This is a genomic window from Roseibium sp. SCP14 (assembly GCF_040329475.1).
Taxonomy (GTDB): domain Bacteria; phylum Pseudomonadota; class Alphaproteobacteria; order Rhizobiales; family Stappiaceae; genus Roseibium.
Genome location: NZ_JBDZYH010000005.1, coordinates 518,110 through 599,797 on the forward strand (window position 1 = coordinate 518,110; position 81,688 = coordinate 599,797).

General features: G+C 57.8%; 76 protein-coding genes and 1 pseudogene (1 of these 77 cut by a window edge). 39 read left to right on the plus strand and 38 right to left on the minus strand.

Translation table 11 applies throughout. The features are described from left to right. The 7 genes in view from ABLQ08_RS22465 to ABLQ08_RS22495 are tightly spaced (at most 41 nt apart) and all read left to right on the plus strand, a layout consistent with a single transcriptional unit that may run on beyond the window. A protein-coding gene (locus ABLQ08_RS22465) for a carbohydrate ABC transporter permease (protein ID WP_352946655.1) crosses the window boundary here: on the plus strand, nucleotides 1-385 show its final stretch. Its footprint begins 509 nt before the window's first position; 385 of the gene's 894 nt are visible here — the last part of the coding sequence; its start codon lies beyond the left edge, outside the window; the stop codon is at nucleotides 383-385. A 1-nt stretch (nucleotide 386) separates the two neighbouring features. After that, a complete protein-coding gene (locus tag ABLQ08_RS22470; protein WP_352946871.1) occupies nucleotides 387-1,316 on the plus strand; it encodes a carbohydrate ABC transporter permease in 930 nt (309 codons plus the stop codon). Nucleotides 1,317-1,327: 11 nt separating this feature from the next. Continuing rightward, complete coding sequence (locus tag ABLQ08_RS22475) at nucleotides 1,328-2,416, plus strand: ABC transporter ATP-binding protein (RefSeq protein WP_352946657.1); 1,089 nt, start codon at nucleotides 1,328-1,330, stop codon at nucleotides 2,414-2,416. Nucleotides 2,417-2,448: 32 nt separating this feature from the next. Further along, nucleotides 2,449-3,195 (plus strand): sugar phosphate isomerase/epimerase family protein, encoded by a 747-nt coding sequence (locus ABLQ08_RS22480; RefSeq protein WP_352946660.1) that lies wholly within the window; start codon nucleotides 2,449-2,451, stop codon nucleotides 3,193-3,195. 9 nt (nucleotides 3,196-3,204) lie between these two features. Further along, complete coding sequence (locus tag ABLQ08_RS22485) at nucleotides 3,205-4,338, plus strand: Gfo/Idh/MocA family protein (protein ID WP_352946662.1); 1,134 nt, start codon at nucleotides 3,205-3,207, stop codon at nucleotides 4,336-4,338. Beyond that, complete coding sequence (mgrA, locus tag ABLQ08_RS22490) at nucleotides 4,338-5,384, plus strand: L-glyceraldehyde 3-phosphate reductase (RefSeq protein WP_352946665.1); 1,047 nt, start codon at nucleotides 4,338-4,340, stop codon at nucleotides 5,382-5,384. The genes ABLQ08_RS22485 and mgrA overlap by 1 nt, the downstream gene beginning before the upstream one ends. A gap of 41 nt (nucleotides 5,385-5,425) precedes the next feature. Beyond that, entirely contained in the window at nucleotides 5,426-6,481 is a 1,056-nt protein-coding gene (locus ABLQ08_RS22495; RefSeq protein WP_352946667.1) for a sugar phosphate isomerase/epimerase family protein, read from the plus strand. Between the two features lie 122 nt (nucleotides 6,482-6,603). Here ABLQ08_RS22495 and pcaQ read toward each other — a convergent pair whose 3' ends face one another. Beyond that, nucleotides 6,604-7,524 (minus strand): pca operon transcription factor PcaQ, encoded by a 921-nt coding sequence (gene pcaQ / locus ABLQ08_RS22500; protein WP_352946670.1) that lies wholly within the window; start codon nucleotides 7,522-7,524, stop codon nucleotides 6,604-6,606. A 137-nt stretch (nucleotides 7,525-7,661) separates the two neighbouring features. Between pcaQ and pobA the strand changes: the two genes are divergently transcribed. From pobA to ABLQ08_RS22535, 7 genes are read left to right on the plus strand one after another with little or no spacing between them, the layout of a single operon-like run. Continuing rightward, on the plus strand, nucleotides 7,662-8,831 hold the full coding sequence (pobA, locus tag ABLQ08_RS22505; RefSeq protein ID WP_352946673.1) for a 4-hydroxybenzoate 3-monooxygenase: 1,170 nt from the start codon (nucleotides 7,662-7,664) through the stop codon (nucleotides 8,829-8,831). Then, nucleotides 8,831-9,631, plus strand: a complete 801-nt coding sequence (pcaD, locus tag ABLQ08_RS22510) for a 3-oxoadipate enol-lactonase (RefSeq protein WP_352946676.1) — start codon at nucleotides 8,831-8,833, stop codon at nucleotides 9,629-9,631. The genes pobA and pcaD overlap by 1 nt, the downstream gene beginning before the upstream one ends. After that, nucleotides 9,615-10,010, plus strand: a complete 396-nt coding sequence (gene pcaC, locus ABLQ08_RS22515) for a 4-carboxymuconolactone decarboxylase (protein WP_352946679.1) — start codon at nucleotides 9,615-9,617, stop codon at nucleotides 10,008-10,010. The genes pcaD and pcaC overlap by 17 nt, the downstream gene beginning before the upstream one ends. A 27-nt stretch (nucleotides 10,011-10,037) precedes the next feature. After that, a complete protein-coding gene (gene pcaH, locus ABLQ08_RS22520) occupies nucleotides 10,038-10,763 on the plus strand; it encodes a protocatechuate 3,4-dioxygenase subunit beta (protein ID WP_352946682.1) in 726 nt (241 codons plus the stop codon). 2 nt (nucleotides 10,764-10,765) lie between these two features. Then, on the plus strand, nucleotides 10,766-11,386 hold the full coding sequence (pcaG, locus tag ABLQ08_RS22525) for a protocatechuate 3,4-dioxygenase subunit alpha (protein WP_352946685.1): 621 nt from the start codon (nucleotides 10,766-10,768) through the stop codon (nucleotides 11,384-11,386). 17 nt (nucleotides 11,387-11,403) lie between these two features. Continuing rightward, nucleotides 11,404-12,237, plus strand: coding sequence for a 3-keto-5-aminohexanoate cleavage protein (locus ABLQ08_RS22530; RefSeq protein ID WP_352946687.1), 834 nt, complete (start codon nucleotides 11,404-11,406; stop codon nucleotides 12,235-12,237). Nucleotides 12,238-12,290: 53 nt separating this feature from the next. Next, nucleotides 12,291-13,607: a lyase family protein gene (locus ABLQ08_RS22535; protein ID WP_352946690.1), complete on the plus strand. Its 1,317-nt coding sequence runs from the start codon at nucleotides 12,291-12,293 to the stop codon at nucleotides 13,605-13,607. A 150-nt stretch (nucleotides 13,608-13,757) separates the two neighbouring features. Here the strand turns inward: ABLQ08_RS22535 and ABLQ08_RS22540 are convergent, their stop codons facing one another. The 4 genes from ABLQ08_RS22540 to ABLQ08_RS22555 all read right to left on the minus strand — a co-directional run bounded on the left by ABLQ08_RS22540 (nucleotide 13,758) and on the right by ABLQ08_RS22555 (nucleotide 17,864). After that, nucleotides 13,758-15,113, minus strand: coding sequence for a TRAP transporter large permease (locus ABLQ08_RS22540; RefSeq protein ID WP_352946692.1), 1,356 nt, complete (start codon nucleotides 15,111-15,113; stop codon nucleotides 13,758-13,760). A 7-nt stretch (nucleotides 15,114-15,120) separates the two neighbouring features. After that, nucleotides 15,121-15,630, minus strand: coding sequence for a TRAP transporter small permease (locus ABLQ08_RS22545; RefSeq protein ID WP_352946694.1), 510 nt, complete (start codon nucleotides 15,628-15,630; stop codon nucleotides 15,121-15,123). Continuing rightward, the gene (locus ABLQ08_RS22550) at nucleotides 15,630-16,664 is read right to left on the minus strand and encodes a TRAP transporter substrate-binding protein (RefSeq protein WP_352946696.1); all 1,035 of its coding nucleotides are present in this window, start codon (nucleotides 16,662-16,664) and stop codon (nucleotides 15,630-15,632) included. Before ABLQ08_RS22550 ends, ABLQ08_RS22545 begins: the two co-directional genes overlap by 1 nt. A gap of 447 nt (nucleotides 16,665-17,111) precedes the next feature. Continuing rightward, complete coding sequence (locus tag ABLQ08_RS22555) at nucleotides 17,112-17,864, minus strand: IclR family transcriptional regulator (protein WP_352946698.1); 753 nt, start codon at nucleotides 17,862-17,864, stop codon at nucleotides 17,112-17,114. A 133-nt stretch (nucleotides 17,865-17,997) separates the two neighbouring features. Between ABLQ08_RS22555 and ABLQ08_RS22560 the strand changes: the two genes are divergently transcribed. From ABLQ08_RS22560 to ABLQ08_RS22570, 3 genes are read left to right on the plus strand one after another with little or no spacing between them, the layout of a single operon-like run. After that, complete coding sequence (locus ABLQ08_RS22560) at nucleotides 17,998-19,446, plus strand: aldehyde dehydrogenase (protein WP_352946701.1); 1,449 nt, start codon at nucleotides 17,998-18,000, stop codon at nucleotides 19,444-19,446. Between the two features lie 10 nt (nucleotides 19,447-19,456). Continuing rightward, nucleotides 19,457-20,380 carry a ketopantoate reductase family protein gene (locus ABLQ08_RS22565; protein ID WP_352946703.1) on the plus strand — a complete coding sequence of 308 codons (924 nt, stop codon included), beginning with the start codon at nucleotides 19,457-19,459 and terminating at the stop codon, nucleotides 20,378-20,380. Further along, nucleotides 20,381-22,120 carry a thiamine pyrophosphate-requiring protein gene (locus ABLQ08_RS22570; RefSeq protein WP_352946706.1) on the plus strand — a complete coding sequence of 580 codons (1,740 nt, stop codon included), beginning with the start codon at nucleotides 20,381-20,383 and terminating at the stop codon, nucleotides 22,118-22,120. 380 nt (nucleotides 22,121-22,500) lie between these two features. Here ABLQ08_RS22570 and hemA read toward each other — a convergent pair whose 3' ends face one another. Next, nucleotides 22,501-23,724, minus strand: a complete 1,224-nt coding sequence (gene hemA / locus ABLQ08_RS22575) for a 5-aminolevulinate synthase (RefSeq protein ID WP_352946708.1) — start codon at nucleotides 23,722-23,724, stop codon at nucleotides 22,501-22,503. 192 nt (nucleotides 23,725-23,916) lie between these two features. On the opposite strand from hemA, the gene ABLQ08_RS22580 reads away from it, so the two are divergent. Continuing rightward, nucleotides 23,917-24,624, plus strand: coding sequence for a Crp/Fnr family transcriptional regulator (locus ABLQ08_RS22580; protein ID WP_352946711.1), 708 nt, complete (start codon nucleotides 23,917-23,919; stop codon nucleotides 24,622-24,624). Further along, nucleotides 24,621-25,181: a DUF4202 domain-containing protein gene (locus tag ABLQ08_RS22585; protein WP_352946713.1), complete on the plus strand. Its 561-nt coding sequence runs from the start codon at nucleotides 24,621-24,623 to the stop codon at nucleotides 25,179-25,181. Before ABLQ08_RS22580 ends, ABLQ08_RS22585 begins: the two co-directional genes overlap by 4 nt. On the opposite strand, the gene ABLQ08_RS22590 is transcribed toward ABLQ08_RS22585, so the two are convergent. Genes ABLQ08_RS22590 through ABLQ08_RS22615 form a run of 6 tightly spaced genes read right to left on the minus strand, consistent with a single transcriptional unit; the run spans nucleotide 25,171 to nucleotide 30,644 of the window. After that, on the minus strand, nucleotides 25,171-25,443 hold the full coding sequence (locus ABLQ08_RS22590; RefSeq protein WP_352946715.1) for a hypothetical protein: 273 nt from the start codon (nucleotides 25,441-25,443) through the stop codon (nucleotides 25,171-25,173). The genes ABLQ08_RS22585 and ABLQ08_RS22590 overlap by 11 nt on opposite strands. Nucleotides 25,444-25,464: 21 nt before the next feature. After that, nucleotides 25,465-26,031 (minus strand): cytochrome c oxidase subunit 3, encoded by a 567-nt coding sequence (locus ABLQ08_RS22595; protein WP_352946717.1) that lies wholly within the window; start codon nucleotides 26,029-26,031, stop codon nucleotides 25,465-25,467. Between the two features lie 2 nt (nucleotides 26,032-26,033). Continuing rightward, nucleotides 26,034-27,971 carry a nitric oxide reductase activation protein NorD gene (locus ABLQ08_RS22600; protein WP_352946719.1) on the minus strand — a complete coding sequence of 646 codons (1,938 nt, stop codon included), beginning with the start codon at nucleotides 27,969-27,971 and terminating at the stop codon, nucleotides 26,034-26,036. Between the two features lie 10 nt (nucleotides 27,972-27,981). Then, nucleotides 27,982-28,791, minus strand: a complete 810-nt coding sequence (locus ABLQ08_RS22605) for a CbbQ/NirQ/NorQ/GpvN family protein (protein WP_352946721.1) — start codon at nucleotides 28,789-28,791, stop codon at nucleotides 27,982-27,984. A gap of 5 nt (nucleotides 28,792-28,796) precedes the next feature. After that, complete coding sequence (locus tag ABLQ08_RS22610; RefSeq protein ID WP_352946723.1) at nucleotides 28,797-30,167, minus strand: cbb3-type cytochrome c oxidase subunit I; 1,371 nt, start codon at nucleotides 30,165-30,167, stop codon at nucleotides 28,797-28,799. A 24-nt stretch (nucleotides 30,168-30,191) separates the two neighbouring features. Continuing rightward, entirely contained in the window at nucleotides 30,192-30,644 is a 453-nt protein-coding gene (locus tag ABLQ08_RS22615; protein WP_352946726.1) for a c-type cytochrome, read from the minus strand. A 360-nt stretch (nucleotides 30,645-31,004) separates the two neighbouring features. Between ABLQ08_RS22615 and ABLQ08_RS22620 the strand changes: the two genes are divergently transcribed. From ABLQ08_RS22620 to ABLQ08_RS22680, 14 genes and pseudogenes are all read left to right on the plus strand, one after another. Beyond that, the gene (locus ABLQ08_RS22620) at nucleotides 31,005-32,681 is read left to right on the plus strand and encodes a cytochrome D1 domain-containing protein (RefSeq protein WP_352946729.1); all 1,677 of its coding nucleotides are present in this window, start codon (nucleotides 31,005-31,007) and stop codon (nucleotides 32,679-32,681) included. 251 nt (nucleotides 32,682-32,932) lie between these two features. Next, a pseudogene (locus tag ABLQ08_RS32660) lies at nucleotides 32,933-33,424 on the plus strand (NapC/NirT family cytochrome c); the annotation flags it as partial. Nucleotides 33,425-33,532: 108 nt separating this feature from the next. Then, complete coding sequence (locus tag ABLQ08_RS32665) at nucleotides 33,533-34,681, plus strand: ethylbenzene dehydrogenase-related protein (RefSeq protein WP_417714940.1); 1,149 nt, start codon at nucleotides 33,533-33,535, stop codon at nucleotides 34,679-34,681. 64 nt (nucleotides 34,682-34,745) lie between these two features. Continuing rightward, on the plus strand, nucleotides 34,746-35,165 hold the full coding sequence (locus ABLQ08_RS22630) for a cupredoxin domain-containing protein (RefSeq protein WP_352946734.1): 420 nt from the start codon (nucleotides 34,746-34,748) through the stop codon (nucleotides 35,163-35,165). Between the two features lie 211 nt (nucleotides 35,166-35,376). After that, nucleotides 35,377-36,174, plus strand: a complete 798-nt coding sequence (gene cobA / locus ABLQ08_RS22635) for a uroporphyrinogen-III C-methyltransferase (protein ID WP_352946737.1) — start codon at nucleotides 35,377-35,379, stop codon at nucleotides 36,172-36,174. Next, entirely contained in the window at nucleotides 36,167-36,472 is a 306-nt protein-coding gene (locus ABLQ08_RS22640; protein WP_352946740.1) for a c-type cytochrome, read from the plus strand. Before cobA ends, ABLQ08_RS22640 begins: the two co-directional genes overlap by 8 nt. Continuing rightward, complete coding sequence (locus tag ABLQ08_RS22645) at nucleotides 36,469-37,617, plus strand: cytochrome D1 domain-containing protein (protein ID WP_352946742.1); 1,149 nt, start codon at nucleotides 36,469-36,471, stop codon at nucleotides 37,615-37,617. Before ABLQ08_RS22640 ends, ABLQ08_RS22645 begins: the two co-directional genes overlap by 4 nt. A gap of 3 nt (nucleotides 37,618-37,620) precedes the next feature. Further along, nucleotides 37,621-38,610: an AsnC family transcriptional regulator gene (locus ABLQ08_RS22650; protein WP_352946745.1), complete on the plus strand. Its 990-nt coding sequence runs from the start codon at nucleotides 37,621-37,623 to the stop codon at nucleotides 38,608-38,610. Next, nucleotides 38,607-39,062, plus strand: coding sequence for an Lrp/AsnC family transcriptional regulator (locus ABLQ08_RS22655; RefSeq protein ID WP_352946748.1), 456 nt, complete (start codon nucleotides 38,607-38,609; stop codon nucleotides 39,060-39,062). The genes ABLQ08_RS22650 and ABLQ08_RS22655 overlap by 4 nt, the downstream gene beginning before the upstream one ends. Further along, entirely contained in the window at nucleotides 39,059-39,547 is a 489-nt protein-coding gene (locus ABLQ08_RS22660) for an Lrp/AsnC family transcriptional regulator (protein WP_352946750.1), read from the plus strand. The genes ABLQ08_RS22655 and ABLQ08_RS22660 overlap by 4 nt, the downstream gene beginning before the upstream one ends. A gap of 2 nt (nucleotides 39,548-39,549) precedes the next feature. Then, a complete protein-coding gene (gene nirJ, locus ABLQ08_RS22665; RefSeq protein ID WP_352946752.1) occupies nucleotides 39,550-40,770 on the plus strand; it encodes a heme d1 biosynthesis radical SAM protein NirJ in 1,221 nt (406 codons plus the stop codon). Beyond that, nucleotides 40,745-42,289: a cytochrome D1 domain-containing protein gene (locus ABLQ08_RS22670; RefSeq protein ID WP_352946754.1), complete on the plus strand. Its 1,545-nt coding sequence runs from the start codon at nucleotides 40,745-40,747 to the stop codon at nucleotides 42,287-42,289. The genes nirJ and ABLQ08_RS22670 overlap by 26 nt, the downstream gene beginning before the upstream one ends. Further along, entirely contained in the window at nucleotides 42,246-42,989 is a 744-nt protein-coding gene (locus ABLQ08_RS22675; RefSeq protein ID WP_352946757.1) for a CbiX/SirB N-terminal domain-containing protein, read from the plus strand. The genes ABLQ08_RS22670 and ABLQ08_RS22675 overlap by 44 nt, the downstream gene beginning before the upstream one ends. Then, nucleotides 42,986-43,225 carry a hypothetical protein gene (locus tag ABLQ08_RS22680; protein ID WP_352946759.1) on the plus strand — a complete coding sequence of 80 codons (240 nt, stop codon included), beginning with the start codon at nucleotides 42,986-42,988 and terminating at the stop codon, nucleotides 43,223-43,225. Before ABLQ08_RS22675 ends, ABLQ08_RS22680 begins: the two co-directional genes overlap by 4 nt. A 48-nt stretch (nucleotides 43,226-43,273) precedes the next feature. On the opposite strand, the gene ABLQ08_RS22685 is transcribed toward ABLQ08_RS22680, so the two are convergent. The 11 genes from ABLQ08_RS22685 to ABLQ08_RS22735 form a co-directional block, all read right to left on the minus strand. After that, nucleotides 43,274-43,765, minus strand: a complete 492-nt coding sequence (locus ABLQ08_RS22685; protein ID WP_352946761.1) for a putative quinol monooxygenase — start codon at nucleotides 43,763-43,765, stop codon at nucleotides 43,274-43,276. 238 nt (nucleotides 43,766-44,003) lie between these two features. Next, nucleotides 44,004-45,047: an FAD:protein FMN transferase gene (locus tag ABLQ08_RS22690; RefSeq protein ID WP_352946763.1), complete on the minus strand. Its 1,044-nt coding sequence runs from the start codon at nucleotides 45,045-45,047 to the stop codon at nucleotides 44,004-44,006. Beyond that, nucleotides 45,044-45,595, minus strand: a complete 552-nt coding sequence (locus ABLQ08_RS22695; protein WP_352946765.1) for a nitrous oxide reductase accessory protein NosL — start codon at nucleotides 45,593-45,595, stop codon at nucleotides 45,044-45,046. The genes ABLQ08_RS22690 and ABLQ08_RS22695 overlap by 4 nt, the downstream gene beginning before the upstream one ends. Further along, entirely contained in the window at nucleotides 45,592-46,422 is an 831-nt protein-coding gene (locus tag ABLQ08_RS22700; protein WP_352946767.1) for an ABC transporter permease, read from the minus strand. The genes ABLQ08_RS22695 and ABLQ08_RS22700 overlap by 4 nt, the downstream gene beginning before the upstream one ends. A gap of 3 nt (nucleotides 46,423-46,425) precedes the next feature. Continuing rightward, nucleotides 46,426-47,331 (minus strand): ABC transporter ATP-binding protein, encoded by a 906-nt coding sequence (locus ABLQ08_RS22705; RefSeq protein WP_352946769.1) that lies wholly within the window; start codon nucleotides 47,329-47,331, stop codon nucleotides 46,426-46,428. Then, the gene (locus ABLQ08_RS22710; protein ID WP_352946771.1) at nucleotides 47,328-48,611 is read right to left on the minus strand and encodes a nitrous oxide reductase family maturation protein NosD; all 1,284 of its coding nucleotides are present in this window, start codon (nucleotides 48,609-48,611) and stop codon (nucleotides 47,328-47,330) included. Before ABLQ08_RS22710 ends, ABLQ08_RS22705 begins: the two co-directional genes overlap by 4 nt. 3 nt (nucleotides 48,612-48,614) lie before the next feature. Next, nucleotides 48,615-50,525, minus strand: a complete 1,911-nt coding sequence (nosZ, locus tag ABLQ08_RS22715; RefSeq protein ID WP_352946774.1) for a TAT-dependent nitrous-oxide reductase — start codon at nucleotides 50,523-50,525, stop codon at nucleotides 48,615-48,617. Nucleotides 50,526-50,554: 29 nt separating this feature from the next. Further along, the gene (locus tag ABLQ08_RS22720) at nucleotides 50,555-52,765 is read right to left on the minus strand and encodes a 4Fe-4S binding protein (RefSeq protein WP_352946776.1); all 2,211 of its coding nucleotides are present in this window, start codon (nucleotides 52,763-52,765) and stop codon (nucleotides 50,555-50,557) included. Nucleotides 52,766-52,881: 116 nt separating this feature from the next. Further along, nucleotides 52,882-53,784 carry a DMT family transporter gene (locus ABLQ08_RS22725; RefSeq protein ID WP_352946780.1) on the minus strand — a complete coding sequence of 301 codons (903 nt, stop codon included), beginning with the start codon at nucleotides 53,782-53,784 and terminating at the stop codon, nucleotides 52,882-52,884. After that, the gene (locus ABLQ08_RS22730) at nucleotides 53,765-56,098 is read right to left on the minus strand and encodes a PIG-L family deacetylase (protein ID WP_352946783.1); all 2,334 of its coding nucleotides are present in this window, start codon (nucleotides 56,096-56,098) and stop codon (nucleotides 53,765-53,767) included. The genes ABLQ08_RS22725 and ABLQ08_RS22730 overlap by 20 nt, the downstream gene beginning before the upstream one ends. Before the next feature lie 17 nt (nucleotides 56,099-56,115). Further along, a complete protein-coding gene (locus tag ABLQ08_RS22735) occupies nucleotides 56,116-57,276 on the minus strand; it encodes an ROK family transcriptional regulator (protein ID WP_352946786.1) in 1,161 nt (386 codons plus the stop codon). A gap of 125 nt (nucleotides 57,277-57,401) precedes the next feature. Here ABLQ08_RS22735 and ABLQ08_RS22740 point away from each other — a divergent pair, with 125 nt between their 5' ends. The 6 genes from ABLQ08_RS22740 (at nucleotide 57,402) to ABLQ08_RS22765 (ending at nucleotide 63,958) form a co-directional block, all read left to right on the plus strand. Continuing rightward, nucleotides 57,402-58,658: an extracellular solute-binding protein gene (locus tag ABLQ08_RS22740; protein ID WP_352946788.1), complete on the plus strand. Its 1,257-nt coding sequence runs from the start codon at nucleotides 57,402-57,404 to the stop codon at nucleotides 58,656-58,658. Between the two features lie 64 nt (nucleotides 58,659-58,722). Further along, nucleotides 58,723-59,622, plus strand: coding sequence for a carbohydrate ABC transporter permease (locus ABLQ08_RS22745; RefSeq protein WP_352946791.1), 900 nt, complete (start codon nucleotides 58,723-58,725; stop codon nucleotides 59,620-59,622). 80 nt (nucleotides 59,623-59,702) lie between these two features. Then, nucleotides 59,703-60,506, plus strand: coding sequence for a carbohydrate ABC transporter permease (locus ABLQ08_RS22750; RefSeq protein WP_352946874.1), 804 nt, complete (start codon nucleotides 59,703-59,705; stop codon nucleotides 60,504-60,506). Beyond that, nucleotides 60,503-61,999 (plus strand): argininosuccinate lyase, encoded by a 1,497-nt coding sequence (gene argH / locus ABLQ08_RS22755; RefSeq protein WP_352946794.1) that lies wholly within the window; start codon nucleotides 60,503-60,505, stop codon nucleotides 61,997-61,999. Before ABLQ08_RS22750 ends, argH begins: the two co-directional genes overlap by 4 nt. 4 nt (nucleotides 62,000-62,003) lie before the next feature. Further along, nucleotides 62,004-63,059 (plus strand): ABC transporter ATP-binding protein, encoded by a 1,056-nt coding sequence (locus ABLQ08_RS22760; protein ID WP_352946796.1) that lies wholly within the window; start codon nucleotides 62,004-62,006, stop codon nucleotides 63,057-63,059. Further along, the gene (locus tag ABLQ08_RS22765) at nucleotides 63,059-63,958 is read left to right on the plus strand and encodes a carbohydrate kinase family protein (protein WP_352946799.1); all 900 of its coding nucleotides are present in this window, start codon (nucleotides 63,059-63,061) and stop codon (nucleotides 63,956-63,958) included. The genes ABLQ08_RS22760 and ABLQ08_RS22765 overlap by 1 nt, the downstream gene beginning before the upstream one ends. Before the next feature lie 72 nt (nucleotides 63,959-64,030). Here the strand turns inward: ABLQ08_RS22765 and ABLQ08_RS22770 are convergent, their stop codons facing one another. The 15 genes from ABLQ08_RS22770 to ABLQ08_RS22840 form a co-directional block, all read right to left on the minus strand. Further along, nucleotides 64,031-65,287: an HAD family hydrolase gene (locus ABLQ08_RS22770; protein WP_352946801.1), complete on the minus strand. Its 1,257-nt coding sequence runs from the start codon at nucleotides 65,285-65,287 to the stop codon at nucleotides 64,031-64,033. 18 nt (nucleotides 65,288-65,305) lie between these two features. Further along, the gene (locus tag ABLQ08_RS22775) at nucleotides 65,306-66,343 is read right to left on the minus strand and encodes a LacI family DNA-binding transcriptional regulator (RefSeq protein WP_352946803.1); all 1,038 of its coding nucleotides are present in this window, start codon (nucleotides 66,341-66,343) and stop codon (nucleotides 65,306-65,308) included. Then, a complete protein-coding gene (locus ABLQ08_RS22780; protein WP_352946805.1) occupies nucleotides 66,331-68,424 on the minus strand; it encodes an ABC transporter ATP-binding protein in 2,094 nt (697 codons plus the stop codon). The genes ABLQ08_RS22775 and ABLQ08_RS22780 overlap by 13 nt, the downstream gene beginning before the upstream one ends. A 7-nt stretch (nucleotides 68,425-68,431) precedes the next feature. Beyond that, nucleotides 68,432-69,559 carry an ABC transporter permease gene (locus ABLQ08_RS22785; protein ID WP_352946808.1) on the minus strand — a complete coding sequence of 376 codons (1,128 nt, stop codon included), beginning with the start codon at nucleotides 69,557-69,559 and terminating at the stop codon, nucleotides 68,432-68,434. Further along, complete coding sequence (locus tag ABLQ08_RS22790; protein WP_352946811.1) at nucleotides 69,556-70,563, minus strand: ABC transporter permease; 1,008 nt, start codon at nucleotides 70,561-70,563, stop codon at nucleotides 69,556-69,558. Before ABLQ08_RS22790 ends, ABLQ08_RS22785 begins: the two co-directional genes overlap by 4 nt. 105 nt (nucleotides 70,564-70,668) lie before the next feature. Continuing rightward, nucleotides 70,669-72,501, minus strand: coding sequence for an ABC transporter substrate-binding protein (locus ABLQ08_RS22795; RefSeq protein WP_352946814.1), 1,833 nt, complete (start codon nucleotides 72,499-72,501; stop codon nucleotides 70,669-70,671). A 351-nt stretch (nucleotides 72,502-72,852) separates the two neighbouring features. Then, on the minus strand, nucleotides 72,853-73,851 hold the full coding sequence (locus ABLQ08_RS22800) for a LacI family DNA-binding transcriptional regulator (RefSeq protein ID WP_352946816.1): 999 nt from the start codon (nucleotides 73,849-73,851) through the stop codon (nucleotides 72,853-72,855). Nucleotides 73,852-74,098: 247 nt separating this feature from the next. Further along, the gene (locus tag ABLQ08_RS22805; RefSeq protein WP_352946819.1) at nucleotides 74,099-75,082 is read right to left on the minus strand and encodes a GlxA family transcriptional regulator; all 984 of its coding nucleotides are present in this window, start codon (nucleotides 75,080-75,082) and stop codon (nucleotides 74,099-74,101) included. Between the two features lie 345 nt (nucleotides 75,083-75,427). Then, nucleotides 75,428-76,126, minus strand: a complete 699-nt coding sequence (locus tag ABLQ08_RS22810; protein WP_352946822.1) for a NapC/NirT family cytochrome c — start codon at nucleotides 76,124-76,126, stop codon at nucleotides 75,428-75,430. A 24-nt stretch (nucleotides 76,127-76,150) separates the two neighbouring features. Beyond that, nucleotides 76,151-76,594: a nitrate reductase cytochrome c-type subunit gene (locus ABLQ08_RS22815; RefSeq protein ID WP_352946824.1), complete on the minus strand. Its 444-nt coding sequence runs from the start codon at nucleotides 76,592-76,594 to the stop codon at nucleotides 76,151-76,153. Nucleotides 76,595-76,615: 21 nt separating this feature from the next. Next, entirely contained in the window at nucleotides 76,616-77,536 is a 921-nt protein-coding gene (gene napH / locus ABLQ08_RS22820) for a quinol dehydrogenase ferredoxin subunit NapH (protein ID WP_352946827.1), read from the minus strand. Next, entirely contained in the window at nucleotides 77,533-78,363 is an 831-nt protein-coding gene (gene napG / locus ABLQ08_RS22825; protein WP_352946829.1) for a ferredoxin-type protein NapG, read from the minus strand. The genes napH and napG overlap by 4 nt, the downstream gene beginning before the upstream one ends. Nucleotides 78,364-78,384: 21 nt before the next feature. Further along, nucleotides 78,385-80,886 (minus strand): nitrate reductase catalytic subunit NapA, encoded by a 2,502-nt coding sequence (napA, locus tag ABLQ08_RS22830; protein ID WP_352946831.1) that lies wholly within the window; start codon nucleotides 80,884-80,886, stop codon nucleotides 78,385-78,387. 12 nt (nucleotides 80,887-80,898) lie between these two features. Beyond that, entirely contained in the window at nucleotides 80,899-81,162 is a 264-nt protein-coding gene (locus ABLQ08_RS22835) for a chaperone NapD (RefSeq protein ID WP_352946833.1), read from the minus strand. A gap of 289 nt (nucleotides 81,163-81,451) precedes the next feature. Continuing rightward, nucleotides 81,452-81,688: hypothetical protein (locus ABLQ08_RS22840; RefSeq protein WP_352946836.1), on the minus strand; the 237-nt coding region annotated here is incomplete at its 5' end.

Sequence of the window (81,688 nt, forward strand, 5' to 3'; positions counted from 1 at the left end):
GCAGGGAACCGGCTTGATCATGTGCCTCATGCTGGCAGGACTTCGCGGTATCGATGAAGACATCTGGAAGGCGGCGAAGATCGACGGAATCCCCATGTGGAAGACCTATATCTTCATCGTCATTCCGATGATGCGCGGCATTTTCATCACCGCCATCGTCCTCGTCGCCTCCGGCATCATCAAGGTCTACGATCTGGTGGTCGCCCAGACCGGCGGCGGGCCGGGCATCTCTTCCGAAGTGCCGGCCAAATATGTCTACGATGCGATGTTCCTGTCGCAGAACCTCGGCCAGGGCTTTGCCGCCTCAACGATGATGCTTCTGACGGTCGCCATCATTGTCATTCCGTGGGCCTATCTCGAATTCGGAGGCAAACGCCGTGGGTAACATGGAACGCATTTCCTCCGGGATCGAGCTTGCTCCCGTCAAGGACACCATGACCGGTCCGCGCGGTCCCAAGCCGCGCAAGATGATCTCGCGCCGGAACATCATGATCTACGGCACGCTTATCGTCGTGTCGCTCTACTATCTGCTGCCGCTCTACGTCATGATCGTGACGTCATTGAAGGGAATGCCGGAAATCCGGCTCGGCAACATTTTCTCTCCACCGGTCGAGATCACCTTCCAGCCCTGGGTCAAAGCCTGGGCCGAAGCCTGCACCGGTCTGAACTGTGACGGTCTTTCCCGAGGGTTCTTCAATTCGGTACGGATCCTTGTGCCTTCCGTCATTCTGTCGATCATCATCGCTTCGGTGAATGGCTATGCGCTCGCCAACTGGCGTTTCAAGGGATCGGAGACCTTTTTCACGATCCTGATCGTCGGCGCCTTCATTCCCTATCAGGTGATGATTTATCCGATCGTGATCATGCTGCGTGAAATCGGACTGTATGGAAGCCTGACCGGGTTGGTGATCGTGCACACCATTTTCGGCATGCCGATCCTGACGCTGCTGTTCCGCAACTATTTTGCATCCGTGCCGCAGGAGCTGTTCAAGGCCGCCCGTGTTGACGGCGCCGGATTCTGGGCAATCTACTTCCAGATCATGGTGCCCATGAGCCTGCCGATCTTCGTCGTCGCAATGATCCTGCAGGTCACCGGCATCTGGAACGACTTCCTCTTCGGCGTGATCTACACGAAACCGGATCTCTACCCGATGACGGTGCAGCTCAACAACATCGTGAACTCGACGCAAGGGGTGAAGGAATACAACGTCAACATGGCCGCCACCATCCTGACCGGCCTTGTTCCGCTCACCATCTACTTCATCTCCGGAAAACTCTTTGTCCGCGGTATCGCGGCAGGCGCCGTGAAAGGCTGAAGGCTAGTCCCATGCAACCAAGTATCGCTATCAAAAACCTCACCTTGAGCTTTGGCGCCCTGGACGTTTTGAAGGACCTGAACCTGGATGTCGGGCAAGGCGAATTCCTCGTGCTGCTCGGCTCTTCCGGATGTGGCAAGTCCACCTTGCTCAACTGCATCGCGGGCCTCTTGGATGTCAGCGACGGTCAGATCTTCATCGGCGGACGCAATGTCACCTGGGAAGAGCCTTCGCAACGGGGTATCGGCATGGTCTTCCAGAGCTATGCGCTTTACCCTCAGATGACCGTTGCGGGCAATCTGAGCTTCGGCCTGAAGAACGCAGGTCTGCCAAAGACCGAGATTGCGGAGCGTGTGAACCGCGCAGCCAAGATCCTGCAGATAGAACCCCTGCTCGACCGCAAACCGGCAGCGCTTTCCGGTGGACAGCGGCAGCGGGCCGCCATCGGACGGGCACTGGTCCGTGACGCCGATGTCTTTCTGTTTGACGAACCGCTGTCCAACCTGGATGCAAAACTGCGGGCCGACCTGCGGGTGGAGATCAAGCAGCTTCACCAGAAGCTCAGCAACACGATGATCTACGTCACCCATGACCAGATCGAGGCCATGACGCTGGCCGACCGCATCGCCATCATGCGCGGCGGTCAGATTCTTCAGCTTGCCTCTCCGAACGAGATCTACAACCGGCCCGCCAACAAGTATGTCGCCGAGTTTATCGGGTCTCCGACCATGAACTTCTTTGACGGGCATCTTGATACTGCAATCGCACCAAGCTTCACGACGGGAGACCGGACCTTCCCGCTGGAAGGCTACGAGTTCTCGGGCGAAGTGTCCGCGTCTGGCCCCGCCTGGTTCGGCATCCGGCCTGAACACATGGTCAGCGGGCCCGAGGCAGAGCAGGCGAAAATAAGCTTCAACAGCCAGGTGGAACTGGTGGAGCCGCTCGGCTCTGACACGCTCGCGCGCGTCTCAGCAGAAGGCAACACGCTTTGGGTGCGCATGGACGGCCAGGCTTCCGTGGATCACGGCGACAACCTCACGGTGGGCTTTGACCCTGCGCGCGCCAATCTCTTCGACAAGAAAACCGAAAACCGGATCTGACCGGTTCCCTCTCAACTTTCAGGAACACACCTATGGATGTTTCATTTCAACTTTATTCCGCCCGCGACTTCACTCCGTGGCAAATGGTGCTCGAACGCCTTTCCGAACTTGGTTATACCCAGGTGGAGGGATTTGGCGGAGCTTACGAGAATGCTCCAGCTTTCAGGGAACTGCTCGACAAGAACGCCTTGACAATGCCTTCCGGTCACTTTTTCCCGATGGAGCAATTCGAGGACGATCTGGAAAAGGTCCTGGAGACTGCAAAGACACTCGGTATGAAGCGCCTGTTCTGCCCGGCTCTTCCACCGGACCAGCGGGCCGCCAATGCAGCAGCCTGGCAGTCGGTGGGTGAGCGCCTGGAAGTCATCGGCAACAAGGTTCGCGATGCCGGCCTGAGGTTTGGCTGGCACAATCACGATTTTGAGTTCTTTGCCTGTGCCGACGGCCGTCTGCCGATGGAGATTTTGCTTGAGGCTGCACCGTCAATCGAATGGGAAGCCGATATCGCCTGGATCGTTCGCGGCGGTCAGGATCCGATGGACTGGATCAATCGTTATGCCGACAGGATCACCACAGCCCACGTGAAGGACATTGCCCCGGAAGGCGAATGCGCGGACGAAGACGGCTGGGCCGACGTCGGCCATGGCACTATGGATTGGAAAGCCATCATGGGTGCATTGCGCAAGATCGGTGTCGACCTGTTTGTCATGGAACACGACAAACCGTCCGACTTCGACCGTTTCGCAAAACGCTCCATCGAAGCATTCCGCACCTACTAAGGACACATCATGAGCAAGACACTTGGGATCGGCATCCTTGGATGCGGCAACATCTCGGCTGCCTACATGCGCCTCGCGCCGCTGTTCCGTGGCATCGAGGTTCGTGCCTGCGCCGACCTTAATGAGGCCGCGGCGAAAAACCGTGCCGAGGAATTCAACCTGCGCGCGGAAACCGTTGACGGACTTCTCACTGCCGATGACATCGACATCATCGTCAACCTCACAATCCCGGCGGCACATTTCGAAGTCTCTCGCAACATTCTGAACGCGGGCAAACACGTTTATTCGGAAAAGCCCTTTGTCCTGAGCGTCGAAGAAGGTCAGGCGCTTGCATCCATCGCAAGGGAAAAGGGTCTCCGGGTCGGCTCCGCCCCGGACACCTTCCTGGGAGGCGCACATCAGCTTGCCCGTTACCTCGTCGACACCAGTGCTGTCGGTCAGGTAACTTCGGGTACCTGTTTCGTGCAGAGCCCCGGCATGGAAATGTGGCATCCGAACCCGGACTTTTTCTTCCAGCCCGGCGGTGGACCGATCCTCGACCTCGGCCCCTACTACATTTCCAACCTGGTGCAGTTGCTGGGCCCCGTCAAAAGGGTCACGGCGATGAGTTCATCCGGTTCGGAATACCGGACAATCACTTCCCAGCCTCGTAATGGCGAAAAGATCAAGGTCGAGACCCCGACCACGATCCACGCGATCATGCAATTCGACTCGGGCGCCCAGGTTACCTATTGCGCAAGTTGGGACGTGTGGCAGCATGGCCATTCCAATATGGAGCTTTATGGTCGCGAAGGGACGCTGCACGTTCCGGACCCGAACTTCTTCGGCGGCGAAGTGCGGCTCACCGAGAAGAGCAGCTTCGTCAATATCTCCGAAAATTGGGACCATCCATTCTCTGTGGCCAATGACGGCAGCAATGCCAATTACCGGACGGCCGGTCTTGCGGACATGGCCCAGGCCATTCTCGACGGACGGCCACATCGCTGCTCGTTGGAATTTTCCCTGCATGTCGTAGATGTGATGACATCAATCCTCGCTTCCGGTGAAACGGGTGAGTACAAAGATATTCTCACCACATGCGAGCGTCCCGAGGCTCTTGGACCACAAGCGGCAAAGGACCTCCTGGCACAATCGGAGACATAATGACCTGGACCGCTGCGCAGACGCGCTACGACACTATGGAATATCGCCGTTGCGGGAGATCGGGACTGAAACTCCCGGTCATCTCGCTCGGCCTGTGGCACAATTTCGGCGACGACACACCTCATGAGCGCAAGCGAGAAATTGCTCGCACGGCGTTCGATCTCGGGATCACACATTTCGACCTGGCCAACAACTACGGGCCGAAACCGGGAGCTGCCGAACAGGCCTTCGGTGAGCTATTGCGAACTGATTTCGCGCCCTATCGGGACGAAATGATCATTTCCTCAAAGGCGGGTTACGAAATGTGGCCCGGCCCATATGGAGAATGGGGCAGCCGCAAATACCTGATCGCGTCCTGCGACCAGTCCCTGAAGCGGATGGGTCTCGACTATGTCGACATCTTCTATTCGCATCGCTTCGATCCGGACACGCCGCTGGAAGAGACCATGATGGCACTTGACCACATCGTCCGTTCAGGCCGCGCGCTTTATGTCGGCATTTCGTCCTACAATTCGAAGCGGACACGTGAAGCGGCCGCCATCTTGAAGGAACTGGGCACGCCCTGTCTGATCCACCAGCCAAGTTATTCGATGATCAACCGCTGGGTGGAAGAAGACGGTTTGCTGGATACGCTTGAAGATCTCGGCATCGGTTCGATCGCCTTTTCCCCGCTTGCCCAAGGCATGCTGACCAGCAAGTATCTGGGCGGCATTCCGGAAGGAAGCCGGGCAACGCAGGGCAAGTCGCTGAAAAACCAGTTCCTGAACGAGGAAAATCTGGCGACGATCCGGGACCTCAACGAGATCGCACAAAAGCGTGGTCAGACACTTGCCCAAATGGCTCTGGCCTGGGTCCTGCGCCGTGGCCGCGTGACGACCGCACTCATCGGTGCCAGCCGGAAAGAACAGGTGGAAGATTGCGTCGGTGCAGTTGCCAATCTCGACTTCACGGATGCCGAACTTGAGGAAATCGCGGCAAAGACGCGCGACGCCGACATCAATCTGTGGGCCGCTTCCGCAGAGCGGAAAGGTCCGCCGCGCAAATGATCCAATACTACTTCAATTCTGTCTAACGAGGGGACAAACATATGGCCGGACGGATCAAAGGACCTGCTCTTTTTCTGGCCCAGTTCGCAGGGGACGAGGCTCCGTTCAACTCGTTGCCCGCCATTGCAAAATGGGCTGCGGATCTCGGCTACAGGGGTATCCAGATACCCTCCTTTGACGGCCGGCTGTTCGATCTGGACAAGGCTTCTGAAAGCCAGGCTTATTGCGACGAGATCAAGGGGATCTGTGCAGACGCCGGCGTCGAAATAACCGAGCTGTCCACCCATCTGCAGGGACAGCTCGTCGCCGTTCATCCGGCCTATGACCTCGCTTTCGACGGCTTCGCGCCTGCGCATCTTCATGGCAATCCGCAGGCCCGGCAGGAATGGGCCGTCGACCAGATGAAGAAGGCGGCCAAGGCGAGCCGCAACCTGGGGCTCGATACGTCCGTCAGCTTCACAGGGTCTCTGGCTTTCCCTTACCTCTATCCCTGGCCGCAGCGGCCAGCGGGACTTGTTGAAGAGGCGTTTGCGGAACTTGCAAGACGATGGAAACCCATCCTGGACACTTACGAGGATCACGGCGTCGATATCGGTTACGAGATCCATCCGGGTGAAGATGTCTTCGACGGGGCGACCTTCGAGATGTTCCTAGAGGCGCTCGGAGGACACGGCCGCTGCCGCATCAACTATGATCCGTCGCATTTCCTGCTGCAGCAGATGGACTATCTGGCCTTCATCGACATCTATCACGAACGCATCTGCGCCTATCACGTGAAAGACGCCGAATTCAATCCGGATGGAAGGCAGGGTGTTTATTCCGGCTACCAGAGCTGGGTGAACCGCGCCGGACGTTTCCGGTCTCTTGGAGACGGTCAGGTCGACTTTTCAGGCATCTTCTCCAAGCTGGCACAATATGGCTATGACAGCTGGGCGGTTCTGGAATGGGAATGCTGCCTGAAGTCTCCTGAACAGGGGGCTGCCGAAGGGGCTCCGTTCATCGAGAGCCACATTATCGAAGTCACCGACAAGGCCTTTGACGATTTTGCGGGCGGCGATACGGATCAGGAGCAGATCCGACAGATGCTCGGGATCTGACGCCGACGTCTACTCCAGGTTGGAAATCTCTGCGTTGGACAGCCGGCTCACTTGCCCCTGGCGAGGGGTCGGCGACCGGCACCGCAGAAGCGTGTTTCGATGGCAGAGCACTGTCGTTCAACTCAGGACTTGAGCTGCATTTCGTCGATCACTGTTTGCACGGCAAGCCGGAAAACCTGTTCTTCCGCGCTTGCTTGCGTGTCCGGTCGCGTCATCAGCCCGACCGGTCCCTTGGTGATGTCGCTGTCGAAGGGCAAGCGTACCAGGTGGCCGTCATTGGTTTCGGTCTGAACCACGCCCGACGATATGATCCAGACGGCATCCGTCTGTCGTGTGTAAAGCCGGCCGAAGGCACCTGAAACCGTCTCGATCCTGTTCGGGATCTCACCGACACCATTGGCAATCATGAAACGCTCGACAAGCGGCCGGATTGCGGATCCCTCGGGTGGGTAAATCACCGGCCAGTCGACGATCCGTTTGACGTCCGGGTTCTTCAGAAGCGGATGGCCGGTGCGAACGACAAGATCAACCCGCTCCGAATAAAGCTGGGTGAAGGAAACACCTTCCATGGAGTCCGGGCGTCCGAGACGGCCGATGACAAGATCCAGCTCCCCCAGTTTCAGCCGCTCGATCAGGTAGCCGTGGGGACCGTCCATGATATGCACCATGACGTTGGGAGCGAGCTCTGAAAACTCCTGAATGACCGGTGGAATGAAACTGGCGGCAACGCTGGGAAGCGCACCGACCTTCAATGTTGCCCGGGCATGCTCACCTTCCTTTTCGACGCCGTCCAGTCCCTGCTGCAAGCTTGCCAGGGAGATCTGTGCAAAATGCAGGAACACCTTGCCCTGTTTCGTCAGCGCAATTCCTGCCCTGTTTCTGGTCATCAACGTGGCGCCAATGATCTCTTCAAGCTCTTTCAGAGTTTTGGAGATAGCAGGCTGCGTCAGGAACAGCTTGTCGGCGGCCAGTTTCAGACTGCGTTCCTGTGCAATCTCAACAAAACACTGGATGTGCCGGAATTTGATCCGTCGATCAATCATGACTGTGTCCCACGTCGTCCTCTCACGCTCGCGCCAAAGCTGACATTAGTTTCCTGTTTTGGCAACAAAGAGGCTCATTTACTCAATTTACTTCTCAATTTTGAACATTCAATATGAAGGCAACAGAGGAGGATCGCATGCGCACTCAAGTTGTCATCATAGGTGGTGGCCCGTCGGGGCTGCTGCTTGGGCAGCTGCTTCACCGGAAGGGTATTGAAACCGTTATTCTGGAACGGAAGACGCGTGACTATGTTCTTGCCCGCATCCGGGCCGGTATTCTCGAGACCGGTCTTGTCAACATGATGCGCGAGGCGGGTGTGTCAGAGCGCATGGACCGCGAGTGTTTTGTCCATCACGGCACCTGCATCTCCTATGAAAACGAAATGTTCGATATCGACTTTCACAAGTTGATCGGCCAGAACGTCATCGTTTACGGCCAAACGGAACTGACCCACGATCTTTATGATGCGCGGGACGCCGTTGGCGCCAGAACCATCTTCGAGGTCGAGGATGTGCAGATCTGTGATGCGGACCGCGACGCCCCGTATGTGACCTTCAACTCGGGCGGTGTGGAACAACGGATCGACTGTGACTTTGTCGCCGGTTGCGATGGTTTCCACGGCGTCAGCCGTACCACCATTCCCGACACGGTGCGCAAGGATTACGAAAAGGTCTTTCCCTTCGGCTGGCTCGGCATCCTGTCCGAAACCCCGCCGGTCCACGATGAGCTCATCTATGCGAATTCCGATCGCGGTTTCGCCCTGTGCTCAATGCGCAACGAGAACCTGTCCCGCTACTACGTGCAATGCGCATTGACCGACAAGGTTGAAGATTGGAGCGACGAGGACTTCTGGGACGAGCTTAAACGGCGGGTCCCTGAAGCGATTGCCGACAAGCTGGTGACGGGTCCGTCGATCGAAAAATCCATCGCGCCGCTCAGATCTTTCGTCAGCGAACCGATGCGTTGGGGACGGCTGTTCCTGTGCGGCGATGCTGCGCATATCGTGCCACCAACCGGCGCCAAGGGGCTGAACACGGCAGCCTCCGACGTTCACTATCTTTATGAAGCGCTGGTTCAATACTTCCAGGACAACGAAACGCACGGCATCGATCACTATTCGCAAAAGGCGCTTGCCCGCGTGTGGAAGGCCGAGCGGTTCAGCTGGGCAACGACCAACCTTCTTCACCGGTTCCCGGATCAGTCGGAATTCGACCTGAAAATGCAGCGCGCCGAAATTGAATCCCTGCACTACAACGAAGTTGCGCAGAAATGGTTCGCGCAGAACTATGTCGGGCTGCCCTACTGATGAAGATTGCCCGGCTAAAGTCTACTGACCTGCATTGGCGCGAAGACGGCGACCCGAATGGACTTCCTGTCGTTTTCGCAAATTCGCTCGGAACCGATCTGCGGGTCTGGGACAAGATCATCTATCTTCTGCCGCACACGGATTTTCGCTTCATCCGCTTCGACAAGCGCGGCCACGGCCTTTCCAGCTGTCCAGCGGGTCCCTACTCCATGGAAGAGCTTGTCGAGGACACAGAACAGCTCCTGGAGCATATCGGTGTTTCCTCGTGCATATTTGTCGGCCTTTCCATCGGCGGCATGATCGGGCAACTTCTGGCAAGCCGGAAACCGCAATCCGTCAAAGGCCTGGTGCTGTCGAACTCAGCGGCAAAGATGGGCCAGGCCACCATGTGGCAGGACCGGGTCGCACGCATTCGTCAAGGCGGGATCGAATGCCTCTCAGATGCCATTCTCGAGCGCTGGTTTTCTGAAGAGTTCCGGAAAACCGATGAATGCCAAGGCTGGCGGCACATGCTGACCCGAACGCCTGTGGAAGGCTATACCGGCTGCTGCGAGGCGATTGCCGGAACCGATCTCACGGGATCGACCTCGACCCTGAGACTTCCCGTTCTCGGTATTGGCGGGTCGGACGATCTGGCAAGTCCGTCCGATCTGGTGCGGGCGACTGCAGAACTCGTTCCAGGCGGCCGCTTCGTCGAGATAGCCGGTGCCGGCCATCTGCCTTGCGTAGAAAAGCCGGAACTCTTTGCCAATCATCTCATGACATTCCTGAAGGAGGACCTCCATGTCAGAACGCTATGAACGCGGCCAGGTCGTCCGGAAAGCCGTTCTCGGAGAAGATCACGTGGAGCGCGCGGAAGCGGGAAAAACCGATCTTGATGCACCGTTTCAGACCCTGATCACCGAAGGGGCCTGGGGAACCGTCTGGGCATCTGACGGCATCAGCCGCCGGGAGCGGTCCATGCTGACGCTTGCCCTTCTCGCGGCGCTCGGCAATTTCGAGGAGATCGCCATGCATATCCGGGCCACTGCACGCACAGGTGCCAGCAAGCAGGATGTGCTCGAAACCTTTCAACATGTCGCCGTTTACGCGGGCGTTCCGCGTGCAAATCAGGCACTTAAAATCGCCAAGGAAACCTATGCGGAGATGGAACAGGATATCCATCGGACGGACCGCTGAAGCCAGGTTCAAACGGGAGAGAGGAATATGAAACCAGGCCCCTTCTATCAGCGGGACCGGCAGTGGCAGCCACCGGCCTTGACGCCGGACTACAAGACGAGCGTATCCCGTTCGCCGCAATATTCGATGATCAGTCTGGAAACGACGGTCAGTGAGACCACCGGTCCGGTCTTTGGGCAAAACGACATCGATCCTTTGGACAAGGACCTTCTGAGTAACTATGCGAAGCCGGGCGAAAGCCCGATCGGCGAGCGCATCATCCTTCATGGACGAGTGCTGGATGAAAATGCCAGGCCCGTCCCAAACACGCTTGTGGAGATCTGGCAGGCCAATGCCGGTGGACGGTATCGGCACAAGAAGGACACCTATCTGGCGCCCATCGATCCGAATTTCGGCGGCTGCGGCCGCACTCTGACGGATGAGAACGGCTACTATTATTTCCGGACCGTCAAACCCGGCGCCTATCCCTGGCGAAACTGGGTGAACAGCTGGCGGCCCGCCCACGTTCACATGTCGATCTTCGGAACCGCCTTTGCGCAGCGCCTGATCACCCAGTGCTATTTCGAAGGGGATCCGCTCATCGCCAAGTGCCCGATCGTGAACACCATTCCGGACCCGGACGCAATCGAGCAGCTGGTTGCCCGGCTTGACCTGAATTCGACGATCCCGCTCGATACGATCGCCTATAAGTTCGATATCGTCCTGCGTGGCCGCCGGTCGACATTGTTTGAAAACCGGCTTGAGGGAAACTGATCATGCGTCAGCAACTTGACTATCTGAAAGAGACCCCCTCGCAGACGGCCGGTCCGTATGTTCATATCGGCCTGGCCCCAGGTGCCGCAGGGTTCGACATCTACAAGCAGGAACTCGGCTGGGATATCGCCGGTCCGAACGCGGCAGGCGAACGCATCCGTATCGAGGGCTGTGTGATTGACGGCATGGGTTCTCCGATCAAGGATGTGCTTCTGGAGGCCTGGCAAGCCAACGCGGACGGTCTCTACGCACACCCGGAACATGCAGGCGAGGTCGAAGAAGGTTTCCGAGGCTGGGGCCGCGTGATCACCGATTTCGAAACCGGTGAATGGGCGTTCGAGACGATCAAGCCCGGATCTGTGACCGGAAGCAGCGGCAAGGTGATGGCTCCGCATATCACGCTCTGGATCGTCGCCCGGGGCATAAATGTCGGTTTGCACACAAGGCTTTATTTCGAAGACGAATCTGCAGCAAATGCGGTCGACCCTGTGATAAACCTGATCGAATGGGAACGGCGCCGCAAGACGCTGCTTGCCAAAAGAACCGAGCGCGACGGCAAGACCGTCTACCGCTTCGACATAAAGTTGCAGGGAGAAGACGAAACGGTCTTCTTCGACATCTGATCGGGTTAAAGAACAAAATGACCAAGCCCTGTATTATCTGCGTTGCCATTACCGGCTCGGTGGCAACCAAGGAAAACAATCCGGCAGTGCCGACATCCGTGCCGGAACAGGTGGAAAGTACACACGAGGCGTTCGAGGCCGGAGCATCAATTGCCCATGTACATGTCCGCAACGACGATCAGTCGCCCTCCTCCGATCCGGAGAAGTTTGCCCGTCTGAAGGAAGGGCTGGAAAAACATTGCCCGGGCATGATCATCCAGTTTTCGACCGGCGGCCGCTCCGGAGCCGGACAGGCGCGCGGCGGAATGTTGCCGCTCAAGCCGGACATGGCGTCGCTTTCGGTCGGTTCGAACAACTTTCCGACCCGGGTTTACGAGAACCCGCCGGATCTTGTGGACTGGCTCGCCGGCGAAATGAGGACCTACGAGGTTAAGCCGGAAATCGAAGCTTTCGATCTCAGTCACATTCATCAGGCGGCAGCCATGAACCGCGATGGCCGCATTCCCGGCAAGCTCTACGTTCAGTTCGTCATGGGCGTGAAAAACGCCATGCCGGTCGATCGCGATGTCTTTGACTATTACATCAAGACGGTAGAACGCCTGGCACCGGATGCAGAGTGGTGTGCTGCCGGAATCGGCCGGCATCAGTTGACCGTCAACGAGTGGTGCATAGCGTCCGGAGGGCATACCCGTACCGGCCTGGAAGACAATGTTCGCCTGGACCGGGACACGCTTGCCCCTTCCAATGCGGCACTGGTGAAACGGGCAGCGGACCTTTGTGAAAAATACGACAGGCCGGTCGCCACCTGGCAACAGGCCCGAGAGATACTGGACCTCAGGACGGCTGCTTGACGCCCTTCCAATCCTGGCCCTCAATAGGGGGCTGACAGTCAATGGTGTGAGCCATGCCTTTATCTCTGTTCTCGAGCCCGGTCTATTCCGGGCTGTTTGCCGACGAGGAGCTTGCGCGGCTCCTCGACGATGCGAGCGATGTCGCTCACATGGTGCTCTTCGAGCGGGTGCTTGCCCGTGTACAGGGGCACCTGAACGTGATTCCTCACGAGGCGGCCGAACAGATTGACATGGCTCTTCAAAATGCCGCGCTCGACCCCGGGCAGTTGAGCGCTGGCACCCAGTCGGCAGGTATCCCCATACCGGCCCTTGTCACTCAGCTGCGTCAGCTTGTCGGCGGCGAAGCTGCGCAATGGCTTCATTGGGGAGCGACCACCCAAGACGTCATGGACACCGCGCAGGTGCTGCAGATCCGTTCCTGTCTCGACGTTCTGGAAGCCCGGATCAAGCGGCTGATCGACACGCTGCAGACGGAAAGCAACCATCACGCGGACCAGCTTCTGGCGGGCAGAACGCGCAGCCAGATTTCAACACCGATCACGCTCGGCTACCGCATCGCCCAATGGGCGCATCCGTTGATCAACATCGAAGCCGCTCTTCCAGAACTCCGCGGAACCGTGCTGAAGGTGCAGTTCGGCGGCGCTTCCGGCGTGAATTCGGCAATTGCTCCAGAGGGTCCTCTCGTCCTCAAGAAGCTGGCCGAAGAACTCGATCTGCATCCAAGCCCATCCTGGCATGTCAACCGCTCCTCCATCCTGGCTCTGGCCGGATGGCTGCAGCAGATCTGCGCGGCGCTTTCCAAGATGGCAGGTGATCTCATTCTGCTCGGTCGGACGGATATCGCGGAAGTTGCCAGCGGTACCGGCGGAGGGTCTTCGACCATGCCTCAAAAGGCAAATCCGGTTCAGGCGGAAACGATCCGGGTTCTCAATCGGATCGCGGTCACCGCACAGGCGGGTCTTGCGGCGGCTGCCGACCCGGCAGAGGAACGCGATGGTTCCAGATGGCCGCTGGAATGGATGTTTGTGCCGCAAATGCTGCTCTCGTCAGGCACAGCCCTGAACCATGCGCAAAGGCTCATCGAAAGCCTGGCGCCGCATCCTGACCGTCTCTTGGCAACACTGGACAACAATCCCGAGATGATGGCCGAAACGGCAAGTTTCATTCTGGCTAAGAACGGGGTTCCAAGATCTGAAGCAAAAAGCCTGGTTGCCACTGCAGCCGCAGATCCGGCGCCATTTGCCGAAGCCCTGGCCAAGGTCAGTCCCCTGGAGATTAACTGGAGAACAGCTCTGGATCCGAAAGAGGTGGTCGAGCCTGCCAAGGAAATGTCAGCCCGGATCTTCGCTCAGCGCAATCTGCCGGATTGAAGTCCAGTTCAATCGATAGCCGTTTCTTGAGATAGTGGCTGCAGACCAACCAAGTACAACTGAGCGCCGATGCTGCCCAAGGGGCCAGGCCGGAAAATGCAAAACGGCCTCAAGATCACTCTCGAGGCCGATTCATTTCTTGCAACGTTGCTACCGCAAAATCTGCGGTAACCACAATGTCAGGGCCGGGAAACTCACCAGCAGAATAACCCTCACGATTTCAGCCCCGAAGAAGGGGGCAACGCCCTTGAAGGTCTCGATCATCGGCGTGTCGCGGGCAAGCGAAGATATCACGAAGACGTTCATTCCGACGGGCGGCGTGATGAGCCCCAGTTCAACCACGATCAACGCCAGCACACCGAACCAGATCTTCAGATCCTCTGTGCTCATGCCGAAACCGGCGCCCTCCGGACCCTGATAGATCCCGCCATTGATTTCCACCAGCACCGGCCAGAAGAACGGGATTACCAGCAGGATCATGGAGAGGCTGTCCATCAGGCAGCCAAGCAGGATCAGGGCAACCAGCAGAAGAATGAGAACCGTCATCGGTTCCAGACCGGAGCCCGCAATCCAGGTCGCGGTCTGCTGCGGCAGACCAACCCGTGACATGAATATCTTCAAGAGTTCCGCCCCAAGTATGATCAGGTAGATCATGCCGGAGGTTGACGCGGTTTCCTTCAGTGCGGCGACCAGGTCCTTCCCACTCAAATTGCCTTGGAGCAGGCCGAACAGGAGAACAAGAAACACACCGACAGCAGCAGCTGGAGTCGGGTTGAAGAAACCGAAATAGATGCCACCTATGACAAGTCCGAAGATGATCAGGACCGGGATCATTCCCGCCGTGGCCTCGACGAACTCGGTCCGATCGGGCGTGCCACCCTTAGGTCCCGCCTCGGGCTTGATCGCCACATAGATTGCAATTGTCAGCAGGAACAGAACGACTGCCAGCAGTCCGGGCAGGAACGCCGCCATGAACATGGTGACGATGTTCGCCTCGACGATGATGGCATAGATGATGAGGACAACCGATGGCGGGATCAGGATGCCGAGAACGCCGCCAGCGGCCAGGGTCCCCGTCGCCAGCGCGCCGGAATACTTGTAGCGGCGCAATTCCGGCAGGGCGACCTTGCCCATGGTGGAAGCGGTTGCCAGCGAGGACCCGCAGACCGCACCGAAACCTGCGCATCCGGCAATTGCCGCCATGGCAGTGCCGCCGCGCAACCATCCGAGCCACGCGTTCGCTCCCCTGAAAAGGGCCTGACTAAGCCCTGTCTTGGAGGCAATAGCCCCCATCAGGACGAACATCGGCACCACCGACAGGTCGTAGATGGAAAACTGGCCGTAAGCCAGGGTCTTGAGCTGGCTCAGTACGAGCGCCGGCCCGTTCAGCATCATAGTGCCGACACCGCCAACCAGGATCATGGCATAGGCAATCGGCATTCTGATCGCGATCAGGAAGATCAGCACCGCAAGGCCGCCCAGCCCCAACAGAAGAGCGTCTGCCATCTTGTTCTTATCCTTTCGACAGCGCGTTGACGTCACGCATGAGCGTCACGAAGGCAGCTAGTGCCAGCAAGGCCAGGGAGATGAGAATCGGGATAAATGCAATCCAGTGCGGAAACTGCAGGATCGTCGTGGTGTAGTCGTATTCCTTCTGGTCAAGCATGCCGTAATACATGCGCCAGATAAGCAGAATGGCGAAGCCCAGGGCCACCAGCGACCCGAGCATCGTGAAAAACGCAATGGTGCGCTTGGATGCGGCTGCGGTGAAGATATCCGCCGAGACATTTGCGCCGATAAGCTGGCAATAGGGCAGAAACGCAAAGACGGCGACCGCAACACCGACTTCGGTCAATTCAAAGTCACCCGGAAAAGGCGCGCCGAAGATCGAACCGATGATCGACAGCATGTTCACGCCAACCACCAGGAGCAGGACACCGCCTCCCAGGAGTGCCCAGAAGGTTATCAGGCGACTGGCAGCCCCGGTGAAACCGGAGCTGCTTTCCTGTTGAATATCGGGCATCAGTTCGAAGCGTTCTTCGCAACCGCAGCTTTGGCCTTGTCGACCAGAGCCGCCCCATCAATGCCTTTTTCGGAAACTTCCTCGACCCAGCGGTCGACAACCGGTGCAAGCGTTTCGTTGAAGACGGCAGTTTCTTCCGGTGTCAACGTGATGTGCGTGTTGCCAGCCTTGGTGGCGAGCCCAATGCCGAAGTCATCCGCACCTGCCCAGATGTCTCCAACCTGCTTGACCCAGTCCTTGCCGGACGCATCCCTGAAGGCCTGCTTCACGTCATCCGGCAGACTTTCCCAACGATCCTTGTTCATGGAAACCTGGAAGACGGTGGTGCCGAAGCGCTCCTTGTCGGCGCCTTCGATCTGGAATTCGGTCTGTTCCTGGATCTTGAGCGGCGGAATGATCTCCCACGGAATCAGGGCTCCGTCGATGACGCCCTTTTGCAGCGCGGGCGGCAGTTCGGGAACCGGCATGGCAACCGGCGATGCGCCCAATGCTTCAATCACCCAGGCCCCCGTGCGGGTCGGGATGCGCATCTTCTTGCCTTCCAGATCCGCCGGCGAGCGTACTTCCGTGTCGGTCATGTGAATGCCCTGCCCCGCATGGACGTGCAGGAACATGACTTCGACACCCTTGTACTCGTCCTTCAGGTCACTTTCGTAAAGATCCATCAGCGCCAGGTTGGTCGCCGCCGTGTCGTTCTTGTGAACACCCGGCAATTCGAAAACCTCCGAACGCGGGAACAGGCCTGGCGTATACCCGTTCACGGTCCAGACCAGATCGACAACACCGTCGCGGACCTGATTGATCAGCTCCGGCGGGCGGCCACCCAGGGTCATTGCCGGATAGATTTCAATTGCGACCTTGCCGCCAGAATTTTCTTCAACCTGCTTGGCCCAGGGCGCCAGCATCTTGGAATGGGCCGGAGCCTTTTCACCCAGGAAATGGTGAAGTTTGAACTCGTAATCCGCGGCAACGGCCGACGATGCACCGAGTACAAAAAGCGCGGTTCCCAATATCGCATTCTTGATGTTGCTCATGATTCCTCCTCCAAGCGAATTCCAATTACCGATGAATGATGCGTGGTCGATCCGACAGGGTCACGGTCTGCGTTTCATCGGTGATTTTTCCCGTCATTCTCTAGATAGCCGACCTTAGCAGGGGCGATTGCAAGTCCGGTCAATTGCAGTCCTTTGCTTGCCTGCGACCACCGGCTTCTTCCAGCTTCTCCGTTCATTTTTATTTGCCTTGTTAAATATTGTCAAATTAAGCAAACGGATAGTGCTGCGCAACCAGGTGAATTGACCCGACAGTTTGAGGTAGCAAAGGTCCGGTACGAGATCTCCCGTTGGTCCAAAACCTTTCACTCCTCCGCAAATCATCTTCACTAATTAATTTGGTAATGTAAATTGAGATATCGGGCCATATACTTTCCAATTTCGGAAATAAAAATCCTTCTTCCCTTGCCATGTCCGAACAAAGCGATCTCACCGCCATTTGCTGCTGATTTCAGATGAGGCCGCGAGCAGACGGCCTTTTGCGCGCTCGACAAGTGCGGCATCAAACCGGCTCAACATGCCGAAAGCCGACAGTGACAGGACCATGTCTCCCTCCGCGTTCCAGACCGGCACGGAAACCGCGGCAATATCCGGCTCGTTGTCGCCAAGATTAAGCGCGTATCCCTCTCCCCGGATGGTTTCCAGGTCGTTGGCGAAACCGGCAGGGTCGATCTGTTTTTGAGAATGCGCTCTCAGAACCGCTCCGTCCTGAAGATGAGAAGCCCGTGCCTCCGGTGTCATATGAGCGAGCCAGAGCCTGCCCTGAGCAGAGTGCTGAAACGGCAGAACGGTTCCCGTCTTCACAACGACCGAAATCGACCGCTCGCTTTCGGAGACTGAAACGCAGACCGGTCCAAGCCGGTTCAGCCGGCAGGCCATAACGGATTCGTTCAGGTCTTTGCTTACCGCATCGAGAACCGGTTTCACCATGACCGGCAACGGATTGGTGAGTTCGGCAAGACGCCCCAGTTCCTCAAGCCTGGGTCCCAGGCCAAAATGCCCCCGGCGCAAGCTGGTGAGAGCTCCGACATGTTCCAAGGTCAGCAGGAAACGATGCGCGGTGGATGTATTGAGCCCCAATTTCTGCGCGACAGTCACCGCTGAGAGTTCCGGCTGATCTTCGTCGAACAAGCGCAGAATTTCAAAGGCTTTGATCAAAGATCCGTTTAACGGTGTGCTCATCGGATGCCCCTTTCCCTATCTTGCCGGCCTGCTCAAGTCACATCGTAAGCCAATGCCCCGGTCTTGACGAACTCGACACACAAGATCATTATATGAAATATATATCTTATATAATGAGATTATGGAGTTTGCAATGGATATCGGTCTCTTTATCGGCAACGAGGATGTTCCGGCAGATCGAGGTAGAAAATTCGACCGCAGATCGCCTGTAACCGGCGATGTGGTCACAACCGCCGCCTCTGCGGGGGCCGAAGATGTCGACATTGCGGTCATGGCCGCTCAGGAAGCCTTCCGGACCTGGTCCCAGACATCCCCAAACCAGCGCCGCACCATCCTGAACGCATGTGCGGACGCACTTGAGGCCCGTACCGATGACTTTGTCGCACTCGGAGTTCAGGAAACCGGAGGCACCGGACCGTGGATCGGCTTCAACGTCATGCTGGGTGCCCGGGTCCTGCGAGAGGCCGCCTCGCTGACAACCCAGATCAAGGGGGAAATCATTCCCTCCGACAAGCCGGGAACCTTCGCCATGGGGTACCGGCAACCTGTTGGCGTTCTGGTCGGCATGGCGCCCTGGAATGCCCCGATCATTCTGGCCGTCAGAGCCTTTGCGATGCCCGTTGCCTGCGGCAATACCGTGATCCTGAAGGGATCCGAGAAGTGCCCGGCGCTACACAGGCTGATCGGCGATTGCATGAAGGCCGGAGGTTTGCCGGAAGGCGTTTTGAACATTCTTCTTCACTCTCCCGAGGATGCCCCGGAGGTCGTGAACGCGCTGATCGATCATCCGCTGACAAGGCGCATCAATTTCACCGGCTCAACCCGTGTCGGACGGATCATCGCCGAACGGGCGGCCAAGCACCTGAAACCCTGCCTCCTGGAACTCGGCGGCAAAGCGCCTCAGATCGTCCTGGAGGATGCGGACCTTCCGGCAGCCGTCAACGCCGCAGGCTTCGGAGCCTTCATGAACCAGGGCCAGATTTGCATGTCGACGGAAAAGATCGTGGTTCTGAACGAGGTCGCTGACGAATTTGCCGATGCATTTGCCGGAAAGGCCGACAGCCTTCTGACCGGAGACCCGGGAGACCAGGTGCATCTGGGATCGGTCGTTGATGTCGACACAATCCAGCATGTGAAATCGCTGATCGAAGACGCTATTGCCAAGGGAGCGAAAGTCATCGCCGGCGGCGCGCCCGACCAGGGCACGATCATGCCGGCCACCGTCGTCGATCATGTCACACCGGAAATGGACATCTATTCTGCGGAAAGCTTCGGCCCGGTGACCACGATTGTCCGCGCCTCAAGCGAGGCCGAGGCAATCAGGATTGCCAATGACACCGAATACGGCCTGACCGCATCCGTGTTCAGCCGAGACACCGGCCGGGCCATGGAAGTCGCCAAGCAGATCCAGACCGGGATTTGTCACATCAACGGACCGACGGTCGGCGATGAGGCGCAAATGCCGTTCGGCGGCACCAAGGCATCCGGCTATGGCCGTTTTGGTGGTACCGCCGCGATCCCCGAATTCACGGAACTTCGCTGGATCACCATAGAAGACCCGAACCAGCACTACCCGATCTGAGGACTGGACAATGCGCATAGCAATACTCGGTGCGGGCGCCCTCGGTTCGGTCATCGGTGCCTTCCTGTTCCGTGAAGGCCAAGACGTTTCGCTGTGGGACATCAACATGGATCATCTGCAGGCGATCGGAAAGAACGGGCTCCTTTTCGACGGACCGGCAGGCCGCGAGACATTGAACATTCCGGCAATGCGTCCTGACGAGGCGATCGAAACGCCAGATCTCATCGTTCTGCTCACCAAGACCATTCATACGGACGGGGCGCTGTCCGGCATTGCCGCCCATATCGAGGCGGGGGCCCGGGTCCTGACACTGCAAAACGGGTTGGGAAACGCCGAGCAGGTGGCAGCCCGGGTACCAGCCGACCGGCTGTTTTATGGCTGCACCATGATGCCCGGACGCTTCATTGCGCCTGGCCACGTCGCAACGCAGGGAAACGGTTCGGCCACCTTCAAGGCATATGCGCCGGAGGGAGAGCCCTTTGCCCGCGAAATCGCAATCGACGGAGGCAGTTTTTCACTGTCTCTGTCGGATCGGACGGATCAGATCATCTGGGAAAAGGCGGCTTTCAACTGTGCCATGAACACCTGCGCGGCGCTGACCGGCGCGCGCGTCGGAGACTTCGAGGCGCATGCGGATATTCATGATCTGCTGCATGCAATCGCAGCGGAAGTCGTTGCCGTGGCCCATGCACAGAACGTCCCCGCCAGCCTTGAAGCGGTGCAAGGCCAGATCGCCCATGCACTGGCCGAACACACCGAACACAAGCCATCCATGCTGCAGGACCTTGAGGCAGGCAGACCGACTGAAGTCGGCAGTCTCAGCGTTATGGTTGCCGAAAAGGCTCGTAACACAGGTGTTGCCGCACCATTGAACACCGCCCTTGCAGCATTGGTTGGGCTGAAGGCCGATCTTGTGATCAGGGAGGCCATGTGAATGACCTTGAAGGAGAATGACATGAGCCGGGACACGGGATCCATTTCGGCGGGTGGCGCCATTTTCGGCAAGATGAAGGCTCTCGGCATCGACTATGTCTTCGTCAATTCCGGAACCGATTTCCCGCCGATCATCGAAGGTATGGTGGCAGCTTCACACGAAGGGATTGAACTGCCCACGGCGGTCATCGTTCCGCATGAGCATGTCGCGATGGGAATGGCGCACGGTTACTACCAGATTTCCGGAAAGATCCAGTCGGTCATGCTGCACACGAATGTCGGTCTTTCCAATGGCGTGACAGGTGCGATCAACGCGTGGTGCGACCAGGTCCCCGTCCTGATGATGTCGGGGCGGACGCCGGTGACCGAAGGCGCAAGGTTTGGCGCACGCACGGTTCCCATCGGCTGGGGTCAGGAGATGTTCGACCAGACAGCCCTGGTTCGGGAAGTCACAAAGTGGGACTATGAGCTTCGTTTTCCCGAACAGGTCGCGGAACTCTTCGACCGGGGCTGGGCCATTGCCAATTCCACACCAAAGGGCCCTGTTTATCTCAGCTTGCCCAGAGAAGTCTTGTGTGAGCCAACGCCCCCGGCGGGGTTGAATGCTCCTTCAAGTATGGCTCCTGTCATCACTGCGGCGACCGAAGGTGACATCAAGGCGGCGGCCGACCTTCTGGCTGGCGCTGAAAAGCCGTTGATCATCAGTCAGCGCGGTGCCGGGTCCGAAGAAGCATTTGCGGCACTACCGCAGTTTCTTTCCGAGTGGGCGATCCCGCTTTCTCATTACTGGGCAAACATGTTGTCCGTCCCCATGTCCCACCCGATGCAGATCGGTTCGGCACCGGAAGCGATGCTGGCCGAGGCCGACGTTGTTCTGGTGATCAACGCCCTGGCGCCATGGTGGCCGGACAAGGTGACATTGCGCGACGACGTCAAGGTTATCCAGTTGGGGCCTGACCCGCTGTTTACCCGGACCCCGATCCGTAACTTCCCGGCTGACGTGACCCTGGCCGGAGAGACAGCGGACACGCTTCTGGCGCTGATCGCAGAAATGAACCGGCGCTCCAAAGACGACACCTTCATCGAAAGCCGCAGACAGCGCATTTCTGAAATTTCGGCAGCAAACCGGCAGGCTGTCACTGAAAAGGCGGAGCGCGGCAAGAACAGTCCGATGACCAAGGAATGGGTCAGTCATTGTCTGGGCAAGGCCATCAAGGGGCGCAAGGCATCGGTATTCCACGAGCTGGGATGTCCACTGGATCAACTCGACCTCGACAGTCACAACAGCTATTTTCAGGAGCCCTACTCCGGAGGTCTCGGCTGGGGACTACCGGCGGCACTCGGCGCACAGCTTGCCGATCGCGACAGGCTGGTGTTCGCGACGATCGGAGATGGTAGCTATATGTTCGCCAATCCGACGGTTTGCCATCAGGTTGCCGAGGCACTGGAACTTCCTGTCATCGTGCTGGTGCTCAACAATGAGGAATGGGGTGCTGTTCGTCATTCGGTGGTAGGAACCTACAAGGGTGGTCTTGCGCACCAGGCGAATGAGGTTCCGCTCACCTCGCTCAAACCGAGTCCCGATTTTGCCAGAACGGCAGAAGCCAGCCGGGCCTTTACCGAGACCATCACCGATGGCGAAGAACTGCCCGGCGCACTGGAGCGCGCCATCAAAGTGGCGACGGAAGAAAAACGCCAGGTTCTCTTCAACATAGCAATCGAGAGAATGAACCCGGCCTGAGCGGACGCCCGTCTGCACGGTAACTCCAAGCGGGCGCCAAAGAAAAAGTCCCTGCCAGAGCGGCAGGGACTTTCAGTTGGCATTTGCCCGGCACATATGGGCAGTTTGCTCAAAAAAACGCGCTGATCCCTTGCGGCGTTTTTTGTTTCCAGGCCTAAAGAGGACGCTTCGGCTTGGTATTTGATTCCGTTTCGACACGATGGTCTTCATCGTGTGCCGGGTCGGGTCCGGTTATGGTGCCGAACCCGAACCGGCTGTTCGACCGCTCCCTTTGGCCTCGTTTTATCGGAGACGGTCAAAACACGTGCACCAGATATTTGCGAAGCCAGAAAACTGCGATTGAGGCGCGTACTCCTTGACTATCATCAAGCCGTGCCGGCTTATTGCGCCGCAATCGGCTGTCGTGCCAGTTGGCACTGGTTCCAGAGGGAATGAAGGGCGGCAACCAGCCGGTCGATATCGGCAGGCGTATGAACCGGCGACGGGGTGATCCGCAGCCGTTCCGTCCCCTTCGGCACAGTCGGATAGTTGATCGGCTGAATGTAGATGCCGAAATCCGTCAGCAACGTGTCCGACAGGAATTTGCACTTTGCCGGATTGCCGACCATCACCGGAATGATGTGGCTCGGATTGTCGACATGCGGGATGCCAAGTGTGTCGAGCCGCCTGCGGACCGTCGCAACATTCGCCTGTTGGGCTTCCCGTTCCACAGAACTTTGCTTCAGATGCTGAATGGATGCTGTTGCGGCAGCCGCAATGGCTGGTGGCAGCGCTGTTGTAAAGATAAAGCCGCTGGCAAAGCTGCGCACGAAGTCACACAATTCCGCCGATGCTGCGATATAGCCCCCGACCACACCGATGGCCTTGCCGAGCGTGCCTTCGATCACCGTCAGACGATCCATGAGCCCCTCGCGCTCGGCGATGCCACCACCGCGCGGCCCGTAGAGACCAACGGCATGCACCTCGTCCAGATAGGTCATCGCGCCGTACTTGTCCGCCAGGTCGCAGATCTCCGCAATCGGAGCAATGTCGCCATCCATGGAATAGACGCTTTCAAAAGCGATCATTTTCGGCTTGTCCGGATCCGCCGCAGCCAGTTTCGCCTCGAGATCTTCCAGATCATTGTGCTTCCAGATCACCTTTTCCGCACGGGAATGGCGTATGCCTTCGATCATCGAGGCATGGTTCAGGCTGTCGGAAAAGACGATGCAGCCCGGAATCTTCGAAGCCAGCGTCCCGAGCGCCGCCCAGTTGGAGACGTAACCTGACGTGAAGACAAGCGCGGCTTCCTTCCCGTGAAGGTCCGCAAGCTCCGCTTCCAACAGAACGTGATCATGGGTGGTGCCGGAAATATTGCGTGTTCCACCGGCCCCGGCGCCGCAACGGTCGATGGCATCGTGCATCGCCGCGATTACCTTGGGGTGCTGCCCCATGCCCAGATAGTCGTTGGAACACCAGATAGCCACTTCGTCAGCATGGTTGTTGTGGGTCCAGACCGCTTCCGGAAAGGAACCGCGTTTACGCTGAAGATCTATGAATACCCGGTAATTTCCCTCTTGTTTGAGCTCGGTCAACCGGTTTCTGAAAAAGGCCTGATAGTCCATGGTATCCTCGCTTTCTCATCTTGCCTGAAAAGCTAGACACCGGACGCGCAGGATTAAATGACTATAGTCAAGTTGTCGGGAAGAAGACCTCCCATGTCCGCATTTCAACGCATGTGACGTGTTGAAGCAGTTGTGTAAGGTGCGGCAACGGAGAGCAGATCCAGATGCTGGATCTGAGAAGGATTTAAGAAGATGCCGAACGAACGCCGCAGGAAGATTGCGCAAAATTCCCTGTTGCTGAAGAGTTTTTCCCAGGAAGTCCAGGACATGGTTCTGAGCATGTCCAGCTGGCGAGAATACGATCGTGGGGAAACGCTCTTCCTGCAGGGTGAAACCGCGCAGGCCATCCACATCGTCACCGAAGGTTGGGTCAAGCTCTACCGGATCGCGCCGAACGGCGGCGAAGCGGTTGTGAACGTGTTTGCCAGAGGGGAAAGCTTCGGTGAAGCGGTTGCCTTCCGAGGTCATGCCTACCCCGTCTCAGCGGAAGCGGTCACCGCCTGCGAAGTCATGCGCATTCCGAGCGTGGCCTTGCTGGAAGCCATGCGCAAGGATCCGGAAATCGCCGTATCCGTACTTGCGTCGACCTTCGCACACCTGCATTCGCTGGTTTCCCAGCTCGAACAGCTCAAGGCGCAAACGGGTCCGCAGCGCGTTGCAGAATTTCTGCTGGAGCTTTGCGAACACGAAGAAGGCAGCTGTGTCGTTACCCTGCCCTACGACAAGTTCCTGATCGCCGGGCGTCTTGGCATGAAGCCGGAAAGCCTGTCGCGCTCGTTCGCGAAGTTGAAAACCGTTGGTGTGCACATCAAACGGAACCACGCTGCAATCGACAATATCGAACGCCTCAGGGATTTCTCTGAAACCGATCCCGTGGAAGCCTGGCACAAAGCACAATGACACGACTCGAATCTGCCCTGAACGCCGTCGATACTGCAAATACCGGCGACCCCAACGATGACGATGGCCAGCCAGCCGCCCTGGTCTACGGACAACGCATGAGCTCAGAGCTGGAAAGGCTTTTTCCGAACGCTTCAGACAGCCTCAGGATTGCCGCCAGAGGTCAGCATATCGAACGGTGGTCAATTGCGAGGAACAGCTACCCGGAAGGCAAAGCCGGATATCACGCCTGGCGCAGGGATCTCGCCGCGCATCATGCCGAACGCGTCGGGGCGATCATGGCCGATGCGGGATATTCCGAGGACGACATCGCAGCAGCCGGCCGAATGCTGCGCAAGGAGGGCATCAAGAAACATGCAGACGTTCAGGCTCTTGAAGATGTTATCTGCTTCGTGTTTCTGAAATGGTATTTCGCCCCCTTCGCCGCAAAACACAGCGAGGACAAGGTCCAGGGCATCGTTGAGAAAACGGCACGGAAAATGTCGGAGAATGCCCGGCACCGGGTCTTGCAGGAATTCGATCTGCCGGAAATGCTGGCGGCGGCCTTCAGGCCGTGAACGCCGGGATCAGGAACAAGGCAAGCAGCAACAGGCTATAGAGCCCCAGGGCCCAGTTGAAGCCGGCGAGCCAGGAAGGTGCCTGCCAGAGGCCCAGATAGCGCGACAAGATAACCCGCGCTTTCATCCAGGCGAAGATAAGGACAAACACGCCAATCGTGCTGGCGCTGACCGCTGCGCCGGCTAGAACGGCTGCCAGGACGGAAGCCCCGCTCAGCAGCAGAAGAGTCAACCAGGCACGTGTTGTCGGGTCGATTGTCATTTCAGGCCTTCGGTCCTCGTTTCAGCCGAGCAGGTAGATCACCGGAAAAAGCAACACCCAGACAAGGTCCACCATGTGCCAGAAGGCCGTTCCCACCTCCAGATTGCGAGGGGCGTCCTTCCAGGCGACAAGGGCGAGAATGGCGATTCCCGCGACCACGTGCGCTGCGTGAAATCCGGTCAGAAGATAATAGAACGTGAAAAGCGGATGAGTTTCGGTCGATATTCCCTCGACAACCAGGTCCGCATATTCATAGCCTTTGACGATCAGGAATACCGTTCCCAGCGCCATGGCGGCCAGGAGATGCCAACGCGCGGCCGCCCGCTTTTCCGCAAGCCTGAAGTCAACGGCCCTTGCCGCCAGAAATCCGCTGGTGATGAGCACGATCGTGTTGATACCTGCAAGTGTCGGATGCAGCTCGGCCCGTGCGGCGGCGAAGCCTCCCGGGTCGAAAATCCGAACACCGAGAAAGGCCGCCAGCCCGGCGCCGAACACCAGCAGCTCGCTGATGATCAGTACCCACATCATCAGGTCGCCGGGCAACTCGTCCAGCGACCCGGCTCGCGTTGCCGCCACCGGGTCGTTCATGATTATCCTCCGACAAGCTGACGGTAAATCTGCGGCAGCGCCTGCGTGAGCTTGTCCGGATGCGGAATGACCGCAAATCCGCCCTGCCCGAACAGACGCGGGAACCAGGACTTTGCCGACTTGTCGATGGTCACGCCGAACACCGACTGACCGGCCCGGCGTGCTTCGCGCACCGCCATTCTCGTGTCTTCGATGCCATGGCGACCTTCATAGTGGTCAAGGTCGTTCGGCTTGCCGTCGGTGATCACGAGAAGAAGCTTCCGCTTGCGCGATTGCTCGGCCAACTCGGCGCTTGCATGGCGCATCGCTGCCCCGAGACGCGTGTAAAAACCGGGCTTCAAACCGCTGATCCTGTGCTCCACGGTTGCCGACATCGGTTCGTTGAAACGCTTGCAGCTCTGCAGATACACACGGTGACGCTTGAGGGACGAAAATGCGGTGATCGCGAAATCGTCGCCACACGCGTTCAAACCCCAGGCAAGTGCCGTCAAAGCCTCGCGCTCAATGTCGATAACAGCTCTTCCGGTCACCGCACTTTCCGTTGAACGGGATACGTCGAGCAGGATCGACACGGCAAGATCGCGTGCCTCGGGACGGGTCTGAAGCCAGATCCGTTCGTTTCCGACACCGCTCGCGATCCGCTCCACCTGCGAGCGGACGGCTGCGTCCATGTCCAGCGCGTCTCCTTCGAGATGTCCCCGAGTTGTCACGCGGCCGGGCCTCAGCGCCTCGAACTGCTTTTTAACCGCACGAATCCGCCGAGCAGCCGCCGGATCCTGGGCGACAATGTCCGCTTCGGGATCCGCGTCGGCGACACTTGTCAGAACACAGACATGATCCTTTAGGTACCGGCTCTTGCGCGCTTCCCACTCCGGATAGAGTGTTCGTCCGGAAAGACGCTCGCGATCGACATCTTCAGGCGCCAGATCGAGATGCAGTTTCAACCGTGTTGCCGGTGCCTTGGATATCTGACCCAGGCCGATCTCGTCCTGGTCTTCCGCCGCCTTCTTGGCATCGTCATTGTCATCGTCGTCAACACGGCGATTGAGGTTCAGGAACTCCGCCCAGCTCAGGATCGCTTCGAACTTGTGCAGAATCAGGCTGTCCTTGCGCTCCGCCTGATCGGACTTGCGCCTGCGGGCACGAACGGTCTTGCCGGACGTTTCCTCGCGCTCGCCGTCCGTTTCCCGTGTTTCCACACCGTCACCGGTGGAAAACACCACGTCACGGAACTGCGGCCAGAGGGCAACTGGCCGGAATGGCCGATATCCACGCGGCGCGCTCATGTCGTCGAACCGGCCGGCCTCCACCCTGGATTTCAGTTCCAGGACATCCGTGGAAAGTTCAGCCGTATCGCCAAGCATATGACGCACCAGGCGCTCGATACGTGCTTCAACGGCTGGCAGCGATGTTGTGGGCCTTTGACGGAGCATGCCGTCGCAAAGGGCCTCGTACAGATTTTGCAGCCCCGGTGCACCGGTCAACGTTCGTTCAACCAGGTCTTGAACGACCCGCAATGCCTGCAGGTCCGCGAGGAACGGATCTTCTTCGGCCTTGAACTCAGGAGCGTATGCGGCCATGGCCGTCAGCCAGACATAGAGCGCCGCATTGGCTTCCCTGATCGGGAACACGGCCAGGCTTGACGGCAGGCGCAGAACTTCACCATCAAAGCTGGCACGTGGAACGATCTCCGCTTCCGTACCGAGCCGCCTCAGAAAACTGAGGCGGTGGTTGGAGACTTCTTCGGAAACCGGACGGAGTTCCACACTGTGGTCTCCCCCCAGTCCCCTGAAGAGCACCGCAAGCCGCCCGCCGACCTCATCGAGGCCGACCGCGGCTCCATGATGCACCTCGGGTGCATCCAGGCGGCTTGCAAATGCGTGCCACAGTTTCCCGACCGTTTCTTCGGGTTCCCATGGCTCGATGTCGATCTTGCCCATCGGTCTGGCCTCACCCAAACACGGCCGTGACAAGATCTTGGAGCCCGCGTTTCACGTCTTCATCGTCGCTCAGCGGTTCGATCATTGCTGCGAGAACTGCCCGCTCAACGGACATTCCCTGAGCAATCAGAGTTGCGGCATAGACTACGAGGCGGGTTGAAACTCCTTCCTCGAGATCCTGGCCCTTGAGGGCCCGCAACTTGCCGGCAAGACGCACGAGAGTTTTGACACGCTCGCGGTCAAGGCCGCTTTCTTCTGCGACGACGTCGACTTCCAGATCAGGTGCGGGAAAATCGAATTCCAGTGATATGAAACGCTGACGGGTTGAGGGTTTCAGCGTCTTCAGGATGTTCTGGTAACCGGGGTTGTAGGAAGCCACCAGCATGAAGCCCGGGGCCGCGACCAGCTCTTCGCTCGTGCGGTCGATCGGCAGGGTTCTGCGGTCGTCCGTCAACGGGTGAAGAACGACGGTAACGTCCTTGCGCGCCTCGACAACTTCATCGAGGTAACAGATGGCGCCTTCCCTGACAGCCCGTGTCAATGGCCCGTCGACCCAGACCGTTTCCCCGCCTTTCAGAAGGTAACGCCCGATCAGATCGGCAGCCGACAAGTCATCGTGACAGGCGACGGTGTAGAGTTTGCGACCAAGCTTTGCTGCCATATGAGAGACAAAGCGGGTCTTGCCGCAACCGGTCGGTCCCTTCAGCAGGACCGGCAGACCGTTGCTGTGAGCCGCCTCGAAAACGGCGCACTCGTCGCTTTGGGGGAGGTAGAAAGGGGCGTCAGCCGCCCCTTTTGCCAAGGATACACTTCCTTCCATCGGAATTACTCCGCAGGTACTTCGGCAGCGTCACCGGATTCGATGACTTCGCGCCGGGGAACAGCCACTGAGTAGATGAACAGCAGGGCACCGAGCACAACTGCTACGCCCGAACCGAACCGCATCCAGTAGAACAGAGCCAGCTGGTCCTGTACGTCCATGAAGTAGTCGCCATTGACGCGTTGCAGGTGTGTCTGAACAGTGCCGGCAAAGGTCAGGACGAAGGTCATGAACGCCATGCCGCCGGACATCAGCCAGAAGGATGCCATGTTGAGAACCTGATTATAGGGATCGCGTCCCCGCAGGATCGGCATGGCGTAGCTGATGATGGCCAGGTTCAGCGATACATAGGCACCGAAGAAGGCCAGGTGGCCGTGAGCGGCAGTGATCTGCGTGCCGTGGGTGTAGAAGTTCACACCATGCAGCGTGTGCAGGAAGCCCCAGACGCCGGCACCGAAGAAGGCAAGTGTCGCGCAACCGAGTGACCAAAGCAGAGCGGCCTTGTTCGGATGGTCGCGGCGGCCTTTCCAGACCATGACGAAGGCGAAGGCCATCATTGCGAAGAACGGAATGACTTCCAGCGAAGAGAAGATCGAACCGATCCACTGCCAGTAACCAGGCGTACCGATCCAGTAGTAGTGGTGGCCGGTTCCCAGGATGCCGGAGAACAGAGCGGCGGCGACGATGACATAGAGCCATTTTTCGACGACTTCACGGTCAACACCGGTGAGTTTCAGCATCAGGTAGGCCAGGATGGAGGCCATGATCAGTTCCCAGACACCTTCAACCCAGAGGTGGACGATGTACCACCAGTACTGCTTGTCCAGTGCAAGGTTGCTCGGGTTGTAGAAGCTGAACAGGAACAGCAGCGCCAGACCCCACAGACCCAACAACAGGATGTTGGAGATCGCGGTCTTCTTACCCTTCAGCACCGTCATGGTGATGTTGTAGAGGAAGATCAGTGCAGCAACGACGATACCGGCCTTGACCCATTTGGGTTGTTCGATGAACTCGCGGCCTTCCTTGCCGAGCAGCCAGTTGCCTTCAAACAGGTTGAAGACGTAGGTGACGACCACGCCGAGCGTGCCGATGACCAGAATCGCAAGCTGCAGATACGCCAGCTTGGTCGAATGGATTTCCCGTTCGGTTTCTTCCGGAATCAGGAAGTAGGCAGCGCCGAAGAAGCCCAGCAGCAGCCAGACGATCAGACTGTTGGTGTGCAACATTCTGATGATGTTGAAGGGCAGAAGCTCAGAGAGAAAGTTCGGCTGGACATAAACCCAGCCCGCCAGCAATCCGCCCAGAACCTGGATGGCAAAAAGGCCCAGGGCGACGGCGAAATACGCCAGGGCGACTTTCTGTGATTCGTATTTCATTGTTCGTTCCTTTTCGCTTTCAGATCAGCCGGCGTCATTCGGCGGCCAGTCTTGGGCGTCGATCTTGTCGGTCCAGATCAGGAAGTTTGCGAGGTCGCGAATTTCCTTGTCCGTCAGGTTGAATTGAGGCATCTGCCGGCGGCCTTCGATGCCTGTGGGCATGGATTCCATCCAGGCCTTCAGTGTCTCGAAAGCAGCATCGGGATCGTCCAGGACGCCCCAACGCGTCATCACGTTGCCGACTTCAGGGGCGTAGTAGGCGCCCTCACCCAGAATCGTGTGACAGTTGATGCAAGCTTTGTCTTCCCAGACGTGCTTTCCGTTCGCGATGCTCTCATCAATGGCATCATGATTGGTCGATGTGCCCGTGATGTAGAAATGGCTATGCGCTGATAAGCCCAGGAAGATGATTATGAAGAACAGTGACCCGCCATAGAATATATTTCGGGCCATGCTTTTAGTCATGACTTCGCGCATTACGCGCTCCTTTCCGCCGTGTTGAATGTGGCGAAAGGGTGACAGGGTGGGCCGGCATTTCCTTAACCAAAGTCAAGCAATGCAATTCAACGCGGTTTGGATGCGTTCGAAGAATTTTTTTCAAACGATTTTGCAATCTGAAACGGCCGTTTTTGCCTGCGACAATCTTGAGCAGTCAATTTTCAGCGACACCTTTTTCGTGCCTTATTTCAGCCACTTAAAATCATTCCAAATTCATGCATATTTTAAAAACGCGTCTGATTTCAGTACCTTCCATGGATTCATCTTAACGAAAGTCAAGGAAGCAAATCGCCGAATGCACGAGGTTCGCGAGTGCCTCACCAGCATTTGGAGTTTGAAATGTCACATCCAAGAAAGAGAAAAGGGTCAGGCCACGCGTTAGCGGCCGGGCTCGCGCTGCTTTTAGGCAGCGTGACGGCGCCTGCCTTTGCAGAAGGTCCAACATTGAGCGAGGAGGCCTTTGAACGTTCCAAGCAGCTCTACTTCGAGCAATGCGCAGGCTGCCATGGTGTTCTTCGCAAGGGTGCGACCGGTAAAAACCTCGAGCCTCACTGGAAGAAGACCGCAGCTGACGGAACCGTCACCGAAGGCGGCACCCTGAAACTGGGTCAGGAACGGCTTGAGAAGATCATCGCCTGGGGTACCGAAGGCGGCATGAACAACTTCTCGGACATTCTGACCGAGCAGGAAATCAAGGACCTCTCCACCTACATCATGATGGAGCCGCCGAAACCGCCGGAAATGTCGCTGGCGCAGATGGAGGCAACTCGCAAGATCTATGTCGAGGAAAAGGACTACCCGACCGAGCCGCTTCATGGCCGGAACTGGGAGAACTTCTTCGTTGTCATCGAGCGTGACGTAGGGAAGGTTGCCATCATCGACGGCGACACCAAGGAAGTCCTGGCCCACATCCCGACCGGCTACGCCGTTCACGTGATCAAGGCCTCCGAGCACCACAAGCTGGATGAACCGGAAAATCCGGGCCGCTTCTGGTACACGATGGGCCGTGACGGCAAGATGACCAAGATCGACCTCTGGCAGACGCCGGACAAGATGCTGGTTTCGGAAGTCAAGATTGCCTATGACGCCCGCGATGTGGCGATCTCCGGTGATGGCAAGTACGTCATCGGTGGCGGTTACTGGCCTCCGCATTTTGCGATCGTCGACGCACAGACCATGGAACCGCTGAAGGTCGTTTCCACCCGCGGCATGAACGTGGACGGAGAATATGTGGAAGAAAGCCGCGTGGCTGCCATCTACACCACTCCGAACGAGCCGACCTGGCTGGTTGCAGTCAAGGAACTGGGTCAGATGTGGCAGGTCGACTACTCCGACCTGGACAACCTGCGCATCGACAAGATCGATTCCGCAAAGTTCCTGCATGACGGCTTCTTCGATCCGACGGGCCGCTACTTCCAGATCGCCGCGAACGCGTCGAACAAAATGGTTGTCGTCGATACCAAGGATCGCAAGCTCGAAGCCATGATCGACGTTGCAGCCCTGCCGCACCCCGGTCCTGGCGCCAACTGGAACGACCCGAACTGTGGTCCGGTAGCGGGCACGACTCACCTTGGCGTTGGTACCGTGACGGTCTGGGGTAATGACCCGGAAAATCGTGCCGACGATGCCTGGAAGGTCTGCTACGAAGTCGAAACCGATGGTGCCGGCCTCTTTATCCGGACGCACCCGAACTCGAAATACGTCTGGGCCGACCAGACCAAGCACCCAGAGCCTGAAATTCAGCAATCGGTGCAGGTCATCTCGAAAGAGACCGGTGAGATCGTGAAAACGATCCAGATCACTGAAGAGGAAGGCAACGCAGCCGTTCACTTCGAGTTCAACAAGGACGGTACCGAAGTCTGGGTTTCCAAGTGGAACCTGGCGGACTCCCTGGAGCCGAATGGCGAGATCGTCATCTTCGACGCCGAGACGCTGGAAGAAAAAGCACGGATCAAGGGCCTTTACGCTCCGACCGGCAAGTTCAACGTCTACAACCGTTCGAACCACGTCACCTAACGTGACTTAGCGACCCTTTGAAGGGCGGGCTGCTCGCCCGCCCTTCTTTTTTTTCCAGCGGGAACAGGACGGCGTCGGCTCTTGGGCAGCCGATACTCACAGGCGCTTTTGCGCAACCTGAATTCCGTTGGTTCGCGGCCCAACTGCGAAGGGTCGACCAAGAAAACCGAATACGGAGCCTGGACATGACCGAGAGCAGTCAGGGTGGAGACAAGAAGAAGCCGATCTGGCGCAGATATGTGCTGTGGGGCATGCCCATCGGGGCAGCCGCAGCAGTCTTTGTCGCCGGCATTGTCTTCTGGGGTGGTTTCAACACCGCTATGGAAGCCACCAACACCAAGGAGTTTTGCATCTCGTGCCACGAGATGCGTGATTTCGTTTATCAAGAATACACGGGCACAATTCACGACGTGAACCGTTCCGGCGTCGGAGCGACGTGCTCCGACTGTCACGTCCCGAAGGACTGGACACACAAGATCATCCGCAAGATCAAAGCCTCCAGAGAACTTTGGGGCAAGATGACGGGCTCAATTGCCACGAAAGAAAAGTTCGAGGCAAAACGCCTGCATTTGGCCATGAACGAATGGGAGCGCATGAAGGGCAACGATTCGCGCGAATGCCGCAACTGTCACGGTTTCGATTCGATGATGCCGGAGTTCCAGAAACCACGCGCGCGCCAGCAGCATTTGAATGCGATGGAAGCCGGCCAGACCTGTATCGACTGTCACAAGGGCATCGCCCACTCAGACCTTCGTGACCGCGCCGACCCCGACTACCTTGAAAAGCTTGAAACACCGAACCCGGCTTTCAAACGCGATGTTCCTGCGGAGTATCTGGCAAGCCTGAAGTTCATCACGGACAAGGAAGCTGAAGAGGAAGCTGCAAACAAAGCTGCCAAGAAAGCTGAACGCGAAGCCGTCCAGGCACAGATCGCTACCGCCGTGGAAGCAGCACGCGCTGAAGAACGGGCAAAGCTGGAAGGCGAAGCCGGCGAGGCAGCCGCAAGCGGCAGCGCTGGTGGCGGCAATTCAGGTGGCAATGTTGCGTCGAACATTGACTGGAACGCCGTTGCTCCGGTGGACATGACCTTGTTCTATCCGGGACAGGCCTCCTTCGAATGGGTGCAGAACGGCAAGACCCACGGTGGCGCACGTCCGCTCACCAAGGGTGGCGATGCCTGCACGACCTGCCATGCGAAGGAACTGGAGACGATCGGCAAAAAGATCGTCGCCGGTGGCGAGACCGAGCCGACTCCGATCCCCGGAAAACCTGGCACGATTGATGCGACCGTGCAGGCCGCACATGATGGTGAAACCCTTTATGTGAGACTTCAGTGGCCTGAAACTGCGCACAGCCCTGCTCCATTTGTCGAGGGTGGCAAAATGGATCCGGACAACCAGGTCAAGGTGGCCATGATGATCACCGGTACGGGTATCGAACTGGGTGAGCAGGTTGGCTGCTGGTCCTCCTGTCATGCCGACAATACCTACATGCCATTCGATCCGGGTGCGGAAGCTATTGCCGCCAATGCGGACGTGGCCGCTCAGCTTGAGGCGAAGGACACGATCACAAAGTACCTGACCGAAAGCCGCACCAAGGTTGAAGTCAAAGGCCGGAGAGGCAAGGCCCAGGGTGGCTGGGACAAGCTGAAGTCTGCCGAAGAGATCGACCAGCTCCTGGCTGAAGGGACTTATCTGGATCTGCTCAGGGTCTATGCCGACGGCACAGCGAGCAACGGCTATCTTCTGGACCGCAGGGTTGAGAATGGCGGCGAAATCTCCGCTGAAGCCAATCTGTCGGGTGGCATGTGGACCGTCGTCTTCTCACGGCCGCTCAACTCCGGTGCTCCCGGCGATGTTCCGCTTGAGCCGGGCAAGACCTACACGGTCGGATTTGCCATCCACGACGACTACGCGGCGGCACGTTTCCACCACGTGACACTGAACACCAGTCTGGCCCTGGATGACGAGACGGCGCAGATCGACGTCGTCAAGCAATAACCCGAATGGGGCGGCCGGATCCGATCTGGCCGCCCCATTTCCGTTCAAGCGAAGGAGATACCGCATGTGCTTTAAACCGTTCTGCCATTCCGCCGCGCTGCTTTCGCTCCTGGTCTTTGTTCCCGCAGCATCTGCAGATGAAAAAACCGAAGCGATCTGCGCCGAGGCCGAAGAGCGCTATGCCGACATGTTCGCGCATCCCTCCTCGGAAGAGGACGGCGTAACGGTCGTCAAAATGTACAAGTACAAGTTCTGTCCGCAGGCACTGACTGTCCCGGTAGGAACAACGGTTCGCTGGGTCAATGTCGACAAGCGCACCAGTCACACGGTGCACCTGAAAGAGACCGACACACCCGAATCCGACCGGCTTTTTCCGGAGGAGGATTTCGAATTCACGTTCCTGGTTCCCGGACCGCAAAATTATCTGTGCGGCCCTCACTGGGAAACGCAGAAGATGATCGGAATGGTGACTGTAACGCCTTGAGGCTCTTTTGAAAAAAGTCTGGAGGACTGCGGTAAACCATTGACTATTGTCAAGCCATTTCCGCCTGAAATGAGTGATCATGTTGCCATGATACGCAGCATCGCAAGCTCAGCCCCTTCAGTCCGATGTGCCCTCTTCGACAGGCCTCAATTGCAAGGGCGAGTTGCGAAAAACCAAGCATCCAAATTTCTCGGGAGAAGCGAGGTCACTCATGACTGGTAAAGTCTATCTCATCGGAGCCGGTCCAGGCGATGTCGAACTTCTGACCCTGCGTGCATTGCGCATGCTTCAAGCCGCAGATGCTGTCGTTTATGACCGGCTTGTTTCTCCCGAGATCCTGGCATTGGCTCCCGAGGGAGCCGAAAAGGTCTTTGTCGGAAAATCGCCGGACAACCACCCGGTTCCCCAGGAAAGAATCAACGAAATTCTGGCTGAACTTGCTCACAAGGGTCGGACCGTCGCGCGTCTCAAGGGCGGTGACCCGCTGATCTTCGGCCGTGGGTCGGAAGAAGCTGCTCACCTGATCTCGCAAGGGATTTCAGTCGAATACGCTCCCGGAATTACGGCCGCCCAAGGTGCTGCCGCTTCCAGCGGTGTCCCTTTGACCCATCGCGGTCTCGCGACTGGCGTGCGCTACGTGACCGGCCACAGGCAGGCCAACGGAACTCTCGATCTGGACTGGAAAAGCCTGGCCAGCGAAGAGACGACGCTCGTCGTTTACATGGGTGTTGCCAACATAGGCCAGATCGCCATGCGGCTGATTGCCGAAGGTCTGGACGAAACCACTCCGATCATGGCGATTGCCAATGCGACGACTCCTCGTGAAACCAGAATGTTCACACGGTTGAACCGGGTTGCGATGGATGTGCGCGATGCCGGCCTTAAAGCGCCGGTTCTGTTCGTGATCGGCCAGGTCGTGACCTTGTGTGCCGAGTGGCCGGAAACGGCAACGGACCTCGTCAGCGCAGCAGAAAGAGAACTGTCCTTCGGACAGCAGGCTCATGCGTAAGCTATTCGCCATCCTCTTCTTCCTGGCCACTCCCTCGCTGGCGGAAGAGGTCAGCGCACCCGACAAGCTGGTCAATCTTGTGCATCAGGATTGCGGCTCCTGTCACGGGCTGACGCTGAAGGGTGGGCTCGGACCGGACATCCGGCCCGAGTCCCTGTCTCACTACGATATCGAAACGCTTTCCACTGTTGTCCTCGACGGTGTTCCGGGCACAGCGATGCCGCCCTGGCGCCCGCTCATGAGTGAAGAGGATGCAAAGAAAATTGCCGAATATCTCTTGCAAGGAGACTTGAAATGAAGTGGCTCTCTGGCGCCGTTCTGGCAATGATGATCGCTGGCGGCGCGCAAGCTGAAAACATTGTCGCGACAGGAGATCTCGGGCTTGTGGTCGAACGGGCGACCGGTTCGCTGCTTCTGGTCGATCAGTCCGAACGGGCTGCGATTTCCCGTATCGACGGGCTGGGGGATCTTTCCCATGCCAGCCTTGTCTATTCGCCTGATCAGCGTTTCGCCTATGTCTTCGGGCGCGATGGCGGCCTCACCAAAGTCGATCTGGTGGAACAGAAGGTCGTTGACCGTGTCGTTCAGGCCGGCAACGCCATTGGCGGTGCGATTTCCGACGATGGCACCCTGGTGGCCGTGTCCAATTACGAGCCGGGCGGCGTGCGGATTTTCGATGCCGAAACGCTGGAAATGGTTGCGGACATTCCGACCGAATCCAAGACGATCGGCCTCGTCGACGCCCCCGGACGCCGCTTCGTGTTCACCCTTTGGGACGACGGCGAAACCTGGATCGCCGACCTTTCCTCAGGCACGGTCGACATCAAGAAGATCACCGAGATGGGGACCAACCCCTATGATGCGCTGATCACCGGCGACGGCCGGGTCTACATAACAGGCCTATTCGGCGAAGACGGCCTGACGGCACTCGACCTTTGGGACGAGGACCCAAAACCCATCCGGGTATTGCCGGAATATGGCCGTGGCCAGCAGGAACTGCCTGTCTACAAGATGCCCCACCTGGAAGGTTGGGCGCGCGCGGGACGCGAATTCGTGCTGCCGGCGGTCGGTCATCATCAGGTTTTGTGGGTGGACGAGACCACTCTCGCCGAAACCGGCCGCACCGACACTTACGGGCAACCTGTCTTTGCCATGGCACGGCCGGACGGTCGCCAGGTCTGGGTAAACTTCGCCCATCCGCTCAACGACACCATTCAGGTGATCGACACCCCGTCCAAGGAAGTGGTTCACGAATTCAAACCCGGCCCGGCCATCCTGCACATGGAGTTCACCCCACGGGGACACGAGGTCTGGGTCTCTGTCCGCGATGCCGGGAAGGTCATGATCTACGACACCCGCACATTTGAGAAACTCGGCGAAATCGACGCCGAAAGCCCGTCGGGAATTTTCTTCACTTCCCGGGCCCACAGAACGGGACTTTGAACAATGGAACGGATTTGCGATCCCATTGACATCAAGCTGCTGGATGATTGGCAGCGCGACTTTCCTCTGGTGGAACAACCGTTTGCGGAAATCGGAAAGAAGGTTGGCTGCGAGGAAGCAGAAGTCCTGTCCAGATTGGAAGCACTGAAGTCTTCAGGCCGGATCTCGAGGGTGGGGGCGACCTGCGCCCCAAACACGATTTCAGCCAGCACGCTCGCTGCATTGTCTGCCCCGACCGAAACCCTTGAATCCGTCGCCGAGATCGTCGGCCGGCAACCAGGGGTCAATCATTCCTATTTGCGGGAGAACCACTGGAACCTCTGGTTCGTCGCGACCGGTCCGGACCGGGCCCATGTCGACCGGACGCTCGACACCATTCGCAAGGAAACCGGCTTGAAGGTGCTCGATCTGCGCCTCGTCCGGCCGTTCAATGTCGATCTCGGTTTCCGGATGACGGATGACACGAAGACGGCGCCAGCCCCCCGGCCGGTTCACCTGGACCGCTTCCAGGACGGTGACAGGGATATTCTACAGGCGCTGACAACCGGCATGCCTTTGTGCGAGCGCCCCTTTTCCCGCATCGCGGAAGATCTGGGAAGGGATCCGGTTGAGGTTCTCTCGCGCATCAGCACCCTTGAAGGTGCAGGCATCATTTCCAGAATGGGCGTGATTGTACGTCACCGCGCACTTGGGTGGAGTTCCAATGCCATGGTCGTCTGGAATGTCCCACCGGAACAGATGGACGCCGCAGGTCCGGCGCTCGCCGCCCATCCAGGCGTTACCCTGTGTTACGAACGCCGTCCTGTCGATGGTCTGTGGCCCTACAGGCTCTATTGCATGATCCATGCAAAGAGCAGGGGCAAGGCTCTGGATACGCTCGAAAAGGCGGCCCACCTGCCCGAGCTTGCCGGGGTTCCCTATCAGGTCCTGTTCTCCAGCCGCTGTTTCAAGCAGACCGGAGCGATGATTGCGGACAGGAGTGTGGCGGCATGAGCGACACTCTCTCCAATCTCGATCGCCGGCTGATCAATCGCCTGCAGGACGACCTTCCTCTGACGTCACGCCCCTTCGCCGAAATTGCTGAGGAATTCGGCCTGGAGGAACAAGAAGTCGTCGACCGCACCAGGCGGCTCAGGGACGATGGTTTTCTGACCAGATTTGGACCGTTTTTCGACGCCGAAGCTCTTGGCGGAGCCTTTTGCCTGTGCGCTATGGCAGTACCTGAAGACCGGTTCGAGGAGGTCTTAACCAAAGTCAATGCTCATTCGGAAGTCGCGCATAATTATGAACGGGATCACAGGCTGAACATGTGGTTCGTGCTGGCGACCGAAAGCCAGAAAGACATTGCCGGTACTGCTGCAGTAATCGAGCAAGAGACCGGGCTTCAAGTTCTCCTGTTTCCGAAAGAACGCGAATTTTTCATCGGATTCCGGGTAAACGCATGACTTTGCATCCAAAAGACCGGGCAATCGTAGAGGCCACGCAGGCAGGTTTGCCATTGGTGCAGGCTCCTTACGAAGTTATCGCAGAAACGCTCAGTATGAGCGAAACGGAATTGCTGGAACGGCTTGCCCGTCTGAAAGAGCAAGGCGTCATTCGCCGGATCGGGGCAGCTCCCAATCACTATCGCCTTGGTCTCAGCTCGAACGGAATGACGGTCTGGGATGTCGATGATGACCTCGTCGATGAACTTGGTGAACGTGTCGGAGCGCTGCCCTTCGTCACCCATAGCTATCGTCGCCCGCGTGCCCTGCCCGACTGGCCCTACAACCTTTTTGCCATGGTGCATGGCGCTGACCGCGAAGAGGTTCACGCCAAACGCGCGGAAATTGCCGATCTGCTCGCAGATGCCTGCCGGGCAAGCGACATTCTGTTTTCCACGCGCATTTTGAAGAAAACCGGAATGCGTTTGCGCAGGAAGGAACGCTGACCATGTTTCGTCTGTCGGAATACATGCACCAGATCGCCAACCCGACGCCTGTGCGTACACGCCAGGCGACCGGACCGGTGAAACCGGTGGTAATCTGGAACCTGACACGGCGCTGTAATCTCAAATGCCGGCACTGCTATACGGTGTCCGCCAATGTGGATTTTCCGGGTGAGCTCACACATGAGCAGGCGATGTCGACACTTGAGGATCTGGGCACCTTCCGGATACCGGCCCTCATCCTGTCCGGTGGGGAACCTCTCGACCGGCATGACTTTTTCGAAATCGCGCCACGTGCCAGGCAACTTGTGCGCATGCTTGCGCTGTCGACCAACGGCACCAAACTGCACGGCGAAACCGTGGACCGCGTCGCGGAAATCGGGTTCGACTATGTCGGGATCTCGATCGACGGGATCGGCGCGACCAATGACTGGTTTCGTGGTGTCGAGGGGGCCTATGCCGATGCGCTACGCGGCGTGCGCGAATGCAAGGCCCGTGGCATCAAGGTGGGGCTGCGCTTCACTCTGACGGAAGGCAATCATACCCATCTACCGGATCTGCTTCGCCTGTGTGATGACGAAGGCGTCGACAAGTTTTACCTGTCCCATCTGGTTTACGCCGGACGCGGCGACAAGCACCGGGGCGAGGACGCCGAACACAAACGCACCCGCTGGGCGATGGACCTTCTGATGGAGCGAGCCTGGCAAGGCGTCAATGGCGAGCGAAACCTAGACATCGTCACAGGCAACAACGACGCGGACGCGGTTTATTTCCTGAACTGGATCCGACAGAAGTTCGGCGACGAAAAGGCCGATCATGTCCGCGCTCACCTGGCAGCCTGGGGCGGAAATTCCTCCGGTCTCGGCGTTGCCAATATCGACACGCTCGGTAATGTCCATCCCGATACCTACTGGTCCGACTACACGATCGGCAGTGTGAAATCCGATCTCTTCTCCGACCTTTGGACGGGCGCCGACCCGATGCTGGCGCAACTGCGCACCAGACCGCGGCCACTCAAGGGCCGCTGCGGTGCCTGTGCACTGAAGGACGTCTGCGGCGGCAATACCCGCATCAGGGCACTTCAGCTGACGGGCGACCCCTGGGCTGAAGATCCTGCCTGTTACCTGAGCGACAGTGAAATCGGTGTTGAAGACGGCGACTACGAGCGCCTTACCGTGACCCCATTCCGAGGAAAGAGCCATGACCCGGTTCATCGTTTCGCTTAGCGCCCAAACTCTGGCAATGGCCTTGATGGTTTCCGCACCATTGGCGGACCCGGTGCAGGATTATGCCGACAACTGCCAGGAATGCCACGGCGCCGAACGGCTGGGCGGATTGGGCCCTGCCTTGATCCCGCAAACGCTGGGACGCATGCGTGGCCCCAATCTCGTCTCGGTCATACGCGACGGCCGCGAAGCGACACAGATGCCCGCTTTCAGTGAAACCCTGTCAGAGCAACAAATCGAAGACCTGACCGCCTATCTGAAGCAACCTCTGGCCGACGTTCCGCCCTGGGGTGAGGCCGAGATCATGGCAAGCCGGGTGCTCAACGAAGAATACGCGCCTGCCGACAAACCGGTCTGGTCGTCCGATCCCATGAACATCACCCTGGTTGTCGAAACCGGTGACCATCACGTCAGCGTGCTCGACGGTGACACATTCGAAACGCTGGACCGTTTCGCGACCCCCTTCGCGGTTCACGGTGGTCCGAAATTCAGCCCCAACGGCCGCTACGTGTTCATCATGTCGCGCGACGGCTGGGTGCAGAAATACGATCTCTATTCCCTGCAGGAAGTCGGCCGCGTTCGCGCCGGACTGAACAGCCGCAACATTGCCATGAGCCATGACGGCAACTGGCTGGCCGTTGCCAACTACCTGCCGAATTCGCTGACGATCCTTTCGACGGAAGATCTGAGCGTTGCCAACGTTCGGGAAGTCAAGGGCAAGGACGGTACACCGAGCCGGATTTCGGCTGTCTATCAGGCGCCACCGCGCGAAAGCTTCGTGCTTGCCCTGAAGGATGTGCCCGAGATCTGGGAGGTCTTTTACGGCAAGAACCCGCCACATTACGGATTTGCCCATGACTGGCGGGTCGAGGGCCCTGCACCTAATACGACCCCCTTCCCGATCCGCAAGATCACCACACCCGACTATCTGGACGATTTCTTCTTCGATCAGAGCTACGAATACGTCATGGGAGCGTCCCGCAGCGGCGAGGGCGGGCAGGTCATCGACCTTGTGATCGGTCAGAAAATCGCGGACCTGGATCTGCCGGGCATGCCGCATCTTGGATCCGGCATCACCTGGAAATACGGTGACACCACAGTAATGGCAACGCCCCACCTGAAGGACGGGACGGTCTCGGTCATCGACATGAAGACCTGGAAAACGGTCAAGACGATCGACACGCTCGGGCCGGGCTTCTTCATGCGCAGCCACGAAAACTCGCCCTATGTCTGGGTCGACGTATTCTTCGGTCCGAACAAGGACGTCATGCATGTCATCGACAAGGAGAGCCTTGAGATCGTCAAGACCCTGCGCCCGGAAGAAGGGGCAACCGTCGCCCATGTCGAATTCACTCGCGATGGCCGCTATGCCCTGGTCTCCATCTGGGAAGACGATGGTGCAGTGATCGTCTACGACGCCAAAACACTGGAAGAAGTTCGCCGACTGCCGATGCGCAAACCCTCGGGAAAATACAATGTCTGGAACAAGATCACATTTTCGGAGGGGACCAGTCACTGAGGCGATTATCGTCTCGCACGGTCAGCCATCCAAGCCACAAGCCGGAGAGTACCAGGTACAGACGCTGGCAAGACAGGTCAGCCAGCTGCTGCCTTCCTGGTCCATCCGGTCCGCCACACTGGCAGCTCCCGGAGCGCTGGAAAAGGTCCTTGAACACTCCGAGGGCGAACCGCTCGTCTTTCCGCTCTTCATGGCAGAAGGATGGTTCACGAAGAAGGCGCTTCCGGACCGGCTCGGCGATGCCAATTGCCGGCAATTGTCTCCACTGGGCACGCATCCCGAACTGCCGCGTTCGGCGGCCCGGTTGCTGCGCAGAGCGGCGGAGCGCCGCGGATGGTCGCTTGAGGATTGCGATGTGCTGATTGCCGCGCATGGATCGCCGACCGGCACAACGGCGGCCAAAAGCTGCCATCACTTTGCGTCCGCCCTGAGGGATCTGTTGCCGGTCAGAGAAGTCCGTCGAGGTTTTCTGGAACAGGATCCGCATCTTTCGGAAGTGGCTGAGCAAAGAGGACCCAAGACGCTGGCTCTGCCGTTCTTTGCAACGCCAGGAGGTCATGTGACTGAAGACGTTCCCCAGGCGCTGGACGCAGCCGACTTCAAGGGAGTTCGCCTGCCCTGCATCGGTCAGGCCTGGTTCATTCCGGACCTTATCGCCCACTCATTGAAATGCGCGGCAATTCGGAGCATGGCTGCATGACACAGATAGAAGAATCCTGGTCCGTCAAGAAGCTGGCAATTGTGCTTTATCCGTTCACTGCGGGTGCAGTCGCGATCAACCTTTTCCTGCTTGGTCTGATCGGCATCGCTCTCGGCTTTCCGGCAATCCCACCGGTCACGGCCATCTGGCTCAGCATTCCACTCGGCGTCCCGGCGACGTGGTGGGCAGCCAAATGGGTGCGCGGGCTGATGGACGAGGCGGAAGGAAAAAGGTGAGTTGAGGGATAGCACGTTCCCTCAATCTCCAAGGTTCCCGTTTTTCAGCTAACGTACGAAACCGCCCGCTGGCTTCATGTAGATCGGCTTTGCCCCTTCGATTGCCTCTTTCAGTGCCGAATCCGGGTCACCGAACACGACCATGCCTGTCGGCGTGACCAGTTCCATCAAGGGCCCGGCAAAATTGGCGTTGAATGACGACAGATGGGAAAGAGCCGCGTCTGAATCGAGGTAATGTTCGTGGACCTGGGCATGTGTGCCGTCATCACTGATCGACCATTCATAACCGAGCGTACCGGGTTCAGATGACTTGGCTTGATCGGTCATCTTGTCGATCAGCGCCTTCAGCTTATCTTGCGCCCCTTCTTTCACCGTCACTGAAAAGACCCAAGAGATATCTGAACCACTCATACCATCGCCTTTCTGTGCTTTTTCCGTACCGCTCTCCGCATAGACTGCCTGCCCCAGAGCCAGACATGCCGTCAGGCCGACGCAAATTGCGCGGAAAAATGCACGCCGTGGATAATTCAAACGCATCATGGCAACCTCAAAACCTGAAATTGCAACATTAGCAGTGTTTGCGCGTAGTCCCAAATGCAGTGCAATCGGCCGCTCCGGCCAGTGGCACGCCAGGTTTCAATCTTAACGTTAAAATTAGGAAATCGTTTACTAACGCTGCGTCATGGTGTTTCTGAAACGTGTTGCCAAGCAGCGATTTTAAAAACCCCAGGAGCCGCCCGGGAAACGGCTCTTGGGGTAAGTTTTTTCAAGACGGCAATCAGCTGCCTTGCTTGTTGATCCAGCCCGACGCGCCATCCTTGCGCACGACAAATGCCTTCGCCTCGGGAACATGCGCCAAAGCTGCCGACAGAACCTGTTCGCCGCATACAAGAGCTGCGGTAGACAGACCATCGGCATAAGCTGCCGTTCGCGCGATGACACTGGCTGCCGTCAGATCCGTTTCGACGGGAAGTCCCGTCCGCGGATCGAGAATATGGGACGATTTGCCAGCCTGGTCGAATGTCGTTCCCGTTCTGGCTGAGCTGGCAACCGCCGCATCGGCTATCTTCACCTCAACGGCCGCGTCCGTTGTCTGCGGATCGGGACGAAGCGTGATGGGCCACCCTCTTCCGGAAGGTGTCTTTGAACGTGCCGCGTCTCCGGTTGCAGAGATTTCACCCATGTCGACAACCATGTCGGTACAGCCTCTTGCCCCCAGAAGGGCAGCGACCCGGTCGGTGATATAGCCCTGCGCGATACCGTTCAGTGTCAAGGCCATGTCCTTGCGCCGGAACTCAACGAGACCCGGTTCGACGGTGACATATCCGAAGCCAGTGCGCTCCAGAACCTGTTCCAGTTCACTCGTCCGTGCTCCCCTGCCGTCAGTTGCAAGGCCACGAGATGCCCTGTCTGCGTAGTAAGCCCAGAGAGGCTGAACGGTCGGGTCGAAGGCTCCTTCCGTCACCGCATGTATCCGGCGAGAAAGAGCCAGGAGATTGACCATGTCGAGCGACGGAGCTTCCAGATGTCCGTCTCGGTTCAGCCGAGTGAGTTCGCTGGTCTCGCTGTAAAGACTGAAAACAGCCTCCAGGCGACGGATTTCAGCTTCGACAAGCCGGAACAGTTCCTGCGCCTTTGCCTTGTCTTCGTGGAGAAGGTTGATTTCCGCTTTTGCGCCCAGAGCAATTCCGCGCCAGCGGTGGAGTACCGGACGGGCCTGCGCAAGACCTGATGTCAGGGTCAGCCCAGCTGCGGCTGCAGCGCAGATCTTCACAAAGCGCCTACGGTTCAAGGTCGATTTGGTTTCCGGACCCCGGTTCATTGCTTTACTCCAACCGTATCGTTGTCCGCGTTCAATTGTGAGGCAGAAGACAACTCGACCGGTGCCAGAACATAGTCGGCCGGGATGTCCGCAAAGCGCAGGACACTGCCGCCGTTTTCCTCGGCGAATGCATTGGCGCCGGCTTCGGTTCCGAACGGAATCGCTTCAGGCGCTCCCATGCCGCCAACCTGTGTGCTGCCGATAACAAACCAGGCAACGTCCACGTCGATCCAGTTTTCCGATCCCGGATCATCCCAACTCGCCGCCTTGTCCATATCGTTGACATAGATGGCCGCGATGTTCTTGGGCTCTTCGGGATTGTGCTTGAAGGCAACCGCGTCCCGCACCTGCGTGAACCAGAACGGGAACGGGTTTCCGGTCAGATGAATCTGTGCCTTGGGCCCTGTGTGTTCCAGAACCGTCATCTGGCAATAGAAGCCGGCGGATTCCGGTGTAAGCGCCGTCGGATCGGGTTTCGCGATCTGAACCTCTTCCTGACAAGCGGTCAGAAGGCCAAGAGCGAGAAGGACAATCACACTGCGTTTCATGGCGTAATTTTCCGGATAAGCAAGGTGGAAAGACCAAGGGCCATGCCGGCGAAGACCAACAGGGAAACCAGGGCCAGAACAGGATCGAATGGCAGGGTTTCGGCGACACCCGCCATGCCGCCGACAAGGTCGCTGGCACCGAGAGCCGCGAGATTGAACAGGCGGAAAGCATCGGCCGGGTTCAACAGAACCGCATAGGGGAACACCTTGGACGCAAAGACGCCGCTCGGATTGGCGACCAGCGCACCCAGCAGCGCCAGATCGTAAAGAACAACCATGATGAGCCAGGCCGCGATTGCGGCAGCCGCCGCAGTACCCGATTGACGGGTCAGGGAACTGAGCACATAGCCGATCGCCAGAAAGCAGACCCCGAGCAGCACCGAGGTTGCGATCAACCGGGAGAAGTCTATCAGGCCGGTCAGCGACCCGGCACCACTGGCAACCAGCAATCCCGCTGTCAGTCCGTAACCGATAACAAGAGCAAAGGTCAGAACCAGTGTATGGCCTATTGCCTTGCCGATGAGGAACTCGGGTCGCGAAATGGGACAGGAAAAGGTCATCAGCAGCGTGCCGCGCTCAACCTCACCGCAAACTGCATCGAATGCGAGAAGGAGGGCGATGAGCGGCACCAGGTAGACCGAAAGGCTTGCCAGCGAGGCGACGGTGATTGTCAACCGGTCGACACCGAGCGTTCCGGCCGGAGCGGAACCCAGCAAAGCAAGTGCCAGCGAAAAAACGGCGAGAATGACCGTCGCCAGCAGGATCCACCTGTTGCGGATACCGATCCGGATCTCCTGCGCGGCGATGGTCAAGATACGGGAGAACATGGCTCAAGCCTCCTTTTGTGCCGCGTTGGAGAAATGCCGGTAGACGTCGTCCAGGCTCGGCGCATGCACGTCGACATCCTCGACCAGATTGCCCAGAGCGCTGATGGCCGACAGGGCTTTGACTTTTTCTTCGATATCGCAGTCGAGCTCGACAGACCGGCCATTCATCCGGCCAGCACCCAGATGTTCGGCAACTTCCTTGACCGCATCCGGTTTGGTCCAAACCTTCAGCTTGATCGGCAGGCCAGCCTGTGCCCTGAGTTCACTCAAAATGTCATCGGCAACAAGTTTACCCCTGGACATGATCAGGATCCGGTCAGTCCGCGCTTCAAGCTCGGTGAGTGCGTGGGAAGAAAGCAGAACCGTTGCACCTTTTTCAGCGATTTCACCGATCAGCTCATAGACATTTTGCCGGGAAATCGGATCGAGACCCGTTGTCGGTTCATCCAGCAGCACCAGGCGGGGGTTTCCGATCAGAGACTGGGCCAAACCAAGGCGCTGGCGCATCCCCTTGGAATAGGTGCCAACGCGCCTTCTAGCAGCTTCTGCCAGGCCAACTCTTTCCAGCAGCGGCATGGCAACTGCCGGCTTTTGTCCTTTCAGCCGGGCGTAGAATTTCAGAACCTCTTCGCCGGTAAGCGCTGCCGGAAAAGCCACTGACTCGGGCAGATAGGCGGTCGCCGTACGGGCAGCGTTGCTTCCGGGCGCAGCATTCAGGACAGAAATGTCGCCGCCGTCGCGCTTCAGAAAGCCGAGGATCATCTTGAAGAGCGTGGTCTTGCCGGCGCCATTATGACCCAGGAGCGCAACACGCTCTCCCGGTTCCAGGGCGAAGGAAACCTGATCAACAGCCGTGTGGCTGGAAAAATGTTTGCTGACGGATTGAACAGCAAGCGTGGAATTCGTCATCCTTGAACTCCAGAATTTGGCATGGGCCGAACCGGCGGATGCATAAGAGGGGCGTTGTCGACGATCCCGCCCGGCAACAAGGCCGGAAACTGGGATTGGGTCCAGCGCAGCAGCTGTACAGCCGGACTGCCGACAAGAAGTTTCGCAGAAGGTTGGGTCCATAGGACCTGATCAACGAGATCGTTGGGCCGGTAGGCCGTATCGGCAAGGCCATCGCCATTCATGTCAAAGGCAGCGTGGTCGCTCCAGAAATTGCCGCGACCTTCCGTGCTCCAGTCAAGAAGGCGACTGCCGACATATTTGACCTGGGTCTTGTTGCGGATGAAAGCGTTGCCCTGGAAACGGTTGTTGGCGGAACCGGCAGTGAAGTGAACGCCTATCGGACAGCCCTCGAACCGGTTGTCTTCAACCGTGTTCTTGTTGGCGTTGTACATGAACAGGCATTTTTCGCCGCCGCCGGAAACCCGGTTGCCCGTGATCTTTGCGCGGTTGGCATAGTTCAGCATGAGGCCATGGTTCCGGTCGCCGATGGAGACGTTGTCTCTCACCTTGAGACGGTCGGAAAACATCAGGGCATAACCGATGTCGTTGCCTTCCGAGACATTGCCTTCGACCACACCACCATTGCCGTGCATGTAGTGGACCGCGAAGCGCAGGTCTTCAAACCGGTTGTTGCGGAACGTATCCTTGGGACTGGTGTTGACGAAGACGCCGTCACGGCCATAGCGGATCGTGTTGAATTCCGCCAGCAGACCAGGAGCGTTCCAGACATAGATGCCGTTGCCGCGCTCATTCATGCGCAGGTCCTGCCGGCCTTCGATCAGATTGTTCGATACCAGGGCATCGCGTGCGCCATGCACATCGACGCCGGTCAGATTGTTCAAAATCCGGTTGTCGCGAACGACTGCACGATGAGCGGTCTTGGTCAGTTTGACGCCTGCGTCCAGAGTTTCATGAGACAGGCCGGAACCCGTCAAAATGAGACCTCGGACTTCGGCATCCGTGGCCGTAACCGTTACGACACTGCCTTCACCTGTACCAACAATCCTGGCTTTTCCGGCACCATCCAGGACGAGGCTCTTGTCGACCAGAGCAGGTCCGGCGTGATCACCTGGAGCAAGCCGGAGAACATCCCCGGCCTGCGCTCTTTCAAGAGTGTCCTGCAGGGCGCCCTGCTCTGCCGGGACAGACCATTCCTTGGCAGACAACGGTGCGCACACCGCCAGAGCTGCCGCCAGAACGACCAGGCGACCCGTGAGTTTTTGCAGGGCGCAATGCATGGATCAGGCTCCTCTTGGCTCAACGAGCATGCGGCCGCGCATTTCCATGTGGAGTGCGTGGCAGAACCACTGGCAGTAGAACCAGTGCACACCCGGCCGCTCGGCGATGAATGTCACGGACGCAGTCGCCTGCGGACCGACTTCCATAGCAACACCATAGTTCGCCAGGCAGAAGCCATGAGTTAGATCATCGATGTCATCAATATTTGTGACATAGATCGTAACTTCGTCGCCCTGTTTCACCGTGAACTTCTCAAGGCTGAAGGTCGGCGCGACGGAGTGCATGTAGACGCGAACCTTGTTGCCGTCACGGATGACGTCGGCGGCGTCTTCCAGATCAACGCCATCTGCTTTCGCCTGCTCAACCGCATCGGCGAAGCTCGGATCGTTCCGATCCCAGACGATTGCCGGATTCACCTTGGAGCGGTGAACGATAATGCTGTCATGCGGCTCGGCGAAGGTCGGGCCGTCATGGACAACCTTCATATCGTCGCCGGAAATGTCGATGAGCTGCTCGTTCTCCGGCTTCAGCGGACCAACGTTCAAGAACCGGTCCTTGGAGAACTTGTTCATCGAAATCAGCCACTTGCCGTCTGCTTCCGCGGTTTCACCCATGGAAGTAGAGTTGTGGCCCGGCTGGTAGTGCACATCGACCTTGGAGATGATCGGATCGACTTCTTCACCGGCATAGGCGCGGATGGCCTTGTCGATGTTCCATTTTGCCACCTGGCTATCCAGGAACAGCGTGGTGAAGGCATTGCCCTGACCATCGAAGGCGGTGTGAAGAGGACCAAGACCCAGCTGCGGCTCACCGACAACTGCGGATCTCGGATCGACGTTGTCGCTGAACAGGGTGTCCACCTTGGTCACGTCAATGATGGAAACCGTCGGGGACAGCTTGCCGTTGATGACGATGTGCTTCTTGTCCGGAGCCGCGTTACAGCCGTGCGGGCTGTTCGGGATCGGGATGTAGCGGGTGAACTGGGAGTTGGCTTCCTTGCGGCCGTCGACGACCGGAACACCGTTGAGTTCCTGGTAATTGCCGGCTGCGACAGCTTCTTCGATGGCCTTGATGTTGAAGACCACGCAGTGATCCAGCTCGCTCTCGGTCATTTCGGCAAGGTTCATGCCCATTTCCGAGTTGTAGCTGGTGGCAAAAGCATATTTGCCCTGGTAGTCGGCATCGCAGTTGTCCAGGTTACCGGTCACGATAACCTGCCAGGCTACCTTCATTTCATCGCCGTCAATGGCGGTGAAGATGCAGGAGTACTTGTCCGGCTCATCCAGGATGGTGCCGTCATTGACCAGCGGCGCTTCGTGTTCACCGTTGGCAAAGATGTAGCCGGTACGCGGATACTTCTGCGGCCGCATGCCGTGAATGTCGTGCGCGTTCGGGATCTCGATGATCTTGTCGCACTTCATCGTGGTGCAGTTGATGCGGGCAACGCGTGTGTTCGCCTTGTCGTTGGCGAAGATGTAGCGGCCGTCATACGTGCCGTCGGTGAAGGACATGTGCGGGTGGTGAAGGTCGCCATTGTCGTAGGTAACCTTGCCCTGAGCCGCCAGGAATGCCTTGGTTTCCGGCAACAGGCCTTCGGTCAGGATCTTCAGCGATTCGTTGGTCTGTCCCCAGCCGGTAGCCGAGCAGCGGTTGAACACCGGCACGCGCATCAGTTCGCGCATCGACGGAACGCCGAGAATGCGAAGCTCGCCTGCCTGGCCTGACGACCAGAAGCCGTAATATTCGTCGAGCTCGCCAGGCGCCATCTCGAACTTCTGCCCGCCTTCAGCCGCGAGCGCGGAATTGGCGCCGCTGACAGCGACAGCCCCCATGCCCGCAACGACTGCAGTCTTGGCAGTGCCGCCTAACAGGTCCCTTCGGGACATGCCCCAATGTTGTTCTTTATCCTTCATGGCTGATCTCCTTATTTGCCGTTTGAAGGTTATTTGGCCGGAATGGGTTCTGCCGATTGGGCTACCTTTTCCGGTTTCCGGATTCCTGTCTGCACTTCGAATTTCCGCCGCTTGGCGAGCTTCTTGATGCAGACAGGACATTTCTGGTCGTGCTGATAGAGAACCTGGCAATGCAGGCAGTTCAGACACTCGTTGGGATTGATGTTGCCTTCAGGATGAATGGCCTGGACCATGCATTCCTTGGCGCAGCGATTGCAGGGATTGCCGCATTCGCGATACCGCTTCAGCCAGTCGAACATGCGCAGGCGGGCAGGAATCGCCAACGCAGCTCCGAGCGGACACAGATAGCGGCAATAAAACCGTTCGATGAAAAGCCCCGCCGCCAACAGGGCGACTGCGAACAAAACAAACGGCCACGCACGCTGGAACTTCAGGATGATCGCGGTCTTGAACGGTTCGACTTCGGCGTAATGTTCAGCCACATCCAGCGAGTAGAGCGACAATCCGAACAGGCCGAGGAAGATCATGTATTTCAGTGGCCACAGCCGTTCGTGAAGTCCCCAGGGCACTTCGATCTGCGGCACGCGGAAGAACTTCGCAATCCGGTTGGTCAGTTCCTGCATGGCGCCGAAGGGGCAGAGCCAGCCGCAATAGGCGCCGCGACCCCAGAAGAGCAGCGCGGCAGCGACCGAGAACCACAGCAGGAAGACCAGCGGATCCATCAGGAAGGCGTCCCAACTGAACTCGTTGGTCAAAGCCGAGAAGAAGGCGAGCACGTTGACGACCGAAAGCTGGGCGTTTTCCATCCAGCCGAGCCAGACCAGCGTGAATGTGAGGAAACCGATGCGGAACCAGAATGTGAAACGTTCGTTTTTCGTCACCTGCATCTGGAAGAAGAACACCAAGGTCAGAACGCCAATGGCAACTCCCAGCACGACGACGTCAAAGACCCGCCCCTTCCAGATCCGCACCCAAAGCTTCTCTACGACGGTCTGCTCATCGGCAGAAACGGCTGATGTTGTTGCCGGGTCCGCCGCTGCGGCTGCGACCGGGATCGCCTTCAGGTAATCCTGCGGCAACTGATAACCGAGGTCGAAAGTCAGGAAGACCTTGTCGATGGGTCCGACCGCCCGCTGCACAAGCAGCTGCAGGCGGAAATCCCTGGCAGGATCGAAGCCGATGTCTGCCGGAATGATGAACAGATCCATCTCCGTGAAGGATGGCGCGCCTTCGGCGACGATCTCACCGACACGAACCTGCTGCTTGTCGAAGAACCTCGCGGAGACATCGTGCTGGATCATCTGGATACGGTCAAAAATGCCGCCGCGGACATAGCCCGACCCCTTGAAGGAGTAGCGGCCGCGACCCATGACCAGGATCGCATGCTCACCTTCTTTCAGGCGGCTCTTCAGGTTCTGGTACTCCGCTTCGCCCAGCAGGGAGAGGCCGATGGACGGTACGTCCGCCAGAGCGAGATAGAGGTCGATAAAGGTATCGGTATCGGGCCCGGATTCCGGACGGGCGATGGCTCGCTGGTCCCCCTGGTCGACAAAGGCCTCGTTGATCTGCGCAACGTCGAGGGACATGCGGCGAACCGAACCATCGCCGGTCAGGGTCATCCAGTCGGATACGTCCTGCTTTTCATAGTCGATTTCCAGCTGGGGGCCCTTTTCGGCAACTTCCGGAGCAAGTCCACCAAGGCCGAGCGCCCTTGCAACCTTCAGGCCTGACCGGACGATAGAATCGTCGATCACCATGATGGTCACCGTGGCACCGGAAATGATGTCCAGATCGTGCGCGGAGCCGCCGCTTTCGGCCTCGGCTTTCAGGTCAAGTCCGGCATAACCTTCCGTGACAGCCTTGATCTTGCTGTCGGGAATCCCGATCAGGACAATCGGCTCGGAATGCTTGACCAGCCTGACACCGGTAATCACGGCCGAAGGATCCACGCCGACCAGCGTGTGGATCGGCTTGCCCGAATAGCCGGTGGTGGAAACGAAGTCGGAAGTCAGGAAGACCCAACCGATGGTCTCCCCGTTCTTGATGGCGGCCACAACAGGAACGTTTTCCTGCAACGGTCCGAACGAATCCGCACCGGGAACGAGGTCTCCGGCCTCGACCTTGTCGAGGAAACGCGTAACTTGAGCCGCAAGGGACTCAGCCGAAGGCGACAATGCGCTCACCAAAAGGACGGCGAGGCCGATCGCGCACAGGCGAATGATATTAAATAGGGGACGCACGAGAAGCGCTCCAGCACTTGTCTTGAATGATGCTGGTTCGATTTTCGACGTTTCAGACGTGTTTCGCTTTGATGATTGTCAAGTGGAAGAAAAAACAGAGTCTTATAGTTATGTTTTTATCCTGCTTGTCGGGAACCCGTCTGGCGCCATCCCGTCCAGGCGGAGGCACAAACGATCAGACAGGCGCCGATGAGAAAATTGACGCTGAGACTTTCACCAAAGAAAAAAAAGCCGACACCTGCGGAAAGCGGCAGGCTGAGATAGCTCAGGATTGCAAGAAATGCCGCGGCTGCCCGCCGATGTGCATTCAGGAAGCAGAATTGAGCGCACTGCGCGCACACACCGATCGCAATGAGCGGCAAGGCATGTTCGGTCTGCACCGGAACCCAGGTGACAACTGCCAGGGGAAAGACCAGGACAGCAAGACCTGCCGTATAGAAGGTCATCATCACGACCAGCGGCACGTCGGCAAGTCTGCGTGTCAGAATAACGGCGGAAGTACCGGCAAGAACCGTCATGGCAATCGCGGGAAGTCCCCAGGAAAACGGCACGGATCCAGGACTGACGGCTATGAGAACACCGGCAAAGGCAATGGCGGCAGCTATCCAGCGGCGCGGACCGATCATCTCTTTCAGGAAAAGAACTGCCAGTACCATGGTCAGGATCGGACGCGTGAAATTGATGGCTGTCACCAGTGCCAGCGGCAACCGGGCGATGGCAAAAAAGCTTGTCGTCAGCGCTACGGTTGACGCTGCAACCCGGAAAAAGTGCAATGTCAGCCGGTCGGGTTTTCTGAAGTCACCGGAGGCGCGCCATATCCACGGCAAGATCAACACCAGTCCGGTCACGGCGCGCAGGAACACCAACTGAGCCGAACTGTAGTCAAGGCCCAGTGCCTTTACGATACTGAGCGCCCAGATGTTAAGGCTTATATCTGCCAGCAGCCAGAGGCCGCCGATCGCATTTTCCCTGGTGGCGGAGGTGTGGTGCCCCGCGAGATCAGGTTCGCGGCGAAACAAGGTTCACCATGATCCGGAAGGCACCGGGGACGAGTTTTTCCATCTGGTGGTGCAGGATCAAAGCACAATGAATGTGCCGCCCCTTGCCGATATCGGCAGCCAGAAGCGCCCCCCGGTGCGGTGCTTCACCCGGATCCGCCATTTCGAGCAAGGGTTCGTAGATCGGGTCCCAGCTCTTTGCAAAATAGAGGCCGCGCTCTTTTTGCCACCCGGTCCAGTCGTCGTTGCCGATCCGGTTCGGTATTGCAAACAGGTCATGTTCCGGAGACAGCACTGTTACGGCAGCATTTTCATCTGTCACCCGCCAGCGCAAGGAGGGCTGTCCGATCTCGAGCCGCGCGGGAGGTGTCCGGTCCGGGTCCCAATTGTCCCACGGTCGATGATAAAGAGTGAGCAATGTTCCACCGGAAGACACCCATTTGCGCAAGGAAGGCATCGCCTCTTTCAGTCCCGACTTGAACCTGACGGCGAAGATACCGATCACAATCGTATCGAACTCTGAAAGCGCCGCTTCACTCGTCAGATCATCCGCATCGAGAGAAACAACGTCGAGCCCAAGGCCGGACAGCCAATAATCGACACGATCGTTCCCGGCGCCGATGTAACCGATCCTGGCGGAATTCTGACCCGCGTCCACCACACAGACGGAGGCTTCTGCCGGAAGGATCAGGTGGCGTGGTGAAATATGCGGATAATTTACCGGAATGACCGTGTTTGCAGGTTCTCCATCAAGGAGCAGACGGACCTTGTAATTTCCCTCTTCAACGTCTGAAGGAAGTTTGACATCGAACCCCATCGCGGTTTCCCGCGCACTCCATCCCTCCGGCAAATCCAACGTGGCCATGCAGTCGGCTGGTACAATTGCCGGAACCCTGAAGGTCAGGGAGCGATTTTCGCCGGACCGGTTGAGAACAGTTGCCATTGGCGACAGGACAGCGCTGCGCTCGGGCAATACTTGAGGAGGAACCTCGAACGGAATGGCCGTTTCGCTGACGACACCATGCGTTGTCAGCGATAGCATGACATGAGGCGCATCCGGTTCGCCGGGAAGGTATGTGTCCGGATAGGGATTGCTGAAAGGCGCGTTTTCCGTGCGCACTTCGCTCATGGTTCCCGACCATCCTACCGGCAACATGAGCGAAACCGAATGTGCCTGCGCCACTCCAGCCCGGAATTCTGTTTGAACCGGGCTGTAGTCGTTCGTGCTCAAGACATCCTTTTCCAGCCGTACGCGGCACTCGACTCGCGCCGCAATACGGATCAGTTTTGAAAGCTGGGTTTCCTTTCGGGCGATCTTGCTGGCGAAACGCGCAGGAACTTTGTCAGCACCGAGCCGAAGGGCTGCAAGTGCATCGCTGGCGTGTTGCAGAACAGCTTCAGAATCGGGAAATGCCGAAACAGCTGCAGCCATTTCCTGATCTGCCCTGATGAGATCCGGGCCTGAGCCCAGGTCCGCCAGACAAGTCGGCAATCCCGAATTCAGGTTGTCTTCCTGCTGTCCGAGCCGGCTGAATCTGAGGTGAAGCGGCCAGTCTCTTTCCGACCCGGTAGGGGTCCAGCTTCCCATGGCCTGTGTCTTGTGGCAAACACGGCTCTGCTCTCCGATGCGGGCATAAGAAAACCCGGTGACCGGATCAAAGCCCTTGCCGTCAATTGTCAAGGTTGCGGGCGGAGGAGGAAGATCATCGTCATAGGCCTGACCGGCACCGGACCAGGCAGGCAGATACATCTTCGACACTTCCCACGCAGGCAGGACGCTTTCGCGGTAGGCCGGATCAGCGGCCAGACCGATAGCCACTTCCGCTGCTTCCGTCATTGCGCGGTGATGACCGTGCTGCCCGGGAATATCCAGGAACGTCGGACAGATGATGTCGGGTTTCTCCTGACGCAGGATGTCGACAAACCGCTTAAGCGTTCGCTCCCTGCCCCATTTGGCAAGCGTCTCCTCTCCCGATTTGGAAAAACCGAAATCGAAGATCGGATCATCCGGGTTTTCCGACAGCCAATAGAGCCTCAGCCCAAGGCGACCGGCAGCGCGTTCCATTTCAGCCGTGCGCAGGACACCAAGCTGCTGGCTCGCCTCGCGGCCGATATCGTTCTGCCCGCCTTCGCCCCTGGTCGAGCAGGCATAGGAAAGATCCATTCCATCCCGAAATCCAAGAACCGCGAGCATCTCGGAGGTTTCGTCATCCGGATGCGCGCCTGTGTTCATGAAAGACACAACGGACCTCAGCGGCACCAGCGCTCTCCACAACTCGACGATGTGAGGGTGTTCGAATTCGAGAGCAATACGCTCGGGATCGGTCAGGGCCATGAGTTTCGTCCGGGAAATCAGGTGTCTTGTTGAGGAGTGAAGGCGCGATGCAGAACAAGAGACGCCGCACCCAGCGTGGCGGTCATGCGTCCACATGTGCCGCGCTGAAGTCTGGGGAACGGATTGTCATGCCGGTTGGAAACCGACGACGTCGACAGCGGACAGGTTTCAACCAGATGGTCGATTATGGATCCCGGCATTGCGCCGCCCAGAATGATTGTCTGCGGGTCGAGAATGTTTTCAAGAAGGAGCACGGCCTGGCCCAGCGCTTCAGCGGCTCGGGACAACCAATCGAGCAATCGCGAATCCCGTTCCCGGAACAACCGATCGAGCGTTTCCAGATCAAGCGGGTCGCTGCCGCCAATGAGCGATTGAATGGAAACACGGCTGAGCATGCTTTCCAGCGGCACCGGCCCACCGGGGCCAAGAACCGGTACATGGCCAACTTCACCGGCATTGCCGAAGGCACCAGACACAAGACGCCCTTCACTGATGATGCCAAGCCCAAGCCCCTTGCCGAAATAGACAAAGGCGTAGGAACCGATGCCCTGCGCAACACCCGTCAGGCGTTCTGAAAGAGCGGCTGCGTTCGCATCGTTGGAGAGTTCAATTGCACCTCCAAGCGTGGTTTCAAAAAGTGCCCGCGCATTGGTATCCTCCCACCCCTGCAGATCGGAACTGCGGCCTGACAGGCCGGTCTTGCCGAATGGTCCCGGCATGACAATTCCAGTCCCCAGGAGGCGGTCATCGACAACTCCGGCGGCTTCAAGCATCCTTTCGCGAAGGCTCAGGACTCTCCCCACGACAATATCGGGTGAATTGTCCGTCAGTTCCGTACGCGCGGTGTCTACCGTTGTTCCCGAAAGGTCCAGCAGAGCGGTGAAAATGGCATCGGGACGGATTTCAACACCGAAAGCATAACCGCCCTTGGGATCCACGCCATACTGGACGGCAGGCAGGCCGCGTCCGGCAATCCGCGTTCCCTTTTCCAGGATCAGGCCTTCACCAAGCAAATCGGCTATAATGTTCGAGACTGCCTGGGTCGACAGTCCGAGGGCACGTGCGATCTCGGCACGTCCCATCGTGCCGGCCGCCTGAATATGACCCAGAACCGCCTGCCGGTTCCGGTTCCGGCTGCGCAGCGGGTTGGATCCCTTGATTTGAGTTTCGCTCTTCATTCCCTGTTATTAACTCAAGAAAATTGACAATTCAATTTATTTGACTTAATCACATTCCGATAGGCGGCAAAAGACTGCCACTCCGGTGCGATACGGTCACACCAATCCAGATGGGAGCATCAGCAATGTTGAAGCAGTTAAAGCGCATGGCGCTGGGTGGGGTTGCCGCTGCAGCGACCCTGATAGGAAGTTCGGCCTGGGCTGTCGAAATCGAATATTGGCAATATTTCTTTGATGCCCGTGTCGAGGCGATGGAACAGTTGATCGAAAAGTTCCAGGAAGCCAATCCGGACATTACGGTCAAGATGACTCATTTCCCATATGCCGATTACCGGACAAAGGTGGCAGCTGCCATTCCGGCCGGTGAAGGCCCGGATGTGGTGCAGCTGTTCTATGGGTGGTTGAACGATTACATCGAAGCTGACCTGATCCAGCCTCTTCCCAAGGACGTTTTCGATCCGGCAAAGATCGATTCCGAGTTCTTCCCCATGGTGCAGGCCATGAAAAAGGACGGCACCTACTACGCGCTGCCGACTGCGGTCCGTTCGCTGGCGCTCTTCTACAACACCCGCCTCTTTGACGAAGCCGGTATCGAAACACCGCCGGCCACGCTCGATGAACTTGTTGAAACAGCGAAAAAGCTGACCAAGCTCGATGGAGCCGGCAACATCACGCAGGTCGGCATTACCACCGGCATGAACGCGCAGGATCATCACTGGTGGCGCGAAGTGCTGGTTCGTCAGTTTGGTGGCGATCCCTATGAGAACGACTATCAGACCGTCAACTACAACAATGAAGCTGGTCTCGATGCGCTGAATTTCTACGTCGGGCTGGAAAAAGACCACAAGGTGACCCAATCCGGCTTCATGGACGAGCCTCAGGCGGCCTTCAAGGGCGGCCGTGCAGGCATGCATATTGACGGATCCTTCCGCATCGGCTCCCTCAACAAGGTGCGCGGCCTGAAATGGGGCGTCGCCGAGTTGCCCGCCGGCCCTGACGGCAAGAAGTCCAACTATTCGTCCTATTGGGTGAACGGCATCACCACCAAGGCAGAAGGTGAAAAGTACGACGCCGCGGTCAAGTTCCTCGACTACCTCACCTCCGATGAGGCAATGCAGGTCTGGCTGGATGTGGTTGGTGAGCTGCCGGCGAAACCGTCTGTCGGTCTCGTTGAGAAAAACGCCAACGACCCGACCTATGGCCCGTTCATCCGTGGCCTCGAGTATGCGAACACGACGAAGTTCGCAAACGAATCCGCTCAGCGCCAGGCCCTGATGGACATGGTTGCCCGGATCGATATCGAAGGCCAGGACCCGACCGAAAGCCTCGAAGCTGCGGCTGCCGAAGAGCAGAAGATCCTGGACGAATATTACGGCAAGTAATCTTGCCCAGATTGGGCTGCCGGATGACCGGCAGCCCGGACCTTTCGCATAAGCGGTACGGGTAATGTCAGCCTACAAAAACCTATCGATCCGGCAGAAGCAGATTCTGTGGGCATGGATCTTCCTTGCCGTACCGACGCTCTTTTACGTCGTGATCCGGTTCTATCCGACCGGCGCAGCCTTTGTGACCTCGTTTCAGGACTGGAACCTTCTGGGGGCACGCACCTGGACGGGCCTGGACAACTACGCGAAGCTCTGGAACGACCCGGTCTTCTGGAAAGTCTTTCGCAACACATTTGCCTATCTTCTGCTGGGCACACCCATTTCACTCGTGATCAGTTTTGTCATTGCCTATCACCTGGACAAAACGCGGTTCATGCATGGCTTCCTGCGCATGCTCTATTTCCTGCCGTTCATGACGTCAGCCGTTGCCATGGCCTGGGTCTGGCGCTGGTTTTACCAGCCGGTGCCGATCGGTCTCTTCAACAACATGCTGGCCTCGGTCGGTATTCCGCAGATCGAATTCCTGAATTCCACCACCAATGCGCTGCCATCCGTTCTGGCACCGGCGGTGTGGGCCGGGCTGGGGTTCCAGATCATCATCTTCATGGCAGGCCTGCGCGCCATTCCGGTCAGCTACTACGAAGCGGCGCGCATAGACGGTGTCGGCTGGTGGACCGTTCTGACACGTATAACGCTGCCACTGTTGAAGCCGACTATCGTTTTCATTGTCGTCTTCTCCTCCATCGGTTTCCTGCGGATTTTCGATCATGTCTTCAACATGACGACAAACAATCCCGGCGGACCGCTGAACTCGACCAAACCGCTCGTCCTGATGATCTACGAAACCGCATTCAGCAGTTTCGATATGGGATATGCGGCTGCGCAGACCGTCGTTCTGTTCGTCATTCTATTGCTTGTCAGCCTGTTTCAGCTCTGGATTCTTAGAGGGGACAACACATGACCATTGCCTCCGAAGCATCCGGGCAACCTCGCGCGAACGCTGACACCCTGTTTTCCAAGAAGGCGAACAAGCAGCGTAACATGGGCCAGATCCTGCGCTGGATGGTGTTGTTTCTCGGTGGCGTGATCATGATCGCGCCCCTCGCCTACATGATCTCGACGTCGCTGAAATGGCCGCACGAAGTCTACAACGTCAACCTGATCCCCGAAGAACCAACGATCGAGAACTACACCTATGTTCTTGAAGACGGACGGTTCTATGGCTGGTTCGTCAATTCGATCATCATCGCGCTGATCACGACGGCGTCCAACCTGTTCTTCGACAGTCTCGTCGGGTACACCCTTTGCAAGTTCCGCTTTCCCGGCCGCCAGATCGTCTTCATCGCAATCCTGTCGACCTTGATGATCCCGACCGAAATGCTGGTGATCCCCTGGTACATGATGAGCCAGTCCTTTGGATGGCTGGACAGCTATTGGGGCATCATGTTCCCCGGACTGATGACCGCATTCGGCACCTTTCTCATGAAGCAGTTCTTCGAGAGCGTTCCCGACGACTTCCTGGAAGCAGCGCGTATTGATGGTCTGAACGAATTCCAGATCTGGTGGCGCATTGCCATGCCGCTGGTCAAACCGGCACTCGCCGCCCTTGCGATCTTCGTCTTTCTCGGTAACTGGACGGCGTTCCTGTGGCCGTTGATCGTGACCAACTCGGTGGAAATGTACACGGTTCCGGTGGGCCTTTCCGGGTTCGGCGATGAAGTCGATGTGGCCTGGGAACTGATCATGACCGGTGCGGCCATTTCCACATTGCCGACGCTGATCGTCTTTCTCATCTTCCAGCGGTTCATCATCCGCGGTGTTGTCATGGCGGGGTTGAAAGGATGAGCGGCAATCGCAACGATACCTCTCAGTTTCCGGATCCGATTTACAAGGACACTGTGCTTTCGGCGCTGTTTGAAGGGGTCAAGGCCCACTACGCGCAGCATATGGGAGCGATCAACAGAGCCCATCTGGTGATGCTGAAGGACACCGGCATCCTGAACCCGGAGCAGGTTCGCTGTCTTGCCGGTGCATTGAAGGAAATCGACGCGGAAACGGATGTCGCTGCCCTCACATACACCGGCGAACACGAAGACTATTTCTTCTTTGTCGAGGCGGAACTCCGCCGGAAGTTGGGTGACCTCGGCGGCATGTTGCATACCGCAAGGTCGCGCAACGACATGGACCATACGCTGTTCAAGCTTGCATTGCGCGAACGGGTGCAGGTTCTGTGGCAGGAGCTTGCGACCCTCGCGCAAGCATTGGCCGACAAGGCCGAAGCGGAAGCCGAGACGCTGATTGTCGCCTATACGCATGGACAGCCGGCGCAACCCTCCACATTCGGCCACTATCTGTGTGCTGCCCTGGAAGTCCTGCTCCGGGACATGGCACGCCTCAACCTGGCGGCTGAAGATCTCGACCATTGCCCGATGGGAGCTGCGGCGATCACCACAAGCGGGTTTCCGATCGACCGACAACAGGTTTCAAGTCTGCTTGGCTTTGAAGCCCCGCTTCTCAACTCCTATGGCTGCATTGCGTCCGTCGACTATGTCACCGGTCTCTATTCTGCCCTGAAGCTGGTTTTCGTGCACCTAGGCCGCCTGATCCAGGACATGGCCTTCTGGTCTTCTTTCGAGGTCGGGCAGCTTTACGTGCCCAACGCCTTTGTCCAGATCAGCTCGATCATGCCGCAGAAGCGCAACCCGGTACCGATCGAGCACATGCGTCATCTGGCAGCCGTAACCGCAGGCCGGTGCGATGTCATGGTCGACACAATGCGCAACACGCCCTTCACCGACATGAACGACAGCGAAGGCGAAGTCCAACAGGCCGGATATGCTGCATTCGAGAGCGGCAGCAGAGTGCTGCGGCTGCTGACGGCCTTCCTCCCCGCCTGCGGCATTGATGCCGGACGCGTTCGGCGCAATTCGGACGCTGCCTGCATCACGATTACCGAATTGGCCGACACGCTCGTTCGAGAAGAAACCCTAAGTTTCCGGCAAGCGCACGAAATTGCAGCGGCAACTGCCCGTGGTGTCCTTGCCGACGAGAAACCTCTGGCAAAAGGCTTCACCCATTTCTGCGAAGCCTTCAAATCCGAAACGGGGCGAGAGACGATGCTCGACGCCGAGACGTTTTCGCTTTCCGTCTCTCCCGAGACCTTTATCGCCCGCAGAACCCGGCCGGGAGGCCCTGCGCCCGAAGCACTCAGGGACGCGCTTGAGATCTACAAGGGACACCTTGCCGATCTGAACGCAGAGCAGGCAAGACGGAACGCCCGCCACACGCAATCAACCGAACTGCTTGATGCTGCATTCGCGGCATTGCTGGAGACTTGAATTCATGGCCGACCTTTCCCTCAAAAAGCTGACCAAATCCTATGGGCCAGTTGAGGTTCTCCATGGGATCGATCTTGAGATCTCCGATGGTGAATTTGTCGTTTTTGTCGGTCCGTCGGGTTGCGGCAAGTCGACAAGTCTCAGGATGATCGCCGGATTGGAGGATATCACTGCAGGTGAGATCTGGATCGGCGGACGCATGGTCAACAACCTTGAGCCCAAGGAACGCGATATCGCGATGGTGTTTCAGAATTACGCCATCTATCCGCATATGACCGTGCGCAAGAACATTGCCTTTGGGCTTTGGAATGCGCCGCTCAGCAAAGCCGAGAAAACCGCTCGGATCGAGGAAGTCGCCCAGGTCCTGGACATGGCCAACCTTCTTGACCGAAAACCATCACAGCTTTCCGGTGGACAGCGTCAGCGTGTTGCAATCGGACGTGCGATGGTGCGGAACCCGGCGGTTTTCCTGTTTGACGAACCCCTGTCGAACCTGGATGCCCAGCTGCGCACTCAGATGCGTCTTGAAATCAAGAAACTGCACCAGAAAGTCGGCAACACGATCATTTTCGTGACCCACGATCAGGTCGAGGCGATGACGCTGGCGGACCGGATCGTCATCATGAAAGACGGGCATATCCAACAGGTCGGCACACCCGAGGACGTGTTCCACAATCCGGTGAATGCATTCGTCGCCCAGTTTATCGGTGCCCCCTCCATGAACATGCTCGATGCCACAGGCAACGGGCAGGAACTGTCGCTCGCAAACGGCGAAAAGATCCCGTTGTCGCGAACGACCTTGAGCGGACAAAAACTGCTGCTCGGTGTGCGTCCGGACGATCTTGTGCTTCATCCGGAGACCTCCTTCATTTCCGGCAAGGTGTCGGTCAGGGAACCACTCGGCTCTGAAACGCTGATTTATGTGACAAGCGACTATGGAGAGGTGGTCGCCAGGGTGTCAGGCAAGGATGCCCCGGTGGTTGGCGACGAAGTGCATCTGGGGGCTGCACCGGAAGCGCTTCATATCTTTGACGCCGATACAGGAGCCGCGCTGGTCTGATGCTGCAACGAGGCGACAAACCGGTCATTCTTTGCGCAGGCCGCATCTATTGCGACCTGGTCTTTTCGGACATTCCGAGAATGCCGACGCTCGGGTCGGAAACCTTTGCGGGCGGCGTATCTCTTCATGCGGGAGGCGGCGCCTTCAATTCCGCTGTCGCCTTCTCTGTTCTGGGCTGGTCCTCAGCTCTTCTTGGAACATTACCGGCCGCGCCATTCGACGTGCCGGTTCTGGATGAAGGTCGCGCGCTTGGTCTGAATATGTCTTTGTGCGAGCCCGCTTCTCCCGGTTCCTCACCCCAGATCACCGTTGCAATGGCCCTTCAGAACGACAGGTCGTTCCTCAGTCACAAGTCAGGACAGGCATTTCCCGACCTGAACCCTGCCGCACAGACCTGCCGGTCAGTCAGGCATTTGCACATCGGCGAACTCAAGAGCCTGTGCGAGGCTCCAGAACTGGTTGCCAAGGCCCGCGAGGCGGGCTGGAGTATTTCCCTCGATTGCGGTTGGGACGACGATCTGCTGCGCGCGGGGGCGGAAGTCGCCGAGTTTATTTCCGCGGTCGACGTGTTCCTGCCAAATGAAAGCGAATATGGAGCTCTCAGGGCATCCGGATTACCGGAGGATTGCTGCCCGGTGACCGTGATCAAGGAAGGCAGCACCGGAGCCCGAACATTCCTCGACGGCAAGACCGTTCATCGGCCCGCATTTCCGGCCGATGTCGTGGACACAACCGGTGCGGGCGATGCCTTCAACGGCGGCTTTCTCTCCGCCTGGCTGGCCGGCGAGGATCTGGAAGCCTGTCTGGAAAACGGCAACCGCTGCGGCGCCGTTGCAGTGCAACATGCCGGAGGGACTTCCGGCATGTCACAAACCATATCTTCTCTGGCCTTGAACTGATCGCCAACGCCTGGCGAATTCGCGCGCAATATCCGGCATGCGCGACTGACTTCATGCCTGGACGTGTACAGCTCAGTTCGACCCTGAGCGCATCGCAACTTCCATCTGTTCCAGCAAGGGAAGAAGTTCCAGCGGCTTGCGGATGACGTGATCGGCTTGCTCCAACTCATCCTTCGGCTCACGTGGATAACGATCGTTCCAGTCGATCCAGACCGAGTTCATTCCCAGTGAATTCGCGCCCTTGACGTCTCGCGTGATGTTGTTGCCCACCATCACGATGCCTGAAGTGTCTTCCTCCCGCAGTCCCAGCTTAAACATCGCTTCCCTGAAGATTCTCGCATCGGGTTTCAGGGAATCGCATACTTCCGAAATGGCTTTTGCGTCGAAGAGGTCCCAGAAGCCGAGCGCATCGTGAACGTTCAGGAAACTCTTTTCCCGGCCGTCGGCCACCAGGGCGACGAGATACCCTCTTGCCTTGAGTTCGGCGACAAGCTTGTCTCCTCCTTCGATGGGTTCCGCTGAAAGGACGAGTTCGTCTTCCTGGGTATCGAACACCTGTGTCACTTCATCGATCATGGTGTCACCGCTATCGAGGAAGACTGCCTTGATGCCATCATAGGCCGCGCGAAACTCCTCGGTCTGATTGCGCAGGAACCGCGGAATGAACGAGGCAAGTTCAAGCCAGCTCAGCACCGGCAGCGGGGCCAGATCGAACTCCTTGTCAAAACAATAGCTTGGCTCAAAACAGCGCGCCTTGAGATTCTGCCGGCCCAGGAACTGGTCATAGGGCGTAAGGAATGCCAACTCTTCCTTGAACGGCTCTTCCACCATCACGCCCCGAAGCTCCTTGCCACTGCTGCAGGCTTCGTCGAGCCTGGACCTGCCGGCCACGATGTCGGCTGGGGATGCGGCATGCGCATGCTTGCCCGGCTCGCAGTAAAGAACGAGGCGTCCGTTGCGCCACTCGGCTTCGCCCATGTCTTTCAAATGACCATGTGCACTGGCCGCCGCATGGACAGGTTTACCAGCAGCGTCCAGAAACACCCAAACATGTTCCAGCTCATAGAAGTGCTGGATATCGCCATCCCACCAGATCGCGTACTCAAGAACAGTCTTGCAAGTGTCAGGCCCTTTCGGCACATGACGGCAACTTGGAGACCGGCAGCCATGGGAAAGCCTGGTCACCCCAAGCGCGACCGGGACAAAAGGCTCCCGGCTGTCGCAATAAAGAACCGGTGCATGCCGCCTTGCCAGAACCGCTGTCTCGGCGTTCATTTCTTCAGGTGCAACAGCGATTTCAGTCTGGCTGCCGGGCTGAAAGTCGTTCATTCGTATTCCTCGTTCTTGTCAGGTCGTCCAGGGCGCTGGCGCCAGACTTTCCCGCTCGATCAGATGTGGATTCAGGGTTCGTTGAGCCGGTTTGGTCTCATTGCCCTCAAGCCGGGTGATGAGCAGATCGGCGGCTGACTGCCCCATCAGGTCTACCGACTGGCTGACGGTTGCCATCGGCGGAAATGTCATCTCGGAAAGCGGAAGGCCGTCATATCCAAGTACGGAAATATCCTCGGGTACGGACAGACCGGTTTCACGAGCTGCATAGAGCGCTCCGGTTCCCATCATGTCGGTCATTGCAAAAACCGCTGTCAGCTCAGGGTGTTCCCGCAGCATGCGCTTTGCGGCCATGTAGCCGTAGTCGAAGCGTTCGCCCGGCATGTCGGGCGACAGGACAATCCTGTCGGCAATCCCCAGTTCCAGCGCAGTTTCCAAAGCTCCCTCCAACCGGTGCGAGACCGGCCGGTTCGGGTGGTATTTGACGTCACACGGCATGATCATGATGCCGATATTCCTGTGCCCCAACTCCCACAGCCGCCGAATGGCCAGCTGGCCGCCGACTTTGTTGGCCGAAACCACGAAAGAAACCGATTTCTTTCGTGGTGCACTTTCGACAAAGACCACCGGCACGCCTTCGCGTTCCAGAACGGCCGCGTGCCGCGTGGTGATCGAAAGTGACCCGGATGGACGGATGATCACGCCGCCGACCTGCATTTCCAGAAGCGTCTTGACGTATTCGTCCTGCCGGTCGTCCTCCCCGAGAGTGGAGCAGACCATGGGCAGATACCCCCGGTCCGACAGGGTGTTTCCGATCGCCGTGTGAAGCATCGTGCCGAAGGGTGAGCCCTGGCTTGCCAGAAGCACGCCCACCACGTTGGAACTTTTGCGGCGAAGGCTCGCGGCCAGGCTGTTGGCGCTATAGCCGAGCGCACTTGCAGCTTCCAGAACGGCCTTGCGCTTCTCATCGGTGATGTTTTCGTGGCCGTTAAAGACCCTTGAAACGGTCGAGATGGAAACTCCCGCCCGCGCAGCGACGTCCTTTATGCCTGCCATGCATGCGCCCCCTGTCCGTTCTGCCCCTCGTTTTTGTTGAGAGGATAAAAGCATGCAACCGCTCGTTCCAGACCATTCGTGTTCAAGGTCGGCGCTTCGGATGCGCATCTAGCCTGAGCAAAGGCGCAACGATCCCGGAACTTGCAACCTCTTGGCAGATTTCCAGGATCCGGCACCGCCCCGCCAAGACGGATCGGCTGGCGCTTGCGTTCCGACCGGGGCACCGGTTCAAGCACAGACGACAACAAGGCCTGCGTATAAGGATGTTTCGGCGCGGCGAAGATGTCGCGGGTCTGCGCAATCTCCACGATCTCACCGGCATACATGACTGCAACGCGGTCGCTGATATGAGAAACAACGCTGAGATCGTGCGAAATGAACAGGTAGGTCAGACCAAGTTCACCCTGCAGATCCTTCAGGAGATTGAGAACCTGCGCCTGGACGGAAACATCGAGCGCCGACACAGGCTCATCGGCGACAATGATCCGGGGCATCGGCGCAAGAGCTCTCGCAATTCCGATTCTCTGACGCTGCCCCCCTGAAAAGGCGTGCGGGTAACGGTCGAGGAAATCACGGTTGAGGCCAACCATTTCCATGACCTTTCCCACGCGAGCATTGACTGCTGTTTTTTCAACCGCACCCTCACTCGTGCGCAGGACCTCCGCGATGATATCGAAAACCGTCATGCGCGGATTGAAGGAACCGTTCGGATCCTGAAACACCATGCGCAGATCGCGCCAGTATGATTTCAGCTGCTTCTCCGGCATGTCGGCAAGGTTCACGTAGCCATCATCAACCTGCAACTCGATCTGCCCCTCCGTCGGTCTGAGCAGACCGAGGATTGTCTGACCGAGCGTTGACTTGCCGCATCCGGACTCTCCGACCAGACCGAGCGTTTCACCGGGCCAAAGGTCAAAGGAGACACCACGCAGCGGGCGCAACTCCTTATGCTTTGAGAAAAATCCCCTGCTCATCAGGAAATGCTTCGACAAGCCGTTCACTTTCAGGATCGGCGGTGCGCAATAATCCGGTTTGCTTGTGGCGGTTTCCCTTGCCTCGGTCTTGGTCGCCTTGCGCGGCCAGTTCGTCTTCTGCAAGGCATGACACCGAACGCTGTGATCCGCCGCAATCTGTTCCAGCAACGGATTGTTGACCTGACAGACCTCAGAGACCGCCAATCCGCATCTGCTTGCGAACGAACAACCGGCTGTGCGGTTCCGCAGGTGTGGAACGGAACCCGGTATCGATTGCAGTTGTTGCCCATCCTCACCGCCAAGGGTCGGCAGTGAAGCGATCAGTCCGCGCGTATAGGGGTGCTTCGGGTTTCGCAGGATCTCTTCGACAGGACCACTCTCGACGACTTCTCCCATGTACATCACTGCGACTTCATCGCCGATATCGGCAACCACACCAAGATCATGCGTGATCAGCAGCATCGACATGCGCTCTTCCTTCTGGAGTTCCTTCAAGAGATCCAGAATCACCGCCTGGGTGGTGACATCAAGCGCCGTCGTCGGCTCGTCGGCAATCAACAGGCGCGGACGGCAAACCAGTGCCATCGCGATCATCGCCCGCTGCCGCTGACCGCCCGACAACTCGAAACTATAGGAATGGAACCGCTTTTCCGGAGCAGGCATGCCAACGCGTTCAAGCATGTAGAGCGCCTCGGTGCGGGCCTCTTTTTCCGATAGCCGTCTATGCCAGCGAAGCGCTTCCGTTATCTGGTTGCCGATGGTGTAGAGGGGAGAAAGTGCGGTAAGCGGCTCCTGATAGATCATGGAGATCTGATCGCCCCGGATTGCTCGAATGGCCTTGCCCTTCGGATCAAGCGCCGCCAGATCCGTTCGGCCGCCTTTTTCGTTCCGGAAGTCGATCGCACCATTTTCGATCCGGGCATTTTCTCCCTGAACCCGAAGGATCGTCTTGGCCGTCAGCGACTTGCCGCACCCGGATTCTCCAACCAGGCAGAGCGTCTTGCCTTCCGGAATTGTCAGGCTCAGCTGGTCAAGCGCGACGAGACGGGTCTTGTCTTCGGTGAAGGTGACCGTCAGGTCCTTAATATCGATCAAAGTTTCTTTCATTGCGGACCTACTGCGCATGCGGATCTGCGGCATCGCGCAAACCGTCACCCAGGAAATTGAGTGCCAGAACGGCAACCACGACAACCGCGCCCGGAAGGAACAGCCACGGAGCGGTAGCCATGGAGCGGACGTTTTGAACCTCCTGAAGGAGAACACCCCAGCTCACGACCGGTGGCTTCAGTCCAATGCCCAGAAAGCTAAGGGCAGTCTCAGCCAGGATCATGCCCGGTATGGCAAGCGTAATGACGGCAATCGTATGGGAGTAGAAATTCGGCAGCATGTGCCGCAGAAGAATGCGAAATGTGCCACAGCCGTCCAATCTTGCCGCCTTGATGAAGTCTTCTGCCTTCAGGGCCAGAAAGCGCCCTCGGACGACACGTGCCAGCCCGGTCCATCCCAGAACGGAAAGAACCACGGTTATGAAGAAATAGGTCTGCAATGGTGGCGTATCGCTCGGAATCGCGGCGGCGATGCCGATCCATAGCGGGATTGACGGCAGCGATTGCAGGAACTCGATGAACCGCTGAATCAACTGGTCGACCGTTCCACCGGCGTAACCCGACACACCGCCGATCAGGATGCCGAGGACAAGACTGATCGCGACGCCAAGTAGGCCGATGGTCATGGAGACGCGGGCAGCGTAGATCGTGCGGGAGAGCACGTCGCGTCCCAACCGGTCAGCTCCAACGAAAAACACCTTCTGCCTCGGGTTCCTGGCACCGAACAGATGCCGATCCCCCTTGATCAGGCCCAGCCATTTGTAGCTGTCGCCCTTGACCCAGAAACCCAGCTCGACAACATTCTTCGGATCCGGCTCGAACTTGCGCTGTCCGGTTTCGTAATTGAAGACAACCTTGTAACTGAGGACATGCGGCTGGAAACTGCCATCGTCCAGAAACAGGCGTACCCTTTGGGGCGGGTAATAGGCATGCCGGGTTGAATAGGCATCCGCCCCCTGTGGTGCCAGCACTTCAACGAAGAGTGTGATCGCATAGAAAAAGACAGTGATGCACAACCCGATCACGCCGAGCCTGTGGCGCCGGAATCGCTTCCAGATCTGACTGGCCTGACTCTGCCTTTCCGGCAGAGCAGGTTCCGCAGCGAGGGGCGCGTTGTCGAACGAACCGAGGGTCATGCTGCCCCTCCCATTTCAAATTGCCGACGGATACGCGGATCGAGCCAGGCGAGCAGAAGATCGGAAAAGAGAGTTCCGATCATGCCCAAAATGCCGAGAAACATGATCAGGGTGGCTGCCAGGAACATATCTTCGCCCCGCAGGGCGTCGAACAGCATCGGCCCGACCGTCTGCAGGCCCAACACGATGGCGACGATGGTTTCTCCGGAGACGATGCTGACGAAAATGTCGTTCAGACTGCTCACGAACGGGTTCATGGCATGGCGTACCGGGTATTTGGTCAACAGCCAGGTTTCCGGAAGCCCCTTGGCCCGCGCCGTCAGAACGTAGGGGCGATGAAGTTCGTCCAGAAGGTTGGCGCGTATAACACGGATGATCGACGCGGTACCGGCGGTGCCGAGCACGATCACCGGAATCCAAAGATGCTGCATCAGATCACCAACCTTGGCGAGGCTCCAGGGGGCATCGACATATTCTGGCGAGAACAGGCCGCCAACGCTTTGCCCGGTGAAACGGAATGTGGCGTACATCAGGACCAGAGCCAGAAGGAAATTTGGCAACGCCAGACCGAGGAAACCGATCACGGTAAAGGAATAGTCGGTGAAGGAATATTTGCGGACAGCGGAATAGATGCCGATCGGAATTGCAACGACCCAGGTAAAGAACAGTGTCGACAATGCCAGCACGGTGGTCAGACCAAGGCGTTCCCAGATAACATCGCCCACGGGCCGTTCCATGTTGAAGGACCAGCCGAAATCTCCCTTGAATACCGCTTTGGTGACCCAGTCCACGTACTGAACCGGCAACGGGCGGTCGAGGCCGTAGAGCTGACGCATGGCTTCCTTTTCCTGCGCGCTCATGGATTCACCTTCGGCGGCAACCTTCGCAGCGTAGCGGTCGACGAAATCACCAGGCGGAAGGGAAATGAGAGAGAACGCCACGATGGAAATCGCCAGCAGGGTCGGCGGCACCCAAAGCAGACGATGTAAGATAAAGCGGCCCACAGCGCCCCCTAGAGAAATTCCGGTATTCCAGATTGGCTTGAGAAGGGCATGCGGGAAGAGGTTGCCTCCCCGCATGCCTTGTGAGGTTCCACCTGGGTTGGAACCTTATTTCTTGATGAACCAGGATTCCATGTTGGTCGGCGCGGGACCGGGATAGAGCCAGCCTTCCGTGATCGGCTCGTAAACGTTACCGATCCGGTTGGAGACCACGCGGTAATTACCCTCTGGCAGAACCGTCCCGATGTTGACGAACGCGTCGGCCATGGTCTGCATGAATTCGGCCATCAGAGCATCGCGTTCGGCTCCTGCCTTGGTCGGCATCACCGCCTGAATCTCAAACAGGCGCTTGATCTCGGCAGGCGGCTCGACGGCCTCAACCCCTTCGATCGTGAAGGGCTGAGGTGCGATGTGCTCGCTCACCCATACAATCCAGTTGTCCCAGTTCCCCTGGTAGCGCAGAAACCGATCAAGACTGACGGTCGGCAACTGGCCACAACCGTTTTCACCAGCCCATACCTGCATTTCGCGATCGCGAGCAAGGCGACGGGTCTCGTAGATCTCATGACCGACCGCTTCCGCATTGAGATGAATGCCGATGTCAGCCCAGTTCTGCACAATGATCTGCAGGACATCCGCCCATTCCGCACGGAAAGAGTTTTCTGCGATCATGGATACACTGATGCGTTTGCCATCCGGCCCCAGGCGATATCCGTCAGAATCCTTTTCCGGATAGATACCGTCAAGAATTTCACTGGCCCGTTCCGGATCATAGTCCGTGTACTGGGTTGCGAGCTGCTCGTTGTAGAAAGGAGATGTCGGCCGCGCCGCGGACTGATACGGCATCCCCTGCCCCAGATAGACCGTATCGATGATACCCTGACGATCGATGGCCACCGAAAGAGCGATCCGGACGTCCTTGTTCTGGAAGAACTCGGCCTTGAACGCATCGGGATGGTTAAACGGCATTTCGATGAACATGTTGTTGTAGTCGCAGCTTTGCGCTTTCGCGAAGCGATAGTTGCCGCGTTCCATGTTCTCGAAGAAAATTCCCTTGTTCTGCGGAACCGAGATGTTCGGCAGGGAGTAGTCGAACTCGCTTGCCATCGTCTTCAGCAACTGAACTTCCGGGTCGGGTACCAGATTGTAGCTGCGGGTATCTATATAAGGCAGTTGATTGCAGTCGGAATCGACCTTGAAGTAGTAGGGATTTCTCGACAATTCGAAATATTGCCTGCCGATGAAAGGTTCCGTGGTGACCCATGCCAGTATCGTCGGCCGGTCCGGATCGTTCTGCTCAGCCTTCTTGCCATAAGTTCCAACGCGGCCCATCCACCAGCTGGAGTAATCCTCCGTCCCGGCATCCGCCATCATTTTGGCGACACCTTCCGGGTTCAGATTGCGGTCGAACTGAGCGATGTAGTGAGCCGGGAACTGGACAACGCGCTGACCGTAAGGTCCTGCCAGATCGAGCAGGAAATTGCCGTTCGGATTGCTCCAGGAAAAGCGGATCGTGTAGTCGTCCAGCGTTTCGACCTTGGCCTGCTCGCCATTCACGACGAAGATGTTGCGTGGCCCTTTGACCATGATGTCCGGATTGGTCTCGACCTTGTCCCACCAGAACTGGATATCCTTCGCGGCAAAGGGATGCCCGTCCGACCATTTCATACCTTCGCGCAAATGAAAGGTGTAAGTCGTGGCATCGGCGGAGACTTCCCAGCTGCTGGCTACATTCGGAAGAATTTCCGATCCATCGGGGCTCCAGCGCACCAGCGGGTCATAACCATAGTGGCGGTAGTCACCGAGACGCGACCCGGTAAAAAGATCCTTCATCACTCCGCCATAGGAACCTACCTCAGCCGCAGCGACAACCAGCGGCTCGGCCGGCAGACGGTCCCCGATGCCCGGCAACTCACCCGCCGCCACCTTCTCAGCAAGCATCGGCGCCTCCTGAAAACTTTGACAAGCACCTTGCGCAAGAGCCCCGCCGGAAGCGAGGCACCCCGCCAGGGCCACTGAAAGCAGGAGAGGTCTGTTTTTCATCTGTTCAATCCTTTCGATCACCCGGCAACAGGCTTCCAATTTTGAAAAGCTTTTCAGTTTTTATTGCTCTTTTGCGTCAGTTTAGTGACGTTTTCACCGGCAGAGCCGTAGCCCTTGACGAAAACCATAAGAACAGAATCGCACAGAATCAACGTTTTTGTTTACAAAACGGACACGCTTCGTTTGAACAAGTGAATTTCAAAGCTGTGAAACGCACTCATCAAATTGAAAAGGATTTCATAATTTCTGCTATTTTTTCAAGTTTACCAACGCTGTCGACCCACCCTCAACAAGTTGGCTTTCAATGCGAATTTTCACAGCCGCCCGATCTGGTTGCCGAATCCGGTTCAGCAGCTGATGCGCGCACATCTCCCCAAGTTCCTGCACAGGCAGATTTACAACGGTGAGACTGGGAAAAACCATTCGGCCGAAGCCGGTCCCGCTCAGGCAGACAACGGACATGTCCTCAGGAACCTTTGTTCCCAATCTCGAAAGCAACTGAATCGCCGTCATGGCGACATTTTCGCTGCCGCAAAACAAGGCTGTCGCGTCGCCGTGTTTTTCCCTGAGTTCCGTCAGCGCATGTTCAACACCCGCCTTCAAGGGAAGTTCCTCATCGAGCGGAATTGTGACAATGCTTGTTTCGGATGAAAAGTGCGGCATTTGCGCCGTCCAATCGCCTTCGTTCTGCTCCAGATAGGCAACCTTGCGATGCCCTAATCTTGCGAGGTGGTTTATTGTTGTTTCCCAGCCCTGTCGGTAGTCGACACTGACTGTGCTGACACCCGTTCGAGGCACTTCGGTTCCAAGAAGAAGCGCAGGAATACCTGCTTTTTCCAGCTTCTCCGCAGCCGCTATCGCCTGCTCCAGATTGGCGTTTGCATGGAGTATCGCACCGGCGATTTTTCGCGTGATCATCTCCTCAAGGTAAAAGGCCTTGCGCTCCGCGGTTCCGCTGGCATTGCAATGAAATGTCTTGAAACCGGCCTCGAACAGAACTGTTTCCACCCGTTGCGCCATCCGGCTGTTTTCCAACGTCGGTCGATCGAATTGGAAATATCCTATTACGTCGGAAACCTTCCTTCTCAGGTTCGCGGCCAGTGCATTGGGACGATAGTTTTCCTCCTGCACAATCCGCATTACCCGGTCCCGGGTTTTCGAGTTCACATGAGGATGATCATTGAGAACACGCGAAACCGTCGCAGGTGAAACGTTCGCCAGTCGCGCTATGTGCCGGATATCAGTCATGTTGCTTTCAATGCGAGTTTGCGCCGAGAGGCGAGAAAGGAAATGGCGGCCGGAAGGACCGGCAGCCCGGAATCGAAGGAACTAAGCTTGTCACACATGTGGGAATGAGTTGCAGGCGTTCCGAGCCTTGTCAAATCGCAGCCGGTGTCGAGTAGCGTCGTTCGCGGGACTTCGAACCTGCGGGCAAAATCCGTAAAAAAGCCGGAAGACACGCGATGCAAAACGAGAAACAGGTGGCGGACGGCAGCTATTTTTTCTTTTTCCGCAACTGGTTGGGCGTTTCACCGAACTCCGCCTTATAGGCCTGGGAAAGAGAGGCTGTCGACAGAAAGCCACATGCGATCGCGACCTCTATCAGAGAAATATGCGTGTTGGTGATGAGCGTCTGAGCTTTTTTCAGGCGTATCTTCTTGTAGAGCTTCGCCGGCGAGGTGTTGAGATAGACGGTAAAAAGGCGTTCCAGATGGCGAGCTGAAAGTCCGACCTCATCGGCGAGATCCGCAAGGCGCAGAGGTTGCTCGATATTGGTCTCCATGATGCGAATGGCCTTTTGCAGCCTTTTTTCCAGGAAGTTGGGGTTGTAGCTCGTTCCTCTTGGCTGTTCCTGGGTAAAGCCTCGAATGTTGTCCAGCATCAGGAAACTGGCGATCTCCGCACATTCCTGCGGCCCCAGAACATCCGACAGGATGCCGATCACGGTTTCCATCGTGTGACCATGACCGGCACAGGTCAAAATGCCGGAATTGTTCTCGACCAACCGTTCGGAAAGTGTCGGAAAAGTCCCGATTTCATGTAGCAAGGCAATGTCACGCCAATGAGTCGTTGCAGGTCCATCCAGAGTTCTGACCGACTTGATGTATTCCCGGGCAGCATCCGAGAGGAGAACAACCGGATTTCGGAGTTTTTGCATCGCCCTCAACCGGCTCATCCAACCCTCCGCCCTGCACTCCCGTCCTCCGACGACGATCAGGCAATCGCGCAGATATTGATCGCCAATTGTTGGATGCGCACGCACGAGCAGTTCCGAACTGCTGGTGATAAGCCCGGGTGTGTCAGACGTGATGTGCCAGGTAAACTGGTCGCGGTTCAGAACTTCATTGGCAGCGCGCAGAACCGAAATGACTGCCGCCAGCTCAAGATCGGAAAAACCGGACTGAACGAATATCTCGAATACCAGATCCCGGCTGACCTCTTCCTCCAGAGGCGACAAGTTCCAATAGGGCTTGTTCATTCTGCTTACTTTCTCAGGCGCCACAGGGAAGGTTGCGGTCTTTCCCGGCCGGTCACCATTGACAGGTGCGATCCTCTTTCGGTTTTACTTAGTCGCCTCAGATCGATCAAATCCAATCCCATCAATTGTTTTACATTCAACACCTTCCCTCTAACCGGAAAAGGGACTGGCCTGCCCGTTCCATACGGACACAAACTTGTCTTGTTGTTCCAACTGAAGCAGCAGCGGGACGCTCCGAAACGCCGGCCTTTGCTCTACAAAGGCGCATCGTTTTTCCGACCGATGGTCGATCCGCAACAAAAAAGGGCGCCTCAAACGGCGCCCTTTCTAAATTCGGCTCGCGAATTACTGCTTCATCGAAGCCTTGGCTTCCTCGATGTCGCGCTTTTGCGGCTCGATCTCGCCACTTTCGACCAGCTCGGTGACAACGCCGCGGTAAGCTTCCAGGTAATTCGGCGGCAGATCGTGAGCGACGCCCTGATGACAGTCGATGCAGGTCAAGCCGTCATCCAATGCTTTCTGGTGGTTTTGCGCCGCCCGGTTTTCCTGCTGAGTGAAGTCCATGTAGTCGAACGCGTGGCAATTCCGGCACTCCTGACTGTCGGTCTTCTTCATGCGGGCCCATTCGTTGGAGGCAAGATGGATACGTTGATCCTTGAACTTTTCCTCCGTCCAAATGGAGCGCGTGACAAAGTGGCCGTAAAGCTCTTTCGTCGCGGCGATCTTGCGGGCCAGCTTCGGTCCCCATTCTTTCGGAACGTGACAATCCGGGCAAGTTGCGCGCACGCCCGAGCTGTTGTTCTGATGAACCGTGCCCTGATACTCGGCGAACACGTTGTCCCGCATCTCATGGCAGCTGATGCAGAAAGTCTCCGTGTTCGTCATTTCCAGAGCCCAGTGAAAGCCACCCCAGAACAGGACGCCGATAACGATGCCGCAGAGGGTCAGAAAGCCCACTGAAAGAGAAACCGACGGCCTGGCGATAAAACGCCACAAACGCTTCAGGAGACCCGGCTTTTTGGCTTGATTCTCATGGTCAGCCATTTTGTGATCCTTTTAAGCTTGGCGTCAGTTCGATGCTTCGAAAGTATTTTCGATCAGAGCCGGCGCATTCACCTGAGGAACGTGGCACTGATTGCAGAACCAGCGTGTGCCGGACACGGAATCGAGTTGCTGACCGTCACGATCGAGATAGTGAGTCATGGAAAGCGTCGGCGCGCCTCTGTCCCCGGCATTGGTCCAGTCGTGACAGGACAGGCATTCGTTGGCAGCAAGATCGATCTGATACTGTTGGGTCTTGTGCGGAATGAGCGGAGGCTGCTGGCGATAGCTTCGTGAAACGCGGCCTTCGTTCGGGCGGAAGATATCCTCAACCGCGACATGCTCATCAACCGCTGCCCCTCTCAAGGTCTGAACGCGATCATTGTCCGCGGCCTGTTGCGCCAGCGCGATACCACCTGCAGCAAGCGGGACTGCAATCGTCAGAACACCAAATATGCCTAGTTTTCTCATGTCACTACCTCCTTTGCTTGCTCAAGCGGCTTTGTTTGCCTTGGGCGCAAGACTGGATTTTTCTCTTACGCGGCCGGAACTTGGCCGCGTGTCGAACCGGTGGGTAAATTCAAAGACGTCGACCGAGCAGACATCGATGCAGCGGCCGCAATTCGTGCAGTCCGGAGACAGGATGATTGGCGTGTCGGCCTCCTGACCGCGCAGGGCGGGCGTGATCACATGCATCTCGGGGCAAACGGCAAAACAATCCATGCAGTCGTCGCAGGCGGCGCGCTTTGATGCTGTCACCCGCAGGACCGAGCGGTTCCCGAGCAACCCGTAGAAGGCTCCGACCGGACACAGGTGACCGCACCAGCCCCTGCGGGCAATGATCAGGTCGAACAGGAAGACGCCGATTACAAAAGCCCAGGCAAACCCGACACCGAAGATGAGCCCCCGATGAACCATTGAGACGGGGTTGACGAACTCCCATGCGATGGTGCCGGTCACAACCGAGACGACCAACACCATGGCAAGCAGGAAGTAACGCGTCTGCCGCTTGGGCTGCCAGCCCTTGGGCAGATCAAGCTTCTGATGCAGCCAGTGCGCAGCGTCCGTGACCGGGTTGATCGGGCAGACCCAGCTGCAGTAGACGCGCCCGCCAATGAGGGCATAGGCAACGCCGACGATGAGGGCACCGATGAGGGCCGTCAGCTCCGGAATATGTCCGGTGACGACGGATTGCAGCAGCACGAAGGGGTCGGTCAGCGGCAGGACGTCGAAGGTCAGGGAACCGGCGAGATTTCCCTTCACCCACCAGATGCCGAACCAGGGGCCTATCAGAAACAGGCTCAGAAAGAAGAGCTGCGAGAAACGGCGTAGCAGCAGATATTTGTGAGCTCCGATCCAGCCCTTTTCCGCGATTGCTTCAGAACCGACAGGGAGTTTGGTCTTGGCACTCATTGCCCCGCCCCTCCATTCGGTAACGAAAAGGTTGGCTTGAAGTCCTCGATGTAGCCACCAGGCGCTTCGAGGTTATCGGTTCCCGGACCGGGTAAACGATCCGGCAGGTCGATCAATTCATCGACGATTGGCTGGTTGTCTTCCCATCCAAGACGGTAATGCTCGGCGGCTTCCGCCCTGGCAATACGGGCCGGCAGAACCTTGATTGCCGCGTCTTTGGGCAGGACACAGGACTTTTCGCACTTGCCGCATCCGGTGCATTTATCGGCGTGTACGGTCGGCATGAAAATCGCGTGGTGACCGGAGCGCGGGTTATGCGATTGCTCCAGCGTGATCGCCTCATCGATCAGCGGACAGACCCTATAACAGACGTCGCAACGAAGACCTAGTGCGTTGAGGCAGTTTTCGAGATCGATCAGTACCGCGACCCCCATGTCCGCGTCATCGATCGTTTCAAGTCCCTTGTCGAGCGCTCCCGTCGGACAGGCGGCGACGCAAGGGATGTCGTCGCACATTTCGCAGGGAATATCTCTCGCCGTGAAGTAAGGCGTTCCCGTCGACGGAACTTCAGTACCGAGTTCCGCCAGTTTCAGGGTGTCATAAGGACAATCGCGGACGCAAAGGCCGCAACGGATGCAGGCGGACAGAAAGTCCTGTTCCGCCAGCGCACCGGGTGGCCGGATGGCTGTCGCCGGGAGCGCACGCGCGCCCGTTGCCAGCCAGGCCAGCCCCATGCCCGCCAAGGCACATCCCGCAACACCGCGCGCCGTGTCGCTCAAGAAGCGGCGGCGGTCAGGGTTCTTCGGGTTTGTCTTTGCGGCGGACATGGCTTTTCTCTGCCTAGTTCATCAGGCGCGCTGCACCTTGCAGGCGCATTTCTTGAAGTCGGTTTCCTTGGAAATCGGGCAGGTGGCATCAAGCGTCAGCTTGTTGACCAGCTGGCTTTCATCGAACCAGGGATAGTACACCGAACCGCGCGGTACCTTGTTGCGGCCCCGGGTTTCGACGCGGCTCAAGACATCGCCCCGGCGGGTCGAGATGGAGATTTCCTGACCACGGCGCAGACCGCGCTCCTTGGCATCTTCCGGATGCATGTAGACGACTGCTGACGGGAAAGACCGGTGAAGTTCAGGCACGCGGCGCGTCATGGAGCCTGAATGCCAGTGTTCCAGAACACGGCCGGTGATCAGCCACAGGTCATACTCTGCATCCGGGACTTCCGCAGGCGGTTCGTACGGAGCGAAGATGATGTTCGCCTTGCCATCCGGTTTGCCGTAGAACTTGACCCCTTCGCCTTTCTTGACATACGGATCGTAGCCTTCGCGGAAGCGATAGAGGGTTTCCTTGCCGTCCACCACCGGCCAACGCAGGCCGCGAGCTTTGTGGTAGGTGTCGAAATCCGCAAGATCATGGGCCTTTCCACGGCCGAATGCGGCGTATTCCTCAAACAGTCCCTTCTGGACGTAGAAACCGAAATATTCGCTTTCGTCATTGCCGAAGCCTTCGGCGGTTTCCGACAGCGGGAACTTGTCCACCTGCCCATTGGCATACAGCACGTCGAACAGGGTCTTGCCCTTGTATTGCGGGTTGGCGTCGAGAATTTCGGCGGGCCAGACCTCATCCGTAGTGAAGCGCTTGGAGAACTCCATGACCTGCCAGACGTCGGAACGGGATTGACCAGGAGCCTGGACCTGCTGGCGCCAGAACTGGGTGCGGCGTTCCGCATTGCCGTAGGCACCTTCCTTTTCCACCCACATGGCAGTTGGCAGAATGAGGTCTGCGGACAAGGCAGTGACTGTCGGATACGGATCGGAAACAACAATGAAGTTGTCAGGGTTCCGGTAACCGGGGTATCCCTCCTCGTTCATGTTGGGAGCGGCCTGCATGTTGTTGGTGCACTGAACCCAGTAGGCGTTGATATCACCGTCCTTCAGCTTGCGGTGCTGCAACACTGCGTGAGCCCCGACCTTGCCGTTCAACAGGCCCTTGGGAAGTTTCCACTTCTCTTCGGAGAATGTCCGATGCGCTTCCTTCGCAACAACCATGTCCGCCGGCAGGCGGTGGGCAAAGGTACCGACCTCACGGGCGGTGCCGCATGCCGATGGTTGGCCTGTCAACGAGAACGGCGAATTGCCTGGCTCGGAGATCTTTCCGACCAGCAAATGCACGTTGTACATCAGTGAGTTGACCCAGGTGCCGCGGGTATGCTGGTTGAAACCCATCGTCCACAGGGACATCACCTTGCGGTTCGGGTCGGCATATTGCTTGGCCAGGCGCTCGAGTTTTGCCGCCGGAACACCGGACAGCTCAGAAGCTTTCTCCAATGTGTATTCGGAGACATATTCCTTGTACTCTTCGAAGGAAATCTTCTCGATCTTGCCGTGCTTGCCTTCATGCGCCGGGTTGGCAGCTGCCTGTTCCAGCGCGTGTTGCGGACGCAGGCCATAGCCTATGTCTGTATTGGTCTTGGTGAAATTGACGTGGTTGTTGACGAAGTCCCAGTTCACCGCGTCGTTCTGGATGATGTAGTTCGCGATGTAGTTGAGGATTGCCAGATCCGTTTGAGGCACGAAGATCATGCCATTGTCGGCAAGCTCGAAGGAACGATGCTCAAATGTCGAGAGAACGTGAACTTCCGCACCCGGTTTGGTCAAACGTGTGTCGGTCAGGCGGGACCAAAGGATCGGGTGCATTTCCGCCATGTTGGAGCCCCACAGCACGAACGTGTCTGCGTGCTCAAGATCATCGTAGCAACCCATCGGTTCGTCGATACCAAAGGTCCGGATGAAACCGGCAACGGCCGATGCCATGCAGTGGCGTGCATTCGGGTCGATGTTGTTGGAGCGGAACCCCCCTTTCATCAGCTTGGAGGCTGCATATCCTTCCCAGACGGTCCATTGACCGGAGCCGAACATGCCGATGCCTTCGGGCCCCTTTTCCTTCAGCGCCGCTTTCCACTTGTCAGCCATGATGTCGAAAGCTTCATCCCAGGAAACCGGGGTGAATTCGCCATTCTTGTCATAAACACCGTTGGTCTTGCGCAGCATCGGCGTCGTCAGGCGATCTTTGCCGTACATGATTTTCGACAGGAAGTAGCCCTTGATGCAGTTCAGGCCCCGGTTGACCGGCGCCTCCGGGTCGCCCTGTGTCGCAACAACACGACCGTCTTTGGTACCGATCAGGACGGAACAGCCGGTTCCGCAAAAGCGGCAGGCGGCTTTGTCCCAGCGGATATCGGGCTTACCAACCTGCGCAGCAGCGCCTTCGGGCAAAGCGATACCAGCGGCTGACGCTGTTGCTGCCGCCGCGGTTGCTTTCAGAAAAGTACGACGGGAAGTATCTAATGTCATGTTATCGCCTCCTCAGAGCGCAGGGGCCGCGGCCTCACTGGGGCCGTTCGGTTCGAATTGGTGGTAGGTAAGCGTGACGGTCAGGACGCCCGGCACCTGATGAAGATCCATGATCAGATCCGAGGCCGTTTTGCCTTCGATGTCTTCAACGGTGACAACGAGGCGCCCGTTATCGTGAGCATGGACCTCACAGCCGGTCATACTTTCGATTTCGGCGATGACCTGATTGGCAATGTCCGGGTTGATGTGGACGAGGCACCCGCAAACGTTCAACATGACGTCTCCTCGTTGGTAGCCGGTTCGGTTAAGGGGAAAATTGAGCGAAGAGTTGCGTGTTGCCCGGCTAGAACCGGCAACAGACAATGAGCGTTGGATTTTGAAGAATATCGGTTTCCGGCCCGGCGATGGTGGTTGTTAGCACTAACCACATGCCTGGGTATCTGAAGATCGGAACATTCGTTGGAACGGCCTTGAGAAAAGGCCAGCGTGATAAGTTGGTCCTGCATGGCCTGCCTACACCTGTTGAGGTAATGGCTAGCACAGGTTTGAGGTGTATCTCCTTGACCTAAATCATTTCGCAACTGCGAAAGTTCTTCTTATCGACCTGATTCTCAATCCCTTTTGAATGCTGCTCCGCACCACATGCCACTACACTTCTTTGTTTTATTTTTAGTTTTGAACGCCAAAAAGCCCGCTGGTTTTCACCATGCGGGCTTTTTTTGTAATTTGGTTTCGTGAGGGGGCTTTTATGTTCGCGTTGCTCGATTGCGCTTCGTGCTTCGCCCTTGTCGTGAACCGCAAA

Coding starts and splice junctions, on each gene's coding strand:
- ABLQ08_RS22590 (WP_352946715.1), bottom strand. CDS start 25,443: ATGACAATCGACCCGACAACACGTGCCTGGTTGACTCTTCTGCTGCTG.
- ABLQ08_RS22685 (WP_352946761.1), bottom strand. CDS start 43,765: ATGATGCGTTTGAATTATCCACGGCGTGCATTTTTCCGCGCAATTTGC.
- ABLQ08_RS22645 (WP_352946742.1), top strand. CDS start 36,469: ATGAAGTGGCTCTCTGGCGCCGTTCTGGCAATGATGATCGCTGGCGGC.
- ABLQ08_RS22615 (WP_352946726.1), bottom strand. CDS start 30,644: ATGCGCGAAGTCATGACTAAAAGCATGGCCCGAAATATATTCTATGGC.
- ABLQ08_RS22475 (WP_352946657.1), top strand. CDS start 1,328: ATGCAACCAAGTATCGCTATCAAAAACCTCACCTTGAGCTTTGGCGCC.
- ABLQ08_RS22660 (WP_352946750.1), top strand. CDS start 39,059: ATGACTTTGCATCCAAAAGACCGGGCAATCGTAGAGGCCACGCAGGCA.
- ABLQ08_RS22600 (WP_352946719.1), bottom strand. CDS start 27,971: ATGGGCAAGATCGACATCGAGCCATGGGAACCCGAAGAAACGGTCGGG.
- ABLQ08_RS22585 (WP_352946713.1), top strand. CDS start 24,621: ATGACACGACTCGAATCTGCCCTGAACGCCGTCGATACTGCAAATACC.
- ABLQ08_RS22695 (WP_352946765.1), bottom strand. CDS start 45,595: ATGAAACGCAGTGTGATTGTCCTTCTCGCTCTTGGCCTTCTGACCGCT.
- mgrA (WP_352946665.1), top strand. CDS start 4,338: ATGACCTGGACCGCTGCGCAGACGCGCTACGACACTATGGAATATCGC.
- pcaG (WP_352946685.1), top strand. CDS start 10,766: ATGCGTCAGCAACTTGACTATCTGAAAGAGACCCCCTCGCAGACGGCC.
- ABLQ08_RS22485 (WP_352946662.1), top strand. CDS start 3,205: ATGAGCAAGACACTTGGGATCGGCATCCTTGGATGCGGCAACATCTCG.
- ABLQ08_RS22760 (WP_352946796.1), top strand. CDS start 62,004: ATGGCCGACCTTTCCCTCAAAAAGCTGACCAAATCCTATGGGCCAGTT.
- ABLQ08_RS22770 (WP_352946801.1), bottom strand. CDS start 65,287: ATGAACGACTTTCAGCCCGGCAGCCAGACTGAAATCGCTGTTGCACCT.
- ABLQ08_RS22815 (WP_352946824.1), bottom strand. CDS start 76,594: ATGAGAAAACTAGGCATATTTGGTGTTCTGACGATTGCAGTCCCGCTT.
- napH (WP_352946827.1), bottom strand. CDS start 77,536: ATGAGTGCCAAGACCAAACTCCCTGTCGGTTCTGAAGCAATCGCGGAA.
- napA (WP_352946831.1), bottom strand. CDS start 80,886: ATGACATTAGATACTTCCCGTCGTACTTTTCTGAAAGCAACCGCGGCG.
- ABLQ08_RS22745 (WP_352946791.1), top strand. CDS start 58,723: ATGTCAGCCTACAAAAACCTATCGATCCGGCAGAAGCAGATTCTGTGG.
- ABLQ08_RS22480 (WP_352946660.1), top strand. CDS start 2,449: ATGGATGTTTCATTTCAACTTTATTCCGCCCGCGACTTCACTCCGTGG.
- ABLQ08_RS22650 (WP_352946745.1), top strand. CDS start 37,621: ATGGAACGGATTTGCGATCCCATTGACATCAAGCTGCTGGATGATTGG.
- ABLQ08_RS22620 (WP_352946729.1), top strand. CDS start 31,005: ATGTCACATCCAAGAAAGAGAAAAGGGTCAGGCCACGCGTTAGCGGCC.
- ABLQ08_RS22780 (WP_352946805.1), bottom strand. CDS start 68,424: ATGAAAGAAACTTTGATCGATATTAAGGACCTGACGGTCACCTTCACC.
- cobA (WP_352946737.1), top strand. CDS start 35,377: ATGACTGGTAAAGTCTATCTCATCGGAGCCGGTCCAGGCGATGTCGAA.
- ABLQ08_RS22705 (WP_352946769.1), bottom strand. CDS start 47,331: ATGACGAATTCCACGCTTGCTGTTCAATCCGTCAGCAAACATTTTTCC.
- ABLQ08_RS22540 (WP_352946692.1), bottom strand. CDS start 15,113: ATGGCAGACGCTCTTCTGTTGGGGCTGGGCGGCCTTGCGGTGCTGATC.
- ABLQ08_RS22565 (WP_352946703.1), top strand. CDS start 19,457: ATGCGCATAGCAATACTCGGTGCGGGCGCCCTCGGTTCGGTCATCGGT.
- ABLQ08_RS22580 (WP_352946711.1), top strand. CDS start 23,917: ATGCCGAACGAACGCCGCAGGAAGATTGCGCAAAATTCCCTGTTGCTG.
- ABLQ08_RS22630 (WP_352946734.1), top strand. CDS start 34,746: ATGTGCTTTAAACCGTTCTGCCATTCCGCCGCGCTGCTTTCGCTCCTG.
- napG (WP_352946829.1), bottom strand. CDS start 78,363: ATGTCCGCCGCAAAGACAAACCCGAAGAACCCTGACCGCCGCCGCTTC.
- ABLQ08_RS22655 (WP_352946748.1), top strand. CDS start 38,607: ATGAGCGACACTCTCTCCAATCTCGATCGCCGGCTGATCAATCGCCTG.
- ABLQ08_RS22670 (WP_352946754.1), top strand. CDS start 40,745: ATGACCCGGTTCATCGTTTCGCTTAGCGCCCAAACTCTGGCAATGGCC.
- ABLQ08_RS22805 (WP_352946819.1), bottom strand. CDS start 75,082: ATGAACAAGCCCTATTGGAACTTGTCGCCTCTGGAGGAAGAGGTCAGC.
- ABLQ08_RS22640 (WP_352946740.1), top strand. CDS start 36,167: ATGCGTAAGCTATTCGCCATCCTCTTCTTCCTGGCCACTCCCTCGCTG.
- pcaD (WP_352946676.1), top strand. CDS start 8,831: ATGAAGATTGCCCGGCTAAAGTCTACTGACCTGCATTGGCGCGAAGAC.
- nosZ (WP_352946774.1), bottom strand. CDS start 50,525: ATGAAGGATAAAGAACAACATTGGGGCATGTCCCGAAGGGACCTGTTA.
- pcaH (WP_352946682.1), top strand. CDS start 10,038: ATGAAACCAGGCCCCTTCTATCAGCGGGACCGGCAGTGGCAGCCACCG.
- pobA (WP_352946673.1), top strand. CDS start 7,662: ATGCGCACTCAAGTTGTCATCATAGGTGGTGGCCCGTCGGGGCTGCTG.
- ABLQ08_RS22810 (WP_352946822.1), bottom strand. CDS start 76,126: ATGGCTGACCATGAGAATCAAGCCAAAAAGCCGGGTCTCCTGAAGCGT.
- ABLQ08_RS22800 (WP_352946816.1), bottom strand. CDS start 73,851: ATGACTGATATCCGGCACATAGCGCGACTGGCGAACGTTTCACCTGCG.
- ABLQ08_RS22740 (WP_352946788.1), top strand. CDS start 57,402: ATGTTGAAGCAGTTAAAGCGCATGGCGCTGGGTGGGGTTGCCGCTGCA.
- ABLQ08_RS22470 (WP_352946871.1), top strand. CDS start 387: ATGGAACGCATTTCCTCCGGGATCGAGCTTGCTCCCGTCAAGGACACC.
- ABLQ08_RS22775 (WP_352946803.1), bottom strand. CDS start 66,343: ATGGCAGGCATAAAGGACGTCGCTGCGCGGGCGGGAGTTTCCATCTCG.
- ABLQ08_RS22730 (WP_352946783.1), bottom strand. CDS start 56,098: ATGGCCCTGACCGATCCCGAGCGTATTGCTCTCGAATTCGAACACCCT.
- ABLQ08_RS22530 (WP_352946687.1), top strand. CDS start 11,404: ATGACCAAGCCCTGTATTATCTGCGTTGCCATTACCGGCTCGGTGGCA.
- ABLQ08_RS22735 (WP_352946786.1), bottom strand. CDS start 57,276: ATGAAGAGCGAAACTCAAATCAAGGGATCCAACCCGCTGCGCAGCCGG.
- ABLQ08_RS22555 (WP_352946698.1), bottom strand. CDS start 17,864: ATGAGCACACCGTTAAACGGATCTTTGATCAAAGCCTTTGAAATTCTG.
- ABLQ08_RS22560 (WP_352946701.1), top strand. CDS start 17,998: ATGGATATCGGTCTCTTTATCGGCAACGAGGATGTTCCGGCAGATCGA.
- ABLQ08_RS22610 (WP_352946723.1), bottom strand. CDS start 30,167: ATGAAATACGAATCACAGAAAGTCGCCCTGGCGTATTTCGCCGTCGCC.
- ABLQ08_RS22675 (WP_352946757.1), top strand. CDS start 42,246: ATGTCTGGAACAAGATCACATTTTCGGAGGGGACCAGTCACTGAGGCG.
- ABLQ08_RS22710 (WP_352946771.1), bottom strand. CDS start 48,611: ATGCATTGCGCCCTGCAAAAACTCACGGGTCGCCTGGTCGTTCTGGCG.
- ABLQ08_RS22835 (WP_352946833.1), bottom strand. CDS start 81,162: ATGTTGAACGTTTGCGGGTGCCTCGTCCACATCAACCCGGACATTGCC.
- pcaQ (WP_352946670.1), bottom strand. CDS start 7,524: ATGATTGATCGACGGATCAAATTCCGGCACATCCAGTGTTTTGTTGAG.
- ABLQ08_RS22750 (WP_352946874.1), top strand. CDS start 59,703: ATGGGCCAGATCCTGCGCTGGATGGTGTTGTTTCTCGGTGGCGTGATC.
- ABLQ08_RS22795 (WP_352946814.1), bottom strand. CDS start 72,501: ATGCTTGCTGAGAAGGTGGCGGCGGGTGAGTTGCCGGGCATCGGGGAC.
- ABLQ08_RS22690 (WP_352946763.1), bottom strand. CDS start 45,047: ATGAACCGGGGTCCGGAAACCAAATCGACCTTGAACCGTAGGCGCTTT.
- hemA (WP_352946708.1), bottom strand. CDS start 23,724: ATGGACTATCAGGCCTTTTTCAGAAACCGGTTGACCGAGCTCAAACAA.
- ABLQ08_RS22785 (WP_352946808.1), bottom strand. CDS start 69,559: ATGACCCTCGGTTCGTTCGACAACGCGCCCCTCGCTGCGGAACCTGCT.
- pcaC (WP_352946679.1), top strand. CDS start 9,615: ATGTCAGAACGCTATGAACGCGGCCAGGTCGTCCGGAAAGCCGTTCTC.
- nirJ (WP_352946752.1), top strand. CDS start 39,550: ATGTTTCGTCTGTCGGAATACATGCACCAGATCGCCAACCCGACGCCT.
- ABLQ08_RS22605 (WP_352946721.1), bottom strand. CDS start 28,791: ATGGAAGGAAGTGTATCCTTGGCAAAAGGGGCGGCTGACGCCCCTTTC.
- ABLQ08_RS22545 (WP_352946694.1), bottom strand. CDS start 15,630: ATGCCCGATATTCAACAGGAAAGCAGCTCCGGTTTCACCGGGGCTGCC.
- ABLQ08_RS22570 (WP_352946706.1), top strand. CDS start 20,381: ATGACCTTGAAGGAGAATGACATGAGCCGGGACACGGGATCCATTTCG.
- ABLQ08_RS22495 (WP_352946667.1), top strand. CDS start 5,426: ATGGCCGGACGGATCAAAGGACCTGCTCTTTTTCTGGCCCAGTTCGCA.
- ABLQ08_RS22680 (WP_352946759.1), top strand. CDS start 42,986: ATGACACAGATAGAAGAATCCTGGTCCGTCAAGAAGCTGGCAATTGTG.
- argH (WP_352946794.1), top strand. CDS start 60,503: ATGAGCGGCAATCGCAACGATACCTCTCAGTTTCCGGATCCGATTTAC.
- ABLQ08_RS22765 (WP_352946799.1), top strand. CDS start 63,059: ATGCTGCAACGAGGCGACAAACCGGTCATTCTTTGCGCAGGCCGCATC.
- ABLQ08_RS22595 (WP_352946717.1), bottom strand. CDS start 26,031: ATGAACGACCCGGTGGCGGCAACGCGAGCCGGGTCGCTGGACGAGTTG.
- ABLQ08_RS22535 (WP_352946690.1), top strand. CDS start 12,291: ATGCCTTTATCTCTGTTCTCGAGCCCGGTCTATTCCGGGCTGTTTGCC.
- ABLQ08_RS22550 (WP_352946696.1), bottom strand. CDS start 16,664: ATGAGCAACATCAAGAATGCGATATTGGGAACCGCGCTTTTTGTACTC.
- ABLQ08_RS22700 (WP_352946767.1), bottom strand. CDS start 46,422: ATGTTCTCCCGTATCTTGACCATCGCCGCGCAGGAGATCCGGATCGGT.